The organism is Hymenobacter gummosus (assembly GCF_003970915.1).
Taxonomy (GTDB): Bacteria; Bacteroidota; Bacteroidia; order Cytophagales; family Hymenobacteraceae; genus Solirubrum; species Solirubrum gummosum.
This window is the reverse complement of sequence record NZ_RXOF01000016.1, coordinates 56,055-169,300: the sequence shown is the minus strand read 5'-3', so window position 1 is coordinate 169,300 and position 113,246 is coordinate 56,055. Positions and strand designations below refer to the sequence as shown.

The following is a 113,246-nucleotide window of genomic DNA, read 5'->3' as shown; positions in this document are numbered from 1 at the left end:
AGGGGCTTTTGTTTGCGGTTTGCTTTGCAAGCTGCTTGGCCGTTAGCTTCCGGGCATGATGACTCAATTTGCCCAGCTGTATCCTTCGGGCCTGATTCGCTATACCCAGAGCACCTACCTCGAACTGGTTACGGACACCGAAGTTCACCGCATTGACTTTCGGGGCAAAATCAGCGCCTACCTGCGGCGAGGCAGCCGCGGCCGGGTTTCCTTTCACCACGAGCACCCGCTGCTGAGCGGAGTACAGGGGCCGGCGGCCACCTTGATGGCCCGGGCCACTCCGCGCTACCTTACCGATGCCCCGGCCCTGCTAACGGCTATTCGTCAGGAAATTCGGGCCCAGGCCGGAGAGTGGTACGACTTTGCACCGCCTACCTGGGCCATGTGGTGGTGGCGGCTGCAGGCCTGCAACCTTGTCCCCGACCTGACACGCACCGGCGGCATCATCCTCAATAGCGCACCCGTTGGGGCGGTCCGGGCCATAGCCGACATCTGTGCCCGGCACGGCGTGGAAACGTACTTCAAACCACCGGCGGCCCACTCGTCCAGCATTCCTGGTACAGACCCATATCAGCTCCTGCTTATCGGCCGCAATTACCTTATTGCTCAGAAGTTCTTCGTCAGCACACTCTGCTAAAGCTGCAAAAAGCCCCTCAACTTGGCAGCCAAGGGGCTTTTGTCAGGCAAAGTCAGCCTACTGCCCTTCCGGAAAATCGGCCGACTCGCCGAGGCTGGCCACGCTTTCCAGCTCCTGCACCAGGGCGGTGAACTTGTCGCGGGCGCCTTTGACGGCGGCTTTGCCCAGCGGCAGGTGCAGCGGCGGGTTGTCCTGCCGCACGAGGTCGAACATGATCTGGGCGGCGCGCTGCGGGTCGCCGGGCTGGCGGCCGCTGTAGCCCTGAATGCCGGCCAGGTTCTTGCCCACGGTTTCCTCGTAGTCGGAAATGTTGGTTTTGACCACGTTGGCCGAGCGGCCGGCCCAGTCGGTGCGGAAGCCGCTGGGCTCGATGTTGGTGACTTTGATGCCCAGCGGGCCGACCTGCTGGGCCAGACTTTCGCCGAGGGCTTCGAGGGCAAACTTGCTGGCGTTGTAGACGCCCACGCCGGGGAAGGTTTTCAGCCCGCCGATGCTGGTGATGTTCAGGACGTGGCCGCTGCGCCGTTCGCGCAGGTGGGGCAGCACGGCCCGCAGCACGCGCAGGGGCCCATACACGTTCACCTCGAACTGGCGTTTCACCTCCGCGTCGTCGATTTCCTCGATGCTACCCAGGGAGCCGTAGCCAGCGTTGTTGACCACCACGTCGAGGTGACCGAGGGCCTGGATGGCCGCGGCTACGGCCTGCTTGACCTGGGCTTCGTCGGTCACGTCGCAGACGAGGCCGCGGCCGTTTTCACCGGCTTTTTGATTGAACTCGTCGGCCTGCTCCTGCTGGCGGAAGGTGGCGGCTACTTTGTCGCCATTCTGGAGGGCTAGCTCGGCCAGCACAGCCCCGAAGCCGGTGCTGACGCCGGTAATAAACCAGTGTTTGGGAGTTGCGGACATGCGCTTTTACGCGGGTATGGGTGACGGGAACCGGGCCAGCGTGGCGCGGCGGGCTTCTTCAACCGCCAGCCGCCGGATTATGTTTGGGCGGGTTGGCTTCGGCATCGGGCAACACAGCACGTCATCCTGAGCGCAGCGAAGGACCTTTCTCCGCCCCTGCACCACCGCTGATACCAATGCGCGGACGCTCCGTCAACAATGGCGAAAAGGAGCGCCGCTACCTCGGGGCGTAGGTGGCTGCGCTTCTCAGTTGGTGCGTGGTGAGAGCAAGGTCCTTCGCTCTGCTCAGGATGACGTGCTATTTTATCTACCCGCCTCACTCCCCAAACAAAAAAGCCGCCGCCCGAAATCAGGCAGCGGCTTTTTCAAACCGAGGTGTGGCAGCGTTTACTGCTTCACCAGACGCTGGGTGTACACGGTGCCGTCGGCGGCCTGCACGCGCAGCAGGTAGGTGCCGGCCGGTAGCGTCTGCACGTCCAGGGTAGCAGCCTGCGCGGCATCGAAGCCCTGCTTGCGCAGCAGCTGGCCGGTGGCGCTGTACAGCGTGGCCTGGGCCGCGCCAGTGCTGCCCGTCAGGCGCACGCGCACCACGTCGGTGGCCGGGTTCGGGAACAGGCTCAGCTCCACGGTAGCGGCTTTGGCGAAGCTCACCACGCGCACCTCGGAGGTGGTAGCCGTGCCGTCGAAGTCGACCTGGCGCAGGCGGTAGTAGAGCTGCTGACCGGGACGGGCGGCCCCGGCATCCACGAAGCGGTACTGCCGGGCCGTGGTGCTGTGGCCGTAGCCGGCCAGCTCACCCACCTGCTCATACGTCACCCCGTCGAGGCTGCGCTCCACGTCGAAACGCTCGTTGTTCTTCTCCTGGGCCGTGCGCCAGGTCAGCAGGGCGTCCTGCTGCCGGGCGGCGGCCTCGAAGCTCACCAGCTCCACCGGCAGCGGGCCGAGGCCGATGCTGAAGGGCACCGTCTGCGTGGTCACGCCGCCGTACTCGTCCACGGTCGTCACGCTCAGCGAGTACGAGCCGGCGCGCAGCAGGGTGCGGTTCTGCACGGTGATGGCGCCGGTGGTCGGGCTCAGCGCCAGGCCCAGCCCGCTCAGGGTGGCAGTGCCGGCCGCGTCGGTGGTGGCGGTGCGCACGCCGGTGTCGGTTACCGTCGTCTGGGTGGTGGCGCTGTTGAAGCTGTACTCGGCTCCGTTGGCGTCGGCCACGCTGGTAATCACGTCCCCGGTCTGGTAAGCATTTTCCAGCGTACCGCCTTTGGCCGGAGCGGCCGTGTACACGGCGGCGTTGTCGGCGCCCACGGGCAGGCTGTAGAGCACCGCGGCCGATTCAGCCCCGGACGCGTCGACGGCGAGGTAGCTGAAGAAGGCGTTGCCGACGAAGCCGCTGGCCGGCCGGAAGCGCAGGTTGCCGGCGTTGGCGGCGGGCAGGCTGAAGCGGCCGTTGGTCAGGGTTACGGGGCTGAAATTGGTCCCGTCGGCGGCGTAGAACAGCGTGCCCTGGCCGCTGGCGGGCAGCGCGGTCAGCACAAAGCTGGCAATGCTGCCGTCGGCGTCGCGGGCGCTGAGGGGCGAAATCGGCAGCGGCGAGGTGGCCGTGTTGCCGTCGGGGGCCGTCAGGGCGTTCTGCTTCATGTCGGCCACCGGCGCCTGGTTCAGCAGCGTGGTGGTGTAGGTCTGCGAGTCATCAGCGCTGTTCGACTGCGTGGTGCTGGTGGTAGCCGTGGCCGTGACGCCGTACGAGGTGGCCGGGGCCGCAAACGTAATGGTGTAGGCCAGGGAAGCTTCCTGCCCCACCGGCAGCGAGGTAGCCGCCGGATACGTCACGAAACCGGTGCCCATGTCGTAGCTGCCGCCCGGCGCGCTTACCCCGGACAGGCCACTCGGAATCTGCACCCGGAAGCCCACGTTGGCGGCCGGCGAAGGACCGTCGTTCAGCACGCGCACCAGGTAGGTGACGGGCTGGCCGGCCAACGCGGTGCCCGTGAGGGCCGTGCCGGCACTACGCACCACCGTGCGCACGTTGGCCACGGGCGTAATGGCCACGCTGCTCACCGCCGTGTTGTTGGCGGGCGTTCCGTCGCTGCTGGCCGAGCCCACGCTGGCCACGGCCGTCAGCGGGCCGGCGCCGGGGGCCGTCAGCGTGATGGTGTTGGTCTGGGTGCCGCTGCCGGCCAGGGTGCTCAGCACCGGGAAGGTTACCAGGCCGGTGGCAGGGTCGTAGGAGCCGCCGTTGGTGGCCGTTACGCCGCTCAGGCCGGCGGGCAGCACCACCTGCTGCACCACGTTGGTGGCCGCCGTCGAGCTGTTGTTGGTCGTCGTCAGGGTGTAAGTCAGCGACTGGCCGGCCGTCTGGCTGGCGCCGCTGCTCAGCGCCACGCTCAGATCCTGGGCCGCGGTGGTCGGGCGCAGCACGCTGGTGCTGAAGGTCGCCGTGTTGTTGCTGCGGCTCAGGTCATTGGTGGTGCTGCTCACGCCGGCCACGGCCGTCACGTTGAGGGCCGCCACATCGGGGGCAGTGAAGCTGATGGTGCGCGTGAGGGCGCCGGCCAGACCCACGGCCATATCGGTGGTCGTGGGGAAGGTCACTACGCCGGTGCTGGCGTTGTAGGCCCCGCTGATTACCGTCCCGGCTTCGTCGCGCACGACTACGCCGCTCAAGTCGGTGAGCAGCTGCACGGTGGTGCTCACGCTGGCCGCCGGCGAGGTGCCGGTGTTCAGGGTGCGGATGGCGTACACCACGGGCGTGCCGCTCACCACCACGCTCGGGCCGCTCACCGTCGCCGTCACGTCGGAGGCGCGGCTGGTCGTCACGGTCAGCGCGCTGGTGTTGTTGCTGGCCACGTTGTCGGCGGTGCCGCTGGTCACGTAGGCCAGGGGCTGGAACGAGCCGGCGGCCGGGGCGTCGAAGGTAATGGTGTTGGTAAACGACTGGCCGGGGGCCAGGCTGCTCACCACCGGGTAGCTTAGCAGCGTCTGGTTGGGCTGCACGTCCACGGTGCCGGCGGGCAGGTTGCTGGTGTAGCTCAGGTTGGCCACGGCCGGGGGCAGGCGCACCAGCTGCTGCACGTTGTAGGCGGTGCTGCCGCTGTTGTTGCGCGTCGTCACGGTGTAGCTCACGCGTTGGCCGGCCGTTACCGTCGTCGGGCCCACAATGCTGGTGGCCACGTCGGCGGTGGGGTTGATGGTCACCACGGCAGTGGCCGCGTTGTCACCCATGACCGCGTCGGCGGAAGTGCTGCTCAGGCTGGCGGCGGCCAGTACCGGGCCGTAGGCCGGGGCGGCCAGCTGCACGGTAGCCGTCAGGCTGGTGCCGGCCGTCAGCGTGCCCGCGTTCCAGGTTACCACGCCGGTAGCGGCATCGTAGCTGCCGCCGCCCGAAATGGTGAGCGAAGCGGGGTCGAGCCCGGCCGGCAGGGCCAGGCGGCCCACCACGCCGCTAGCCGGGCCGGGACCGGCGTTGGTGGCCGTGATGGTCAGCGTCAGCGGGGCGCCGGGGGCCACGCTGCTTACGGCCGAGCCGTTGCTGGTGGCGGCCACGGCTACCAGCAGGTTGGCGGGCGTGCCGGAAGTAGCGTTGACGGTCGTCGAGGCCGAAGCCGAGTTGTTGCTGGTCGTCGTTTCGCCGCTGGCGGCCACGCTGGCCGTGGCGGCGAAGGTGCCGGCCGAGGCCGGCGCCGGGACCGTGATGGTGTTGCTCACCGTCTGGCCGGCGGGCAGCATGCTCAGCTCGGGGAAGGTCACCACGGTGGTGTTCGTGCCCGCGCTGTAGGCGTAGGTGCCGTTGTTCGACACGAACAGGCCCGTCAGGTTGCCGGGCAGGCTCACGGTCTGCGTCACGCCCGTGGCGGCCGAGGGGCCGGCGTTGCGCGTCACCACGGTGTAGGTGAGGGCCGTGCTGGTACCGGCGCTGGCCGGGCCGCCGATGGCGGTGGTCAGGTCGAAGCCGGCGGCCACGTTGATGGTGGCGCTGGCGGTGTTGTTCGCGGTATTCGCGTCGGGCGTGGTGGCCGTCACGCCGGCTGCACCGCTGATGGGGCCCGCGCCGGGCGCCAGGAAGGTCACGCCGTTGGTCAGGGTGGCCGCGTTGGCGAGGCTGGTAACGGGGAAGGTCACCAGGCCGGTGGCCGCGTCGTAGTTACCGCCGTTGCTGAAGGTCAGCGCGCCGCCCGTACCCGGGCCGGTGAGGCCGGCGGGCAGCTGCAGCGTGGGCGCCACGCCGCTGGCGGCAGCCGCGCCGTTGTTGGTGGTCGTCAGGGTGAAGGTCACCGACTGGCCGGCCGTTACGGTCGCGCCGCTGGCGGGAGCCGTCAGGTTCAGGGCCAAGTCGGCGGTGGTCGGGGGCACCGTCACCACGATGTTGGCCTGGTTGGTGGGGGCGCCGCCCGTGTCCTGCACCGTGTAGCTGGCCGTAGCCGTGCCCACGAAGCCGCTGGTCGGGGTAAAGCGCACCTGACCGCTGACCACCTCAAAGGTGCCGCCCGTCACGCTCAGCGTGGTTTGCTGGCCGCTCTGGTTGGGGTTCAGGTCGATGGTCGCCGCGTTGAAGCTGCTTTCCGGGTCCACGTCGTTGCTCAGCACGTTGATGGTCACGCTGCTGCCGCTGCTCAGGGTGGCCGCGTCGGCCACGGCCGTGGGGGCCAGGTTGCAGGAGCCGAAGTACACGTCGTCGACGGCCAGGTCGTTGCCGCCGAGGGCGGTGCTCACGTTGCGGATTTCAAACGTGGCCGAGGTGCTGCTGCCCGAGTACCACACGTCGGAAAACCTCACCCACTGGTCGGGCGACTCGTTCAGGGCGATGGTGCCCGATACAGATTCGCCGTTGATGACAAAGCCCAGTTCCGGCACGCCGCCGTTGCTGCCCGGGGCCAGCAGGTTGTTGAAGAAGGCCGAGAAGGTGTAGTAGCGGCCCGGCTGCACGGTCACCGTCTGCGAGTACAGCGTGCGAATGGAAGCCGCCCCGTTTACCATCAGGAAATTGTCGCCGGTGCCGCCGGTGTGGCCCGTGCCCTGGAAGTTCGGGTGGAAGGTGCTGGCATTAGCGCCCACGGCGTAGGTGCCCTCCGGGTACAGGCCCGAGGCGCCGTCGCCGGCCACGTAGCCCGAGGCCACGTAGCGGTAGTTGGTGGTGAAGCCGGTGTTGCCGCTGCTGAACGCCGGGTTCTGCAGCAGGTTGGTGCCGGTGGCCGAGGTGCAGGCCGTGCTGGTGCTGAACACGCGCAGGCTCACCGTGGCCGCGCCCGAGCAGAGCGAGGGTGTCGCGTTGTCGCAGGCGGTGTAGGTGAAGCTGTCGGGGCCGGTGTAGCCGGTGTTGGGCGTGTAGCTGTAGGTGCCGTTGGGGTTCAGCGTGAGCGTGCCGTGGGCGGGCGCGGTGCCCAGCGTTACGGTGAAGGCGTTCTGCTCCTGGTCGGAGTCGTTGAGCACCACGTTACCGCTCACGGTGGTGTTCAGCGGCACGTCGCGCGAGTCGTTGCCGACCAGCGGCGCGCGGTTCGGGGCATTGATGGTGTAGGTGGCCGGCGTCGCCGAGCGCATGCCCAGGTTGTCGTAGGCGTGGTAGGTGAAGCTGGTCGTGCCAGCGTAGCCCGGGTTGGGCACGAAGGTCAGGTTGCCGGCCTGGGCCACCGGAATGCTCTGGTAGGCCGCAATGGGCGTCCCGTTCAGCTGCAGCGTGCCGTTGGCCGGCCCGGTTTCGATGGTAAAGCTGGCCACCGAGCCGTCGGCGTCGGTGCCGCTGAGCGGGGCCAGCGCGTAGCCGATGGCGGGCAGCGTACTGGTCACGTTGTTGGCGCGGGGCGGCAGCTTGCCGGGACCGGCGCACAGGTAGGAAGTCGGTACCAGCTGCTCGCCGCCGGTACCGGGCCCGGCAAAGGTGAAGGTCAGGGCGTTATCGGTGCTGCCTTCGCCGTAGAAAATCAGCAGGTTGTGCATGCCCGCCGACAAGGTGATGCTGGCGCTGGCTTTTTTACTAAGGTTGTGGGCGGTGCCGTGGTTGATGGTGGCCGAAGCGGCCGTGGGCACGGCCGCCAGCGCCGCCTCGTCCAGCCACAGGTAGGAGGCGTCGTCGGAGTTCAGGTAGAAGGTGTAGCTGCCCGTATTCGGAATGTAGATGCTGCCGCGGTACCGGGCACTGAAGTTTTCCGGGTTGGCGTCGGAGCCGGTGCCGGCGCCGGCCGTTACCAGGCTACCCCAGCTGGCGTTGGTGGTGAAGTCCAGGTGGGCATCGAAGCGACGCAGCGCGGGCGTGCGGCTCGCGAAGAAGCCCATATCGTCGTTGAAGTAGCCGTTGTAGTACTCCGCCGTCAGGCCGGTGTGGGTGCTGCCGTCGAGGTACGAAGCGCCGCAGCTGGCCCCGCTGGTGAGGGCAATGGCCTGAATCGGGATGCTAAAGGTGGCCGGGGCCGACGTCGCGTTGAAGTTGTCGGTGACGGTGTAGCGGAAGGTGGCGTTGCCGCCCGCAAAGCTCACGGCCGGGTCGAAGCGCAACGAACCAGCTTGGGAGGTCGTCAGGTCGGTGCTGAGCTGCACGGGCGAGTACGTCGTACCGAAAATCGTCGTCGACGAAGCGTAGTAGAGTATGCCCTCGTTGGCCGAAGGCAGTTGCGTCACATTATAACGGGTTACGCTGCCATCCACGGTGCTGCTCAGCCCGTTGATGCTGGTCTGCGCGGCCGTGTTCTGCAGGGTGCTGCTGTTGGTCACGTCGTTGGCCACCGGCAGGGCGCGGCACCAGCTGATGCGGCCGATACCCACCGCCTGCCCGGCCGGGACATCGGTATTGGCCGCGTTGCGGTAGGTAATCGTCACCGACGTCACCGGGCTGCCAAACGAGGCCGTTACCGAGCCCTGGGTGTTATCGGTAACGTTGGCCGTACCCGTAACCGTAGCCGTGCCGCTGTTGACGGTCGGGGCGCCGCTGCCACTGCCGCTGAGCGTCAGCGTGGGCAGCACGCCGCCGCTGCCCACGAAGCTGACCTGGTCGGTGAAGTTCGCGGCCGCATCAATGTCGTGTACCACCAGCGACAGGTCGGACACGGCCCGGCTGAAGGTAAATGTCACCGAGGAGGTGCGGTTGGTCCCAACCCCGTCGGCGTAGTCGTTGTACCAGTACATCATCCGCGCCCCATTGATGTTGTCAATGTCGAACACGGTGTTGCCACTGGTCGGGCTGTAGCTGCCACTGCTGATGGTAGTGCCGCCCGTCGGCACAGCAACGGTGCGGCTTTGCCAGGTTTCGCCGCTGTTACGCGTGGAAAAATCCAGCGTGCTTGCCGCGCATTGAGCCTGTGCTTGCGTTGCCGCCCCCAACGAAATCATGGCCCCCAGCAAGGTCCATAAGCGTAAGGTTTGTCTCATATGGTAGATGATTGGTAAGTCAAATGGGGCATCGTCAGCGAATTACCGCCGTCAATTCAACCATAAAATTACCGCCACCAAATCAAAATAATCCTAACCAACCACTACACACACCGCCTCCCCTACCTCAATGCCAAGGAAAATCAATACGCTATTATTCAATATATTAAATTAATTTATCTTAATTCCATAATTGGGAATTCCATTCCCGAAATAAACCCACAGCATAATTTAAATACAACATACAGAATCAAAAGCTTAGCACTGGCCCTATACCCTTGCTCCGGTGCCAAAGTTTTTTTGGGAATCTGCCTTTTTTGGGTCTTCACAGGCGAATCCGGCGGGCTGCCAGCACCCGATAACCCACTACGCCAGCAGCATCGGCCCGGCGTCATTGTCTGCTCATCCGGCTGGCAGCGCCGGGCTCGGAAGGCCATAGCGCGTTGGCACAGCGGAACATCACCGCGGCGGTTTGCTGTTGCAGCCTGTATGCCTCCTTCTCCCCGTGCCTCCTCCCCAATTGTCTATCGTTACCTCGGCGACCGGCTGAGCCGCCTCATGGGCGCGGCCCTGGTGGGGCAGCCGTGCCAGGCCGTGCGCGACGCCCGCGGCAAGTGCATCCGGGGCCGCAACGGCACCATGCTGGTGCAATTTGTAGACGAGGTGCCCCCGCTGGCAAAGCACCTTGCCCGGCCGCAACGGTACCATGCTGGTGCAATTTGCGACGGGCCCGGCCGTAGTATTGGGCCGGCTGTTGCGCAAGCTGCCCCCGGCTTAGACGGTCAGCTCCACCACCACGGCCGTGGAGCCACCCTGGTCGTCATCGGTGACGAGCAGCAGCTCGTAGCGGCCGGGGCCCAGTTGCTGGCGTACCGCCACACCCTCCACCTTGCCGCGGTAGGGCTGGCCGCCGGGTAGCTCCAGCCGGGCCAGGGCCGTGGGCACGGCCCGCCCGCTGCGCCGCCGCACGTCGAGCACGCCCACAAAGGAGCCCAGCACTTCGCCGTCGGCCACAGGGTCGGTGGTGTCCTCCACCGAGGCCGTGACAAACAGCAGGCCCGCGTATACCGATGCCCCCGATAGCCCGGCCGGCTTGCCGGCTATGGTTGGCAGCTCGTAGCGCTGCACGCTCAGCGGCGGGACCTGCGGAATGCGGTGGCGCAGAAAGTCGAGCGTCGGCTGCAGGGGGCAGCGAAATACCAGGTTGCCGGCGGCCGTGCCCACGCTGCGCTGCATCAGCAGCAGCTCGTCGGGAGTAGCCGCCGCGGCTTCCAGGTTGAGCTCAATGCCGCGGGGCAGCAGTGGCCGCAGGGCCGCGTACAGCGACGTCAGCGACAGGGGGTACACCGAGGCGGCCAAGGGGGCACCGGGGGCCAGCGCCACCCAGTAGCCTACTTCGCGCGCGGCCGTGGCCCCCGAGCCCAGCACCAGCAGCCCGGTTTCGCCCTCGGCGGTGGTCACGGCTGTCAGGCATTCCAAATCGGGCTTGATGCCCTTGGGAATGCGCCCGGAGCTGAAATGCGCCGTTTCAAACAAGGTCAGCGTGCGGCCCGCCGTCAGCTCCCGCGCATCAAAGCAGTAAAGCAGCGGCGCGTCGTCGCCAATGATGTAGGCCGTATCGCCTACCACCTCCACGCCCGAGGCAGAGGGCAGGCGTGGCAACGTTACCTCACGCAGAATGGTGGCTTGCATAGGTGACAGGTGACAGGTGACAGGTGACAGGTGACAGGTGACAGGTGCGTACTGGCTGGCTAGCCGACGTGTTACGTGTCACCTGTTACGTGTCACCCCGTTTACTGCTTGGTGATGGTAAACTCTACGCGGCGGTTCAGGCGGCGGGTTTCTTCCCGCTCGTTGCTGGCGCGGGGCTTGCTGCCGCCGAAACCGATGGTGCTGATGCGCTCCTCCCCTACGCCGCGGCTCGTCAGGTAGCGCTTGACCTCGGCCACGCGCTGCTCGCTCAGGTCCTTGTTTTTTTGCGCGTCGCCCTGGTTATCGGTGTGGCCCTCCAGCCGAATCTGCACCGTGGGGTTATCCAGCAGTGTGCGGGCCAGGCGGTTCAGCTCGTTGTAGGAGCCCGCCAGCAGACTCGCCTTGCCCTGGGCGAAGATGATGGTTGGCAGCTCCAGCTTGGCACCCACGGCGGCCGGCAGCACCAGCAGCTCCAGGTTCAGCGGGCCCGTCACCAGCACGGTATCGGTGGCGGTGAGGAAGCCGCCGGCGGTGGCGGCCACGCGGTAGCGGCCCGCCGGCAGCGTAAACTGGAAGTTGCCGCCGGACGCCTCGCTGCGCCCGGTAGCGTTGAATACCATGTCGCCGCCCAGTCGTTCGGCCTTTACTTCGGCCACCAGCGGCTTGCGCGTGCGCGCATCCAGCACCTTGCCCACCACCAGCCCGCGCACCGTGGGCGGCACCACAGCGGCGGGCTTGGCCGAGTCGGCCGGGGGCGTCAGGCCGGCCGCTGCCCGCACGATGTCGGCCGGGCCGTTGGCCGTGCGCGACATGGCCCAATACGCCGATTTGCCGTCGTGGCCAAACTGAAAATAGGCATCGAAACCGGCGCTGTTTACGCTCGGCCCCAGGTTGCGCGGCTCACTCCAGCGCGTCCAGGTCTCATCGAGCCGCTCGGTCACGAAAATATCGGCGCTGCCGTAGCCGGCGTGCCCATACGAGGCGAAATACAGGGTTTTGCCGTCGGCCGTCAGCCAGGGCGCGAAGTCGAAGCCCGGCGAATTGACCACCGGCCCCAGGCTACGCGGCTCGCCCCAGCCCCCGGCCCCGTCGGGCAGGCTCACGTACAAATCGTTGCCCCCTTGCCCATCGGCCCGCTCCAGGCTCATCAGCAGCACCTTCTCGTCGGCGGGCTGAAAGAAGGTAGTGGACGTGCCGGTGGAGTAGTAGTTGGTGATTTCCAGGGACTCCATCTTGCCCCAGCTGCCACCCGTGCGCCGCGCCCGCGACACCCCTTCGTCGCGTGAGCCGCCGCCCCGGGGCTCGTACCAGCCGCGCACCAGCAGGGCGTCGCCGCCAGCCAGCACGGCCTGCACGCCGTTGTGCTGCGGGGTGTTCAGCGCGTCGAGGCGGGTGGCCGGGCTCCAGCTCTGCCCGCCGTCGGTGGTCTGACTGGTCCAGATGTCGCCCGATTCGGCCACGCCCTCGGTGTTGCCGGCAAAGCGCGTGCGCACGAAGAACAGCGTCTTGCCATCGGGCGTCAGCACCGGGTGCAGTTCGTTGGCGGGGGTGTTGACGGCCGCACTCAGCGGCGCGGGCTTGCCGAAGGTAGGGGCGCTGGCCGCCACCTGCAGGCGCAACGGAAACAGCCGCCACTGCTGCGTCGAGCGGTTCTGGTAGCGCTGCAGCACCACGTTGGTGCCGTTGGCTTTGTCGGCATTGGCCACGGCCAGGCATAAGGCGTCGTTGCCGCGGCTGACCACCTGAGCGCAACCCACCGGCCCGGCCGCCACCAGCTTCCACTGCTGAAACAGCCCGCCCGAGTACGGCCGCTGCACCACCGCCGCGTTGTCGGCGGGCCCTTCAGCCGTCAGGCACTTGCCGCTGTGGCGCACCTCGATGCGAAACCACTCGCTGCCCGCGCTGATGCGCACAAAGCGCCATTGCTGACTCGGGGCCTGGGTAAACTCCCACTGCACCACCGCGGCTCCGGCCTCGGCCGCCGCGCCGCGCACTTCCAGGGCGCGGCCGCTACCGCGCGCCACCACCCCGTACCAGGTGCCTTCGGTGGGAGTTGGCGCCGTTTGAGCCAGCAGGCCGCGGGCCCCCAACAGGGAGCCGAGCCAAAGCAAGATAAACAAACGACGCAGCAGCGCAGGGGCAACGGGCATAGCAGAGCACACTTGATCCGGTGCGCAAGTTAGCCGAAATCTGCCCCGGCGGCCCTGCCGGACATGCCGCCGCCCGGTTGGCCAAGGCTAACCGGGCGGCACCAGGCGACTCGAAGCACGCAACTACCAGGCAAGGCCAGACCTACCCGGCCGCGTTGCTGATGTACTTGAAGCGCACAAACCGCTCGTTTTCGTAGATGGCCGTAAAATGCCCGCCGCTGTCGGCGGTGGCGCGCCGCGGCTCACTGCTGGCGTTGCGTCCGGGGGCGCTGGCGTCGGTGGTCGGCACGGCGGGATACGCGCCCGGAATCACGCCGGGTACGTGGCAGATGAAGGAGAGTATCTTAGAGGCCATGGTGGTTACAATTTGGAGTGAAGAGGTGGTGGAAAAGAGCAGTGGTTGGCCGACCGGTGAACCCGCTGTTCAATATGAAGTAAGCTTCATTTTATTGAACGATGCTAAGATAAGGGAATATTATGCTGGAATGGTATCCGTACCAGCACGTATTTTCATCTTTCGGTACTTTTCTTGTAACCTCCTCAGTTATAAAACGTAGACTATACAACTTGTATACTGTAGTAGCGTGTTCGACTGTTTACAGCCCCCTTTCGGCGGAAATCAGCTTTTTGTTCTGTCGCCGGAAGACCCGATACCAGCTCATCACCATGAAAAAAAAATAACCGCGCAGCGGGTGGGCTGCGCGGTCGGCGAAATGCAGGTGTAAGGTGGTGTTAGTTGATGAGTTTATGGCGTAGTGCGTATTGAATGAGGCCCACTACGGACTTGGAATTGGTCTTGGTCAGCAGGTTTTTGCGGTGCGACTCCACCGTCCGCTCACTGATGAACAGCTGCTCGGCAATGCGGGAGCTGGGAATTTCGCGGGCAATGAGCTGCAACACTTCTTTCTCGCGGGCCGTCAACTCTACGGGGCGGTCTTCGCGGGCGTCGGCGGCGGGGCTGGGCCGGGCACCGGCGCGGGGCAGGTGCTGCAGGAGCGTGGCCCCCACTTCCGGGCTGAAGTAGTTGTGCCCGGCGTACACCTCGCGCACGGCTTCCACCAGTTCCTTCTTGCTGGTGTTTTTGAGCAGATAGCCCGAGCCACCAGCCTCGAGCACGTCGGTCACGGAGCTGTAGTCGTAGTACACCGACAGGGCCATGGCGCGTACCTGCGGGTGCTGCTGCAGCATGGCCCGCAGCAGCTCCACGCCGTTCATGCCGGGCATGTTGAGGTCCACAATGGCTACCTGCAGCCCGGGCTGCTCCTGCAGGCGCTGCAGGGCCTCGTAGCCGCTGGAAGCCGTAGCGGCTACCCGAATGTCGGACGCGTCGCGCAGCAAGGCCTGAATTCCTTCAATGACCAGCGGGTGGTCATCTACCAACAACACCTGAATAGCTTCGGGGAAAGGTTCGGTCATACGGCCGGGGTACAGATTGACAAACTAGCCAACAGCAGCATTCGACGCGCTGGCGCTGCTTCCAACGGTTTTGACGCGCTTACATTGCGCCGTTGTCAGAGCCGCTGTCAGCTAAAATTGTATTAGGCTTGACGCAGAAAATTAAGCAAATATTCAGCGGGCGGCGCTGCTCAGTTGTAAGTCACTCAGCACCAACCGGGCGGCGCTGATTTGGTTGGCAGCAGGCAGCAGGATTTTCAGCCGCGGCGGCGTGGTGTTTTTTTCGTCGCCGCGCCCGGGTACGGCGCTTCACCCGCCTCGGGAGTCGCCCGGCCGCCCGGAGGTTGCATCAGCGGCCCTGATTCGGCCTTTTTTTAACCAGCCCCAACAAAAAGCCCCGCCGGAAATCCGGCGGGGCTTTTTGTTGGGGCTTTGGGAAGCGGCTATTTCTGCTCGATAAACGCTTGTTCCTCCATTTCCTGCGGCACCACCACGATGCCTTTCTGCAGCTTGGAGTTCTGCCGGCCGTAGATGAAATACACGATGAAGCCAATCAGCATCCAGCCCAGAGCCAGCTTCAGGGTGGCGGCATCCAGGGCCAGGATCATGGCCAGGCAGATGAGGGCGCCCAGGATGGGCACCAGCGGGAACGAGGCCGACGACAGCGGCGAGCGGAACGGCCGCGGCTGCTCGGGGTTGGTGCGGCGCATGATCCACACGCCGATGCTCACCAGCACGAAGGCCAGCAGCGTGCCGAAGGAGGTCAGGTCGCCGGCTACCGAGCCGGGCACGAAGGCCGCAAATGCGCCCACGAACACCATCAGCATCAGGTTGGATTTGTAGGGCGTGTGGAACCGGGGGTGCAGCTCCGAGAAGGCCTTGGGCATCAGGCCGTCGTTGGCCATGGAGAAGAACACGCGGCTCTGGCCCATCAGCATCACCAGAATCACGGAAGTGAAGCCGAACAGGATGGCACCCGTGACGGCCGTGCCCAGCCATTCGTAGCCCTGCATGTGCGTTTTGATGGCGTAGGCCACCGAGGCTTCGCCGCCCAGCTTGGGGTCGGCAAACTCGCGCCAGTTGGCCACGCCCGTCAGCACGTGGCCGAACAGGATGTAGAGCACCGTGCACACGGCCAGGGAGCCGAGGATGCCGATGGGCATGTCGCGCTTGGGGTTCTTGGCTTCCTGCGCGGCCGTCGAAACGGCGTCGAAACCGATGAAGGCGAAGAACACAATGGCCGCCCCGCCGAGGATACCGCCCCAGCCGTGCTTGTTCCACTCGGTGTACTCGCGCACCACTTTGCCGCCGCTCACCACGGGCTCGGCGTTTTCAGGAATCAGGTAGGGCGTGTGGTTGGCGGGGTTGATGAACTGCCAGCCCACCACGATGAACACGAGCACCACGGCCACCTTGAGCACCACCAGGAAGGAGTTCAGCGTAGCCGATTCCTGGGTGCCTTTCACCAGCAACAGGCTCAGCAGCACCACAATCAATACGGCCGGCAGGTTGATGTAGCCGCCCTCAGAGGGCGCGTGGCACAGCTCGAATGGTATTTGCCAGTGGAATACCTCCAAGAGCTTGTTTAGATACTCGCTCCAGGCAATGCTCACAGTGGCCGCGCCCAGGGCGTACTCCATAATCAGCGCCCAGCCAATCACCCAGGCCACAAACTCGCCCATGGTGGTGTAAGCGTAGGTGTAGGCCGAGCCGGCAATCGGAATCATGGCGGCGAATTCGGCGTAGCACAGGCCGGCGAAGGCGCAGCCGATGGCGGCCACGATGAAAGCCAGCGTCACGCCGGGGCCCGAGGCCTGGGCGGCCGCGGCAGCCGTGCGCACGAACAGGCCGGCCCCGATGATGGCCCCGACGCCCAGGGCGACGAGGCTGGCCGCACCGAGCGTACGCTTCAGCGCGCCTTCGCCCGAGGCGTTGGCTTCGCCCAGCAGCACGGCGAGGGGTTTTTTGGCGAAAATGTTTGCCATTTAGATGATTGGGATGGGGAGAATTGGAGAGTGAAGTTGGTCGTGAAAACAGCCCGCGGCCGGCTAGCCGACACGCCGGGGCCCGAATATAGGCAGAATCCGGCGCCTGCGGGGCACTGGGCCGGAACTTGCCCCGGACCGGCTGGCTCGGCTGGAAATTAAACCCGCGGGCCCGCTGGCCATCCAAGCCGGCAGATTTTTCCACAGACCTTCTTCCCATGAAAAAGATGCTTTTCCTCTTGCTGGCCGCCGGCCTCAGCTTCTCGACCGCCCAGGCCCAGACCTCCCCCGCCGCCGACAATGCCTACCAGGACCGCCCCGGCGGCATGGGCCGCGGGCAGCAGCGCACGCCCGAGCAGCGCGCCGATATGCAAACCCAGCGCCTGACCACCCAGCTGGGCCTCAGCGCCGAGCAGCAGCCCAAGGTGCGCGAAATATTCCTGGGGCAGGCCAACCGCATGGAAACCCTGCGCGGCCAGGGCCCTGGCGCCGACCGCCAAGCCATGATGCAGCAAATGAAGGACGCCCGCACCAGCGCCGATGAGCAGCTGAAAGGCGTGCTCAGCGCGGAGCAATTCGCCAAGTACCAGCAGCTGCGCGAGGACCGCCTGGAGCGCGCCGGCGAAATGCGCGACGCCCGCCAGGAAGGCAAAGTGAAAACCAAGGCCGACAAGACCAAAGCCAAAGTCAAGAGCTAGCGCCCCGTGCCGGTGCCGCCTCCGTTTCGGCTGAGGCCCCGCACAGCCGCTCCCAGCCAAACGCCCGCTCCGGCTCCGGAGCGGGCGTTTTGCTGGGAGCGGCTGAAGCTTGACGTCCGTGTGCGTCTGTCTGAGGCGGCGGGTTGGCCTGGGGTCGGATTGCCAGGGAGCGGCTTGGGCGTCTTTCGTCGCCAGAATGAGGCTGCCCGTTGACTTTCGTCAGTTTACGGAGAGCCTACTATTGATCAACCATCTAACAATCAAACACATAGCACCATTTAATCAGAAATTAAATCCACCTAACCGACTCAGGGGTTTAGCCGGTTGTTATATTTGAAAATGTCAGTCTTTCGGGCTGATTGCCCGGCCATGCTGTCAGACCGCGCCTAAACGGCGCGGTGCTTGCGGCTGCCGCCGCGCTTTGCCAGACTCGGCTGCTGTCAGCCCAGCCGGTAGTTGTCACCTTACTTTACCCCCATGAGTCCCCTGCCTTCCACACAACCCTTCAGGATACACCAGTTTTACGACAAGGGCCTGGCCCACGCTTCCTACGCCGTGCTCAGCGGCGGCCGCATGGCCGTCATCGACCCCGGCCGGGACCCGCAGCCGTACTACGATTTTGCCGACGAGCAGGAAGCCCGCATCGTGGCCGTCATCGAGACGCACCCCCACGCCGACTTCGTTTCGTCGCACCTGGAAATTGCGCAGGAAACCGGGGCCGCCATCTACGTGAGCCGCCTGGTGAAGGCCCAGTACCCCCACCGCGGCTTCGACGAGGGCGACCGGGTCAGCATTGGGCAGGTGGAGCTGCACGCGCTGAACACGCCCGGCCACTCGCCCGACTCCATTACCGTGCTGCTGGTGGATGAGCTGGGCCAGGTGCGGGCCGCCTTTACCGGCGACACCCTGTTTGTGGGCGACGTAGGCCGCCCCGATTTGCGCGAGGACGAGGCCGTGGGCGGCCACAAGCGCGAGGAGCTGGCCGGGCAGATGTACGACAGCACCCGCGACAAAATCATGACGCTGCCGCCGGCTACCAAGGTGTACCCGGCCCACGGCCCCGGCTCCCTCTGCGGCAAAACCACGTCCACCGACCTCGACAGCACCATCGCCAAGGAGCTGAAAACCAACTACGCCCTGCAGCCCATGACCCGTGAGGAGTTCATTCAGGTGCTGCTCGAAGACCAGCCCTTCGTGCCCAAGTACTTCGGCCGCGACGTGCAGCTCAACAAGCAGGGCGCGCCGGCGTTCGAAGACTCGGTGCGGGCCGTCAAGCACCTGAACGGGGGCGCCGAGCTGGAGGCCGACGTGCTCGTCATCGACACGCGGCCGGCGGCGCAGTTCCGCCAGGGCCACCTGCCCGGTGCTATCAACCTGATGGACGGCGGCAAGTTTGAAACCTGGCTGGGCTCGATTCTGGGCCCGAAAGAGCCATTTTACTTGGTCGCCGATTCGCAGATTGCCCTGGACACGGTGATTCGCAAAACCGCCAAAATCGGCTACGAGGGCAACATCCAGGGGGCCCTGCTCACGCCCCGCGAGCTGCCTGCCAGCAGCCCCGCCGTGGACGTGGAGCGGGTGCGCCAGCACCCGGAAGAGTTTACCATCGTCGACATCCGCAACCGCACCGAGGCCAAGCAGCCGGTGTTCGACGGGGCCCTGCTGATTCCGCTGCCCGAGCTGCGCGAGCGGGCCCAGGAAGTGCCCACCGACAAGCCCGTGCTGGTGCACTGCGCCGGCGGCTACCGCTCGGCGGCGGGGGCTAGCATCCTGCAGGCCGCCCTGCCCGAAGGCACGGAAATCTATGACCTGGGCGAGGCCATTACCGAGTTTCAGAAGCAGGCGGTGCATTAGCAACATACAGGGGCGGTTTCACCGCCCCTGGCCCCCAGGCTAAAGGCAGGTAATTCCGCCCCGGCGTTCTTTGCCGGGGGATGCACAACATGGTAGCTGCCTCTGGGCAGCGGCTGATACAGCCCGGTTCGGCTCATGCCGGCCCGGGCTGTTTTGGTGAACGGGCGTGCCAGCGCAATCCACTTCTGGACGGCCCCAAATGCAGATTTGCCCTAGCCCGACGAGGGTTTTCCGGCAGCAGCCATCGGCCCTGAGCCGGCCTGAAATGCGTAGCAGGCGACGCAGCCGCCACTTAGACACATATACTTCACTGTTCTAAATCATTATTTGAGTTTTGAACGAAAATCTTCTTTCTTTGAGCGAAACCCTTTGCTCTTCTGCCAACAAGCCTTTGCGCGATGAACGATTTTATCAAGTCTCTAGTAAAAAAGATGCCGGTTGTTGGCAAACGATACCAATACTATGTCGATAATTATGAAAATTCCTGTTTTCACCCAGGACATTATTACTCACCAATTGTCAACGTTGCCTCGCTCAAGCAAGAAGCTGATGATATTTGGCGTCCCCGCCAAGTTGCCCAGATTGAGGGCCTTGATTTGAATACGGATCAGCAATTAGTATTATTGAAGGAGCTGTCCCAATATTACCCGGAAATGCCCTTTAAAGCGGAAAAGCAATCCGGCTTACGTTATTATTTCAACAATGATTTATTTACCCAAACCGATGGCACAATTCTATACTCTATGTTGCGGCATTTTAAGCCCAAGCAAATTATTGAGGCCGGTTCCGGTCACACTTCAGCCTTGATGCTTGATGTGAACGACGCATTTTTCAACAAGCAAATTAAGCTTACGTTTATCGACCCGGAACCCCAGCGGCTTCTTTCTCTGCTGAGCCCGGAAGACAAAAAACGAGTTGAAATACACGAGACAATTGTTCAAAATATAAGCTTAGAAAAATTCCGCACGCTACAGGAAAACGATATACTCTTCATTGACGGCTCGCACGTTTCTAAGTGCAACAGCGACGTAAACTACGTTTTGTTCAATATCTTACCTGCCCTTAACAAAGGAGTCGTTATTCATATCCACGATATATTTTACCCGTTTGAATACCCGCAAAAATGGGTCTTTGAAGGCCGAAACTGGAACGAGAATTACATTCTACGCGCCTTCCTGATGTACAATAACGCATTTGAGATAATTCACTTCTCGGATTATCTACAAATTCACTACCCGGAAGCGTTTGCCGCCATGCCCGTAACCTATGAAGCTTCCGGCGGCAACATCTGGCTTCGCAAGCGCTGACCCGGAGCAGCACGTCCGGATACCGACAACCGGCTCGGGCCCACCGCAGCGGGGGCGCTAACCGCGGTTCTTGGAAAACGCTATTTAACTGGGCTTCCGGTTCAGCAACAGGCCGTTCGCACTTACCGCCGGACGGCAAAACCACCACCGGAATGCCCGGCCCGTACCGGCCCGAACGCAGAGTGCGCCTCCTGGTCGGCTCTGTGTTCGGGCCGGCACTTTTACTCTTAGAAGCCCCCCAGCGGCTCGTTGACACCTGCCGACGGCCGCCGCGCCGAGAAATCAGGGGCAGCATTGAGTCGGGCCGGAACGGGTGGGCTTTGAAAGTAAGTAACACCAACTGAGGTAATCAGCACTACTAACAACCTGGCTTTTGAGGACTTTTCAGGTCGAATACGAATGTAAACTTATTTACTACCACTAGGTAGTAAGTAAGTTTACTAGCCTGACCGGGGCGGCTTGCGCGGCCAAAGTGCGCAGAAATTCGGCGGCAGATGCCTTATTTTTGAAGTTGCATCGCCACCAATATTCGCCATGAGAGTCCTTCACACCGCCGACTGGCACCTGGGCCAGCACTTCCTCACCGGGCAGGAACGCCTGACGGAACAGCGGCTGTTTCTGGACTGGCTGCTGACCACGGTGCGGGCACAAGGCGTGGATGCGCTGGTGCTGGCCGGCGACGTGTTCGATACCACCTCGCCCTCGCACGCGGCCCAGGAGCTATACTACAACTTCCTGGTGCAGATGCAGGGCAGCGGCTGCCGCCACATTGTGGTGGTGGGCGGCAACCACGACTCCCCCACCCTGCTGAACGCCTCGCGGCAGCTGCTGCGGCAGCTGCGCATTCACGTGGTGGGCAACGTGCCGGCCGAGTCCGCCGAACAGGTGCTCACACTGGACCGCGCCGACGGCCGCCCCGGCCTAGTGGTGTGCGCCGTGCCCTTCCTGCGCGACCGGGACATCCGACTGGCCCTGCCTGGCGAGACGCCCGAAGAGCGGCAGCAGCGCGTGCGCGACAGTATTGCGGCCCACTACGCGGCCCTGGCCGCGCACGAAACCGTGCAGCGCCCCCGCGAGCAGGACGTGCCCGTGCTGGCCACCGGCCACCTCTATGCCGCCGGCGGCGAGGCCCGCGAGGGCGCCGAGCGGGACGTACACATTGGCGGGCTGGGGCTGGTGGGGGCCGAGCATTTCCCTGCCGCCTTCGATTACGTGGCGCTCGGCCATTTGCACCGCCCGCAGGTGGTGGGGGGCCAGCCGCACATCCGCTATTCCGGCTCCCCGGTGCCGCTGTCGTTTACGGAGGCCGACGACCGGCAGCAGGTGCTACTACTGGAGTTTTCCGGGGCCGGCGCCGCGCCCAGCATCACGGCCCTGCCCGTACCGGTGGCGCGGCGGCTACAGCGCTTCCACGGCACGCTGCAGGAAGTGGAGGCCGACATCCTGGCCTACGACAACGCAGCCTTTCAGCTGGTGGCCTGGGCCGACGTGCTGGTGCACTCCGACGAAGCCCCGGCCGAGGTGCAGCGCCGCGTACAGGTCGCCCTGCAGCACCAGAAAGCCCAGGTGCTGGCTCCGCGCGGGGTGCGCCACCAGCGCGCCACCGAAGCCCCCGATTTGGCCGCCACCGTAGCCCCGCAGCAGATGCTGAGCGATCTGTCGGTGGAGGAGGTGTTTGCCCGCCGCGTGGCCGGGCTGCCGCCCGAGCGCGCCGCAGCCCTCACCGCCACCTTCGGGGAGCTGCGCCAGCTGCTGGCCGAAGCCGACCCGGCCGCCTGGGGCGGCACCGGGGAATAGCATGTAGCGTCGCCTTGGCTTCGTCTTCCTTTGGGTTAGCCCGCGTCCGTCAGATAGTAACTTTCCTCATTCGCATTCCAGCCGTCCTGATATAATCGTTCGGGCGGACGCGGGCTGAAGCCCGCGCTACTCCTATGAAAATCATCAGCGTCCGTTTCGCCAACCTCAACTCGCTGCCCGGCCCCTACCTCATCCGGTTCGACACGACGCCGCTGGCCGATACGGGCCTGTTTGCCATTACCGGCCCCACCGGCGCCGGCAAAAGCACCCTGCTCGACGCCATTTCGGTGGGGCTGTACGGCCGCGTGCCCCGCCACGACCGGCAGGTGGGCGAAATGGTAAGCCGCCACGCGCCCTACGCCTTTTCGGAGGTGGAGTTTGAGGTGTACGCCACCGACGCCGACTCGGGCGAGGTCCAGCGGGTGCGCTACCGCTCGCGCTGGGAAGTGCGCCGCAAAACCCGCGGCGAGGACAAGGGCGGACTGAATCAGGACGCTATGTCGCTGGTCATGAGCCCGTCGAACGAGGCCGTTATCAGCGGCAAGGAGGCGGTGCCGGCCAAGGTAGGTGAGCTGTCGGGGCTGGATTTCGGGCAGTTCGAGCAGGCCATCCTGCTGAGTCAGGGAAAGTTTGCCCGCTTTCTGCACGCCCCCGAGAAGGAGCGCAGCGCCCTGCTCGAAAAGATGACCAACGTGGGCATCTACTCCCGGCTGTCGGTAGCGGCCTTCGAAAAGGCCAAGGAAGAAGAGCTAAAAACCAAGCTGCTGCAGGCCAAGCTCGACGCCACCAAGCTGCTGACGGAAGAGGAGCGCGCCGCGCTGGAAGGCGAGCTGGACACGCTGCACGGGCAAACCGAGCTGCACTACCAGGAGCAGGAAGACCTCACGCTGTGCCTTACCTGGCGCACCATCCTCGACCAGCTGGACCGCCAGCTCGACGCCGCGGCCCGCGAGGCGGAGCGCCTGCGCCTGCTCGATGCCCAGCTGCAGCCCGAGTTTGCCCGCCTGCTCGACCACCAGCGCGCTGCCGCCGTGGCCACGCCCCTGGCCCTGGCCGAAGTAGCCGAGCAGGCCGTGCGCGCCGATGAGCGGAAGCTGCAGGACCTGGAGCGGGAGCTGCCGCTGCTGCACCAGGCCAGCGCCACGGCCGCCGCCGCCCAGCAGACCGCCCACGAGCAGCACGCCGCCGCCCAGACCGAGGAAAGTCAGCGCCTGCCGCTGCTGGAGGAAGTAGGCCGGCAGGACGCAGCCATTGCCGTGGAGCACCAGCAGCTGGTGAAAAAGCGCGCCGCCCACGCCCAGGAGCAGCAGGCCGTGCAGCAGACGCAGGCCGATTTGGCCCGCCAGGCCGAGGAAATTACCCGCTTGCAAACCGAGGACGCCGCCCTGAACCAGTGGCTGATTGCCCACAGCGCCGAGGCGGATTTGAAAAGCCAGCTCAACGAGCTGAGCCGGGAAATCATCGACTTGCAGGCCGCCCAGCAGGAAATAGCCGCCCGCGAGGCCCGGCGCCAGGAGCTGCTGAAAAACCAGCAGGCCACGGCCGCTGACCTGCACCGCCAGCAAACCCTGGAACAAGAGGCCCTGACCCGCCGCGAGGCCATCCGGCAGGAAGGCCAGCCCAGCCGCACCGAGCACGACGCCCTGCTGCAGGGCACCACCGTGGCCGCTTTGGATGAACACATCGACGGCCTCAACGCCTACCTGCAGGGCCTGCAGCAGCTGCTGCCCGTGGCGCGCGACCTGCAGAAGCACCAGGCCAGCGCCGACACTCTGGGGGCCGCCATCGAACGGGAAGCGCCGGCCCTGGCTATGGCCGAAACGGCCTACCAGCACCTGGAAGTGCGGCAGGCCGACGGGCAGCGGCTGCTGGAAAGCTACCAGCGGGAGCTGCGCGCCCAGCAAGTCCTGGCCGACCTCAACGCCCACCGCCAGCACCTGCACGCCGGCCAGCCCTGCCCGCTGTGCGGGGCCGTGGAGCACCCGTTCGGGGCCGATTTCCAAGCCGAAACCACCGAGCAGGAGCGCCGCGAAGCCGAGCAGAAACAGGCCGTGGCCCAGCTGGAGCAGGAGCTGCGACAGGCGGCTACCGAGCTGGCCCGCCGCCAGACCGAGCAGCGCCAGCGCCAGCAGCAGCTGCAGGAAGCTTTGGCCGCCGCTGAAACCGCCCGCCAGCAAGCCGCTACCCTCAGCCTCGCGCTGCAGCCCACCCCGGCCCGGCCCACCGAGCCCGAAGCCCTGCAGACGCTCATGGCTGAAGCAGCGGAGCAGCTGACGGCGGCCCAGACGCGCCGCAACCGCATCAAAGTCCTCAGCATTCAGCTGGAAGAGCTGCGCGAGAAGTTTCAGCAGGCCAAGGACGCCGCCGCGGCCGCCCAGCAGGAAATTCCGCGCCTGCTGGACCGCCAAGCCGGTTTCGAAGCCGACCTGCGCACCCTGGCGACGGAACTGGCGCACTGGCGCGAGCAGGCCGCCATCTTCCAGCAGACCATCCGCGAGTACCTGCAACCGCACCAGCTGCCGCTGCCCGCCAACCTGGTGTTCGATGGCGTGCTGGCCACGCTGCAGGACCGCGCCCTGCAGTACGAAGCGCAGGTGAGCAAGCTCAAGGAGCTGGGCGCGAAGCTGCTGGAGCGCAGTAGCCAGCACAAGTCGCAGGCGGAGGAGCTGGGCCGGCGGCAGCAGCAGCTGGCCGCCGCCGCCGCCGCCCTGGACGCCGAGCAGCTGGCCCTGGACCAGCAGCGCGCCGCCCGCCAGGCCCGCTACGCCGGCCAGGACCCCAGCGCCGAGGCCGAGCAGCTCCGCCGCGGCACCCAGCAGCTGGCCGCCGCCCTCACCGCCGCCCAGCAGCAGCTGGCCCGCCAGCAGCAGGAGTTGGCCGTCAAGCAAAACAGCCAGCAGGAGCTGAAAACCCAGCTTACCGCCGACCAGGCCACCCACGCCGCCCGGCAGGCCGAGCTGGCCGCGGCCCTTACCAAAGCCGGCCTGGGCAGCGCTGACGAAGCCCGCCGCCTGCTGCTGCCCGCCGCCGAGGCCGCCCGCCTGGAGCAGCGCCGCCAGGAGCACCGCACGGCCCAGCAGTCGGCAGCCCGCCGGCTGACCGACCTCACCGCCGAGCAGCAACACCACGCCGAAGCCTTCCTCACTGCCCTGAACACCACCGAGTTGTCGGCGCGCTTGCACGAGCTGGCCGCCGCCGACGATATTCTGCAGCAGCGCCTCGGCGCCGTCAGCAACCAGCTGGCGCAGGACGACGCGGCCCGGCAGCAGCAGGCCGAAGGGCAGCGGGAGCTGCAGCTGCGCCGCCGGGAAGAGCAGCGCTGGCAGGATCTGAGCGAGCAAATCGGCTCGGCGCGGGGTGACAAGTTCAGCCAGTTTGCCCAGGGCCTCACGCTCAGCCACCTGGCCCGCCTGGCCAACCTGCGCCTGCGCCAGCTCACCGGCCGCTACACCATTCTCAAAACGCCCAACCGCAACCTGGAACTGCAGATTATCGACCACGACCAGGCCGACACCGTGCGCCCCATGGCTTCCCTGTCGGGCGGCGAGAGTTTCCTCGTCAGCTTGGCCTTGGCCCTGGGTTTGAGCGAGCTGGCCGGCCACAAAGCCCGCATCGAGTCCTTGTTTATCGACGAAGGCTTCGGTACGCTCGACCCCGATTCGCTCAACACCGCCCTCGATGCGCTGGAGCGGCTGCAGCATTCGGGCAAGATGATTGGCGTCATCTCGCACGTCACCGATCTGAAAGAGCGCATCGGCACCCAGATCCGGGTGCGGCCCGGGGCCGGCGGCAACAGCACCGTGCACATCGTGGACGTGATGGGCCAGGAAACCAGCTGCGCCGCCCCGGAAGCGCCGTAAACCCCAGTGACCCTACGCCTCTGAAGTGACAATTCCGCCGCCGTTACCCGGTGCGGCCAAGGCGCCCGACACCGCTGCGCCAGCCGCCCGCACCTCGTCCCAGCTCCAGTAGCGGCGGGGTTCGAGGCCGGCGTAGTGCTGCCGAAAGAAGCGGACTACCAGCTCTTCCATTTCTTCGGCGCCGAGGCTGGAAGCGTAGATGGGGCGCTGGTCGGGGTCGGCGTAGCGCTGGGCTTTGCTGAGCCGGCGGCCCTGCAGGCGCAGCAGCGGGCCGGTGTCGGTGACGCCGTCGGCGGCCCAGTGGTAACCGCTGGTTTCCTGCGCGTTCAGCTGCGCCACCAAGGCGTCGAGGGGCAGGCGCGGGCGCGTGGGGCGGCTTTCGAGGTCAACCCAGGTGGTGTACTTGTACTCGAATTCGTAGCGGTGGCCGTCGTAGAGACTTAGCACCATGTCGGTGCCGGCCGTGGGGCCAAACAGGGCGTAGTACGGCAGCGGCTCGGGCGTGCGCACCACCGTCAGGCCGATATCGGGGTAGCGGCGCAGCTGGGTGGCGGGGCTGTGCAGCGCGGCCACGGCGGCGCGCACCCGCTCGTATTCGGGAAGCCAGGCGGCGCGGCCGAGGGCGGGATTTTCCACGATGGCGGCGAAGCGGGGCAAAAACCAGTCGAACTTCTCGGCCGAGGCTTCGTCTTCGCGCCGGCGCCGGGCCGGAGCCCCGAACGGCTCGTAGAAACGGGCTTTTTCCTCGGCGTTCAGCCAGCACACCAGCTGCAGGGCGTGGTCGGCCCGCGCATCGTGCCAGTCGATTTCGCGGAAGTCGCCGAGCACGGCCACCAGGCGCAGCAGCTCGGCGTGCCGCCGGGCCAGCTCCGGGTTCAGCAGGGCCCACACGCCTACAAAACCGTCGACGTCGAAGTGGTTGGCCGTCACGTAGCGGGCGGCCGTCAGCGCGGCGGGCGGCTGGGCCACGGCGCGCAGGGCCGAGCCGGCGCTGGTATCGTCCTGGTAGGTGGCGGGCGTGGGCGCGCCGCGCCAGTGGGCCAGCGTGAGGGCGGCGCGGGGCAGGATGCTGTCGACCACCACCGTGGCGCCGGGGCGGCGGCGGGCTTCGGCGAAGGGCAGGAACTGGAGCGGGGCCATACGGCGGCAAAGAAACGGCCGCCGCGGCAGAATCAGCGGCGCCGGCGCCGGTTGCTGATGCGCTCCACCCGGCTGCGCCGGATCCAGTGCAGGTATTTCTGCAGCTCTTCGGCCTGCTGCAACTCCTGCACGGTGTGGTAGTGGCGGGCGAGCTGGCGGTTGGTCAGCAGCAGGTGCACCGAGCTGTGGCAGGGCTGGCACAGCTCCACGGTGGGGCCGTAGCGGCCGCCCTCCTCGCGCGGCACCAGGTGGTGGCGCGAGGTCTGCTGCACCAGCCGCTCGCACAGCTGGCAGCGCGTTTCGGGCGGCGGGGCCGGGGCGGGCGGACCAGATTTCGGGCGGCGGGACACGGTAGGGCTGTACGCCGCCGCGCCAGCGGAGGATGCAGCCGGCGGCCCGGAGGGGCTTGCAGAGCAAAAAAAAACGCCCGCTAATATTCCACTATGCTTACCAGATTTATATATTTGATAGCGTGCGGTGTTGCAGCACCGCCAGCGTTTCAACCTTTTTCACTGGTGCAGGCTTTTATTGCATTTGCCTGGCATCGGGGCGCCGACCCACTTCCACCGGCCTGCGGCCTGCTCCTCACCCTTCACTTCGCCTCACATTCACTCTCCTACTCTTCCGCTCTATGAACACTTCTACTACCGCTTTGTGGAAACGCTTCAGCTGCCTGGCCGGGCTGCTGGTGGGGCTCCTGCTGAGCGCACCCCGGGCCGAAGCCCAAACCTGGCTTGTGTCGACGGACCCCTACGTGAAAATCGGCGTGTCCGATAAATTCGGGCAGCTCGGCGCCTACACGGCGAAGTTTATCGTCACCAACCAGACGACTGGCAAGGAGTATACGCTCGTGCGGGAAGTCGAGAAAGGCCAGAACGGCATCGACGTGCTGTTTCCGAGCCCGGCCACCGAAAACGAATATTTCAAAACCGAAACCGGCATTGCCGCCAACAGCCAGCCCGGCAACTATACCTGGCAGTGCGAGGTGGGCGGCAAACGAGTGGCCGGCGGCCGCTTCGTCATGCCCACCGTGTCCAACGACGTGACGGTGGTCGACAAGCGCCGCTAGCCCCGCTTCTGCGGCCGTTTACCGACGGCGCCCGGCTCCTCGTGCAGCCGGGCGCCGTCGTGGTTTTTCACCCCTTCCGGCCGCGGCCTCGTATAGCCGGGTATCACCAAGCCGCCTTCCACGATTATGGCCAAAAAGTCCTTCGCCGAGCTTATCAGCAGCCCCGGCATGCCCGTCCTGGTTGATTTTTACGCCGACTGGTGCGGCCCCTGCAAAGCCATGGCGCCCATTCTGCAGCAAGTAGCCGCCCAGCACCAGGGCAAGCTCAAAGTCATCAAAGTGGACGTGGACCGCAACCCGGCCGCCGCCCAGCAGTTCCGGGTGCAGGGCATTCCCACGCTGATTCTGTTTCACCAGGGCCAGCCCGTGTGGCGGCAGTCGGGCGTGGTGCCCGAGCCCCAGCTCAACCAGGTGCTGGCCGGCTACTTGTAAGCCCGTTGCCCGCCTGAGCTTAGCCAGCTGGCGGCAGTTACAAGCCAGGCTTTTTTACGCGCAACGGCCGCCGTTCCACGCTCGGAACGGCGGCCGTTGCTTTTTTACTGCTCGGCTGTATGCCCCGACGACCGTCGGTTATTTGCCCTTGGCGTAGCGTTTCAGGCTTTGGTTGGCTTCGGGATTGAGCTGGGCGGCTTTTTCCAGGTCGGCGCGGGCTTCTTCGGGCTTGTTGATGCTGGAGTAGCTGATGCCGCGGTACTCGTAGGCGTCGGCGTAGCTGGGGTCCAGCTCGATGGCCTTGTTGAAGTCCGGAATGGCGCCCTTGAAGTTGTCGAGCGACATTTTGGCCAGGCCGCGGCCGAAAAACGACTCCTTGTCGGTGGGACGGTAGCGCAGCACCTTGGTGAAGTCGCTGATGGCGGCGTTGTACTCGCGGGTTTTCACCCGGGTCAGGCCGCGGTTGTAAAGCGCGTCGGGGTTGGTAGGCTTCAGGCGCAGGGCCATGTTAAAGTCGGTCATGGCCTCGCGGTAGTTTTTCAGCCCGGCCTGGGCCCGGCCGCGGGCCAGGTAGGCATCGGCGTCGCGGGGCTTGGCTTTCAGGGCCGCGTCGGCGGCTTTGATATCGGCCTTGTACTCGGCGTTGCTGCGCTTGACGGTGGCCGCGGCGGCGGCCGCGGCAGGGGCCGGCGCGGGCGTTACGGTCGGGGCGGTGCCCGGCGGGTTGGCCGCGTCGGCGGGGGCTACGGCAGCATCGGTGGCGGGCGTGGCCGGGGCGGTGCTGGCGGTAGCCGGGGCGGCGCCGGAGTTAGACGAGCTAGCGGCGGAGGTTTCCGCGGCGCGGGCGCGGCCGGCCATGCTGGGCGTTTCGTTTTCGCGGGTGGCCGAGCACTGGGCGGTCAGCAGCACGAACAAGAGGCCGGCAGCGGCGGCCGGAATACGGGGTATGAAGTGGCTCATGGCGAGTCGGGAAAGGAAAAAGACAGGAAATGCGGCAAAACCCAATGGCGGATTCGGGGTTGTATACGGCTGTCGGCGACTTAGGTAACGCCAATTGGGGCGGTATGGCCGGGGCGGCTATCTTTGCCGGCCCGGCCCCCTGCGGTTCCGGCCCCCATTTGCTCATTTTTCCCCTCTCAGAACAGTTTACTATGGCATTGCAATACGACGTAGTCGTGATTGGCTCGGGCCCTGGCGGCTACGTAGCGGCCATCCGCGCCTCCCAGCTGGGTTTCAAAGTCGGCGTGGTAGAGCGTGAGTCGCTCGGCGGCATCTGCCTCAACTGGGGCTGCATCCCCACCAAGGCCCTGCTCAAGTCGGCCCAGGTATTCGACTACCTGAAGCACCCGCAGGACTACGGCCTCTCGGCCGACAACGTGGGCTACGACTTCGGGGCCGTGGTAAAGCGCAGCCGCGGCGTAGCCGACGGCATGAGCAAGGGCATCAACTTCCTCTTCAAGAAAAACAAGATTGACGCCATCATGGGCACCGCCAAGGTGACCAAGCCCGGCTCGATTGAGGTGACCAAGGCCGACGGCGGCAAGGAAACCGTGGAGGCCAAGCACATCATCCTGGCCACCGGCGCCCGCGCCCGGCAGCTGCCCAACCTGCCCATCGACGGCAAGAAAATCATCGGCTACCGCGAGGCCATGGTGCTGCCCCAGCAGCCCAAGTCGATGGTGGTGGTGGGCTCCGGCGCCATCGGCGTGGAGTTTGCCTACTTCTACGCCACCATGGGCACCAAAGTGACCATCGTGGAGTACCTGCCGCGCATCGTGCCGGTGGAGGACGAGGAAGTGTCGAAGCAGCTGGAACGCTCGTTCAAGAAAGCCGGCATCGACATCCTGACCTCGGCCGAGGTGACCAAAGTGGACACCGCCGGCCAGGGCTGCAAGGTGAGCATCAAAACCGCCAAGGGTGAGCAGCAGCTGGAAGCCGACATCGTGCTGAGCGCGGTGGGCATTCAGCCGAACCTGGAAAACATCGGCATCGAGGAGCTGGGCATCACGGTAGAGAAAGGCCGCGTGAAGGTCGACGAGTTCTACCGCACCAACGTGCCCGGCATCTACGCCATCGGCGACATCGTGCCCGGCCCGGCACTGGCGCACGTGGCTTCGGCCGAAGGCATTACCTGCGTGGAGGCCATTGCGGGCCACCACCCCGAGCCCATCAACTACGGCAACATCCCCGGCTGCACCTACTGCACCCCGGAAATTGCCTCGGTGGGCCTGACCGAAGAAGAAGCCAAAAAGCAGGGCTACGACGTGCTGGTCGGCAAATTCCCCTTCTCGGCCTCCGGCAAGGCTTCGGCCTCGGGCGCCAAGGACGGCTTCGTGAAAGTCATCTTCGACAAGAAGTACGGCGAGTGGCTGGGCGCCCACATGATTGGCGCCGGCGTGACGGACATGATTGCCGAAGCCGTGGTGGCGCGCAAGCTCGAAACCACCGGCCACGAAATCATCAAGGCTATTCACCCCCACCCCACCATGTCGGAGGCGGTGATGGAAGCCGCCGCCGCCGCTTACGGTGAGGTAATTCACCTGTAGGCCGTCAGTTTACTGATTGCACAAACGGCTTTGCTGGGCTTCCCGGCAAAGCCGTTTTTTCTGCCTCACCCCGCATGATTCGTCTGATAACTCTTCTTGGCGCCGGCGGCCTGCTGCTGACCCGGCCCGCGCTGGCCCAGCAACCCGCAACGGTCACGCCGCCCGATACGCTGCACCTGCAGCAGGTGCTGGACGGCCCCAACCCGGGCCTCGTGCTGCCCGGCAAGCTGGCGGTGCGTAAGGTGCTCGGCGGCCGGGCGCGCCTCCTGCTGCCGGTCGATTTTCAGCCTCTCGACCGCGCCGCGCTGGAAGTCAAATATCCCCGCGACGACCGGCCGCAGGAAGTGTATTCCGACGCCGCTATTTCCGTGAACCTGGCCTTTCAGCAGAAGCCCGTGGCCCTGACTCAGGCGCAAATCACGCCCGCCCTGGCCGAACAGCTGCTCACGTCCATCCGGCGCGGCTTCCCGACGGCCAAGGATTACGGGCACGGCGTCAAAACCATCAACGGCCGGAAAGTGGCCTACCTGGAAGTGCTGACGCAGGCTACCGACACGAAGGTGTATAACCTGATGTTCGTAACCGACGTGAACGGGCGCGCTGCTATTGCCACCTTCAACTGCACCGAAGACCAGGTGAAACGGTGGCAGCCGGTGGCCCGGCAGATGCTGAACCCGCTGCAGGTGCCGTAGCGCCGCTTGAATAGAAGCCAAACGCCCCGCTAGAACCACGTTCCGGCGGGGCGCTGTGCTTTTACCAGGGCCAGTAGTCGATGGGCGAGTTGACGCGGGCGTGCAGGCGGCCTTTCAGCAGCCGGTTCAGCAGCACGAAGCCGTGCAGGTAGTTCGGCCGGACGTCCTGAATGGCCGCGTGCTGCCAGCCGCTGTCGTCTACTACCCGTTGGAAGTCCTCTTGGCTTTCGAACACCAGCTCGCCCGTTTCCCACAGCAGTTGCATGGCCCGGCGGCGGAAGCGGTGCAGCGTGGGCCCGGTCAGGTAGTCCGGCTCGTGCCGGATGCGCCGGATAATCTGCTCACTCAGGCGGCAGATGAGGGCCCGGCGCGCCGGCGTGGTCAGGTGCTCCGCCAGCTCAAGCGACATGCCACCGTAAATCAGCGGTAGCGCCTGCAGGGCCAGGCGTTGCTTGTAGGCCAGCAGCCAGGGCTCGGCCGCCGCCGGGGGCTGGGCTTCGATGGCATCGATGAGGCACAGCTGCATGGCTTCGACAAACCCATCCCGCGCCCAGAAGCCGGTATTGTCGGGGAGGTGGATAAAGCTGCTTCCCATGCAAACGGGGTAGAAACAGATATAGCAAGCGAAAGTAGCCTTCTCGGGTACCAAGAAGCAAACAGCCCGGCAGCGTGGTGCTGCCGGGCTGTTTGCTTTGGTGGCTCTTACGGAACCAGGGGGGCCTTTAGGGCCGGCCCCGGTCGCGGGGGGTGTCTGGGCCGCTCCAACTGCGGCTGGGGCGCCGGGCGGGGGCATCGGTCTGATACGAGTCGGGGCCGTGGTTGTAGTCAAGAAAGTCGTTGGGAGCCCGGCGGGGCGGCTTCGGGGCGTCCGGGCGGCCGTCGGAGTGCTGCTTGGGGGTTTTATCGGTGGATTTCGGGAAGTAGCTCATTGCGGTAGGGTTGAACGGTGGCGGGAAACGGAACAAGTCGCAGCGCTACAGCGGCTGCACGTCGCCGATATTGCTGGCGCCGGGGTCCACATCGCCCTGGGTATCGGGCTGAACGTCGGCCGCCGAGGGGTCGGCGGCGGGGGTGGCATCCTCGGCGGCCTGGTTTTCGGCCGTTTCGGTATCGGCCTCAGGCGCGGCGGCCGGGGCCGGCGGAGCGTCGGGGCGGGGCGCGTTGGTCAGGGCGGCCTGGTCGGCGCTCTGGCTGTCGGGCGCGCCCTTGGTGGGCGCGGGGTTGTCGGCCGGGTTGGGCTGCTGGGGGGTGGGTGTGGGCTTGGGTTCCATGGTGTGGGCGCGGCTAAGGCAGGCGCCACCCACGTGTGGCGCCTTATTCTTTAATACGGCAAAAAGCCCGGTCATGGCTGAGGCAGCAGCCCGGGTTCGGGCGACTCCGCCAGCCCGGACGTAGGTGGCGCGGCGGCCGGGGCTGGGGCACCGGTGGCGCCGGCCCGCTTACCAGCGCTGGTTGTTGGTCCGCTAGTACCAGTACCAGGTAGCTACTTCCTTGACCGGAACTCGGCACGACGGCCGAAAGCCAACTTTCTACCCCGGCAGGAAGCCTCGTTGCCCTGCCCCATGGTGGCCTGCTGCCTGTTGGCCAATGGCTTTTCGTGCCACTATTTACACCCTAACAAAACAGGGCCATTCCGGCGGGAATGGCCCTGTTGACGCTGCAGATGGCTACGCCCGGCGCACTCAGATGCCGCTGTTAGTGCAGGTGTTGCCGCCAATGGTAGCCCCGGCGCCGTTGCTGGCCGTCACGGCGGCCTTCACGCTGCTGGCACCCAGCACCGACAAGGTGTAGGGCGGCGTGAAGGCCGTGCGGCCGTTGCCGGCGGCATTGCCCGACACGTTGGTAAACAAGTTGCCCGTCACCTGCACGGCCGTAGAGTTGCTGGCCATCAAATCGATGGGGCGGCGCAGGCCCTCAAACACGTTGTTCTGCACCAGCAGGTTGGCCTCGAAGCCGGCCTGCACGCCGGAGGTGGCACTGGTGCTGTTGAACAGGCTGTTGACCACGTGCACCTTGCCGAAGCGCACCCGGGGCATGCGGGCCACGCAGCCCGGGGCCCACCAGCAGCGGGCGAAGGTGATGTTGAGCTTACCCCGGTCGGCGGTGGCGTCGTCGCCCGAGCCGATGAGGTTGCTGAAGCGGTGGTCGTCGGAGCCGCCGGGGCCGTCGGGGCGCGGGGCTTTCAGGTAAGCAAACTTGGTCCACGACACGGTCACCAGGTCGGTGGTGTTCTTGAAGTCCAGGTTGCCGTCGACACCGTCGCGGAACTCGCAGTGGTCAATCCACACCCGGGTGCAGGCATCCACCGTCATGTTGTCCTGCCCGTCCACGTCGTAGGCCCCGGGTCCCTCGAAGATGAGGTTGCGGATGAGCACGTTGCTGCAGCGCTTCATGTAGATGATGCCCGAGCCGCTGGCCGTCTGATCGGCCGACACAAGCCGGGCCCCGGCCGAGCCGAACAAGGTCTTGCCCGACTGGTCCTGGAAGCTGATGCGCCCGCCCGAGGGAATGGTAATCGTGCCGTTGACTTGCACCACCTTCACCGTAGCGGTGGTCAGGGCCGTTTTCAGCTGGGCGTAGGTGGTTACGACGGTGGGCGTGGCCGTGCCGCCGCCGAGGGTGCCGCCGCTCTGCGCGGCCCAGCCCTGGGCGCCGCAGGTAGCATCGGCCGCGGCGGCGGGAGTGGTGAGCGGGGCGGCGGAGGCGGGAGCCGGGCTGCTCTGGTCGCAACCGACGAGCAGGGTGGTGCCGGCCAGCAGAGTGCCGGCCAGGATGGCGGATACGTTCATTTGTGGTGGGAATTGGTTGTGGTAAGCCGCTGCCACGACCGTGGCAGGCGGGTAAGAGCGGGGCGAAGTTGGCAAGCGAGCTTGCCGGGCAGCGGGCCCGGTGGCGCGGGCCGCCGAGGCGTAAGGGAGGCGTGCTAGCGCCTTGGTAATTTTATATCAAAGGAAGCGGCACCATCCAACATCCAATGCGTGCCCCCAGGATAAATCTGCGCAATCGATGCCGGCAACGTTGTCAGTGGAATGATTACATTGCACAAAAATTTGCAACAAGCAGCGCAAATAAGTACCTATTTATTAATCAAAATCCCAGGCCAGGGGCAGCGGACCCAGCCTGGGGTTGCGAGGTTGTTGCTGGAAATGTACATCGGTGTCGGCATCGCGTCCCCGGCGGCACAGCTACTGCGGCTGCTTTTCGAGCACGTACACGTGCAGGCGCTGGCGGAGCTCAAAGCCGAGCTTCAGATACAAAGGGTAGGCCGGCAGGTTGTCCTCGTACACGTGCAGGAAGGGCGTGCGGCCGGCGCGCTGAATCAGGCCGAGCTGGTGGCGCAGCAACTGGGCCGCGTAGCCGCGGCCGAGGTGCGCGGGGTGGGTGCACACCGCGCTGATTTCGACGTAGGGCGCGGGCTGCAGCCGCTGCCCGGCCATGGCCATCAGCTGCCCCTCGTGGAAGATGCCGTAGTAATTGCCGAAGGCGATGGTGCGGGGCAGAAACGGGCCGGGGTTGGTCAGGGCCGTGAGGGCGCGCATGGCGGGCACGTGCTGCTCGTGCAGGGCCACCAGCTGGCTGGTGTCGACGGCGGGGGCCGCGGGCTGCGGGTACACCAGCTGCAGCAGCTCCCGGTGCAGTCGCGGCTGCCAGCCGGCGGGCAGCTCGACGGGCCCGGCGGTGAACAGGATGACGGGGCCATTGGCCGGCGTCAGCTCGTGCAGGCGGGCAAAGGCCCGGGGCGAGTATTCGGCCAGGCCTGCGAAGGCGCCCACGTCGCGGGGTAGCACGCGGGCCAGCTCGTCGCCGATGGCCAGGGGGGCGTTGCCGGTCAGCAGGGCGTTCCAGATGGGGTTGTCGAGGGGGTGTTCCATGTCAGCGGGGCCGAAGTACGCCAATGCGCGGGGTTTCGCCGTCGAATAACCGCGCCGCCTGGCGTGGGTTTAGCCTCCCTCCTACCCATATCCGGCGACGTGCCTCATCAACCTGTAACGCGTTCGGTCGGGCCTGTTATGGGTTTGGCCGGGCTCGTGACACGCTTGGCAGACCTTGTGACGGGCTTGACTGAACCTGTTAGACGTTTGGCGGAGCCTGTCTGGCACTTGGCCGGGCTTGTGACGCGCTTGGCGGAGCCTGTTATGGAGTTGGCAGCGCCTGTGATAGGGTTGGCGAAGCTTGACACGCGTTTGGCGGAGGCTGCTACGGGCTTAGCTTACCCGGAAAATCGTCTGTCACAAAAAAGCACGTCATGCTGAGCTTGTCGAAGCATCTCTACCGCTTCGTCAGATAGTACACTCAACGAATGAAGTAGAGGTGCTTCGGCATGCTCAGCATGGCGTGCTAGAAGCTGCCTAGGATAAGTCGCTTAGACTGGCCCGTTGGCCAGGGCTTACTCGTCGTAGCGGCGCCGGGCCTCCGGGGTGACGGGCGCGAATAGGTTGACCAGGTTGCCGTCCGGGTCGCGCAGCAGCAGGGAGCGGTTGCCCCAGGGCATGGTGGTGGGGGCCTGCACCACGGCGGCGGCGTCGAGGTTGGCAGCCAGGCGCTGGTAGTCGGCATCCACGTCGGCCACGCGGAACTCCAGGAACACCGAGCGGTTGGCAGCGGGCTGGGCTACCGCGTCGCCGCCCGACAGGGCCAGGGTGCGCGGCGTGCCGATGCCCAGGGTGGCGGTGGGCGTCAGCAGCTCCACGAAATCCTCGGTGTAGCGCGTCACCGCGAGGCCAGTGACGTGCTCGTAGAACTGCACCAGGCGCGGGAGGTCGGCGGTGATGATGCGGGCAGAAACAAACTTCATGGGGCCTGAAAAAAAGTGAATGATGCGGCAAAGCACCACCCGCCCACTGACAGCCTTATGGCAGTCGGTTTCCGGCCCCCGAAAAAAAGTTTACCCCGTCGGCGGCAGGTGCAACTCGGCTATGTACTCGGTGAGCAACTGGTGCTCGGCCCGGCTGAATGGGCGCGTGGTGGCCGTCAGCCGCCGGATGCGGGCCACTTTGAAGTCGCGGTAGGCCTGGCGCAGCTGGCACCAGCCGATGAGGTGCCAGGCGAAGTTGTAGAAGGCCAAACCGATGGGCTCGACGTAGCGCTGGCTCGGCTGGCCGGCTTTGTCGCAGTACTCCAGCTCCACCGCGCAGCGCTCGGCCAGGGCCGTTTGCAGGGTGGCCAGGTAGTCGGCGGGGCCCCGGAAATACTCGGGCAGGTGCAGCTGGATGCTGCTGGTAAACTGCTGGAGCCGGGTGCGGTCGGGCTCCCGCAGCACGGCCTTCACCTTGCTGAGGGCGGTGCCAACGTGGGCCTGAATGCTGGCGTCGGTGAGGGTGGCGGCCAGGGCTTCCAGCAGCACCAGGGCGTTGGCCTCGGCCGGGGTGAAGGCTATCGGCGGCAGGAAGTAGCCCTGCACCAGAAAATAGCCCTTGTTCGGCTCGAAGCTTACCGGAATGCCCTGCTCGCCCAGGGCCTTGATGTCGCGGTACACCGTGCGCACACTGATGCCAAACTGCGCGGCCAACTCCTCGGCCGGGACGTATTTTTTGGCCTGCAGCAGGGTGGTCAGGCCAAACAGGCGCTCAATGCGGTTCATAGCGCAAGGTAGCGGCGGGCCGGGGTTTCGGGAGGGCCCTGGCTTACTCCTCCGCGCTTTCGTACTGGCTGAAATACCAGTCATTGGAGTACGCGGCAATGAGGCGGCCATCCTGCATGATGAGGCTGCAGCCGTGGCCGGCCCATTCGGGCTCGAAGTCGAGGGCGCCGTAGCGGTGGCGCAGCCCCGGCTCCTCCTCGGGGATGGAAAAGTGCTTGAGGTTGCTCTTGGCGTAGGCATCCTCGGCCGAGTAGATACCGAATTCGCGCTGGTTGACCTGCTGGTGGGTTTCACCCTTCCCGGGCTGCACGCCGTAGTCGATGTTGTCGAAATCAGCCTGGCAGTCGTCCCACAGCAGCTGCTTGACGCGGGGCAGCTCGGCCGGGGTCTGGGCCATGAAATCGTTGAGCACGGCTACCATCTGCGCGGTGATGACGCGGCCGGAATCGAAGGCGGGCAGGAAGCGCACCGTCACCGGCTGGCCCAGCAGGGCCGAATCGACGGTGAGGGTGGCAAAGTCCAGGTCGTCCCACTGGCAGCGGTGGAGGATTTCGGCTTGGGTCACGGCATTCATTACACTGCGTCAGCTGGCGCGGCTTGTAAATGGGTGCGTAGCTGCTACACGGCCGGCTTCAGCACAATCTGCACGCTGATATTCAGGGCTTCAAACACGCGGCGCAGGGTGGCCAGCGTGACGTTGGAGGGGTTGCGTTCCAGCTTGCTGATCTGCGACTTCTGCACGCCCAGGCGGGCACCCAGCTCATCCTGGGTGAGGTGGTGGCGCTGCCGGTATTCCCGGATGGCTTTGGGCAGCATTTCCAGCTCAATGCGAGCTTCGTACTCCTGGCGGTCGGGGGTACCGGGTGCGCCAAACAGTTCATCTTCCAAGTCGTTGAAGGCAACCAGCTGGAGCGGCGACTCTTCGTAGGAAGGAGTTTTTTCGGGGGTTTCTGCTTTCGTTTTCATCGTGGCACAACGTTTCTATTCCACTCAGTTTGATTAAAGGCCATAAGGCCGGCACTGCGTTGCTGACGGTCGTCTATTTACCAAAGTGAGCTTTCTTCATCTGCTCGGCTTTTTTGATTTCCTGCGGCGGGGTTTTCTGCGTTTTCTTGTCCAGCCCGTGGGTACACACGATGAGCGTTTCCACCTCGCCCCTGGCATCCCAGAACGCAAACAGCCGGTAGGTATGGTTCGGCGCGTTGACGCTGAATTCGTAGATACCGTCGGTTCCTGTGAGCTTTTTGAAGTTGTAGGCCGTTTCGCCTTCCTGCAGCCGCCGGATACTCACCCCGAACTCCTGCCGCACCGCTTTGTCCACCGCTTTCAGAAAATCCCGGGCCTCCGGGGTCAGCACGGCCTTCACGGGTTTGCGTAGCGGCGACATAGCAACGTGGTAACGGTTAGTCTACTTCAAACATACGGCAAAAGTTTCCATACAGCGACACTTGCTTACGCAGTGCTGTGTCGCTGGTATTTTCTGACAGCCGGAGTCATAGCCAGTGTCCGCACGTCGCGTTGCCGGCTTGCCGCTGGAGCGGCAGTGGAGGCTGTGACTCCACGTCAGGGCTGGGCACGGGTTACGCTGCGCTAAACTCGCGCTAGTCGGGCCATTTGGAGCCGACACGGCCTACTAGTCGACATAAAAATAACTTATTACCTCAGCGACTTTATTTCCATCAAAATACACTTGCCGTAGCCTGTAGTGTGTTGAAGTTGGGCTCTGACTGTATTCGTAGCCAACGAAATGCTTTTTACTGTCATACTTTGTATACTCGTATGGTTTCCATACCACCAACGGCTTACCATGAATTTGCTCTACTTGTTGCTGGCTCATCCCAATACTTATTTTAGCAAAATCAGAATGAGAGTAATCAGGAGCATACTGTGTATTTTCACCCAAAAACAAATTCCATATTTCGCCGCTTATTCCATCAAGCCTTATTACATCATATTTAGCAACTAGATAAACAGACGCTATTGACGCCACGAGCAACGCAAGCTTCTTCATATTTTTTTATGAGGCACAACGCGTATCCTCAATCCAATATTGCTATATAAACCTCACGGCCGCGCTGCCATCGTAAACACCAGCTCCCCGCCGGTCATAATTGCCTCGTGGGCGAGGAAGGGCCGGGTAAGTTTCTGGCCGTTAAGGCGGGCTTCCTTCACGTAGACGTTTTTGTCGCTCTGGTTGCGCACCGTGATGCGGAAGGTTTTGCCGTTTTCCAGGTTCAGCGTGGCACTGTGCACGGCGGGGCTGCCCAGGGCGTACTCCGGGGAGCCGGGCGCTACCGGGTAGAAGCCCAGGGCGGAGAAGATGTACCAAGCCGACATCTGCCCGCAGTCGTCGTTGCCACCGAGGCCGTCGGGGGTGGGGCGGTACATCTTGGGCAGGATCATGCGCACGCGGGCCTGCGTCTTCCAGGGCTGGTCGGTCCAGTTGTAGAGGTAGGCGGCGTGGTGGGCGGGCTCGTTGCCGTGCACGTAGTTGCCGATGATGCCCTCGCGGGTAATGTCCTCGGTTTCGGCGAAGAACTTATCGGGCAGGTGCATGGTGAACAGCGAGTCGAGGTGCTCGGTGAAGCGGCGGTTGCCGCCCATTTTGGCGATGAGCGCCGTGGGGTCCTGGGGCACGTAGAGGCTGTAGTTCCAGGCGTTGCCCTCGATGAAGCCCTGGTTGTGGGTGCTCAGCACGTCGAAATTCGGGCGGAAAGAGCCGTCGGCTAGGCGCGGGTGCATGAAGCCGATGCGCGGGTCGTACACGTTCTGCCAGTTTTGGGCCCGCTTGCTGAATTCCTGGTAGATGTCCTGACGGCCGAGCTTCTGGGCCATCTGGGCGATGCACCAGTCGTCGTAGGCGTATTCGAGGGTTTTGGAAACGGAGGAGCCGCTTTTGTCCTCGGGCACGTAGCCCAGCTGCAGGTAGTAACCGATGCCGTCGTAGCGGGCGGTGCGGGCGGTGGTCACGCAGGCGTCGAGGGCTTTGTTGGCATCAAAAGGCGCATTGCCTTTCAGCACGGCGTCGGCCACCACGGGCACCGAGTGGTAGCCGATCATGCACCAGTTTTCGTTGGCGTAGTGGCTCCAGATGGGCAGCATGTGCTCGGCGCTCTGCTCGAAGTGGGCCAGCATGGAGCGCACCATGTCGGCGTTGCGCCGGGGCTGCAGCACGTTGAAGAGCGGGTGCAGGGCGCGGTAGGTGTCCCAGAGCGAGAAGGTGGTGTAGTTGGTGAAGCCCTCGGCGCGGTGGTTGTTCTGGTCGAGGCCGCGGTACTGGCCGTCGGCGTCCATGTAGGTTGTCGGGCTCAGGAAGGCGTGGTACATGGCGGTGTAGAAGTTCTCCTTGTCCTCGCGCTTCGGCGACTCGATAACCACCTTGCTTAGCTCCTGCTGCCAGAGCTGCCGGGCCTGGGCCTTCACTTTGTCAAAATCCCAACCGGGGGCTTCGCTGCGCAGGTTCTGCAGGGCGCCGGCGGTGCTCACGGGCGAGAGGGCGAATTTGACTTTGACCTTCTCCCCCACTGCCGTGGTCTTGAAGTTGAAGTACATCCGCAGCTGCTCGCCGGCTAGATCGGGAAAGTTCTTGGTCTGGTCGAACTTGCCCCAGAAGCCGCGGTAGGCCTGCTTCTTGGCGTAGTTGCGGCTGCCGTAGTCGGTGAAGGGCCGCGAGAAGCTCAGGGCGAAGTACACCGTGCGGGTGCGGGCCCAGCCGTTGGTCTGGCGGTAGCCGGTGACGAGCGTGTCGTTTTCCACCCGCACGAAGGTCCACACGTTCTTGTCCGGGTAGTTATAGATGCCGTGCATCAAATCCAGGATGAGGTGGGCCTGGTCGGTGGCCTGCGGGAAGGTGTACTGGTGCATCCCGACGCGGTTGGTGGCCGTCAGCTCGGCCAGGATGCCGTGGTCTTCGAGCTGCACCCGGTAGTAGCCGGGCTCGGCCACTTCGGTGGCGTGGAGGAAGCGGGAGCGGTAGCCGCGCTCGGGCTGCTGGGCGGTGCCGGGATTGAGCTGCAGCGGGCCGGCGGTGGGCATCAGGAGGAAGTCGCCGAGGTCGGAGTGGCCGGTGCCGCTGAAGTGGGTGTGGCTGAAGCCGACGATGGTGGGGTCCTGGTACTGGTAGCCGGCGCAGTACTTGTACACGTCGGGGTTGTACTTGCCGTCCTGCTCGTAGCTGAGCGTATCGGTATCGGGCGAGAGCTGCACCATGCCGAAGGGCACCGTGGCGCCCGGAAACGTGTGCCCCATCTTGGCCGTGCCCACGATGGGCTTGGCGTACTGGGTGAGGTTTTCGGCGGGTTTTGGTTGCGGCTGCTTCTTTTGGGCGAAAGTTGGGGCGGCGGCAAGGAGCAGCGCGGCGAGGACAGGTAAGCGGAGCATCAGCTTCGGGCGTGGCGGGTGGCGTTGAAGCTGGCAAGGTAATGCCGGATGGCCGCTAAAAGCAGCTACTTGGCGATGCGCAGGTAAGCTCTATTAATATTCTGTTTCCCGCTAAACACCTCCAGAATAAACTGAGGATTTTTATCAATCGCTATTCCGGAGGCCAGGAACAGCTTTTGCGCATCAATATTCTTAAATTCATCAAGCTTACATTCTGCAAGAAACTTTGGGTACCCTATTGCCTCAATACGAATTTTTATTGTAAGCTCGGCCCTCGCTTTATTTTTATATTTCGGCAGAATATTTATCTGCGAAATATCACCAAGCGTCACAGGCTGCTTCTCCGCGTTTTGGCCACGCAACAAAAAATCAACTCCCCATATTTCCATTCTGGGCTGTTCGGGAAGCTGCTTGACGAAAGCTCCATCTTTCCAATCTTCAACATAAAGCTGATTTCCCTGCTCGTCAAAGTACGTCCACCGTCCTACTTTGACGCTGCAGTAACCCCGCTCACAAAGATTATCCCAGTTGCCGCTGTCGTTTTCCTTGTACTGCCCGCTCTCTTTCAGCTTTCCGTTAGGATGATATGTTTTCCACCACCCCACAGGAGCATCGGTGCAACGCACACCTTCGTTCACCAGTCTACCGTCCGAATTATACATCTGTAGAATACAAGGACAGCAGTTGTCTATATTCCGCCGGCTAGATTGGAAACTATCGTAAGTTATTTTATCGACGCGCTTCCCATCAATGAAATAGCTGAATCCTATCCCATCGGGCTTCTTTGAGGAACTTCCGGAGAAGAATTTTTTGGTCGCAAGATTCTTGTAACTGCTTGTACTTGCTGATTGACTAACAGCATCCTGTATTGTCAGAAGTAAGGAAGCAAATACAATAATCCAATATTTCATATTTATCAGGCTTTAGGTCAAATATCGTCTTCGCTACCAAGAGCTGTGAAGCCAGCTATGCCCAGCCACCCCGGTAGCGGAGGGTGCTACGGCCGCAAGTAAGCAACCAGCCGCTACGAATCGGCCCCCAGCACCACTCGAAACTGCCCAACCGCCTCAACAACCCGCCGCACAGCCTCCAAATCCTGCATTTCAGCGCCGACAAACCGCGGAAACTCCAGCCACTCGATTTCCTTGTAGGCGCACCAGCCGCCGAGGCTGGGCCGGCCTGAAACCATCGATTCCATGGCGGAGGCGTAGTAATTGAAGTTGTAGCTGTCCTGCTCGTCGATAAGCAGGTACCGCTCCACGCTGGCGTCTTCCCACATGAGCTTCACCAGGCACTGCGGCACCAGCGGCCAGCTGTCGACCAGCGCCCCAATGAGCTTTACCCACTTTGCGTTACTCATCAGTGGCTGTAGCTGCGCGGCGGCAATCAGTTTACCGAGCGAATCATCATCCCGCTTTACCGCAAACTGCTTCATTGGTCCTATTAGCTTTCACGTTTCCTGGTAGCCCGAGCAGCAAGGCCACTATTCCTCTTCCCGCGAATCGTAGCGGTAGATGTCCACGTCGGTGGTCGTTTGGGTGCGGTAGAGGAAGCTGATGGTGCGCAAATCGTGGCCCAGAGCCGGCGCCGGGGCTTCGTCGTTGACGTCGACGTACAGCACGATTTCCAGCACCGAGTCGAGGCCAAACTGCTGCTTAAGGCCGACGATGGCTGGCGCGTGGTCCTCGAAGCGGGCGACTACTTGCGTCACCAACTCGTCCAGCAGCAGGGCCGCCGGGCGCGTCTGCCACTGCCAGCAGGCATATTTCGCGCTGGGGTTGTAGCGGAGTTTGTCGCCCCGGCGCCAGGCCGCGGTGGGCTCGGTGCCCAGGCGGCGGGTGACTTCGGCGGGGTCAAAATCGTGGCCTTGCAGCGCAAAGTAGACGTAGGAATGGGCGGCGGGCATGCAGGCGCGGCGGATAAGGGCAACGGTTGCGAGTATGCCCGGTGGGCCAAATTAGTCCACCTTCAGCGGCGGGCCCACCACCTTCATTTCGTGGGCGGCAAACAGCTGGGCTAGCTCCGGCTGCGTGGGCTCGGCTTTCAGCGCGGCCAGGGCCACGAAAAACTCCTCCAGCTTGCCGGCGGGCTGCATAATCACCGTCATGCGGCCGCGGGGGCTCACCTGCGTCCAGGCGTGGGGCACGTGGCGGGGCAGAAAGATGGAGTCCCCGGTCTTGAGGCGGTATTTGTCGTCGCCGACCTGAAAAGCGTACTCCCCGTCGAGCACGTAGAAGATTTCGTCCTGGCCCAGGTGCACGTGCAGCGGGGTGCCGCGGCCGGGCGAGAGGCTGGTTTGCTCGAAGATGGCCAAGTCGCCGCCCGTATCCTTGCCCGATACCTTCACGTCGAGCACGTTCTGATTGACGCCTTTGAGCTGAATGTGGCCGTGAAAGCGCCCTTCGCCGGCCGCGGCCTTGAAGCCTTTACCGTTGCGCTCGGGCGGCGCGGCCAGGGCGGCGGGGGCGGCCAGCGGCAGCGCGGCCAGGGAAGTCTGCAGGAAGCGGCGACGTTTCATAGCGCGGGGGCAAGAAGTAGCAGGAGCAATTTCCGGCGGGCCGCTGCAGCCTACTCGTGCAGAGTCGCTGCGGCTAGCCGACTGAAAATATAGCAGTTAGCCGCTATTCTTTTGCGTCCGACGCCCGGCTCAGTGGTCGTAGCTCACCACGCGGGTAATTTTCCACTGCCCGTTCTGCAGGCGCCAGACCATCATGTTCCGGAAAGTGCCGCAGTCGTCCCGGCCGTTTTCCCGGTGGCAGAAGCGGTGCTGGTAGGTTTCGACGGCCCCGTAGCCCTTGATGGGGTACACTTCCAGCGTGCCGGGCACCAGTACGCGGTGCAGGCCGGTGGTGCGGTTCTGCTCGAACAGGCGCCGGAAGCCCTGCATGGTCTGCTCGAAGTTGCTGAGCCCGCCCTTGTCGTGGTAGAACTCCAGATCCTCGGCAAAGAAGGTCTGCAGCCGGGCCGCGTCGTGCTGGTTGAAGGCCACGAACATGGCGCTGTCGAGCCCGGCAATGGTGCGGTACAGGGCCGCATCGACGGGCGGCCGGGGCGGCGCCGGGGCTAGTGAGGCGGCCGGCGGGGCAGTGGCGCAGGCGCTGAGCAGCAGGCCCAACGCGGCGGGCCGGGCATGAGAAAGGTTGTTCATAGCAGGAGAGCAGGTGAAGGGACGGGGCGGCACCCCGGGGGCCGCGGCGCGAAAATACCGGTTGGGCCGGGCCAAACCGCTCGTCTCACATGCCTGTGTGAGGGGCTGCCGGCAGCCCAAACGGCTCAGCCCGCGGCGGCCAGCCCGCGGGTATCGGCGTAGCTGTCGAAGGGCAGCTCGGCGCTCAGCCAGGCCGGCAGCACGTCGTTGCGGATGAGGAGCTTGACCACGTAGTAGCGGTGAATGGCGCAGTTCATCTTTTCGTACAGCGCCAGCAGGGGTCCGGCGCATTCGGGCGTAACGTTGGCCTCGTAGATGCGGCAACAGCTGGCAGCCAGGGCTTCAACGGCTTCTTCGCTGCGGCTACGCTCAACCAGTCGGCTCAGCAGGGCCGCGTCGCCGGGCTGGTAGTTGCGGGTGAGCAGGTCGGCGTAGCGGGCCGGCCGGCGGGCGGTGGGCAGGTTTTTCAGGGCCAGCGCCCGGATTTCGGGGCCGGTGAGCAGGGCCAGGGCATCCAGGGCCAGCTGGGCGGCGGCGCGGTGGCGGCCGGTATTGCGGACCGCGTAGGGCAGTAGCAGGCGGTAATCCAGCGGAAAAGGCACTACCGTAAAGCAGCTTAGCAGCTTTTCCCGCTCCAGGTGGCTGCGGGCCGCCGGCAGCCGCTCGGCCAGTTCCCGGGCCTCGGCTTCTGCCAAGCCCCGCCGGGGCAGCCGCCGCCGGATAAACCAGGGCTTGTAGCGCAGCAGCTCCTCGATACTAAGGTCCGGAGCCGGCTCGGCCGCTGCTTCGGCCCGCAAACGGCGGTTGGCTTCCACGACCGCCAGGTAGCGGCCCACGTCGGCATCACGGCTGGCCAGCGCCGCCAGGGCGGCCCGACCGTCCTGCTCGGGGTACAACTCCTGAAAGTCGCGTAGCAGGGTATCATCGTGCCAATACTCCGGGTCGAGAGCCAGCCGCCGGCCGTATGCGCGGGCAATGTACTTCAACCCGCTCAGGCCGTCGAGGGCCATGATTTCCTTCGTGCCGGACCAATCGGTGTAACCGCTTTGCTGATCCCGCCGGAAGCGCCGGTGGATGGCCGCCCGGGCGGTGGCCGGCGCGTGGCCGTGCTCGGCCAGCCAGCGGGCTAGTTCCAGCAGCTGTATCTCGGTCCAGATATCGGGGTCGGCCGTGGCCAGGGCGCGCAGCACGGCCCGGCGGATGCGCGGCTGTTGCGGCCGCAGAGCCAGCTGGTAGAGCGCAAAGACGTAGCGGGCCCGGCTGCCTTCCGACTGCCGGTCGTAGGCGTAGTTATGGAGGGCTACGTCGATAATGGCGGCCGAAAAATCCACGGCGGGATGAGCTTGGGCCAGCAGACAGGCCCGGCCGAGGCCCAGGCGGGCGGCGTGCTGAAACTGCCGTTGGAGCTGACCAGCAGGGGGCATAGCGGATGGAAAAGCAACTGAATCGGCGGCCAAGATAAGGGCCAGGGCGGTCCTCGGGCCTTACCTTGCGCGCCGTACTACCCGTTCCGCCCATGAGCTTCTCCCCTACCTGGTCGCGCCGCGCCTTTCTGCACCGCTCTGCTCTGCTGGCCGCCGGCACCCTGCTGGCGGGCTGCGCGGCGGGCCGCGCCCGCCGCCCGGCGGCCGACTGGCTGCTGTACGTGGGCACCTACGGCCCGGCCGAGCAGGACAACCTCTTCCTCTACCGCCTGCACCCCGAAACCGGCGAAATGACGCGCCTAGCCGGTTTTGGCGGCGGCTTCAAGCCCGGCTTCCTTACGCTCAGCGCCGATGCGCGCCACCTCTACGCCGTCAACGCCAGCCTGGACTTTCAGGGGCGCAGCACGGGGGCGGTGCGCGCTTTTGCCGTCGACGGGGCCAGCGGCGGACTGCGCCTGCTCAACGAGCAGCCCTCCGAAGGCGCCGGGCCGTGCTACGTGAGCTTGCTGCCGGACGGCCGCGGGGCGCTGCTGGCCAACTACTTCGGCGGCACCATCAGCGCCCTGCCCATCCGGGCCGATGGCACGCTGGCCCCGGCCGCCGCCGTCGACCAGCACCAGGGCGCGGGGCCGCACAAGAACCAGGACAAGGCCCACGCCCACTGCATCTTCCCCGACCCGGCCGGCCGCTTCGCCCTGGCCGTGGATCTGGGCAACGACCAGGTGCTGAGCTACCGGCTGACGGCGGACGACAAGCTGCTGCAGTTGCCCCCGCAGGTAGCCTACCAGGGGCAGCCGGGGGCCGGGCCGCGCCACCTGGCCTTCCACCCCAACGGCCGCTGGGCCTACCTCATCAACGAGCTGAACTCCACCGTCACGGCCCTGAGCTACGAAGCGGCGGCGGGCACCTTCCGGGAGCTGCACACCGTGCCGGCCCTGCCCGCCGGCTTCAGCGGCCCCAACAGCAGCGCCGACATCCACGTGGCTCCCGACGGCCGCTTCGTGTACGCCTCCAACCGCGGGCACGACAGCCTGGTGGTGCTGGCCGTCGACGCCGCCTCGGGCCGGCTGGCGCTGGTGGAGCACGTGAGTACCCAGGGCAAGACCCCGCGCAACTTCGCCCTCACGCCCGACGGCCGCCTGCTGCTGGTGGCCAACCAGAACTCCGGCTCCATCTTCAGCTACCACGTGGACCGGGCCAGCGGCCGGCTGCGGCCCACGGGCTTCGCGGCCACCGCGCCGGCGCCGGTGTGCCTGCGCCTGCTGCCCGATTTTCGGGGCCGCTGAGCCACCCCGGGCCGGCTGCCGGCGGTACCGCCGCGGAAACTCTGGACCAGTCATATATAGATGATTAATTGTTCGGCTTGACGCCTAACTTTGACTACGACCTAACCCCTGGCTTGCGCATGGACATTACTACCTTCCCCGGTACTATCACCCCCGAACAATTCAATCAAGCTACCGCCCGGTGGCTGGAAGTTATCAGCGGACAGGATGAAGGCGCCCTGCAGCAGGGCTTCGACCAGAACGGGCTGCTGCTGGCCTCGGTGCGTTTCCCGGTAAGCCAGCTTATCAAACTGGTATCGACGGTGGGCATCAACGTGGTAAAGGCCAAGTTCGGCCTGCTGCCCGACCCGGAAACCGACCAGCTCGCGTTTACCCTGGTGCTGTTTGCCACCGACGCCAATGACCAGCGGATTTCCGCCTACTACGTCAACGCCGACTTCCGCCACGAAATCATCCCGCTGCCCAACGCGGTGGTGCCCAACCTGCTGGCCCAGACCTGGCTCGACAACTGGCGGGCCCTGACGAGCGTGCACCCGGGCCTGTTTGGCACCAGCTACGGCCCGCTACAGGGCTACACCTTCGATGCCCTGGACTTCACGGCCCCGCTGTTCGGGCTGGACTCGGCCGAGGGCGCCGATTTGCACGCCCGCTTCGGCCTGCACCAGTACTACCAGGACGGCCCCGACGGCCAGCAGGAAGCGCGCACCTTTGGCCTGGTGCTGCAGCTGTTTCAGCAGGGGGAACCCGGCCCCGACGCCCCCATTTTCGACATGTCCTCGCCCTGCCCGCCCACCTGCTAAGCGGCCCGGCGCCGCACCGCTCCTGCTCCGCCCCGCTTACCTCGTAGGGAAGGGTACTCTTTCCCCTCGACCACTCCCGCCCGACGCGCCCAGGGCATGTGACCTGGGCGCGTGGCCCGCCCGCACGGCACCCGGCGCGCCGTGGCCCCACCGTTACTGCCCGGCTCTATGGCTGCTCCCGAGGAACTCACTTTCAGCTGGCTGCTGCTGGGCGCGGTCAGCCTGATGCTGCTGCTGGGCGCGGGGCTGGTGGGCTTCCTGATTGTGTACCAGCGGCGCCTGCTGGGCCAGCAGCGCCACCTGCGCGCCGCCGAGGCCGCCTACCAGCAACAGCTGCTGGCGGCCACCATCGAGGCCCAGGAAGCCGAGCGGGAGCGAATCGGGCGCGACCTGCACGACGGCATCGGCTCCACCATTGCCACGGCCAAGCTGATGGTGCACCGCCTGGAGCAAACCGCCGCGGGCGGCAACGCCGAGCTGTTTGGCATGGTGACGGACATCCTGAGCACGGCCGTGCAGGACACCCGCCGCATCTCGCACAACCTGTACCCGGCCGTGCTCAGCCACGTCGGCCTGGCCGATGCCCTGCGCCACCTGGCCAAATCCAGCAACGAAACCGGGGCGCTGCGCATTCAGCTGGCGGTGGACTACCCCACGCCCCTGCCCGTGCAGCAGGAGCTGGCCCTGTACCGCATCTGCCAGGAATTGATTACCAACGCCTTCAAGCACGCCCGCGGCGCCACCACGCTCACCGTGAGCCTGCAGCCCCGCGGCCCGGTGCTGGTTCTCACCATTGCCGACGACGGCTGCGGCTTCGACCGCGCCGCCCTGCCCGGCGGCGGCGCCGGCCTGCGCAGCATCGACGCGCGGGTGCGCATGCTCGGGGCCCGGCAGCTGGGCCACTCCGCGCCCGGGCAGGGCACCCTGACCGTCATCGAAATTCCGCTGCCCGGACCCGCAGTGGCGGCCGACTAGCCGGCCGGCTACAACAGCTGCGGCAGCAGCGCGGCGGCGCCTTCCAGCGTGCCCACGTAGTGCACCACCGGCTCGAACAAGCTGCCCGAGGACAGCTCTATCTCGGCGCTGCCGACGGGGATGAACAGGCGCAGACTGCCGCGCAGGCTCATGCGCACCAGCAGTTCGCCGTGCTGGTAACGGGTGCCGCTGGGAATCCAGTCGGCGGGGAAAAAGCCGGCCCGGGCCAGGTCTTCTCTCGTCATGCGGAAAAAACGGAAGGAAGCCGGGGCGCGGCTTCCTTCGGGGAAAGGTACTCTTGCATTACAGGTTGGGCGCGGCCGGCTCCCAGCCGCCGCCCAGGGCCCGGTACAGCTCGATGAGCAGGCTGAACTGGGTGCGGCGCAGCTGGGCGGCTTCCAGCTCGGCGTCGAGCACGCTGCGCTGGGCCGTAATGACTTCGAGGTAGTCGGCGCGGTTGGCGCGGTACAGGTCGCCGGCGGCCTGCACGGCCTGGTTCAGCGCGGCGGCTTCCTGCTGCTTGAGGGCGTAGGCGCGGCGGTAGTGCGAGAGGCCGCGCAGGTTGGTGTGCACCTCCCGGAAGCCCGTTTGCAGGGCCCGCTGGTAGGCGAAGAAGGCCTCGTGGTCGGCGGCGGTGGCGCGCTGGTAGTCGGCCCGGATGAGGCTGCGGTTGAGCACCGGGGCCGTCAGCCCGCCCAGTACGCCCAGGGCAATGGACTCGGGGCGGAACAGCAGGGCGCCGCTGTAGGCGTTCAGGCCGAGGTAGGGCGTGATGGTGAGCGAGGGCAGAAACGCGGCCCGGGCGGCCGACACGTCGGCGTGGGCTGCCGCCAGCTCCAGCTCGGCCTGGCGCACGTCGGGGCGGCGCAGCAGGGCGCGGGCGGGTAGGCCGGCGGCCACGGTATCGGGCAGGGGCTGCTGGCGGATGGGCGCGCCGCGGGCAATGCGCCGGGGGTAGCGGCCCAGCAGCTGGTTGAGCTGGTTTTCGCCTTCCACTACCCGCTGCAGGGCCTGCTGCTCCAGGCCGCGGGTGCGCAGCAGCTGGGCCGTAAACTGCTGCACGGCCAGCTCGGTGGCGCGGCCGGCCAGCTTCTGCACCCGCACAATTTCCAGGGCCTTGGCCTGGTAGTCGGCGTTGCGGCGCAGCACGTCCAGCTCGTTGTCGAGGGCCAGCAGCTCGTAATAGAGCGTGGCTACCTGGGCCACCACGGAGGTGGTGACGAGGTAGCGGCCCTGCTCGGTGGCCAGCACGCGGGCCGTGGCGGCGCGGCGGCGGTGGCGCAGCTTGCCCCAGATATCCACTTCCCAGGAGCTGCGCAAACCCAGGAAGAAGTCGGGCGTGTAGGGCGTCGGAATGCGCTGCCGCCGCTCGATGTTGGGCGAGAGGTTGGTGTCGAAGTTGCCGACGCCGTTCAGGGTGTAGTCGCCCCACTTATCCACCCCGGCCGAGGCCACCCCGTTGACGGTGGGCAGCAGGGCGCCGCGGGCGGCTATCAGGGCGGCGCGGGCCTGCTCCACCCGGCGCACGGCAATCTGCACGTCGAGGTTGTTCTGCAGGGCCGTGTCGATGAGGCCCACCAGCTGCGGGTCGTTGAAAAACTCGCGCCAGGGCTTGTCGGCAATGCTGGCCGAATCGGAGGGCGCGAGCGAGCCGAAAGCCGGCGGCAGCGCGGCGCTGACGCGCGGCGGGGCGGGCTCGGTGACTTTGCAGCCGCCGAGCAGACCGAGGGCCAGCAGCGCGGGCAGGATATAGCTTCTTAAACGAGACATGGCAGGAATCTGTAGCGCGGGCTTGGCTAACGCCGACCTTCGGTTTAGCCCGCGTCCGCCCGGACGATTGTCGTTGAACAGAACCAAGCGGACGAGAAGGTTACTATCTGCGAGAAGGTTACTATCTGATGGACGCGGGCTAAAGCCCGCGCTACAGGGCGCCGGGCCCTTCCGGCCGAAACATCCCCGCCGCTTCGCGTGCTGGCGGTTCCCCAACCGTAACCCTCAAGCGAGGGCGGCAAGGATATTTCGGCCGGACGAGCCGGGCAGTATGAGGGAGTTGAGTTAGGCATGTCTGGGCTCCAGGCGGCGGACCACGGCGGCGTCTTGGGCTTCCTCCTCCTCGTCCTCATCCGCGGTGGCGGGTTTGCTCAGCGAGGCGAAGAGCACGTACAGGCCGGGGATGATGACCACTCCGAACAGCGTACCGATGAGCATGCCGCCCGCCGCCGCCGTGCCGATGCTGCGGTTGCCCAGCGCGCCGGCGCCCGAGGCAATGCAGAGCGGAATCAGGCCGGCAATGAAGGCGAAGGAGGTCATCAGGATGGGCCGCAGGCGCGACACGGCGCCTTCCACCGCGGCGTCGAGCACCGTGGCGCCCTGCTGCCGGCGCTGGTTGGCCACCTCGATGATGAGGATGGCGTTTTTACCCAGCAAACCGATCAGCATCACCAGCGCCACCTGGGCGTAGATGTTGTTTTCCAGCCCCAGCAGCTTCAGCGAGAGGAAGGCCCCGAACACGCCCACCGGCAAACTCAGCAGCACCGGCAGCGGCAGCAGGAAGCTTTCGTACTGGGCGGCCAGCAGCAGGTACACGAACACGATGACCATCAGGAACACGTAAACGGCCTGGTTGCCCGACAGAATCTGCTCCCGCGTCATCCCGCTCCACTCGTAGCTGAAACCGCGCGGCAGCTCCTGCTTGGCCACCCGCTCGGCGGCCTGAATGGCCTCGCCCGAGGAGAAGCCGGGGGCGGCGTCGCCGTTGAGCATGGCCGAGGTGTACATGTTGTAGCGCGTCAGCTGCTCGGGGCCGTACACGCGCTCCATCGTGAGGAAAGTCGAGTACGGTACCATCTCGCCCCGGTCGTTCTTGACATAGAGCTTGAGCACGTCCTCGGGCGCGGCGCGGTAGTTCGGGGCGGCCTGCACCATCACCTTGTACATCTGCCCGAAGCGGATGAAGTTGGAGGCGTAGTACGAGCCCAGCAGCGTCTGCAGGGTGCTCATGGCCCGGTCCACGGTCACGCCGCGCTTGGCCGCCATTTCCTGGTCGACGTGGATGAGGTACTGCGGGAAGTTCGGGTCGAAGGTGGTGAAGGCGGCCCCGATTTCGGGCGTCTTGGCCAGGGCGGTAATAAACTTATTGGTGGCGGCGGCCGTCTGCTGCAGGTCGCCGCGGCCGGTTTTGTCGAGGATGCGCAGCTCGAAGCCGCTGCTGTTGCCGAAGCCCGGCACGGTGGGCGGCGAGAAGAACTCGATGCGGGCGTCGCGGATGCCGGCCGTGCGCTTGCGCAGCTCTTGAATCAGCTCGTCCACGGACTCTTCGCGCTGGTCCCAGCTTTTGAGGTTAATCATGCCCATGCCGTAGGAGGCGCCGGCCACTTCGTTGAGCAGGCTGTAGCCGGCCAGCGTCGTCACCGATTCCACCGGCCCGAGCTTGGCCGCCTGCCGCTGAATCTGGTCGAGTACCTGCTCGGTCCGCTCCACGGTGGCGCCGGCCGGGGCCGTCACGTTCACGTAAATCATGCCCTGGTCCTCGTTCGGAATAAAGCCCGAGGGCAGGATCAGGCTCAGGCCCCAGGTGGCGAGGCTGAACAAAACGAACAGGCCGATGGTCAGCCAGCGGCGCGGCGCCAGGCGGTAGAGCAGCCGCTCGTAACCCCGGGCCAGCGCGTCGTAGCGGCGGTTGAAGCCGGCGAAAAAGCGCGCCAGCAGGCCGGGCCGCTTCTGCAGAGCGGCGTCGGCTTCGCCGGGCTCCAACGAGCCCTCAGCCGCGTGCTCCTCCCCCGCCGCGTGCACCGGTTTGAGCATCAGCGCGCACAGGGCCGGCGTGAGCGTGAGGGCGTTGACGCCCGAAATGACGATGGAAATGGCCAGCGTGAGCGAGAATTGGCGGTAGAACACGCCCACCGGCCCGCTCATAAAGGCCACCGGCACGAATACCGCCGTCATCACCAGCGTAATAGCCACGATGGCCCCGCCGATTTCCTTCATAGCCGCCAGCGTCGCCTTGCGCGCCGACAAATGCTCCTCGTGCATCTTCACGTGCACGGCCTCCACCACCACAATGGCGTTGTCGACCACGATGCCGATGGCCAGCACCAGCGCGAAGAGCGTGAGCAGGTTGATGCTAAAGCCGAAGACCTGCATGAAGGCCAGCGTGCCGATGAGGGCCACGGGCACGGCCAGGGCCGGAATGAGCGTGCTGCGCCAGTCCTGCAGGAATAGGTACACCACGATGAACACCAGCACGAAGGCCTCGAACAGGGTCCGCAGCACCTCGTGGATACTCGCGTCGAGGAAGCGCGACACGTCGTAGCTGATGTTGTAGGTCATGCCCGGCGGGAAGGAGGTTTTCTGCAGCTCGGCCATGCGGGTTTTCACGTTTTCGATGACCTCGCGGGCGTTGGAGCCGGGGCGCTGCTTGAGCATGATGGCGGCCGAGGCGCGGCCGTCGGTTTTGGAGGCCATGCCGTAGCTGAGCGTACCGAATTCAACCTCGGCCACGTCGCGCAGGCGCAGCACCGAGCCGTCGGCGTTGGCGCGCACCACGATGCTCTTGTATTGCTCGGGCTCGAACAGCTTGCCGGTGTAGCGCAGCACGTACTGCAGCATCTGGGCCGAGCGGCCGGAGCTTTCCCCGGTCTGGCCCGGCGCCGCCTCCACGTTCTGCGCCCGGATGGCGTCCACCACCTCGTCGGCCGACACGTCGTAGGCCAGCAGGCGGTCGGGCTTGAGCCATACGCGCATGGAGTACTCGCGGGAGCCCATGATTTCGGCCCGGCCCACGCCCTCGATGCGCTTGAGCTCCTGCAGGATGTTGATGTCGGCGAAGTTGTAGATGAACTCCTCGTCGGGCGAGGGGTCGGTGCTCATCACGTTCAGGTACAGCAACATGCTGTTCACTTCCTTCTCCGTGGTCACGCCGGCCTTGATGACTTCCTCCGGCAGCTCGTCGATGATGGTGGTAACGCGGTTCTGCACGTTCACCGCCGCCAAATCGGGGTCGGTGCCCACTTCGAAAAACACCTGGATGGCCGTGATGCCGTTGTTGCTGGTCACGGTCGACATGTAGGTCATGCCCGGCACGCCGTTGATGGCGCGCTCCAGCGGGGTGGCCACGGCCTTGGCGCACACCTCGGCGTTGGCGCCGGTGTACTTGGCCGTTACCGTGACGGAGGGCGGCACGATTTCGGGAAACTGCGTGATGGGCAGCGAGAAAAACGCCAGCCCGCCTAGCAGCAGGAATATCAGCGAAATGACCAGCGACAACACCGGCCGCTTGATGAACAGTGCGAGCATGCAATAGGTAGGTAGTCAGCCGGCGCGGGGCCGGCGACGTGAGAAAATCAACCCCGCTCCTGACGCCCGCCGGGCGGCGCCGGGCCGCGTCGTCAAAACCACCGCTCTTCTCCTTTCTCCAATGGGGAAAATGGCTTCGACTAACGGCCCGGGCTGCACCAGCGGGCGGACGTGCGGCGCGCAACGGGTGGACGCGCCGACGTCGGAGGAAATGGGGTTAAAAGGCGTGCGCCGTGGCCACCGGGCCGCCGCCGTTGCCGCGGCTGGGCGCCGGGGCCAGCAGGCTGTCCATCCCGATGGGCTGCGGGCGAATCAGCATTCCGTCGCGGGCGTCCTGCACGCCCTCGTACACCACCCGGTCGCCGGGCTGCAGGCCCGATTCCACCAGGTAGAAGTGCGAGAGGCGGGTGCGCGGCACGAAGTGCTGCTGGTGCAGGCGGTTGTTTTTGTCGACCACGAACACGTAGTTCTTGTCCTGCAGCTCGAACACCGCTTTCTGCGGCAGCAGCAGGGCATTGTCGACTTCGCTGGCCAGCTGCACGCGGCCGGTGGCGCCGTGCTTGAGCAGGCGGCCGGGGTTTTCGAAGCGCGCCCGGAAGGCAATGGAGCCGGTATTGGCGTCAAACTCGCTTTCCACCGTCTCGATGCGGCCCGCGTGGGGGTAGCTGCTGCCGTCGGCCAGGATCAGGTGCACGTCGTCGGCCGGGGCGGCGCTGCCCCGGGGGTGGCGCTTCATGTAGTCGAGGTACTCGCCCTCCGACACGGTAAAATAGGCGTACACCGCCCGGATGTCGGACACGGTGGTGAGCAAGGTGCCGTCGTCCACCAGGCTCCCCACTTTCAGCGGAATCCGGTCGATGATGCCGTCGAAGGGGGCCCGCACCTGGGTGTAGCTCAGGTTCAGGCGGGCTGAGGCCAGCGCGGAACTGGCCTGCGCCACGTGCGACTGGGCCGCTTTCAGCTTGGCCTTGGCCACTTCCAGCTCGGTAGAAGACACGATGTTCTTTTCCACCAGCATGGTCACCTGCTTGACTTCCAGCTCGGCCACCCGGGTTTCGGCCTGGGCGCTGGCCAGGGCTGCCTGGGCCTTGCTAATCTGGGTGCGGAACGGGGCGTCGTTGATGCTGAACAGCAGCTGGCCGGCTTTCACCGACTGGCCCTCGTCGACGTGAATGTGCTCCAGGAAGCCGGGCACCCGGCCGCGCAGCTCCACGTTGCGCAGGGCCTGGATATCGGCCACGTACTTGCGGTAGAGCACCGTGTCCTTGGTCACCAGCTGGGTCACGGGCAGCGTGGGCTGCTCGGCGGCGGGCTGCTGGGCGGCTTCGGTTTCGCCCTTGGCCGAGCAGCCGGCGAGCAGGGCGCTGAGGGCCGCGGCGGCCAGCGGCAGGGAAAAGCTTCGGAATAAGGCGGATACAGACATGGTGAGGGTGCCGCTAACGGCTGAGGGCGGCAGGGTACACCGCAAAGGAGGCCCCGCGGCATTAGAGCCGCGTGAGAACGGGATTAGAAAAGATTAAAAGCTCGTTAAAGCTTCACCGGATTGGCGTGGGGCTGACCCAGCAGGCTCACCAGCACGCTGTCTTTGCGCAGCTGCTCGGCCTGGCAGTGGGCCAGCTGCGTCTGGGCCAGGCGCAGCTCCAGCTCCGACTCGGCCACGCGGGCATCGGCCTCAAAGGCCTGTTCCAGGGGGGAATGCTCGGCCAGCAGCAGGTAGCAGTTCAGGCCAGCGGAAAGCATCAGCGCCATCAGCAGCAGGAAGGCTGGAAGCTGCAGGCGGTCTTTTTTCTTCATGGGCAGAATGCGACGATAGGCCACAAAGCTGCCCACGGGGTATTAGAGCCGCGTGAGAACGGGATTAGAAAAGATTAGAAGGGGGCCGGAGCGCAAACCGCAGGTCGACGGAGTCAACTTTTAGTTCGCGCATCGTAGCTGACATCCGGACGAGTGCCGTTCAACGAGGCGCGAACTGAAAGTTCGCGCTACACGCAACGCACAAAAAAATGGCTGGGAGCCGGGGCTCCCAGCCATGAGCTGGTGGTAGTAAGAGGCCGCGGTGGCGGGCTTACACCTGCACGATGCCGCCGTCGACGAACAGCTCCGCCCCGGTCACGAAGCTGCTGTCGTCTGAGGCCAGGAACACGATGGCCTTGGCCACCTCGTCGGCCTCACCCAGGCGCCCCAGCGGCATCACGCTCGTCATCTGGGCCTTGAACTGCGCGAGGTGCTCGGGCGAATCGATCAGGCCATTGAGGCCGGGTGTTTCGATGGGCCCCGGACTGACGGCATTCACCCGGATGCGGCGGCCTTTCAGGTCGACGGCCCAGTTGCGGGCCAGGGAACGGTTGGCCGCCTTCGTGGCGCTGTAGATACTGCTGCTGCCCGTGCCCTTCGAGCCCGAGACGGACGACAGGAGCACGATGGTGGAGCCGTCGGGGAGCAGGGGCAGGGCCTTCTGCACCGTAAACACCATGCCCTTCACGTTGACGTCGAACTGCCGGTCGTAGTGCTCTTCGGTAATGGCCTCTACGGGCAGGAACTCGCCCACGGCCGCGTTGGCTACCACCACGTCGAGCCGGCCCTTCTGCGCCTTGATGGCGGCTACCGCCCGGTCCAGATCGGCCAGGTTGCTCACGTCGCCCTGCAGCCCCACGGCGTGGTTGCTGCCTAGCAGCTGCACCGCGGCGTCCAGCTCGGCCTGCCGCCGGCCGGTGATGAACACGAACGCTCCTTCGGCCACGAAGCGCTGGGCCGTAGCCAGGCCGATACCAGTGCTACCACCGGTGACGAGGGCAATTTTACCGGCTAGCTTTTGGGAAGTTGTCATGAGAAAAAGAGGGATTATTGGTTGGTTTCGGCGAGGAACCATCGATAGTTACTTTCAGTTACTAACGTCAATCATTTCGCCCCACAAACTGGTTACCCTCCCGTAACAAACGGGCTTCAACCCGCCCTTTCACCCAGCTACCCCATGCGCGACGCTGTTTTCTGTGGTTCTTCCTGCCCCATGACCCGCACGATGGGCGTGCTGGGCGGCAAATGGAAGCTCATCATCATCTCCAACCTGGGCCAGCGCCGGCTGCGCTTCGGCCAGCTGGCCCAGCGCCTGTACCTCACCTCGCGCAAGGTGCTGACCGAGCAGCTCAAGGAATTGGAGGAAGACGGCATCGTGCGCCGCGAGGCGTTTGCCGAGCTGCCCCCCCGGGTGGAGTATTCGCTGACCGAGCGCGGCCTGGCGCTGCTGCCCATCCTCGAACAGCTCTGCGCCTGGAACAGCAGCACCGCCCCGACCGAAGCGGCCAGCTGACCAGCGCCGGGCCCAGCAAATTGCCGCCTTCGTAATGTCGGGCAGCCTGATTGCACCCGGCAGTGTGTGGCTGCCGGCCCCTACAGCACCGGCGCGGCGGGCAGGCGCACACTGGCCGTGGTGCCCTCCCCTACCTTCGACTCTACCAGCAGCTCGCCGCCGTGCAAGCGAATGATTTTCTGGGTGATGGGCAGGCCCAAGCCGTAGCCGGTGGCCGTCTGCCGGCCGGTTTCGGCGCGGAACAGCGGCTCGTAGATGCGCTCCAGCGCCGCTGGTTCGATGCCGATGCCCGCGTCCTGCACCACGATTTGCAGCGTGCCAGGGCCGCGGTAACCCAGCTCCACCAGCACCGGGCCGTCGGAGTACTTGCAGGCGTTATCGAGCAGGTTGAGCAGGGCAGTGCTGAGCAGCGGGGCATTGCCTTCCACCACAAACGGCTCGTCCAGCTCCTCCGGCAGCTCGCCGAAGCTCAGGCGCACCTGCCGACCGGGGTATTTGGCGGCGCAGTTGGCCAGGGCCTGGGTTAGGCACTCGTCCAGGCGCACCTGCTGGCGGCTCACGGTAGCCTCGTCGGCGCGGGCCAGGGCCAGCAGGCTGTTGGTGAGGCCGATAAGCCGGCGGATTTCCTGCTGGGCCGACTGCATGCTGCGCTTGGCTTCGGCCAGGTTCTCGTCGTAGAGCACGGAGGTTTCCAGCGTACCCAGGGCGTTGGTGAGCGGGGTGCGCAGCTCGTGCGAGGCGTGGGCCACGAAGCTTTTCTGGGCCTCGAAGGCCTGCTCCAGGCCCGCCAGCATGCGGTTGAAGGTCATGGCCAGCTGGGCCACTTCGTCCTTCTGGTTGCCCTCGTTCACGCGGCGGCTCAGGTTGGAGGCCGTGATGCGCCGCACTTCCCGCACCACGCGCGCCATGGGCTTCAGCGACTCCTCGGCGAAGTACCAGCCGGCCACCACAATCAGGGCCAGGGCGCCGAGGTTGCCCACCAGCAGGATGAGCCGCAGCTTGTCGAGCTGCTGAAAGCCCACGTCGTCGTAGCCGGCGGCGAAGATGCGGTAGTCGCCGCCCTCGAACGCGTAGGTCATGCCCAGGGCCTCGCGCCCGCCGAAGCGGAAGCTTACCGGCCGCTCGGGCCGCACTTCGGCCAGGTGGGCCTCGTTGCCGCGCTGGTCAATCCGGTCGTCGCTTTCGTAGATGAGCCGGCCGTGGGGCGAGTACACGCTGATCTGCTCCTGGGGCATGGTCAGCAAATCACGGCGGCGGAAGGTGCGCAGAATGCCGGCGCGCAGGTTGCCGCGCTGCAGCAGGATGCGCCCGGTCAGCTCGCACTTGCCCCGCAGGCGGTTCACGAACTTCTGCTCCCGCGTGGCGGCGTGAAAAAAGTACACGAACAGCGACAAGCTCAGCTGAATGGCCAGCACCAGCAGGGTAAAGCGCAGAATGAGCTTGTTGCGGATGAGCATTTTGTAATTAATAATTAAGAATGAACAATTAATAATTGAGGCTGCGTTACGGGCGCCCGTTTAGCAGCAAATGCGCAAGAACAGGCGCGGGCTTTATTCATCCTTCTTCTCTTTTCATTGGCACCAATTGTTAATTCTTAATTATTCATTATTAATTATCACCCTTCCCGCATCACGTAGCCCATGCCCACCACGGTATGAATCAGCTTGGGCTCGAAGCCCTTGTCGATTTTCTTGCGCAGGTAGCTCACGTACACGTCGATGACGTTGGTGTTGGTGTCGAAGTTCAGCTCCCAGACGCGCTCGGCAATATCCACGCGCGAGACGGTTTTGCCGCGGTTCAGCAGCAGGTATTCCAGCAGGGAGTATTCGCGGGTGGTCAGCTCGATGCGCTGCCCGGCGCGGGTGACGGTTTTGGCGTCGAGGTTCAGCTCCAGGTCGGCCATGCGCAGGATGCGCTTGACGGCGGGGGCGTCGGTGCCGCGCTTGGCCAGGGCGCGGGTGCGCAGCAGCAGCTCCCGAAACTCGAAGGGCTTCACCAGGTAGTCGTCGGCCCCGGCCTCGAACCCCGTCACTTTGTCGTCGATGCTGTCGAGGGCGGTAAGCATAAGCACCGGCACCGCGGGGTCGTGCTGGCGCAGGCGGCGGCACAGCTCGAAGCCGTTGACGTAGGGCAGGTTCACGTCGAGGATGACCACGTCGTAGCGGTTCTGCTCCAGCAGGGACTGGCCCACGCGGCCGTCGTAGGCTATTTCCAGCTCGTAGGCCTCGTTCTCGAAGCCTTTTTTGATGAACGAGGCCAGCTTGGGCTCGTCTTCCACCAGGAGTAATTTCATGCGAAAAGGCGCGGCGACCGGGGCCAAACTTACGCCGCCTTGCTGGGATACGCACGCCCGGACAATCTGGCCGGCCCGGCGTACGTTAACGTAAGCGCCGGTGCGTATCTTACCGCTGGCACGCTTCCTGCACCGCCGCCCCGAGTCTGCTCAACCCAAACACCCCGCCGCCGCTGATGTACCCGCTACTCCGCTTCCGCAACCTGCTTTTTCTGCTACTCAGCGGCCTGATTATCATCGGGCTGGGCGCCTTCTTCAAGGTGTCGCGCCTGCACCCGGTGTGGGCCGACGGCAGCCTGCTGGTGGGCATGGTATGCGTGCTGCTGGCCAAGGTATTGCTGCTGGTACAGTCGGTGCGCTGGGCGCTGCGCGTCAACCGGCGCCTAGCGGAGGCGTAGGGCGGGCCGTTACGGTATGGGTCCGGCACGCCTGAAATGTAGGCTTTCTGGCTGGTTCCCCCAGTAACCTGCTCCTCCGCACCGGGCTTCAATAGTTACGGGCGGGTACATGCGCTAGCTGCCCCCGAGCCATACAGGTTCCAAGGGCGCCCAATCCGTATTCAGAACTTCTCTTACCTGCGCGGCCAGGTCGTCGAGCGTCGTACCGTTAAACGGATAGTCTTTCCCCACTAGCATCTCGTTGAACCAGCCAACGTGCGAAAACCACCCCGGCTGCCCAATACCCGCTTGCTGAGCCAGCGGGTGTAGGATTAGCAGCTGTTGCAACTGCTTCTTTTGCTGCCTTACAGCCGGCGTCGTGGGGAAAAGTGTAACGCTAAAAGACGGCGACTCTGCCGGGTCCACCATGTGGCCGAACCACACCAGGTAGTCTATGCCCGCGGTGGAGCGCGGTCGGATATGAACCCGTGGATAGTCCGGTAAAATGGCTCCGCCCACGTAGTCGTCGCCAAAGGCTGCAATGATATTTTGCCCTATCATCTGCACTGCTTTCGTATCCATGTAGGTGAGCAGGCGTTTGGCCTGGGCCAACTCCCGCCGGTGACGCTGAGCAAACGCGAAGGCTTGAGCGAATTCAATTGGGTCTTGACTCATTTGCTTTAAGTGCTCCAGAAAATGTAACAATACGGGCAAGTAACGCGGGTTTGCTTGCTGAATCTTGGGTCCCAGCCCATACTCCACTGCCCGCGCCAACTCCAAGTGCGTGATGTAAGTCCATTCCGGGGGTACTATTTCGGCCTTTCGGCCCAGCACCACCCCAGCTTTGTAGCCTTTGGCTTCAATACTGCTCCAGTAGTTGTCAAAGTCATTGGCCAGCCAATGATTGATTTTATTCTCAACCAGAATCTGGAAAGAAGCTGACTGCGGACTCCGCTCCGATGGTCCATCGTGAATCAATAAATCCAGGCGCTGACCGTGCCGCATGGGGTACTCACATGCGGCGTGCACCGCTGCGTCCAATTCGGGCCAGCCGGGCTTTTTCAGCGTTAGGATATTCCGCAAAGCGGTGGCAAACAAATTACCCAGCCCATGCGGAGCCGCTGAGCGGAAGAAGAAGGCGTAGGTGTTGCTTAGCGGTACTTCCCGGCTGCTGATGCCAGCAATGGAGAAGAAATTTGGCTCAGGATCGGATTGCACCGGCCAACGGGCACCGTGTAGGAACTCAGCCAGCTGATTTTTATTGAAGTCAGGCATATAACACTATGTGTATTGAGGATAACAGGAGCTCTAACCCAGTTTAAGTCCGGGTTTCTGGGCTCAAGTTAGCCTTCGGCTTCTGGCTCACCAGCCACACGCCCAGAAAAATCAGCAGGCCCTGCCCTACCCGCGGCCAGGTCAGCACGTCGCGGCCCAGGCCTACGGCAATGAGCACGGCCAGGATGGGCTGCAGGTAGATGTACACGCCCAGCAGGGTGGGCGAGGCGTATTTCAGGGCCCAGTTGTTGAGCAGGTAGGCCACGATGGTGAGCAGGAACACCATGAACAGGATGTCGGCCCAGATGCGGGCGGGCAGCTGGGCGTAGTCGATGGCCAGAGCCTCGCGCCAGCCCAGCGGCACCACGATGCAGGCACCCACCAGGAAGCTGCGGGCCAGCACAGTGAAGGGGTGGTACTTCTTCATCAGCGGGGCGGCCAGCACCAGATACAGCCCGAAACAGGTGGCATTGAGCAGAATAAACAAGTTGCCCAGGGCGGCCGAGGCCCCGGCCGCGCCCACCGGCCCCCGGCTCAGAATGACCAGCGCCGCCCCCACCCCGGCCACCGCAATGCCCACGGCGCGCAGCGGCGTCACCCGCTCCCCGAGCAGCACCACCGAGGCCAGCACCACCACGATGGGCGACACCGTCTGAATCAGGGCCGCGCTGATGGGCGAAGTCAGGTTCAGGCCGGCGAAGAACAGCAGCTGGTTTAGCCCGATGCCCAGGATGCCGCACAGAATGGAGCGCACCGTATCGGGGCGGCCCGTGATGGACGTTTTGGCGACGAGCTTATCGAGCAGGCCGAAAAACAGGGCCGCCGTGACGACGCGCAGCACCACGATGCCACTGGGCTGGGCGTACTGCGGCATAACTTCCTTGGACAGGGAGTAGTTGGCGGCGTATATCAGCGCCACCACAAACAAGGCGGCGTGCACGCGCAGAGCAGAAGTCGAGGGAGAAGTTGTCAAGCCGTAAAAATGATGCGTGCCGTAGCGCGAACTTTGCCATTCGCGTATTCAAGTCGACTTCATGTTCTGCCAACCGTACTGAATGCGCGAACTACAAAGTTTGCGCTACTTCTGTTCATGACCTCTCTTTTCGACCCACCCGCCGACCAGCCCCGGCCCGGGGCCCCGCTGGCCGAGCGGCTGCGCCCGCGCACCCTGGCCGAGTACGTGGGGCAGCAGCACCTCGTGGGCGAGGGCGGCGTGCTGCGCCGCTACCTCGACGCGGGCCGCCTGCCCTCCCTCATTCTGTGGGGTCCGCCGGGCGTGGGCAAAACCACCCTGGCCCACCTGCTGGCCGCCCAGCTCAAGCTGCCCTTCGTGGCGTTGTCGGCCATCAACGCGGGCGTCAAGGACGTGCGCGACGTGATTCAGCAGGCCCGCTCGCGCCGCGGCACCATTCTGTTCATCGACGAAATTCACCGCTTCAGCAAGTCGCAGCAGGATGCCCTGCTGGGGGCCGTGGAGCAGGGCATCGTCACGCTCGTGGGCGCCACCACCGAAAATCCCTCGTTTGAGGTCATTCCGGCTATTCTGAGCCGGGCGCAGGTGTACGTGCTCGAAGCCCTGGGCAAGGACGACCTGACTGGCCTCATCGACCGGGCCCTGCGCGAGGACGAGGCCCTGCGCCGCCGCCCGGTGCGCGTGGCAAGCTACGACGCGCTGCTGCGCATCTCGGGGGGCGACGCCCGTAAGCTGCTCAACCTGCTGGAAATCGTGGTGCAGGCGGCTACGGCCAACCCCGAGACGGGCGAGGTGGTCATCACCGACGAGGTGGTGCAGCAGCTGGCCCAGCAAAACCTGGCCCGCTACGACAAGGGCGGCGAAATGCACTACGACGTCATTTCGGCCTTTATCAAGAGCATCCGCGGCTCCGACCCGAACGCGGCCCTCTACTACCTGGCCGTGATGCTGGAAGGCGGCGAAGATGCCAAGTTCATTGCCCGCCGCCTGCTCATCCTGGCCTCCGAGGACGTGGGCAATGCCAATCCCAACGCCTTGCTGCTGGCCCAGAGCACCTTCCAGGCCGTCACCGTCATCGGCATGCCCGAGTCGGACATCATTCTGGGCCAGTGCGTGGTGTACCTGGCGACTTCGCCCAAGAGCAACGCCTCCTACAAGGCCATCCGGGAGGCCCGGGCCTACGTGCGCCAGCACGGCGTGGCCCCCGTGCCGCTGCAGCTGCGCAACGCGCCCACCAAGCTCATGAAGCAGCTCGGCTACGGCACCGAGTACCAGTACTCCCACGACGGCCCCGGCAACTTCGCCTACCAGGAGTTCATGCCCGACGGCCTCGGCCAGCAGCGCTTCTACACCCCCGGCGACAACTCCACCGAAGCCAAGATTCTGGAGCGCCTGCGCTACTGGTGGGGCGAGAAGTACGGCTACTAATCACGGATTTGGACGGATTTTTCGGATTTCACGGATTTTGTGGACGATTACCTCCCGTCTGCAGCCGGATTCTTTCAGATTCATCTGCTCCTTGTCTGTACTTCACGGCTATCATATCCGATTCACGCGCTACCGGAATGCGTCCTTCCTTGTCCCGTCTGCCGCTGTGGGCGCGCGTGCTATTAACCTACCTGCTGCTGTTTCTGCTGGCGCTGGCGGCCGTTGCGCTGCTGTTTTCCCTGGGGCCCGATATCGACACCCAAGCTGATGTTGACCGGAATGCCTGACGCGGCGCCCGGTTATGGCTGCTGGCCGGGGGCTAAAGTATTCTGGCCGCTGGTTCGTCTGCAACTGTAGCCGCGTGCTTGCACGTAGTTCAGCGGCTTCTCTGCAACTTCACGCCCGCAGCCGTCCTCTTTTCGTCTCAACGTCCTTTCCCCCACCTCCGGCGCGGAATCAATCGTCTACGAAATCCGTGAAATCCGAAAAATCCGTCTAAATCCGTGATGCAGTTTCTCAAATACGTCCTGGCTACCATCGTGGGGCTGGTGCTGTTTTCCTTCGTTGGCTTCCTGCTGTTTGTGGGCGTGGTGGCCGCCCTTGGCTCCTCCTCCGACGAGGTGACGGTGGCCAGCAACTCGGTGCTGGAGCTCAAGCTCGACCGGCCCCTGACCGAGCGCAAGCAGGAAGCCGAGCTGACGCCCTTCGGCGTGGGCAATTCCTCCATCGGGCTGAACTCGCTGAAAGAGTCCATCCGCCGGGCCAAAACCGACGACGACATCAAGGGCATCCTGCTGAACCTGGACGTGGTATCGGGCGGGCTGGCTTCGCTGGAAGAAGTGCGCGACGCGCTGCTGGACTTCAAAAAGTCGGGCAAGTTCATCGTGGCCTACCACGAAACGGGCTCCGAAAAGGGCTACTACCTCTCCTCCGTGGCCGATGAGGTGTACCTGCACCCGCAGGGTTTGCTGGAGTTCAACGGGCTCAGCTCGGAGGTGTTCTTCTACAAGCGCCTGTTCGACAAGCTCGGCGTGGAGCCGTTTATCTTCCGCGTGGGCTCGTTCAAAAGCGCCGTGGAGCCCTACTTCCGCGAGAATTTCTCCGACTCGGCCCGCTACCAGACGGTGTCGTTTCTGAACTCCATCAACGACCACTCGGTAGCCCAGATTGCCGCCGCCCGCAAGATTGCGCCGGCCCGCCTCAAGACCGTGCAGGACTCCATGCTGGTGCACAACGCCCAAGATGCCAAGCGCTACGGCCTCGTCACCAAGCTTGGTTACTACGACGAGGTGCTGGACTACCTGCGCACCCAGCTGCAGCTAGGCAAGGACAAGAAGCCCAGCATCGTGAGCCTGAGCACCTACGAGAAGGCCGATAAGGACGACAAAGAGGTATCGGGCAACAAGATTGCCGTGATTTACGCCGAGGGCGACATCGTGGGCGGCAAGGGCGGCGAGGAAAACATCGGCGGCACCAAGTTCGCCGAGGCCATCCGCAAGGCCCGTATGGACGACAAAGTGAAGGCCATCGTGCTGCGCATCAACTCGCCCGGCGGCTCGGCCCTGGCGTCCGACGTGATGTACCGCGAGGTGATGCTGGCCAAGAAAGTGAAGCCCGTTATTGCCTCGATGTCCGACGTGGCGGCTTCCGGCGGCTACTACATTGCCATGGGCTGCGACACCATCGTGGCCCACCCGAACACGATTACCGGCTCCATCGGCGTGTTCGGGGTGCTGCCCAACCTCGGCCCGCTGCTCTCCGACAAGCTCGGCATCACCGTGGACCGCGTCACCACGGGCAAGTTCTCCGACATTCCGACGGTGACGCGCCGGCTCACGCCCTTCGAGCAGCAGAGCCTGCAGCGCGAAGTGGAGCGCACCTACGCTGACTTCACCGCCAAGGCCGCTGCCGGCCGTCGCATGCCGGTGGAGCGCCTGCGCCGCCTGGCCTCGGGCCGGGTGTGGTCGGGCACCGAAGCCAAGCAGCGCGGCCTGGTGGACGTGCTCGGCGACTTCGACGACGCGCTGGCCATTGCCGCCCGCCGCGCCGGGCTGGAGGACGGCGACTACCGCATTCAGGCCCTGCCCCGCCGCAAATCGGCCATCGAGAGCTTCCTGAGCATGATTGGCGGCGGCTCGGAAGAAGCCGAAGCCAAGGCCATGAAAAGCAAGCTGGGCCCGCTCTACCCCATGTACGAGCAGTACCGCGTCGTCACGCAGATGCAGGGCGTGCAGGCCCGCCTGCCCTACGAGCTGACCATTCAGTAACGCGAAGTCGTACTTCGCGGGTCGTTGAACGACAATCGTTGCAGCGTTAGCCGTCCCGGCGTCAGCAATGATGCGCGCAGTACAACTTCGCGCTACGGCTCCTACTTTTACCGCGCCGCCGACACCTAAAGTCGGCGGCGCTTTTTTATGCTCCTCTCCGCCGCCCAACAGATGGCCCAGCTCCGCGAAGCCGCCAGCCACATCCAAACCCACGCCGCCGGCTTCCAGCCCGAGTTCGGCATCATCCTCGGCACCGGCCTCGGGGCGCTGGCCAAGGAAGTGCAGGTCGAGCACACGCTGAGCTACGCCGACCTGCCGCACTTCCCCGTCTCGACGGTGGAAAGCCACGCCGGACGCCTGCTGCTGGGCACGCTGGGCGGGCGCCGGGTGGCGGTGCTGCAGGGCCGCTTCCACTACTACGAGGGCTACTCCATGCCCGAAGTGGTGTTTCCGGTGCGGGTGCTCAAGCTGCTGGGCATTCAGAAGCTCTTCGTCAGCAACGCCGCCGGCGGCCTGCACCCCGATTTCGGCATCAGCGACCTGATGCTCATCGAGGACCACATCAACCTGCAGCCGACCAACCCGCTGGTGGGCCCGAACCTGGACGAGTTGGGCCCGCGCTTCCCCGATATGTTCGCGCCCTACGACCACCAGCTGCTGGCCCAGGCCGAATCGGCCGCCCGGGAGCTGGGCTTCGGCCCGCGCGTGCGGCGCGGGGTGTACGCCTCGCTGCCCGGCCCCATGCTCGAAACGCCGGCCGAGTACCGCTACCTGCGCACCATCGGGGCCGATGCCGTGGGCATGAGCACGGTGCCCGAGGTTATTGCCGCCCGCCACATGGAACTGCCGGTGCTGGCCATATCGGTCATCACCGACCTGGCCTCGCCCCAGCACCTGAAGCCGGTGAACATCCAGCACATCCTGGCCGCCGCCGCTGACGCCGAGCCCCGCCTGACGGCCTTGCTCAAGCGCGTGGTGGAGCAGCAGGCGTAGGTTCCGGGCTTACTTAGTGGCCACAAACAGCAGGTCCAGGCAGCCCGTGGGGTCGTCGGTGGCGGCGAAGTCCGTGTGGTCGATGCAGCGCCACTCGGGCTGCTGCTGGGCGGGGCTGGCCTGGTAAAGCAGCCGGTACGGGGTGCGCAGGGCCCGGCGCAGCAGCCAGTGCCGCAGCTGCAGCAGGTCCCAGCGCGCCAGGCGGCGCGTCTGCTCGGCCTGCAGCTGCTGATAGGCCAGCATGCGGCCGCGGGCGTGAATGCCACCCGGGCGCACCTGGCCGAAGTGCCGCCGCAGCAGCCAGGCCAGCTCCGCCGCGCCGTACTCGCGCCGGCGCCAGGGGTTGCGCAGGCCGCACAGGGCCGGGTTGGGCGTGGTCACGAACAGGTGGCCGCCGGGCCGCAGCACCCGCCAGGCTTCGCCGATGAGGGTTTCGTCGCCGGCCAGCCGCCCCAGCAGGTGAAAAGCCACTACGTTGTCGACGGAGCCGGAGGCAAGGCCCTCCAGCCGGGGCAGGGGCGCCGCCCGGAACTCGACGCGGTAGTGAGCGGCCCGCAGCCGGTCCAGCTGCCCGGGGTCGGTATCGACGCCGATGTAGCGGTGGGCGTTGAGGTGGAGCAGCTCCACCCCCAGCCCGGCGCCGCAGCCCAGCTCCAGCACGCTGCCACAGAGGCCATACGCTACCTCCCGGTAGGCGTAGCGCAGGCGTTGGTACAGGGGGTTGGCGGGCCGCAGCCCTTGGGCACCCAGGATAAGCGAATCGTACATAACAAGCAGGATGAAAGAATTGTATTCATCCCGCTTGACCAGTCGAAGCGCCGAATGGTTGCGCTGGGCTTTTCCCGCTTCGGCAGGCTAACTCAGCCGGCGCTGGTCGTCTTCGCCCTGGCTGCGCATCAGTTCTTGAAGCCAGGGAGCATTCCGCAAGTGCGGGCCGCCCTACCCAACGGCCTTGCTCAGGCGCGTGGTGGAGCAGCAATAAGCAACTAACCAAGCCCTGTAAAGCCCGCGGGGCCGGCAGCACGATGCGGCTGCCGGCCCCGCGGGTTGTGTTTGCCGGGAGGCTAGTAGTAGCCCAGCCGGCTGATTCGGTGGTCGAAGCGGCCCTCGGTGACCTGCACCGAATCGGTACGGTAGTAGGCCGTGAAGCGGTAGGTGCCCGACAGGATGTACTCGGTATACGGCTGCCCGCCCACAGTCACGTTGGGCGACACCAGCTTCTGCACCCGCCGCACGTACAGCTCACCCCGCCCGGCGCCGTGGTCGTGGTGGTTGCCCAGCCAGTTCATGCGGGCGAAGTGCCGCCGGCCGTCGAGCACGAAGCGGCGGTTGTTCAGGTTCAGCAGTGAATCCAGCTTAAACGGATTGCTGCCGTCGCGGCGCAGGGCAAAGACAAAGCCTTCCCGTGGGTCGGCCGCGCCGTTACCCTGCATGTCCCCGTCGAATTCCAGAAACAGCGTATCGGCCTGCCCTTCCACCACCAGGGCCTTCCGGCGGCTAAGCAGGCCGGGGTTCATGTAGGCCCGCCACACCTGCCCGTTGATGAGGGCGCCGCCCGCGTTATTCCCTTTTTCGGTGTAGGCGGGCAGGAGCTTGTTGGCCGGGTCGGGCTCGAACTTGTCCTTGCGGCAGGCCGCCAGCGCCGACAAGGCCAGCAAACCAAGGAGGGAGTAGCGTAGCATCATAGGAAACAGGGCAATAAGCGTGGCTAGTGAGGTAGAGCCGGTGGGCGCGGGCCGGGTTGTCAGGTCCGCGCTTTTTCGTTAGCGCACGATAATCAGCCGGCGCTGGTAGTTCAGGATGGCAAACACCCCGATGCCGCCCTGCACCGTACTCTGCACCGCCGCGGGCTGGCCGAAGGGGTTGCCGTTGGCCGACTGCGCGTCGTTGATGGAGCGCAGGAAGTTGTAGTAGGGCTGGTCGAGGTGAAACAGGGACACGATGAGCGTGTCGTTCTGGGCGAATTCGTAGCTGGTGCCCAGCGTGACGAGCTGCCCGTCGAGTAGGCGGTCTTCGGGGAAGTACTCCACGTCGGGGTCGTCCGAAATGCTGTCGTTGTGCACCTGGAAGCGGTAAAAGTCGCCTACGCCGGGCGGGTCCTGAAACTTCACCGTCACCATGGCCCGGGGCTCGGGCCGGTTGTTGAACATCCACTCGATGGTGTCGATGGGCACGGTGGCGGGCATGGTGGCCGTGCCCATCACGCGGCGGCCCTTGGTGTCCGTCACGGTCAGCTGCCAAGTGTCGCCGGGCTGAATGGAGAGGCGGCGCGTCCCGCGGTGGGTGAAGAACTTGCGGGTGTCGGGGTTCTGGCCCGGCTGAAAGCGCAGCGTCTCGGTGACGCCCCGGGGGCTGGTCAGGGTCACCGTCACGTCGGTGAGGATGGTGGGCGTGGGCGTGCTCAGGTACGGCACCGTTTCGGTCACCGTCATTTCCGGAATCTTTCCGGCTTCGAGGTAGCACTCCACCACCAGCTGCGCCGGCAGCACCGGCAAATCCACGTCGGCGTTCTGCTCCAGGTTGCAGCCCGTCAGCAGGCCGGTCAGCGCCAGCATCCATGCCATCAGCCGCCGCTGGGCCGCACGGGCGCCGGGCCGGCCATCGGGGTTGTTCAAAATCCGTTTCATCCGTTCAAGCATCCGTAAAAATCCGCGGTCCGTTTTCATCCGTTCAGGCATCCGTTAAATCCGCGGTCAGAATTTGAAGTTGTACGTGAGCGAGGGAATGACCGGGAACAGGGACACCTGCCGGGCGCGGTAGCTTTCGGGCAGGTTGGTTTCCTCGTTGCGCACCTCGTCGATGTAGATGAAGTAGGGGTTGCGGCGGTTGTAGGCGTTGTAGATGCTCAAGGTCAGGTCCGACTCGCCGCCAATCTTGCGCCAGGGCTTGAGCTTGTACACCACGCCCAGGTCGAGGCGGTGGTAGCTGGGCAGGCGGTAGGAGTTGCGGTCGGGGTAGATGGGCACGGCCTGCAGCTCGCCGCCGTACACGTCCTGCACCCCGATGCGGCCGGTGGGCAGCGTGGTGGGGTTGCCGGAGGTGTACACGAAGGAGCTGGTCAGGTTCACGCGCTTGTTGAGCTTGTGCAGCAGCACCAGGGTGAGGTTGTGGCGCCGGTCGTAGGTCGGGAAGAAGGCCCGGCCCTGGTTGATGCCGGTGGTGCCGCGCTGGGGCTCAAACTCGCGCTTGGTCCAGGCCAGGGTGTAGCCCAGCCAGCCGGTGGTCTTGCCCTCCTTCTTTTCCAGGTAGATTTCGTTGCCGTAGGCCCAGCCCTTGCCAAAGAGAAACTCCGCGTCCAGCTCCGGATTCACGAACAGCTGGGCCCCGTCGCGGAAGTCAATCTGCCGCTGGGCCCACTTATAGTACACCTCGTCGGTGAGCAGAAACTTGCCCGAGCCAATCAGCCAGCTAAAGCCCGTAGACACCTGCTGGGAGCGTTGCGGCTTCACCGACAGGCGCGAGGGGTACCAGATGTCGGTGGGCAGGGAGGCGCCGGAATTGGTGACCAGGTGCACGTACTGGTACATCAGGGCGTAGCTGCCCTTGAGCGAGAAGCGGGGCGTGAGGCTGTAGCGGGCCGCCGCGCGCGGCTCCACGCCGCCGTACTCGTTCGTGCCCGACTGAAAGCCCGTCAGGCGCAGGCCGTAATCCAGGGCCAGCTTGTCCGTCACGGTGAAGTTGTCGGCCGCGTACAGGCCGCCTTCCAGCCCGTCGTACTCCACGTTCTGGCCGATGCTGAACGAGCCGCCCTGGGCCTGCAATCGGCCCACCCCAAAGTGGTGCAGGGTACCCGAGCCGCCGAAGCGAATGACGTGCTTGTCGTTGGGGCGCCACTCCCAGTCGGAGCGCAGGTTCCAGTCGCGGATGTTGCTGCCCAGGCCGAAGCTGAACTGATCCAGCTTGTTTTCGATGCTGTAGGTGTAGTACGACCAGGTGGCGGTGGTATTGGTAAACAGCCGCGGGTTGAACACGTGGCTCCAGCGGGCCGTGGCCGAGCGGTTGCCCCAGTGAAAGTCGAAGTTGAAGCCCCGGGTGGAGTTGAAGCCGAACACGTCGTTGCCGAAGTAGCCGCTCAGAAACACCTGGTCCTTGTCGGTGAGCTGGTAGTTGGCCTTCAGGTTCAGGTCGTAGAAGTAGTAGTCCGGGATGGGGTTGTAGTCCGGGTCGTCGTCGTTGAGGCGGTTGATCTGGCGCGTAAACACGTCGAAGTAAGTGCGCCGCCCGGCCACGATAAAGGAGCCCTTGCCCTTGTTGATGGGCGCTTCCACGGCCAAGCGCGAGGAAATCAGCCCCAGCCCGCCCGCAATGCCGAAGGAGTCCCGGCTGCCCTCGCGCAGCTTCACGTCGACCACCGACGAGAGGCGCCCGCCGTACTGGGCCGGAAAGCCCGATTTGTAGAGGTCCACCGACTGCACCACGTCGGAGTTGAAGGTGCTGAACAGGCCGAACAGGTGGTTGGGGTTGTACACCACCGCGTCGTCGACCAGGAACAGATTCTGGTCGGAGGAGCCGCCGCGCACGAACAGGCCGCTGGTACCCTCCCCGCCGTTCTGCACGCCGGGCTTGAGCTGCAGGGTTTTCAGAATATCCACCTCCCCGAACAAAGCCGGCAGCAGCTTGGCTTCCCGCACCGACAGCCGCTCCACGCCCATCTGCGTCGTCTGCAGCTTCTGCTCCAGGGTGCCGCGGCCTTCGATGACCACTTCCTGCAGCTCGGTGCCCACGCTGAGCGTGAAGTCGAGGCGCTGGTTGGCGCGCAGGTTCACGTCCTCGTTGACGGGCTTGTAGCCGATAAACGAAGCCACGACGCGGTGGCGGCCGGCGGGCAGGCTCAGCTCGTAGCGGCCGTCGGCGTCGGTGGCGGCGCCCAGGCCCAGGGCGGGCACGGCCACGTTGGCGCCGGGCAGGGCCGAGCCGTCGGAGCCGCGCACGGCGCCGCGCAGCAGAAAGTTTTGGGCCAGCAGCGTCAGCGGCGTGAGCAGCAGGAGCAGCGCCAGCGCGGCCCGGGAAGAGTAAAAACGCATCATCAACGGTGGACGGAACTCCGCAAAGGTCGGCAGCAAGTCCGAGGCTAACGCCGGGACGGGCCGTTTAGTTTGAGGCGGTCCGGGACGAAAAGGTTGTATTAATCAGGCTTTAATCACCGCAAACGTTGCCGGCACTTCACTCTGCCGTCATTGCGAGCGAAGCGCGGCAACCGTAGGAAGGCGTAGCCGGAGGCCCAAGGCTGTTTCTCTCCTGCTCACTCGGCTTCGCCGGGCTGCGGCCGGTGGTAGGGCAGCGGCTTGCCAAACTGAGCTTCGGCCTGCGCCGCCGCGGCTTGCAGGCGGGCGGCCCACTGCTCCCGCCGCCGCTGCCGCAGCGGGTCGGCTATGTAGGTAACTTGATCCTTCGTTTCGAAATAGCGCAACTGGCTGCCGGCGCTGAAAATGACGACTTCCCGCTGCCGTGGGGCAATACCCGGCTCCGTTACCGGAGGAATAAACTTGGGCTGCTCCCGCTCCCGCCGGGTTACGCCTGTGGTGGCGTAATCTGGGAAGCCAAACACCTTGCTTGGCAGCACAACCGGCTCATACGTGGTCGAATCGGTGTACTTCCGGGCGTATTCCTGGGCGCCGGCTTTCCAGACGCAGTAAGTAACCTCCCGCCCGAAGGTCAGGCTGTTATCGGCCGGACTCCCCGGCCCGACGGTTGGCACGCTCAGCTGGTACACCGCAAACTGCGTCACGCCCTGGCGGCGCAGCTGCTGCCAGTGCTGCTTTACCGCCCGTTCATCGGTGAAATGCGGCGCATTGGCAAACTGGGCGCCGCCCTGCCACCCAATACCCAGGCCCGCGGCCAGCAATACAAACGGGGTAGTTTTCATAACCTGAGTTTCCTGAAGCCAATCAAGAGCGACGTTACCAGCAGCCCTGAGCGCCGGGCAAGGACAACGAGCCGGAAAAGTAGAAACCGGCAGTAGACGGGCAGCTAACGGGCCCGTAAGTCGTTTACAATCGCAGATCAGCGAAGCTAAAATCCCTGACGGCCGAAAAATCCGCAGAAATCCGTGATTTTTGCCCTCATGACCAAACTGCTCGACGGAAAAGTGGCGCTGATTACCGGCGCTTCCAAAGGAATTGGCCGGGCCATTGCCCAGCATTTTGCCCAGCAGGGCGCCCAGGTGGCCTTCACCTACCTCTCCAGCGTGGAGAAAGGCCAGCAGCTCGAACAGGAGCTGGCCCAGCACGGCACCAAGGTAAAGGGCTACCGCTCCGACGCCTCCGACTACGCCCAGGCCGAAAAGCTGGTAGACGAAGTCGTGGCCGAGTTCGGCAAGCTGGATATCCTGGTAAACAACGCCGGCATCACCAAGGACGGTCTGCTGATGCGCATGAGCGAAGAGCAGTGGGACCAGGTGCTGACGGTGAACCTCAAGTCGGTGTTCAACCTCACCAAGGCCGCCACCAAGCCCATGATGCGCGCCAAACAGGGCTCCATCATCAACATGACCTCGGTGGTGGGCATCAAGGGCAACGCCGGGCAGGCCAACTACGCCGCCTCCAAGTCGGGCATCATCGGCTTCACCAAGTCGGTGGCCCTGGAGCTGGGCTCGCGCAACATCCGCTGCAACGCCATTGCCCCGGGCTTCATCGAGACGGAAATGACCGGGGAGCTGGACCAGAAAGTGGTGGACGAATGGCGCAAGGCCATTCCGCTCAAGCGCGGCGGCCAGCCCGAGGACATTGCCAAAGCCACCGCCTTCCTCGCCTCCGACAACTCGAGCTACATCACCGGCCAAGTGCTGCAGGTCGACGGCGGCATGCTGACGTAGTAGCAGTTTAGCCGCTTCTGCACGACACCTAATGGCACGTCATGCTGAGCCCCGCGAAGCATCTCTACCGAACGATTTCGTGCGAACGAAGCGGTAGAGATGCTTCGCGGGGCTCAGCATGACGTTCTTATTTTCCCCGATTCTGCCCATGCGCCGCCTGGTTTCCATCGTCCTTGCCGTCCTGCTGCTGGTGCTGGCCGTGTGGGCCTGTCCGCGCCGAAAAAAGCGCCCGGGCTACCATGAGCGGGAGCGGCGCGCGGAGCTGCCAACCCTGCTCGTCTCGCTGAAGCTGCGCGAAGGAGACTTGATTTTCCACACTTCGCAGTCGGCGCAGAGCCGGGCCATTCAGCTGGCCACGCACTCCCCGTACAGCCACTGCGGGATGCTGTTTCGGCAGGGCGGCGAGTGGCAGGTGCTGGAAGCCGTGCAGCCAGTGGGCATCACGCCGCTGGAAGTGTGGATTGCGCGCGGCCAAGGCAAGCACTTTGTGGTAAAGCGCCTCAAGGAGGCGGAGCAGGTGCTTACGCCCGCCGTGCGGCGGCGCCTGGTACGCGCCGGGCATAAGTACCGCGGCCGGCCTTACGACCAGTTTTTCGGCTGGAGCGACGAGCGGATTTACTGCTCCGAGCTGCTCTGGAAGCTCTATTTCGAAGTCACCGGCCGCCGCATCGGGCAGCTGCAGAAGCTGCGCGACTTCGACCTCTCCCACCCTGCCGTGCAGGCCAAGCTGCGCGAGCGGTACGGCGAGAAGCTGCCGCTCGACGAGCCGGTTATTTCGCCCGCCCGCCTGTTCAGCAGCCCGGAGCTGGTGACGGTGGTGGAGAAGTAGAGGCCCGGCGCGAACAGACAGCCACTGAGAAGCGGATTTCACTCGTTCGGGGTGAAAACGGTAGAGCGAAACGAAGATAAACCGTCCCGCTCCTACTGCCCGCTGGCCGCGTCCATCTTGTTGAGGGCGTCGACCAGCCGCTCGGCCTGCTGCTGATACACCCGCACCGAATCGGAGTAGGCGGAGGAGTTTTCGGCCAGGGCGCGGTGCAGCAGGCGGAAGCGGCGCACCTGGTAGCGGCTGTACTGCCGCAGCAGCAGCAGGCGCTGGTGCTCGGCGGTGGGCAGCTCCAATGAATCGAGGCGCTGCACCAGCTGCAGGTTCTGGCGCCAGCCGTCCAGGCCCTCGGTTTGCAGCCGGCGCAGGGCTTCCTCGCGGGAAATGGTGGTCGACTGCCGCAGCGTGGCCAGCAGCTGCTCGGCCCGCTGTTCGCGCCGCTGAAACTCGGTCAGCCCCGCCTCATAGGCCGTGGCGGCCCGGTCGGCAGCGCGCGGCAGCAGGCGCAGCGCCCCGGCAATGGCCCCGGCCATGCCCAGCCCCAGCAGCCCCAGCACCAGCGGCAGCATCCACTTCGGCGCCCCGCGGCGCAGGGTCAGAAACAAGGCGTAGCCCACTACCATACCGGTCAGCAGCCCCCCGATGTGGGCCGCGTTGTCGATGCCCGGCACCAGGCCGAAGAGCAGGTTGTAGCCGATAAAGGAGCCCAGACTGGCCAGCAGGGGCTTGCGCACCTTGGCGTCCACCAGCGTGGTGGTAATGAGGGCCAGCAGCAGCCCGAACAGCCCGAAAATGGCCCCCGAGGCGCCGGCGCTGACCACCGGCTGCTCGTGCCACCACAGGCTGACGAGGCTGGCGCCCAGGCCGGCCAGCAGGTAGCCCGCCAGCAGCCGCACCGAGCCGATGCCCTGCTCCAGCTCCTCGCCGATGTTGCGCAGGGCAAACATGTTCAGCAGCAGGTGCAGCGCGCCGAAGTGCAGAAAGCAGGCCGTCAGCAGCCGCCACCACTCCCCGCCCAGCGTCAGGGGCCGGACGTTGGCGCCCCAGCGCACCATGATGTCGGGGTCGGGCAGCAGGGGGCCGGCCCCGTTGGCCACCATCAGCAAGTATATCAGCACGTTCAGGCTGATGAGCACGGGCGTCACCACGTAGCCCCGGCGGGGCCGAAAGGCGTCGAGCACGCTCTGGGCGGCGGTGGGACGGGGCACCAGCACGTCCTTGTCGGGGGGCGGAAAGTCGGCCCGGGCCTGCTCGTAGCGCCGCTGCAGCTCGGCCGCATCGGCTACGGCGGCCAAGCCCTGGTAGGCCCGGGCAAACTCCCCGGCGTAGGCCTGCTGCTGGGCTCGGGTGCCGGCCAGTTCCTTGGGCACGGCGCTACTATTAACCAGCAGCTCGTCGGCGGCGAGGCGCACCGTGACCAGGGCGGGCGGCTCGGTGGCGCTGGCGGGGTTGCGCTGCACGACGAGGCCGGCGGCGCTCAGGTGGCGCAGCGGCCAGCGCAGCCCCTGGGCTACATCTAGGGCCAGCATCAGCGCCTGCTCGGGCGTGAGCGGGCCCAGCGGCACGGGCAGGGTATAAGAGGGCAAAGCGGGGGAACGGGCCATAAGCAAACGGCGCGGGTGCGCCTGGCTTAGCTACGGCCGGCGGGGCCGCTGGTTCGGCGCCGGGCCACCGGAGCGGCCCCGCCGGCGCCGCGGTCAGTCCGGCGTCTTGGCGGCGGGCAGGAGCTTGAAGCCGCCCGCCCCGACGGCGTAGGTCTGCCGGCTCAGCAGGCTGTCTTTGGCCCCGGGCGCCGGCCGGTGGCGCTGCTTCGCCCACGGATTCTCGATGGATTTGCGGGTAACGGTGAGGCGGTCGGCGCGCAGCTCGGCGCTGGTGTAGATGAAGGGCGCGTCGGGCATGTCCACCACCAGGTTCTCGTACACGGTGCGGTACGCGGCTTTGCCCGGCGGCCGCCGCGGCACCACCAGCCAGTAGGTGGGGCCGGATCCGTAGGTGGGCACGTTCTGGTGGAAGCCCCAGAGCACCGCCAGCAGCCCGCCCTGCAGCTTCACCTTGCCGATGACGAACAGGTGCCCGTTGAAGATGGGCGAGTAGTAGGGCATGCGGCGCAGCGGCTGGTCAAGCTTCCGGCCTTTCCACTGCTGGTAGTCGCCAATGCTGGTCGCACCGACGGGGAAGTCAAACGTATCGGCGCTGTCTTCCTTAACGTCGTTCAGCGGCAGCAGCAGCTCCCGCCAGGCTTCGCGCCGCGTGAAGGGCACCGGGCTGACGCGCAGGGTGGAATCGAGGCGCAGCGGCAGGGGCAGCAGCGGCAGCCGCTCGAGCAGGGTGGGCGGCGCGGGGGCGGGGCCGGCCGTGGGCAGGCTCAGCAGCGCGGCGGCGCCCATTATCAGCCCGTAACGCATAAGGAGCAGGGGCATAATGAAGCAGTTACTTAACCGGGGCTGGCTGTTGCGCGTCGATGAGGCGCAGAAACTGGTGCATGGCGGGCTCCAGGCTGCTGAAATGGTCGCCCGGCGTGGGCACCACGGTCAGTTTCGTGCCTTCGGCCAGCCGCTGCAGCTCCGGTATTTCGGGCCCGAAGCCTTCGTCGGCGGTGCCCAGGTAGGCGTAGTGCGGGTGTTGCAACAGCGGCAGCTGGTCGCGCAGCACCCGCAGCCGGCCTTCGCCGGGCTTGTTCGGGTCGAAGGGCAGCATCTCCTCCCAGCCGGCAAAACTGGCTTCGTACATGCCGCCGCTGCCCCCGCTGAAGCGCATAGGCACGCCCGATTCCAGCGCCAGCAGCCCCGCCACGCCCCCACCGATGCTGTGGCCGAAGGCGTAGACGCGGGTGCTGTCGACGTAGGGCTGACGGGCCAGCCAGCGCACGGCGGCCTTGGCGTCGTCGACTTCGCCCCAAAACAGCTCAAAGTGGCCCGGGTTGCCGTTTTCGCCCCGGTACGCCGGCGCAAACACCACGTAGCCCGCGTCCAGAAACGGCTGGCAGGCGGCCACATCCCCGGCGCCCAGCGCGAAGCCGCCGTGCAGGTACACCAGCGCCGGACGGCGCTGGCTGCTGTCCACGTTCGGGCGGGCCAGCAGACCTTTCAGCTGCCACGAACCTGCGGGGTACTTCACCAGCCACACGTCGGCGTCGCTGCGCAGCTCTTCGTAGTCCTGGGGCGCCGGGCCGGTCTTGGTCAGCCGGGTATGAAACGCGGCCTTCTGCTGGTGGTACGATGTCTGGGTATCGGGGGAAGCCGGCTGGCAGCCCCCCAGCAGCGCCAAGGCGGTGCTAATGGTCAGAAGGGTATTTCGCACGCGCAGCACCGGGATAGGGCTTTTAAAGGTTAAGACGGTTTTTTCTACGGCTTGACTTCCTTGAAACCCATCTTCTTCACTTCCTCCTCCGAAAGGTTTTTCACCTCCGTAATCACGCCCACGTCGGATTTCTGCACCAGCGGGGCGGGTGCGGTGGCCTGGGCGGCCTGCTGGGTTTGCTGCTGCTGCTCGGAGTTGGCCAGCACCACCTTGGTGTTGTTTTCCACCTGCTTGAACTCGATGTTGACCTGGTTCACGCGGGCTTGGGCGGCCACCAGGTCGCGGCGCATGGCCTCCACCTGGGTTTTGTACTCGTCGGTGGTGTGGGCCTGCTTTTTCAGCGTCTCCTGGATTTCGGCCACCTTCTTTTTCAGCTCCTCGGCCTCGGCCTTGGCCGATTTCAGCTCGGCTTCCTTCTGGCGGCGCTCCTGCTCGGCGCGGTCGGCCTGCTGCCGGGCCTGGTCGGCCTGCTGGCGGGCGGCCAGCTCGTTGCTGCTGATGACGTTGTCGCAGTTCTTGGTCAGCAGCAGGTTGGTGAGGCTCACCAGGTCGACGCTGACCACGTAGTCGGTCTTGAACTGGTCGGAGCTACCGTACACCTTGCCGCCGGCGCTGAACACGGTGCCCGTCAGGCCGGTTTCGGCGCTCATTTCCTGGAAGGCGCGGCTGTGCACGCTGGTGAGCTTGGCCGAGCGGATGTAGTAGATGCGCTTTTTCAGCTCCGGGGCCACGTTTTTGGCCGCCCGGCAGATGTCGAGGTAGGGAATGGCCGTTTCGGGCACCAGCACCCCGTTGATGTCCGTCACAATCAGCTCCACGATGGAGGAGTGCGTGGCCGCCACCGAGGCCACCATGTAGCTGCCGTTCATCTTGAAGGCCGCGCTGATTTTGGAGCTGTACAGCACGTCCGACAAGGCCTGGTTCTTGAAGGGCGGTTCCCCGGCCCGCACGTACTGGCCGATGATGCTGGCCTTGTCCTTGTCTTCGAGCAGGATGAGGCAGCCGGCCAAATCCTCAATCTTGTTGCGGTACATGGCCAGCCCCTTGATGAAGGTGCGGTCGGTGTAGTCCTTGGGCAGGTTGCCGTTGAGCGTGGCCGCGCCGTCGTTGAGCCGGACGCGCACGATGCGGCCCTGGGCGCGGGCGGGCACGGTGAAAAGCAGCGCCACCAGGGTGGCGAGGGTAGCCAGCAGGCTTTTATTCATGTGAGCGGGCGGCCGGGGGTAGTAGGTCGAGAATAAGCGCGGGCCGCCCAAACAAAACTAGGAAATGTTGGGCAGCGGGGCACGCCTGTACTCTCCTGGGGGCGGGGATTCAACGGATTATCTGCCGTCGGTAATCCGTCAGGAGCTGCACCGCTTCGGATACCTCGGCCTGAAAGTCGTCAGGCGCAGTGGCACGAGCCGCCTGCAGTCGTACCAGCACGGTATCGGTAGCCAGCCAGGCCAGCACGGCGGGGCCCAGCTTACCGTGCTGGTCGAAGGCCGACAGGCGTTGTGTTTTCAGCCACTCCTCGAAGTTGTTGCTCACAAAGTAGCCCAGCCGTACCAGCCCGACCGTTGGAGCCTGCTCCCAGCGCCGCAACAGTTCCGGTAAATCGGGGTAGACGTTGGCAATGGCCTCGAAATAATTCCCACAGAAGACATCGGCCAGTTCGTCAGGAGTAGTTAGCAGATAATCCCAGAAGGCCAGCAGGTAGCTCAGAACGGCCTCCTGCTCCTGCTGCGGCCAGGCACGCCAGCAGCCATAGTTAAGCTTATCGAGGGCTACCCATTCCTCCCAGTAGGTTCGGAAACTGGTCAACAGCTCAAAAATGCGCGGCAGAAAGTGCTTAAAGTCGGCCACATCGCCCCAGGTGGTCATGGCCTTGAAATAAAAGATGACCAAATCGTCGGCGCTCAGTTCCCGTAATGGCTCGGCGGCCAAGTCGCGGTTCCATTTGTCCAGGTAAGCGTAAAGCGGGCTGCCTTCCATATCGGGGTTGAGCGGGTAGCGAGCGAAGACATGGTAAAGCTGCTCGATGGCCTGCTGCAGATGCGCGCTCATACGTCGATGCCGTGACGCTGCGCGGCCCGCTGCAGCCGCTGCAGCTGGTCCGCCGGTTGTTCAGATTCAACTAGGCGGCGCAGCAGCTCCCGGGCTTCGGCGCGGCGGCCCAGCTCATGTAAGGCAATGACTACGTGCGCCAGGGGCAGCTCGTCAGCCTGCTGCCCGTAGACGCCATCGTTGACCTCTAGGAAATCCTCCACCTGCTGGAAATATCGGAAATAGGGCAGCGCATAATCACAAATCAATACCCTTAACCGCTCAGCAAACGCGTCCCGGTCGGTGAAATCGTCGATCAGCAAAACTTCCGGTTGGTTGGTCAGTGCATCAACCCGGAAATTCCGCTGGCAGTCGGTGATACGCGGCTGCGGCGGTGTATCAACATCTTCTCGCATCCAATCCGACATAAATGAGGTGTAGGAGTACGGAAAGAACAGACCCAAATTCAGGTAAAACGAAGCGGTATTAGCGTAATTGAATTGGCTGTGCTGCAGGTTAAAGACTTTGACAAAGCCAGTTTCCGGCTTGCGAAACGTGGTGCCCGCCGTGCTGAAGCCCTCGGCGCGGAGGGCAGGCTTAACCAAGTCTTTGACCAGCTGATTCAGATATTCTTTGGAAGTCATCGGCAATGCATCGGTGGATTGCACCAAAACCAGCATCAAAGATATTGGCTATGGGCCCGGCTCGATTTGCGGCGGGGTTATCTGGCAACACCCGCTATTTCCCCGCCGCCAACTTTCTACCTTCGCTTTTCACACCCCGCTCCCTGGCCGCCCCGCGCAACTGTTTAGCCCACCGCGGGGTTCTTAGGTTCCTTCATCCGCTGATCCTCAGTTCTTGCTGACTACTGCCTATTCTCCCTGGTTTCTGCTGCTGTGCCTGCTGGTAGGCGCCGGCTATGCCGCTCTGCTCTACTCGAAAAAGGCGCCCTGGAGCCGGGCCGTCAACCTGGGCCTGGCCGCGCTGCGCTTCGTGCTGGTGAGTTTGCTGTGCTGGCTGCTGCTGGGCCCCATCTTCCGGCGCCAAACCACCACCCGCGAGGCGCCCACCGTGGTGCTGGCCCTCGACGACTCCCGCTCCGTGCCGCTGTACTCCACCGACTCGGCGGCCCTGCGCGGCACCCTCGGCGGCCTCGACGGCCTGACCAGCCGCCTGCGTGAGGCCGGCTACCAGGTGCAGCTGCGCACCCTCGATACGGCCGCACCGGCCCGGGCCGCGCAGGTGCGCTTCCGCCGCGGCGCCACCAACCTCGACGCCCTGCTCAGCGGCGTGCAGCAGGACTTCCAGGGCCGCAACCTGGCCGCCGTGGTGCTGGCCTCCGACGGCCTGGCCAACCAGGGCCGTCCGCCCGTCTACGCCGACTTCAGCTACCCCGTGTACGCCCTGGCCCTGGGCGACACCCTGCCCCGCCGCGACCTGCGCGTGACGGACGTGCGCTACAACCGCGTGGTCTTCGCCGGCAACCGGTTTCCGGTGGAGGCCGAAATCGGCTACGACGGCTTTCCGCAGGGCGGTACGGCCACGGTGCTGCTGCGCGAAAACGGCCGCGTGCTGGCCCGGCAGCAGGTCACGCTGAACCCGCAGCTGCGCCTGCAGCGCACCCGCTTCACCCTCACGGCCACCGCGCCCGGCAAGCACCGCTACGAGGTGGTGGTAGAGCAGCAGCCCGGCGAGTTCACCCCGCTCAACAACGTGCGCAACGCCTACGTGGAGGTGGTGAAGGGCCGCCTGCGGGTGCTGCTGGCCGGCGCCGCCCCCCACCCCGACCTGAAAGCCCTGCGCACCGCCCTGCTCACCAACGACAACTTCGACGTGACGCTGGTGCTGCCCGGCCTGCTGCCGCTGCGCGCCCAGCAGGACTACGACGTGGCCATTCTGCACCAGTTGCCCAGCCGCTTCGGCGAGGGGCGCGAGGTGCTGCAGTACGTGCGCAGCCGCCGTTTGCCGGCCCTGTTCGTGCTCGGTCCGCAGTCGGATCTGGCCGCCTATAATGCGCTGGGCACCGGCCTGCGCCTGTCGGGCGGGGCCGGGGCCGAAGTCTCGCCGGTGGTCAACCCCAACTTCACCCGCTTTAGCCTCGACGCCGACGCCCAGGCCCGCGTGGCCGACTACCCCGCCGTGCCCACCGCCGCCGCCGACGCCCAGCTCGGCGGCGGCACCGAAGTCGTCCTGCGCCAGCAGCAGGGCCGCAGCCGCACGGCCCGCCCGCTGCTGGTGGTAGCCGGGGCCGCCGGCCGCCGCCAGGCCACCCTGCTCACCGACGGCGCCTGGCAGTGGCGCCTGCACGAGGCCGCCAGCTCCCCCACCGAAGCCGCCCCGGCCTTCGACGGGCTCGTCACGCGCCTCTTGCAGCTGCTTACTCAGGACGCGCGCCGCAAGCGCCTCGACGTGTACCCCACGCAGGACGCCTTCAACGTGAGCGACGACGTGACCCTGGGCGCCGAAACCTACAACGCGGTGTTTGAGCGCGTGTACGACCAGCGCATTACCCTCACCCTCACCGACGAGCAGAACCGCCCGCGCAACTTCACCTTCACCAACCGCGAAAACGGCGGGCCGCTGCGCCTGGGCCCGCTGCCCGGCGGCGTGTACCGCTACACCGCCCGCGCCACCGTGGCCGGCCAGGCCCAGCAGGATCAGGGCGAGCTGCTGGTGCAGGAGCAGCAGCTGGAAGCCGGCGCCGCCCACGCCGACCACAACACCCTCTACCAGCTGGCCCAGCGCAGCGGCGGCCGCCTGTATTATCCGCAGCAGCTCGCGCAGCTGGAGCAGCAGCTGCTGCAGGCCAAGTTCAAGCCGGTGCTTTACTCGCAGGAGGAGCTGAAAGACCTCATCGACGAGCCCTGGCTGCTGGTGCTGCTGGTGCTGCTAGCCTCGGCTGAGTGGGCCATCCGGCGGTACTCGGGCAGCATCTGACCGCGTTATTTATTTCTCGCAGAGGTTCGCTGAGGTTTACGCGGAGGTCCGCAGAGGCCGTTGAACGACTCAGCGTACCTCTGCGCATACCTCCGCGCACCTCTGCGAGAAAATCATCCAGAACCAGACCACCCATGGACTACCCCACCGCCCTCGAAAAGCTCCTGCGCCACGCGGGCCTCTCCAAGCAGAAGCCCACCGCCGAGGACTTCCAGTACGTGCTCTACCTCATCAGCGACAAAAAAGCCTTCCGCCCGGTGCAGCCCCTGGCCGACGACGTGCTGGCCTGCCTGGAAGCGGTGAATCAGCACCTGAACGGCGAAAAACCCGCTGACACCGACGACGCGGCCAAGGCCCCAACCCTGGACCGGCCGCTGGTATACGCTCTGAATTCGCTGCTCACTACCGGCCGTAAATACACCACCTGGATGGCCACGGAAGCCGGTTTTGCCCCGGCGGAGGTGGCCGAAATGCAGCGGGCCGTGCAGGCTATCGAATTAGGGTGGAACTTTGTGCTGGCCGGCGACTCCAACTCCATCCGCAAGGACGTGGACACCTGGCTGGACTAAACCTGCCCGTTCGTCGTTTAACTGCGGCTCCGGGTACCATCCGGGGATTATGCCCGCGCGGCGGCCGGCTTGCCAATCCATCCAACGGTGGGCGCCGCCGCGTGTCGCCCAATCCTCCCATCACCTCATCCCCCCATGCGCTACCTGCTCGTCAACAAGCCCTTCGAAGTCCTGCCCCAGTTTACCGACGAGGCCGGGCGCGCCACCCTCAAGCAGCTGGTGCAGGTGCCCGAGGTGTACCCCGTCGGCCGCCTCGACTACGACTCCGAGGGCCTGATGCTGCTCACCGACGACAAGCAGCTGCAGTTTCGGCTGAGCGAGCCGCGCTACAAGGTGCCCAAAACGTACTGGGTGCAGGTGGAGGGCGAGCCGACCGAGGAAGCCCTGGAACAGCTGCGCCGCGGCGTGCAGATAAAGGACGGCTTCACCGCGCCCGCCGAGGTGCGCCTGCTGCCCGAGCCGCCCGCCGGCCTCTGGGAGCGGAGCAAGCCTGTGCGCTTCCGCGCCAACATCCCGACGAGCTGGCTGGAGCTGAAGATTTCGGAGGGCATGAACCGGCAGGTGCGCAAGATGACGGCCGCCGTGGGCTTCCCGACCCTGCGCCTGGTGCGCGCCGGCATTGCCTCGCTCACGCTGAAAGACCTCACGCCCGGCAAGTGGCGCGAGCTGAGCAGCGCCGAAGTGCAGGAGTTGAAAAGCCTGACCGCCGCCGCGCTGCCCGGCGAAACCGCCCCGCCCCGCCGCAGCAAGAACTTCGTGCCGTACGACCCCAACTACGAGCAGAAAGTGGCCGCCGAGAAGGCCGCCCGCGCCCGCCGTGCCGCCGAAAAAGCAGCTACCGGCCGCGGTCCGAAAGGCGGTGGCCGTTCGGGGGGCCGCTCGGCGGGCGGTACCGGCCGTAGCGCCGGCCCGACCGGCAGCGCACCGCGGGGCGGTAAACCCACGGGCGGCACTGGTCCAGCCCGTACGGGCGGCAAAACCGGTGGCACCGGCCGCTCGGCGGGCGCAACTGGCCGGCCGGCGTCCTCCTCGGACCGCCCACCGCGCCGCGGCAAATGAGCCGGGCGGGGCTGCGGCGCCGGTGGCGCCTCTGGCTAGGCCTGGCGGGGCTACTGCTGGTCGTGGCCGTCAACGTGGTGGCTTTCAACCACGCCTGGCGCTTCACGCACTTTTCCGCCGAGCCCGGCCAGCACACGGCCAACCCCGAGCAGCTGAGCTTCACGCAGAAGCTGTGGGTACTGACCACGGGCATCCGCAACCCCAAGCCCCGCAACGGCAAGGCCCCGGCGTTTTTCTTTCAGGACGTCAGCATCCAGAGCCCCAACGGCCGGCTGGCCAGCTGGTACAGTCCGGCGGAGGAGGCCAAGGGCACGGTGGCACTGTTTCACGGCTACACCTCCGATAAGTCGCACCTGCTCACCGAGGCGGCCTACTTCCGCCAGCTCGGCTACTCCGTGCTGCTCACCGACTTTGTCGGCAACGGCGCCTCCGAGGGCTACCGCACCACCGTGGGCTACCGGGAGGCCGCCGACGTGCAGGCCGTGGCGCAATGGCTGCGCGAGCGGCAGCCCGAGGCCCGGCTGGTACTCTACGGCGTGAGCATGGGCGCCGTGGCCATTCTGCGGGCCGAAAGTGAGCTGGGCGTTCAGGCCGACGCCAACATCGTGGAGTGCCCCTACGGCAGCATGCTGCAGACGGCCAACAACCGCTTCCGCGCCATGGGCGTGCCGCCGTTCCCGATGGCCAACCTGCTGGTGTTCTGGGGTGGCGTCCAGCACGGCTTCTGGGCTTACGACCTCTCGGCCGAGCGCTACGCCCGCAATATCAAGACGCCCACCCTGCTGCTCTGGGGCACCGCCGACCCGCGCGTTACGCGCGCGGAAACCGACGCTATCTACGCCGCCCTGCCCGGCCCCAAGCAGCGCCGCGACTTTCCCGGCAGCGGCCACGAGCCGTACTGGCGCAAGCACAAAGCGGCCTGGGAAAGCTCGATTTGGGAGTTTTTGCAGCAGCCGGACAAGTAAGGCCGCTCCCCTCAGCCGGGCTGACAGGCCATTCAGACGCTAGCCGCCAGCGCCCGAATGACCGTTGCGTACAGTTCCGGCACCGTCCATTCCTTTACGTCTGATACCTGACCGTCACCGACTTCGATGATGATGGGCTGCCCCGCAACCGTGCGGGCCACGTCGATGGTGTAGAACAGGCGACTCTGCAAGGCGGCTACGGCGGGCCACAACTCGACCGGAAACTCAGCTCCACCGGCCCCGAATACCTGCCCGCCCACGGCGAAAAACCGTTGCTCCGGCGCCGGGCCCAGCTTCACAAACTCACGCACAAACAGCACCTCCTCGGGCCGTAGCTCCTGCCGCTGCACCAGTTGCCGGACCTCAGCCAGGGAGCTGACCTGCGAATCGGCGCCGAAAGACTTCACCAGCCCTTTCACGAACTGCGGCTCGGTAACAAAGCCGGCCTCCCACTCCCGCAGCCACTCCCCCACCGACAAAAACCGGCTCGGCGGCGTGAAGCTTTCGATGCTGGCGTACCAGCCGCTGGCCTCGTGCGAGGCGGCGTACTGCGCGTACGGTACCAGCAGCGGGCAGCGCCCTTCCAGCCAGCGGTACTCCGGCTCGGTCAGCATCCAGCCGCGGTATAGCACGGGCTGCACCGGAAGCGGGCCGTACAGCTTGGGCTGCTCCGCGTCGAACAGGGCCACGGCGTAGCCGCGGGCCCGGGCGGTGGCGTATTCCTCGGCCCACATCGGGTCGACTTCGCGCTGGAAAGGCAGGCTGGGGAACAGAAGGGTCAGCATAGCAAGCACGAATATCGGGCCTAAGGCTCAGGCTACCGGCGCCACTCCGGCGCGGCCGGTGCGGCCCAGGTGGGTGTGCTGAAAGCTGGTCGGGTACTTGAGCCCGTAGCCCAGCAGGCGGTCGAAGGCGGCGTGGGCGAAGAGTACGACGCCAGCCAGCAGCAGGGCGGGCGCCCCGAGCAGCCAGCCGGCCAGCCCGCAGGCTACGGCCAGGGCCTTGTGATGCAGCAGGTTGTAGCTCAGCGCGCCGAGGCGCGGCCCGGCCAGGTAACCTAGCATACTCAAGTCGGGCAGCAGAAAGCAGGCGGGCAGCACCCACCAGGCGTAGGGCAGGTGGGCAAATACCGCCACGGCCAGCAGCAGCTCGGCCAGCTCTTCGATTTTCAGGAGGTTTTTCACGGCGTTCGGGGGTGTTTGTGCGTGGGTGATTGAACCGCCCAAAGGTCTGCCCCGCCGCCGCCCGCCGACGATAACAAAAGCTAAGAAATACCTTACCCGCCCCGCGCCACCCGGGCCCGGATCCGGCTCAACGACACGGGCGTAATGCCGAGGTAATTGGCCACCAGGTGCTGCGGAATACGCTCCAGAATCTTGGTTTTGCCCGACACCAGCAGGGCCCGGTACCGCTCCTCGGGCGACAGGAGCAGCTGCTCGGTCAGGCGGGCGTCGGTGCCGAGCAGGTGGTACTCGGCCACGAGGCGGCCGAACCGCTCGTACACCGGAAACCGGTCGTACAGCTCGCGCAGCACGGCGTAGTCGAACACCAGCAGCTCGGCGTCGGTCAGGGCCTGGATGCTGAGCTGGCTGGGCCGGCCGGTCAGGCAGCCGGGATAATCGGCCAGCAAGTGGTTCTCGAAGAAAAAGTAGGTGGTGCGCTCTTCCCCGTCGGGCCGCGGGTAATACAGGCGCAGCGCCCCGCTGAGCACCAGCGCCAGCACCGGCCGGTACTGCCCCGCCTGCACGAAATGGGCGCCCCGGGCCAGCTGCTCCGTTCGCAGCGCGGCGGCCAGCGGGGCCCACTCCTGCTCGGTCAGTCCCGGCACGAAGCGCAGCAGATAAGCGCGGAGCGGATTCATGCGGCAAACATAAGCGCAGCCGGGTCAGATCAACGCCGGCGGCGCACCTCTGCGGGTACCCGACGCCTGCCCTGTCTGCCAAACATGTCAGGCGTAGCCACCCGAAAATCCGCCGAACCGGAATATCTGTCCGTCAGCATCTCCCGTACAACCTGCTTCGTCACAAAACCACCCCGGCAGTCTGCCGTACGGTGACATTGTGGCAGCCAAAAAGGCTGCTTCCGGGCTTGGTACGCTGCTTGTAATCAGCCGGCCAGCCGCTCCGAGCGGGGCGGCTCTTTGACTAAGACACCTTCACCCTACTCACCACTCCATAACAATGGGCAAAATTATCGGTATTGACCTCGGCACGACCAACTCGTGCGTGGCCGTGATGGAAGGCAACGAACCGGTTGTAATTCCGAATAGCGAAGGCCGCCGCACGACGCCGTCGATTGTGGCTTTCCTCGATAACGGTAAAGGCGAGCGTAAAGTGGGCGACCCCGCCAAGCGCCAGGCCGTTACCAACCCCACGAATACCATCCAGTCGATCAAGCGCTTCATGGGCCGCCGTTTCTCGGAGGCTTCCGGCGAAGCTGGGCACGTGGCCTACAAAGTGACGCCCGGCACCAACGACACCGCCGTGGTGCAGATCGGCGACCGGCAGTACACGCCGCAGGAAATTTCGGCCATGGTGCTGCAGAAAATGAAGCAGACCGCCGAAGACTACCTGGGCCAGCCCGTAACCGAAGCGGTTATCACCGTGCCGGCTTACTTCAACGACGCCCAGCGCCAGGCTACCAAGGAAGCCGGGGCCATTGCCGGCCTCGACGTGAAGCGCATCATCAACGAGCCGACGGCCGCCGCCCTGGCCTACGGCCTCGACAAAGACCACTCGAACCACAAAGTCGCGGTGTATGACCTCGGCGGTGGTACGTTTGATATTTCGATCCTCGAACTCGACAACGGCGTGTTCGAAGTGCTGTCGACCAACGGCGACACCCACCTCGGTGGTGACGACTTCGACCAGGTTATCATCAACTTCCTGGCCGAGACTTTCTCCTCCGAGAACGAAGGCTTGGACCTGCGCAAGGACCCGATGGCCCTGCAGCGCCTGAAGGAAGCCGCCGAAAAGGCCAAGATTGAGCTGTCCTCGTCGAACGAGACGGAAATCAACCTGCCCTACATCACGGCTACCGCCTCGGGCCCCAAGCACCTGGTGGTGAAAATCAGCCGCGCCAAGTTCGAGCAGCTGGCCGACGACCTCATCCGCCGCTCGATGGAGCCCTGCAAAAAGGCCCTGCAGGACGCCGGCCTCTCGGCTTCCGACATCAACGACGTAATCCTGGTGGGTGGCTCGACGCGCATTCCGCGCATCCAGGAAGAAGTGGAGAAGTTCTTCGGCAAGAAGCCCTCGAAGGGCGTGAACCCCGACGAAGTGGTTGCCGTGGGCGCCGCCATCCAGGGGGGCGTACTGACCGGCGAAGTGAAGGACGTGCTGCTGCTCGACGTGACCCCGCTGAGCCTCGGCATCGAGACGATGGGCGGCGTGATGACCAAGCTCATCGAGTCGAACACGACCATTCCGACCAAGAAATCGGAAACCTTCTCCACGGCTTCGGACAACCAGCCCTCGGTAGAAATCCACGTGCTGCAAGGTGAGCGGCCGCTGGCCTCGCAGAACCGCACCATCGGCAAGTTCCACCTCGACTCGATTCCGCCCGCACCGCGCGGCGTGCCGCAGATCGAAGTTACCTTCGACATCGACGCCAACGGCATTCTGCACGTGACGGCCAAGGACAAAGGCACCGGCAAGGAGCAGAAAATCCGCATCGAAGCTTCCTCGGGCCTCTCCGAGCAGGACATCGAGCGGATGCGCCAGGAAGCCCAGGCCAACGCCGAAGCGGACAAAACCGAGCGGGAGCGGATTGAGAAGGTCAACCAGGCCGACTCGATGATCTTCCAGACCGAGAAGCAGCTGAAGGAGTACGGCGACAAGCTGAGCGCCGGCAACAAATCGGCCATCGAATCGGCTCTGGCTGACCTGCGCTCGGCCCACGAGAGCAAGGACCTGGCCCGCATCGACTCGGCCATGACGGCCATCAATGCCGCCTGGCAGGCAGCCTCGCAGGAAATGTACGCCCAAGGCGGCGAAGGCCAGCCCCAGGGCTACCCCGGCGGCGACGCCAGCGGCTTCCAGGGCGGCCAGCCCGGCGGCAACGGCCAGCAAGGCCAAGGCGCCGGCCACGACAACGTGACGGACGTGGACTACGAAGAAGTAGGCAGCAAGTAATACCAGCCGCCTGATAAGCAAAAAGCCCCGCAGCCGACGCTGCGGGGCTTTTTTTGTGGTTGCGAAAGACTTTTGCGCGTATCTTTCTGGCTATGGATAACTGGCCGATCTGGATAGTAGTAGCAGCGGCACTGGGCGGTGGAGTCTATTTCCTTTCCCGACCCTTGCCGGAGAATTATCGGGACGGCGAATTTCGCCGCCACCTGACGAAGGCAGAAAAGGCAACGCTGCGGCAGGGCGGCATCGTGGACAAGACGCATAAAGCCTACCAGACTGTCTGGCGCGACTATTACGACCAGGGGCCGCTGCGCGTCAACGTGGGTCCGGATGGCAAATACCACTTTACTCCGTACGGGGAGTGGAAGCGCCTGACGCGCAAGGGCCGCCTGATGGCTGACTCCAATCCCGCTCGTTCTTTCCAGCAGGGCTACTGGCGCGAATACTGGCCCGACGGCTCCGTGCAGTCCTACACGTATTCCGTCCCGATGACGGTTATGGACGGCGACTCCGTCGACCACACCCGGTGGGTATACTTCGCGCCGGGCAACTCCCGCGACACGGCCTACGTGATGCACTGGTTCCCATACCGGCACAAGCGTACCACCAAAGATGCGCTGCCCAGCTACATGTCGTTTGACGCCCAGGGCAAAAAGCCCGTGCCCGCTGGCTGGAAACCGCCCTTTTAGCGCGCGGCCGCCGTCGGTTTGCCACCATCCGGAGCTGCGTTCTTGCCGTCGGTTAGCAGTCAGTCTGAAAAGCAAAGAGCCTTGCCGCCGAAGCAGCGAGGCTTGTGCGCGGTGGGAGGTCCTACTCGGCGGCTGAGCCTTGCGGTTCGCATACCACCGGATACCAGCCTGGCCGCGGCCCCGTTATCTTGCCGCTAATCATGAATCCACTATGAAGACAATTCTTCCGCTTTACGGCCCGTCGGCGCTGCTGCTGGGCCTGGGGCTGCTGGCCGCGGCTCCCGCCCGGGCCCAGCAGCTGCCCGCCTCCGCCGATACCGTCCGCTTTCCGGTGCGCTATTGCACGGCGCTGCCCTCGCTGCAAATGACGCAGTGGGACGACGACTACAGCCGCTACCAACGCTGGCTGACGCCCGAAATCCGCAAAACCCAGATGGGCATGAGCTATCAGCGCGAAGGGGTGCAGACCTGGTGGTGCCGGCCCTCGGCCTCCCCGCACGCGCAGCTGGACACGGCCACCGTCGTGCGCGACGCGGGCAAGCTGCAGGGCAACTGGCGGGTGGTGGCCAACCGCGTCATTACCCACCTGGATTCCGTGTCCTTCACCGATAAGCGCATCTACCGCACGGCCCGGCTGCGGCCCAACGAGGAGCCCGGCACGCTGCAGATAACCGACCAGAAGTTCAGCCTGACCGACACCGGTCACGCCGGCAAAAAGCCCAAAACCCGCACCAGTAACTACGAGCTGATTAACCAGCGCTACCTACTACTATACCGCGGCAGCAAAGCCGGCGGGGCCGTGTCGCAGGTGGGGCTGGACGCGGCCGGACGCCTGGTGCTGCACAACTGCGGCGTGGAGGAGCGGAAAGTGAACGGGCGCTACATCGTGTACCAGACGGTTATCAACCAGGTCATCTTCGAGCGGCAGTAGGCCGGTTGATGTTGGGCCACCAAAAAGCCCCGCAACGCGCGTTGCGGGGCTTTTTGCTTATCTCGGCAAGCCATCGTAGTGGTTGTGGCTGGCAGGAAGCCAGGGCAAGCACGCCTGTGCGTTGCACTCATTATCGACGCTTTCCAAATACCAAGCAGCCAGCGAAAAAGCGCGCCGCCGCGAGGAGGTTATGGTTTGTTTTTCGGGCACGTTGACGTCGATGCGCTGCTGGCCCGTCAGCAAGTTACTGCTGTAGTGCGCGTTGCTGAGGGAATGACGGTCCAGCACGTCCCGCTCCTCCCCAATAAAGCGCATGCGGCCCGTCGCCGGCTCGTAGCGGAAGCGTTGGGTGCGGTCGATGGCGTAGCGGGAGCCACCGTCCTGCTGAACAAGCAGCACGTGATTCAATATCCGTACGCGGGGCGCCCCATCCAGTGGTCCGAAACAGCCGCTGCAAAGCAGCACCCGCGGCCCCAGTCCCACCCGCTGCCAATCGGCGGTGCCCCGAGCCAGCAGCACTACCAGCAGACGACGCCGGTCAGCACCGTCTCGTTCAGGCTCAATCAGCATCAGCACCGCATCCGGGCGGCTGTCCCCGCCCAAGTCGGCACGCAGCTGCTGCTCGATTTGCCAGCCCGGCGGCACGAAATCGGCCACGCGGCGGCCGGTAGCGGGCACTGCGGGGCCACCCGCCCCTTGCGCGGCCAAGCACGTTCCCAGTATTCCGATGAGCAGCCCATGCAGCATGCGGGCAATGTAATCAACTTCCGCCGCCCCAGTTTTTCAGCGCGTAGCGGGCCGTTAGGGTCAGCAGCAGGGCTTTGCCCTCGTTGCGCCCCCGCCCCACCTCCACCGGGGGCGCGGCGCGGGAGCCGGGCGTCGTCACCAGCACCGTTTGGGCGGGGCGCAGACCGGCCTGGTACACGGCGGCCAAATCCAGGCCCAGGCGGGGTCCCGGGGCATAGCTCGCCACCAGCCCGTTTTCGAGCACCCAGTTGACCAGGTAGGGGTTGGTCACGCTTACCCGGTACGGCTCATCGGGCTGGCCGGGCTGGTGGATGTAAAACGGCTCCCGGTACGGCTCGGTATCGGTCTGGTAGTCGCCGCCGAGCTTGGGCCGGGCGGCCGCGTGCAGGTGCATAGCGGCGCCCGTCAGCAGGTGCACCGCCCAGGCCGGCCCGAGCTGCAGCAGCCGCGTATGCAGGCGCAGCGGCACCTGCAGCTGCCGGACGCTGAGCCGCAGCTGGGTAACCGGCTCGGTGGCACCCACGCCCCGCAGCGGCAGCGCCGTTACCAGCTGGCCCAGCTGCGCACCCAAGGCCAGGCGAAACGGCTGCGCCGCCCAGGTATAGGACAGCTCCGCCCCGGCCATGCCCGCCGCGCCCCGGCCACTGGGTTGTATGCCCTGGAGGTCAGCTACGGCGGTGTAGTTGGTGCGCGCCCCGCCGGTCAGGCCGAGGTCCAGGTGTTGGGCGGTAGCGGCGCAGGGCAGTAGCAGGCCCGCCAGCATCAGGCGTGAATACATCGGAAGCTATAAAGTGCGTTGTGGCTGAGCTTAACGCGCTTCCGGCTGCTGCCGGTATAAAGCCGGGGCCCAATATATACGCCAACGAGCCGGACCAAAGGCCCGGCTCGTTGGCTATAGGAGAAGCGTAACGTCGGTTTACAGGGCGGCCACGCTCACGTTGACTTCCTCCAGGTAGCGCGGCGTGGTGGGCACCTTGGCGTCTTTGCGCGTGACGAGCTGCTTGGTACCGCTGGCGTCGGCCGGGTCGGAGGTGATGCGCTCCGTCGTCTGCTGACCGGTGAGGTAGTCGGTGCGCTTGGCAGTGGTGTCGAGCTTGAGACGGCTGCTGAGCAGCAGGTTTTCGGCCACGAGGCGCACGCGGTCGGTGGCCTTATCAAACTGGTAGCGCTGGGTTAAATCCACCGTCTGCTGCACGCCCGAGATGTGGCGCACGCTCAGCACGCCCTTCACGATGCTCAGCTCGGGCGTGCCGCTGGTGCCGCGGTCGGAGTCGAAGCAGCCGGTGCAGTACAGGGCCGTGCCCGAGGCGGCTACGCGGCGAAACTGCCCGCTGGGCTCCGACAGCAGCACCACCAAGGCCCGCTCGCGCTTGGCTTCGGGGGCGGTGGGGCTGGGGCGCTCGGCCAGCATCAGCACCGGGTCGGGCCGCGAGTCGCCGTTCAAGTCGCCGCTGATTTGCTTTTCCAGCATCCAGCCGGTCGGGATGAAAGCGGCCGTCCGCACGCCTTTGGCCGGCACCATGTCGGCCCGGAAGGTGGAGGTGACATCGGCCGGGGTGCTGGGGCCGTGAAGGGCAGCCAGTAAAGCAGTAAACAGAAAAATCATATTCCTGACGGTTACGAAGCGAAGCTACACGCCCCCAACGGCCGGCGTCGATTCTTTAGTTCAATTCCATCCTTCCCACTTTGAACCGCCCTTTTCTCTATCTGGGAAGTCGGATTAGCGCCGCTTGCTTCGGCCAGCTGGTGGCCTCACCCGATTATGCGGTAGGGCATGCCACGGCCGCTGGCTAAGTTGCGGCCGCGTTGGCGGCCATCATGCGGGCCCGACGGCCTGGCATACCTACCAAACGGCCCTGGCGCATTTCAGCCATTCGGCCATCGACCATTCGACCTATGGAATTTCTCATCAGCGGCGCGGGCATTGGGGGCCTGGCCACGGCCCTGGCCCTGCGGCAGCTCGGGCACCGGGTACAGGTATTCGAAGCCGCCGCGGAGCTGCGCGAAATCGGGGCGGGCGTGGTGCTCGGGGCCAACGCCATGCGGGCCCTGGACCGCCTGGGCGTGCACGCGGCGGTGCGCGCCGCCGGCCACCCCGTCACCGGCATCGGCCTGCTCGACGAGCGGGGCCGGGTGCTCAACGACGTGGACACCCGCGCCTTTACGGCCCCGCTGGGCTACGACAACCTGGCCATTCACCGGGCCGAGCTGCAGCGGGTGCTGCGCCAGCACCTGCCCGCTGAGTGCCTGCACTTGGGCAAGGCGCTGACCCGTTTCGAGCAGACCGCCAACCACGTCACGGCCTACTTCGCCGACGGTTCGCAGGCCACGGCCGACGCCTTGGTGGCCGCCGACGGCATCCGCTCCCGCGCCCGCCTGCAGCTGCTGCCCGACGCGCAGCCGCGCTACGCGGGCTACACCTGCTGGCGGGGCGTGACCGATGCCGCCGTGCTAGGGCTGCCGCCCGGGCGCAGCACCGAAAGCTGGGGCCGGACCGGGCGCTTCGGCATGGTGCCGCTGGCCGACGGGCAGGTGTACTGGTTTGCCTGCGTCAACAGCCCGACCGCCCAGAACCCGACGTACCGCGCCTGGGGCTTGCCCGAGCTGCGCCAGCACTTTGCCCGCTTCCACGCCCCCATTCCGGAACTGCTACAGCTCACCCGGCCCGAGGAAGTGCTTTGGGGCGACATCATCGACCTGAAGCCCATCGGGCAGTTTGCCCACGGCCGGGTGCTGCTGCTCGGCGACGCGGCCCACGCCACCACGCCCAACATGGGCCAGGGCGCCGGGCAGGCCGTGGAAGACGCGGCCATGCTGGCCCGCTGCCTGCAGGAAGAATCTACCCTGGCAGCCGCCTTCCGCCTGTTCGACCAGCGCCGCCGGCCGCGCACCACGCGCATCGTGCGGCAGTCGTGGCAGCTGGGGCAGGTGGCGCAGCTGAGCCACCCGCTGCTGGTGGCACTGCGCAACGCGGTGATGCGCCGCCTGCCCGCCAGCGTGAATGCCCGGCAGATGCAGTTTCTGTACGCTGAGTAGCAGCCGGGCCTGGCACCTCTGGGCAGATGGGATTAACGTGCGGAAAACATTGGATTTTAATTCCGCAATTCGCGCTCCAAGCCCACCCAACTCTCTATCTTTCAGCCTTCCACTTCTCTTCGCTTTCTATGCAAAAACTTTACTCGTGGGCCCTCACCCTAGCGGCCGGCCTGACCCTGCTGAGCCCGGGGGCCCAGGCCCAGGGTAGGGCGGCCACGCCTTATTTCCGCGACGAGGCCGCGGCGGGCCGCTCGGCGCTGTCGGCAGCCCTGCGCCACAGCCGGGCCCTGACGCTGGACGCGGCCGGGCTGCAGGCGGCCCTGGCCACGGCTCCGGCCGAAAACCAGGTGGGGGCCCGGCCGCTCACGCTGGCCCTGCCCCTGCCCGACGGCCGCACCGCGCGCTTCGCCGTAACGGAAACCGCCCTGATGGCCCCGGCCCTGGCGGCGCAGTTTCCGCAGATCAAAACCTACCGCGGCACCGGCCTCGACGACCCAACGGCCACTGTACGCCTGGACCTGACCCCGCAGGGCTTCCACGCCCAGATCCTGTCGGGCGCCGGCACCGTGTACCTCGAACCGGCCACGCGCGGCGACCGGCAGCACGTGCTCAGCTTCTACCGCCAGGACATGAACCGGGCGGCGGCCGGGGCCGTGCCGGCGTGCCAGTTCCGGCCCACGGCCGCCGAACAGGCCGAAACGCAGCGGCTGGCCGCGGCTACCAGCGCCGGCGGCCTTGCGCAGCGCACCCTGATTGCGGTGGGCCCAACGCTGCGCACTTACCGCCTGGCCGTGGCCGCTACGGGCGAGTACACGCAGTTTCAGGGCGGCACCGTGGCCCTGGCGCAGGCCGCCATCGTCACGACAATTAACCGCGTGGTGGGCGTGTATGAAAAGGAACTGGCCGTGCGCCTGGTACTGGTGGGCAACAACAGCAGCCTGATCTATACCAACGCCGGCACCGACCCCTACACCAACGGCAATCCGACCGCGATGATCGGGGAAAACCAGACCAACCTCGACGCCATCCTTGGCTCTGGCTCCTACGACATCGGGCACGTGTTTGGCACCAATTCGGGCGGCCTGGCCGGCCTGCGCGTGGTGTGCGTGGCGGGCAACAAAGCCCGGGGCGTAACCGGCAGCGGGGCCCCCGTGGGCGACGCCTTCGACATCGACTACGTGGCCCACGAGATGGGGCACCAGTTCGGCGGCAACCACTCGTTCAACTCCGAGCAGAACGGCTGCGCCGGCAACCGCAGCAGCAACCGGGCCTACGAGCCGGGCTCGGGCAGCACCATCATGAGCTACGCCGGCCTCTGCTCCCCCGACAACCTGCAGAACAGCTCCGACGCCTACTTCCACACGGGCAACTTCGAGGAAATGGCGACGTTCATTGCCTCCACGGCCTGCGGCGGCTCTACGGCCACCGGCAACTCGGCCCCGGTAGTCACGGTCCCGGCCGTACGCACGCTGCCCATCGCCACGCCCTTCCGCCTCACGGCCACGGCCACCGACGCCAACGGTGACGCGCTGACCTACAGCTGGGAGCAGCTGAATCTGGGCTCGGCCGCCTCGCTCACCGACCCGCAGGTGGCCAACGACAACGTGCCGCTGTTCCGCTCGTTTACGGCCACCAGCTCGCCCACGCGCACCTTTCCGCGCCTCTCCGCCATCATCAGCAACAACATCCCCAGCGACGAGCGGCTGCCCACGGTGACGCGCACGCTCACCTTCCGCTGCACCGCCCGCGACCAGCGCAACGGCATCGGTGGGGTGAACTACAGTGCCAGCCTGGCCCTGCCCGTCACCAGCGCCGCCGGCCCCTTCCTGGTGACGGCGCCCAACACGGCCGTGAGCTGGACCGCTGGCAGCACCCAGACGATAACCTGGAACGTGGCCGGCACTACCGCCAACGGCGTGAACTGCGCCACCGTGAACATTCTGCTCTCGACCGACGGCGGGCAGACCTACCTCACTTCCCTGGCCAGCGGCGTGGCCAACGACGGCTCGCAGGCTATTACGGTGCCGAATACGACCAGCACCACGGCCCGCATTATGGTGGCGGCGGCCGATAACTACTTCTTCGACATTTCGAACACCAACTTTACCATTGCCGCACCCGCCTGCACCGCGCCGACCGCCCTGGCAGCGGGCAGCATCACGCAAACCTCGGCTTCGGTAAGCTTCACGGCCAGCGGCACGGCCACCTCGTACACGGTGACAACCACGCCGGCCAGCAGTTCGCAGACGGTAACGGCCAGCCCGGCGACGCTAGCGGGCCTGACGCCGGGCACCGCGTACACGGTGAACATCGTGAGCAACTGCACCGGCGGGGCTACCTCTTCGGCGGCCACGACCAGCTTCAGCACCGCGCAGGCCGTAACGGCCGCGCCCGTGGTCAGCACCCCGCCCAACGGCAGCACGCTCAACGACAACACGCCCACCTACAGCGGCACGGCCCCGGCCAACAGCACCGTCACGATAATTGTTGACGGCAGCGGCGTGGGCACTACCACGACCAACGCCGCCGGCAACTGGGTATTTACCCCGGTGACTCCCCTGCCCGACGGCCCGCACCAGGTGCGCGCCACAGCCCAGCTCAGCGGCCAAACCACCAGCCCCGATAGCAACACGAACAGCTTCACGGTGGATACCACGGCGCCCCCGGCCCCGGTGGTGACGACGCCCGCCAACGGCAGCCTGACCGCCGACAATACGCCCGCCTACTCCGGCACGGCTGAGCCCGGCTCGACGGTGACGCCCCTGGTGGACGGTAGCAGCGTGGGTAACACCACGGCCGACGGCAGCGGCAACTGGACGTTTACGCCAACTACGCCCCTGGCCGACGGCAGCCACACGGTGCGGGCCCGCGCCATTGATTTGGCCGGCAACACCAGCGTGGACAGCAACACCAATACCTTCACGGTGGACACCACGGCCCCGACGGTGACCATCAGCTCCACGGCCGGCGCTTCGGGCAGCAGCACCAGCACCTCCCCGATTCCCTTCACCGTCACCTTCTCCGAACCGGTGACGGGCTTTGTGGCGGGCGACCTGAACGTGACCAATGGCACCGTTTCGGGCTTCTCGGGCTCGGGCGACACGTACGCCTTCGCGGTGACGCCCACCGCTGCCGGCCCGGTGACGGTGAACGTGCCGGCGGCCGTAGCGCAGGACCAGGCCGGCAACGTCAACGTGGCCGCTCCCCAGTTCAGCATCAACTACGCCCCCATCACCTCGACGACCTGGACCGGCGCCAGCAGCACCGACTGGTTTACGGCCGGCAACTGGACGGCCGGCGTACCCACCGCCTCCCTCGACGCCATCATTCCCGGCGGGGTGGCGCGCATGCCGCTGATTGCGGCCGGCGCGGCCACCACCCGCGGCCTGAACATCGGCAACGGGGCCACGCTGAACCAGAGCGGCGGCACGCTGGACGTGCAGGCCGACCTGATCAGCAACGGCACCTTCCTGCCCACCGGCGGCACGGTGGTGCTGGGCACCGCGGCCCAAAGCAACGGCCCGAACATCCTGGGCAGCAGCCGCGTGCGGTTCTGGAACCTGACCATCGGCCCCAACGGCGCGCTGCTCAGCACCCTGGCCGGCGCGACGGCGCGGCGCCTGCTGACGCTCAATGGCACGCTGGAAACCCGGGGCAACACCTTCATCCTGGAATCCGACGCCAACGGCACGGCCCTGGTGGTCAACAACGGCGGGGTGGTGGCCGGCGCGGCTACGGCCCAGCGCTACATTGCCCCCGACGTCAACGCCGGCCCGGGCTACCGCCACGTAGCGGCCCCGACGAACAACGCTACGGTGAGCAGCCTGAGCACCAGCGGCTTCACCCCGACGGTTACTTCGGCCTATAACTCCTCTCCCACGCCCAACCTCGTGACGCCCTTCCCGACGGTGTTCGGCTACGAGCAGAGCCGCCTGGCTTCGGTGACCAACAACCTCTCGGCCTTCGACAAGGGCTGGGTGTCGCCGGGCTCGACGACCGATGCGCTGCCGGCGGGCAAGGGCTACACGGTGAACATTCCCGCCGGCCAGACGCTGGCCTTCACCGGCGCGCTCAACAACGGCACCCTGACGCAGACCCTGGCCCGCAACAGCGGCGCCACGGCCGCCGACGCCGGCTGGCACCTGGTGGGCAACCCCTACCCCGCGCCGCTGGACTACTCGCAGGTAGCCGCCGCCGACCGCAGCGGCCTCGACGGGGCCATTTACGTGTACCAGAGCACCGGGCCATACGTGGGGCAGTACCGCACCTACCTGGCGCCGGCCAACGTGGGCAACCCCATTCTGCCCCTGGGCCAGGCCTTCTTCGTGCGGGTGAGCAGCGGCAACACCAGCGGCACGCTCACTTTCCGCAACTCCCAGCGCCTGACCAGCTACCAGAACCCCGCCTACCAGCGCCCCACGGCCGAGACCCGGCCCTTTGTGCAGCTCACGCTGCGGCCCAGCGGCAGCAGCCCCATGTCCGACGACCTGTACGTGTACTTCGAGCAGGGCGCTACCGACGGCTTCGACAGCCAGTACGACGCGGTGAAGCTCAGCAACCCCTCGGGCCTGAACCTGTCGTCGAGCCTCTCGGCCACCCAGCGCCTGGCCATTGACGGGCGCGCGCCATTCGTCGGCCAGCAGCAGCGCGTGGTGCCGCTGGCCGTGGGCGTGCCGGCCGTGGGCAGCTATACCCTCAGCGTGGCCCAGCTGCTGAACCTGGCCGCCGTGCCCACCTACCTGCGCGACGTGCAGACCGGCGCCCTCATCGACCTGGCTCAGCAGCCGAGCTACCAGTTCACGGTGAGCAACGCCTCGGCCGTGATTACCGGCCGCTTCGAGCTGGTGTTCGACCCGCAGCGCCCCACCGCTACCACGGCCGCCCACGCCCTGCAGCTGACGGTGTGGCCCAACCCGCTGACCGGACACGCCCAGCTGAACCTGACGCTGAGCAAGTCGGTAGCGGCCGGCACCGCCACCCTGCGCGACGTGGTGGGCCGCACCGTGGCTACGCGCAGCTTCAGCGGCGCGGGCACCAGCCTGCCCACCGCGGGCCTGGCGGCGGGCACCTACCTGCTGAGCGTGGAAGCACCCGGCCTGGCCCCCGTAACCCGCCGTGTGGTGGTGGAATAAGCTGCCGCGCTGATTCGTAAAAAAGCCCCGCCGGAGCGCTCCGGCGGGGCTTTTCTGCTTGAACTGTCGACCATGCTGGCGCAAATCCTGCCAGCCTTGGGGAGCCGTTTCAGGTGAAGCGGCCAGCCGGGACCGGCGGAGGCCACGGCATCGACCAGCGTCGGTGGGCTGCGTATAAGCAAGCTCCACTATTTCTCCGCGTTATGGTCCGTTCTTCCCTGCTCGTTCTTTGCGGCCTGCTGCTGGCGCGTCCGGCCGAGGCCCAAACTCCCCAAAGAACCTCCATTGCACCGCCCGTGGGCTTTCGTTGGCAGCTGCTGCCGGAAGTGAAAGCGGCGTCGCTGCTGCCCTATACCTGGAACTACAAAGCCGAAACCAGCCGCGACGCCCAGGCCTATTTCCTGACGCGGGAGAAGATTGTGGGCAACAGCCAGTTTCAAACCGGCCTGACGCTAAACGTCGTGCGGCAGATGACGGCCAAATCCAAGCAGTCGGCGGAGGCATACGCCCAGGCGTTCAGTGCCCGCACCGGGCGCGGGGCCGGCCAGCAGGTGCTGGGGCAGGAAACCAAAACGCAGGGGGCTTTGCGCCTTTTTGGGGTGCGCTACCGCGTTGCCACGGGCGCGGCCGGCCCCAAAATCATTCAGCAATGGGCCATTGCCAACCGCAACACCGACACCTTTTACCTGCTCCTGTTCGATAGTCCGGAAAAAGACTGGCCCCAAGCCTGGAAACTGGGCGAGGAAATGATCCGGCAGCTCCGGCTCGATGCCGGCGTGTAGCCCCCCGGAACGCTTGTCTTGCCGGCGGCGCCGAGGCCGCAGCTGGTCGACTACCAGCCTGTGCAGCAGGCTGAAAGCTGGGGCGCCCGGCCTGGTCCGTGCTGGCTGGCCGAGCGGCACCCGGCAGCCTGGCTTCGCCAACCAGCCGCCACGCCTTACAGCCACAACGAGCGGTCGGGCCGTACGCGGGTGACGTTGCGCACCGGTTCGGCCTTGACTTCTTCGCGCTCCTCCTCCACTTCCTCCTCGAAGCCATCCTTGATTTTCTCCAGGGCTTCCACGTGGTCCCCCTCGTCGGCTTTTTCCACGTTGGCTTCCTGCTCGTGCTTGTCGCGGGGCTCGTAGCTAAGCTTGATGAAGATGGGGAAGTGGTCGGAGCCCACGTAGGGCAGGCGCTGCATGTCGTCGACCTTGAAGTGCGGGGAGACGAACACGTGGTCCAAGGGCCAGCGCAGCAGGCGGTAGTCGGCGTGGAAGGTGGGCAGCAGGCCGCGGCCCACGCGCGGGTCCATGAGCCCGCTGATGCGCCGGAACAGCTCGGAAGTGTGCGACCAGGCCACGTCGTTCATGTCGCCGAACACGATGGTGGGCTCGTCCTTGCGGTCGATTTCCTTGCCCACGATGAGCAGCTCGGCGTCGCGCTTGGTGCTGGTTTTGGCTTCCTGCGGGGCGGGCGGCTTGGGGTGCAGGCCGTACACGTGCAGGTGGGTTCCGTCAGGCATCTGCACGCGGGTGTGGATGCTGGGCACGTCGTCGTCGAGCAGGTACTTGATGCGGCAGCCGATGAGCGGCAGGCGCGAGAAGAACAGCAGGCCGTAGGTATTGTCGAGGGGCTCGTGGCAGGTGTAGGGGTGCGTCTGCTGCAGCGGGCGCAGCTGGTCGAGCCACCAGTTGTCGGTTTCCACGGCCATGATGATGTCGGGGTTGGCCTCGCGGATAACTTCCAGCGCCCGGGCGCCCTGCTTGTTGTACTGCAGTACGTTCATCATCAGCAGGCTCACGTGGCCGTGGCTGCCGTCGGGGGTGGAGTCGCCCACCTGCTTGCGCACCAGCGGCGTGTAGGGCAGGATGCGCACCAGCTGGTACACAATGGCGGCGCCCAGGCTGAGCATCAGCCCGCGGCCCCACCACCCGTCCCAGTGCCAGAAACCCAGCAGCCCGGCCGCGAGTAGCACCACGGCCATGACGCCCACAATCTGCAGGCGCGGAAAATCACAGATGCGAATCCACCAGGCCGTGGCCCGAATCAGCGGCAGCAGGGTGGTGATGAGGCCCACCACGCCCAGGCCGGCCACCAGGTAGGTGAGAATTTGCGGCAGCGAAACGGAGAGCAGACAGGTTTGCACGGGAAGGCAGGTGAGAGAGGAAGGCGCGGTGCAGTGTTGTACTACACCCCGTCGAGTTGGTTGCACCCAGTTGCGGTGACACGTAACAGGTGACAGGTAACAAGTTGATGGTTGTGGCCTGTCACGTGTTACTTGTTACCGGTTACCCACCTAAATATCGTCCAGCCCGCCCTTGCGCAGCTCGTCTACGGTGCGCATCACCTTGTCGCGCAGGGCGGCGCGGTACTTCTCCAGCGCGTCGGCGAGGCGGGCGTTGCTGAGGGCCAGCAGCTGCACGGCCAGCACGGCAGCGTTGGAGGCGTTGTCGAGGGCCACGGTGGCTACGGGCACGCCGGTGGGCATCTGCAGCATCGACAGGATGGAGTCGAGCCCGCCGATGGAGGTGGCCACGTTGATGGGCACGCCGATGACGGGCAGGGTGGTGAAGGCGGCCACCATGCCGGGCAGGTGGGCGGCCCCGCCCCCGCCGGCAATGATGACGCGCAAGCCGCGCTTGCGGGCCGATTCGGCGTAGTCGACGAGGCGGTGCGGGGTGCGGTGCGGCGACACCAGGGTCAGCTCGTAGGGCACCTGAAACTGGCGGAGCATTTCGGCGGCGGCGTTCATCACGCGCAGATCCGACTGCCCGCCCACGAGGATGCCGACGATAGGCGTGGGCGCGTCAGGGGTGGCGTCGGCAGGGGGAAGGGTAGTCATGTAAGCGGAAAGCGGAATACAACGGGTGGAAAGCGCGGGCGGCGCGGCCGGAGCCGGCGGCCCGAGCCTAAACATACTCAACTTCCGGCCCGCTCGTATGCCCTTCTCTCCTACCTTTGGCCGATTCCGGACCTGCCTCTGCCCTGCCCCACCGCATGGAAATCCTGCTTGCCACGTTCACCACCCTGTTTTCCGTCGTGAACCCCTTCGGGGCCATGCCGGTGTTTCTGACGCTGACCGAGCACGAAACCGCCGGCGAGCGGGCCCGCACCGCCCTGCGCGCCTGCATCTACATGGTGGGCGTGCTGGCCGTGTCGTTCTTCGCCGGCCGCTACATCCTGGATTTTTTCGGCATCAGCATCAACCACCTGCGCATTGCGGGCGGCATCCTGCTCATGCGCTCCGCCTTCGACTTGCTCACGCCGGGTGGCAACCGCGCCAAGGTGTCGGAGGCCACGCTGGAGGAAAGCATGCACAAGGACGACATTTCGTTCACGCCGCTGGCCATGCCCATGCTCTCGGGCCCGGGCTCGATGGCCGTGTGCATCGGCCTGTTCACGGAGCGCCTGAGCTACGCCGATATGGGCCTGATTGTGGCCGGCTTCGCGCTGGTAGCCGTGGCCAGCTACATCATCCTGTTTTCCTCGCTGCGGCTGACGCGCTTTCTGGGCCGCCCCGGCATGGCCGCGTTGGCGCGCATCATGGGCTTCATCACCTTGGCCATCGGCGTAAATTTCATCATGACGGCCATCAAGGCGCTGTTCATGGCGCCCGACGCACCTTAGCAGCCCTGGCGCCGGTTTAGCCGCTGCAAGCGGCGTAACCGGTGCCCGGTATAAAGCAGGTTTTCAACCTGCGTGCAGCGTTGCTACTTCAGGTCGGCATCATCATGTAGGCGCCGGCCGCAGGCTGAAAGCCTGCCCTATTTTAGGCACCGGTTACACTCGCTTCGCTCGTTAAACCGGCGCCAGTCTTGCGCTTTATCACCCTGGCCATCGGCGTGAATTTCATCATGTCGGCCATTAAGGCGCTGTTTCAGGGGTAGTTTTTGATTCAGCCGGCTTCATGCACGGCCGCGTCGCTGGTGAGGTAATATCCCCAGTAGCACAGCAACCCTATGTAGCAGAGGAGAAAGCAGCAATTGAGCAGTGCGCGCAATCCGCGCGGCGGGAATTTAGCAGCCAATATGCTTGGCAAGTGCAGCATGAAGCCGCCAAAAGACAAGATCAGTCCGAAACAGATAGCATCATCATCGAAATAATAACGACCTATTGCTCCGTAGTGGTCCTTGTAAGGTGACATAAAGACTGTCAGCCAGAGTAAGGTTACTGTCGACAACAGGTATTTAAGCACCCGGAGAATCGTGGCCATAACAGCAGTTGCGCGGTTTAGTTAGAGCTGTTTCTCGCGCTTACGATACTGTAATATGGTGACACCAGCCGTAGCATGTGATGCGGCCTCGTGCCGGTCTGGCAGCAAGCAGAGCCGGTGCCTATTGCAGTCTGACAACTGTCACCCACGCATCACCACCATCTGCGGGTTATCTTTGCCGCCCGAAACCCGCCATCTGATGTTGAAGAACGACCTGATCCTGCGTGCCGCCCGCGGCGAACAAACCGAACGTACCCCCGTGTGGCTGATGCGCCAGGCGGGCCGCATCCTGCCCGAGTACCGCGCCCTGCGCGCCCGGCTCAGCGGGTTCAAGGAGCTGGTCGAGACGCCGGAGCTGGCCGCCGAAGTCACCATTCAGCCCATCGACGCGCTGGACGTGGACGCGGCCATCATTTTCAGCGACATCCTGGTGGTGCCCGAGGCCATGGGCCTGACCTACGAAATGGTGGAAGCCCGCGGCCCGCTGTTTCCCGAGACAGTGAAATCGGCCGCCGACGTGGAGCGGCTGCGCGTGGCCGACCCCGAGGAGCACCTGGGCTACGTGCTGGAAGCCCTGCGCGTCACCAAAAAGGCCCTGAACGGCCGCGTGCCGCTCATCGGCTTCGCCGGCGCGCCGTGGACCATCCTGGCCTACATGGTGGAAGGCCACGGCTCCAAGACCTTCAGCAAGGCCCGCCGCATGCTGTTTCAGGAGCCGGAGCTGGCCCACGCCCTGCTGCGCAAAATCACCGATACGACCATTGCCTACCTGCGCGCCCAGGTGGAAGCCGGGGCCAACATGCTGCAGATTTTCGACTCCTGGGCCGGCATTCTGAACCCGCAGCACTACCACACCTTCTCGGCCAGCTACATCGGCGAAATCTGCGCCGCCATGCCCGCCGACGTGCCCGTGACGGTATTTGCCAAGGGTGCCTACTTCGCCCACGAGGACTTTGCCCAGCTGCCCTGCCGCACCATCGGGCTGGACTGGAACGAAGACCCGCGCCAGGTGCGCCCCCTCGTCGGCGACAAGACGCTGCAGGGCAACCTGGACCCCTGCGCCCTGTACGGCTCACCCGAGCAGGTGCGCGCCGCCACCATCGAGATGCTGGAACGCTTCGGGCCGCAGCGCCACATTGCCAACCTCGGCCACGGCGTGTACCCCGACACCAATCCCGACCGCGTGCGCGTGTTCATCGACACGGTGAAGGAGCACAGCCTGCGCATGCGCCAGGACGTGGGGTAGGGGAACCAGAACGTCATCCTGAGCACAGCGAACCGCAGGAAGGCGAAGCCAAGGACCTTCCTCTAACCCTGCACCAACGACAAAGCGCAGCCACCCACGCCCTAACGTTGGTGGCTGCGCTTCTTTGCAGTCACAAGCGGCGGCACCTTGTTGGTAGCGGCGGTGCGGGGTTGGAGGAAGGTCCTTGGCTTCGCCTTCCTTCGGTTCGCTGCGCTCAGGATGACGTTCTAATTTCCCTGACGCTTTTACCGTTTACAGCACCCCAGCCGCTTCCGCCTCCTGCAGCAGCCGCGTCTTCTCGATGGGCACCACGCCTACCTGCTCGCACACCAGCCCGCCGCCGAGGTTGGCCAGCGCGGCTGTGGCGGGGGCGGTCAGTCCAAGGGCCACGCACAGGGCGGCAATGCTGATAACCGTGTCGCCAGCGCCCGAGACGTCGGAAATGGTGCGCAGGTGGGCCGGCAGGTAAGTTTTATCGGCACCCTGCTGGGCAAACACGCCGTGCTCCGACAGCGTGACCAGCACCACTTCGGGGGCCAGCACCTCGCGCAAGCGGGCCACCGCCGCCTCGAAGCCGGCGCGGTCCACGTCGGGCGTGCCGAATTCGAGCTTCAGGCCCTCGCGCAGCTCTTTCAGGTTGGGCTTAAACAGCGTGCAGCCGCGGTAGGCCAGGAAGTTGCGCTTCTTCGGGTCGACGACCGTGGGCACGCCCTGGGCCCGGGCCAGCTCGATAAAGCGGGCAATGCGGTCGGCGCCCAGCACGCCCTTGTCGTAATCCTCGAAGATGACCACGTCGGCGCGGCCCAGCAGCTGGGTAAAGGCCTCGGTCAGGCCCGCGTCTTCGGTGGCCGAAAGGTCGGTTTCCACCTCCGCGTCGATGCGCAGCAGCTGCTGGTCCTGGGCCAGGATGCGCTGCTTGACGGTGGTGGGCCGCTCCTGGCTGCGCACCAGCCCGTCGGCCGAGAGCTGCCGCTCGTGCAGCAGCTGCAGCAGCTGGTCGCCCCCGGCGTCGTCGCCGATGACGGCGCAGAGCAGGGGTTTGGCGCCCAGGGCCTGCACGTTCAGGGCCACGTTGGCGGCCCCGCCGAGGCGCTGTTCGGTGCGCGTCACGTTCACCACCGGCACCGGGGCCTCGGGCGAGAGGCGGGTGGCCCGGCCCCACACGTAGGCGTCCACCATCACGTCGCCCACGATGAGCACGGTCAGGTCATTGAAGGCGGCAAACAGGTCGGGCAGCGTGGCGGGCGCGGAGGCAGCAGCGGGCATCGGGGCAAGGCAAAATGAAGCCGCAAAGATAGACCGCGGATAGAAACGGGAGCTTGCCCGGATGCACCGGTGGCCAGACCACTGGCGCGGCCCAGGAGGCACGGCGGGAAAAGATAAGCGGCCACCCCAGCACGAAACCGGCAGCGGCGGGGTTAACCTTGCACCTGGGGTTCTGACCGGCTCCTGTCCTCTCACTCCCCTCCTCCCCTGCCCCGCATGGATGAAGACCTGAAAACCAGCCTGGCCAACAACGCCAAGGCCTGGCTGGCCCTGTCCCTTTCGATTTCCGAAGCCGAAAAAGTGGCTTTCAACAAAATTCACGACGGGTTTCTCGATACCTACGGGGCCGAGTTCATGGTGCGCGTGTACCGCTCCATGGTGGAGCGCATGCTGCGCCACAGCACCAACGACGAGCGGGACCGGCTGCTCGACGCGTTCAAGCAAGCCATGGACCACGCCATCGACGAGCACCACGGCGCCCACTAAAATCTACTCGCCTTGCCCGCGGCGGCCCGTTCCCTTCCGGGAGCGGGCCGCCGCGGGCTTTTAGCGCCTGGGCCCGGTCAATAGCTCCAGCATACCAGCTTTCCTTGCCGGTCCGCCTCGCGCAGAAAGTCGCCCAGGCAGGCAAAGTCAATGTCGAAGCGGAAATCGTCGCGTCCGTTGTAGCTGTCTATACCACTGGCGCGCAGGTGCTGCTCGATTTTTTGGAGCACTGCCAGCAACTCGGCCGGCCGGCGGATGTCGGGCCGGGTGGCCTGGTACTCCCGTACCCGCTCCAGGTTGCGCTCATTCTCCTCCTGTACGCGCTGCGTCAGCAGTTCCAGATTGGGGTGCGGCCGACCGGCAAACTGTTGAAAGCGGGCGGCCTCCCGGGCTACGGCCGCGGCCAGCTCCTCCGGGGTCGGGTCGAAGGCAAAAGGCGCTTCCGGCGCCGGCTGCGCTAGGCGTATTTCCTCGGGGGTCAGCACGCCCGCGTATTTTTCCTCCAACTCTTTGCGCGTTCCGAAAACGAACACGCCGAAGGCAAAGGACTTGGTGGTCATGTGCCAGGCGTCCTGTTCCTCGGGGTCGGCGTCGAGGTGGCAGGCGAATATCTCACTCATCGGCCGCAGAGCTAGGCTTGTTCCCGCGCCAGCAGTTGTAAATGGCCCAAATGGTGCCGGCCGTGCCAGGCGTACTGCACCAGGGCCTGGTCCAGGGTGTACACGCGCTCAAACACCGGGTGATAAAACGTGCGCTGCCAGTCGGCCGCGGGGAGGTTGTGCAGCAGCACCCCCCAACGCGTGTGCAGGTACTCCAGCAGGCCCAGGGACACCATAATGGGCGTGGCTTGCACATCGGGCAGCTGCGCCCAGGCGTTGGGGTTCCAGGCCGGGATGGTGGGGTGCTCCTCGGTCAGGGCCAGGTGAAAGCGCAGGTAGTTGTGCAGGTGGGCGTCGGCCAGGTGGTGGATGACCTGCCGGCCATTCCAGCCGCCGGGGCGGTAAGGCTGCTCCAGGCGCACCCCGCCGGCGGCCTGGGCGGCTTTGCGCAGCTGGGCGGGCAGCTCGGTTAGCTGCTGGATGTATTCGTGCCGCTCGGCGGGCGTGAGCGGCTGCTCGGGTAGCTGTACCCGGCCGATGGGGTAGCGCAAATGCTCGTCGGCGTCGGTCGAAGGATTCATCGTGAGGTGAATGGAATTAGGAATGGAAAATGCGCCGGGCCGGGCGGCCCCGGCGGTATCAGGGCGCCCAGACCGGCTGCACGACGCGCCCGACTGGGGTGGCCGGTACGTCGAAGTGCATTTGCAGGCAGTGGGCCAGGATATCGACGCAGTGCAGCAGCTCGGCCGGGGTGTGGGCGGCAAAGCCCAGCCGCAGGTGGGCGCGCACATCGTCGGGGCGGCGGTAGGCCTGCCCGTCGCCGATGAGCAGGCCCTGCCGGGCGCAGTCGGCCGCCAGCCGGGCCAGGTTGATTTCCTCCGCGAAGCTGCCCCACACGGCCAGCCCGCCGGCCGGGGGCTCGAAGCTAAACCAGGGCGCCAGCCGGGCCTGCAGGGCCGCGCAGAAGGCGTCGCGCCGCTCGTGGTAGGCGCGGGTGCTGCGCTGCAGGTGCAGCTGCAGGCCGCCGTCGGCAAACAGCTCGGCCACGGCCAGCTCCAGCAGCGGGTCGCCGAGTTGGTCGAGCAGGGTGCGCAGCGGGGCCAGGGCGGCCAGCACGTCGGGCGGCCCCACGATGTAGCCGATGCGGTAGGCCGGGGCCAGCACCTTGCTCAACGAGCCGATGTAGAGCACCCGGCCCGAGCGGTCGGCCGAGGCCAGGGGCAGAATCGGCGCCCCGTCGTAGTGGTAGTCGAAATCGTAGTCGTCCTCCAGCACCACAACATCGTGCGTGGCAGCCAGGGCCAGCAATTGCCGGCGGCGGTGGGCGGCCAGGGTCACGGTGGTGGGGTAATGGTGGTGGGGCGTCACGTACACCAGCCGCACCCGCTCGCGCCGGCACAGCGCGGCCAGCGCGTCGGTGTCGAGCCCGTCGGCGTCGACGGGCACGCGCTGCAGCCGGGCGCCGCGGCGCTGGAAGATGGCGTCGGCCTCGCTGTAGCTGCGGGCGCCCACCGCCACCGCGTCGCCGGGCTGCACCAGTAGCTCGGTGAGCAGGTACAGAGCCATGGTGCTGCCGCGGGTCACGAATACGTTGTCGGCCCCGGCGGGCACGCCGCGGGTGTCGTGCAGGTAGTGGGCCAGCTGCTCGCGCAGGCGCCGCTGCCCGTAGGGCGAGCCGTAGCCCAGCAGCTCGGGCCGGCGCTGGGCCCGGCGGCTGGCGGCGCGGTAGTTGCGGGCCAGGGCCTGCAGCGGCACCAAGCGGGCATCGGGGGCGCCGCCGCCCAACTGCAGCCCCGCCCGCCCCGAGGGCCCCGGCGTGGCCGGGCGGCGCACCGGCTCGAAGGCAAAACCCGCCCGCGCGGCCAGGGCGGACGTGGGCGGGGCCAATGGCTCGGGCGCGGCCCCGGGCCGGCGGGCGCCCACAGTGGCGGCCTTGCTGGGCAGCTGCTCAATCCAGCCCTGGGCCTGCAAGTCTTCCAGCGCCACCACCACCGTTTGCCGGCTCACGGCCAGCAGCTGGGCCAGCTGGCGGCTGCCCGGCAGCTTGGCCCGCGGGGGCAGCGTCCCCCGCTGAATCAGGTCGATAAAGGCCGTGGTAATCTGCTGGGTGAGCGGGATGGAAGCGTGCCGGTCCAGCAGAATGAGGCTCTGGTACGGAAGCATAGCGGGGAGGCGGGAAGAAAGCCGGCGCAACTTACGTCCTGCCGCCCCCACCGCGTAGCCGGACTGGTCGAAATCTGTCAACCGGCCTGATGGCGCGGCCCCGGCAGCCCCCACTTTTGGAGCCTCGCCGGACGCTGCCGGGCCGGTCGGGTTTTCGCCCGGGCTGCAAGCAGGAAGAGCCGACCAGCCCCTAACGCTGGCCGGTGGGGACGGCGCGCCGCCTGAGAACCGGCGCGCCGGTACCCGGTGCATGAGTGTGGTACGCAGCCCCGCACTTCCTGCTTGCGTCCTTACCTGGTCCGTCGCAGGCTGGCTTTGGCTGGCCTGGCACTCCGGCGGATTTCACGCTCTTTCTCATTACCACCGCTATGAACACGCTTACTATCAACCGCCGCCAGTGGCTGCGCGCCAGCGCGCTGCTGACCGGTCACCTGTTGCTGGGCGGCAGCAGTCAGGCCAGCGCCCCTCAGCGCCCCGCCGGCCCCGGGCCCACCGGCCTGGCCCGCCTCGACGGGGAGCAGCACCCCTGGGGCCCGTCGCCGCAGGTGCGCGAGGCCCTGTCCCGCGCCCTCGACTTCCCGCCCGACGCGGCCCGGCTCACCGAGAAACTGCGCCGCGCCATTGCCCAGGCCGAGCAGGTCAGCCCGGCGCAGGTGGTGCTCGGCAACGGCTCCACGGCCTTGTTTGGGCTGGCGGCCCAGCTGGCCGGGGTGGCCGGCGGGCAGCTGCTGGCCAGCACGCCCACCTACCAGCCCTGGATGGACTACGCCGCCCGCCTCGGCGCCCAGGTGCGCGGCGTGCCGGTGGCGGCCAGCACCCAGCCCGATTTTGGCCTCCTGCTCGCCCACCTCGACGGCCCGCGGCTGCTGTACCTGAGCAACCCCAACTACCCCTTCGGCGGCCTGCTGCAGCCCACCGAGCTGGCCCCGTTCTGCCGGCAGGCCGCCGCCCGCACCCTGGTGCTCATCGACGAGGCCAGCCTGCCCTACGTGAGCAACCACGCCCGCTGCTCCATGGTGCAGCTGGTGCGCGCCGGCGTCGAAAACGTGGTCGTCACGCGCACCTTCGCCAAGCTGCACGCGCTGCCGGGCCTGAAAGTAGGCTACGCCATTGCCGGGCCGCGCACGGCCGCCCGCCTGGCCGCCCTGCAGGCCACGCCCGAGGGCGACGGGGGCATTGCCACGCCGGCGCTGGCCGCGGCCCTGGCGGCTCAGCAGGACACGCGCCACGCCGAGCGGGTGCGCACGGCCGCCCGGCGCCTGCGGGCCGAGCTGCACCGCCGCCTCGATTTGCTGGCCCTGCCCTACGAGCCCAGCTTTGCCGGCTACGTGAGCTTTTCGCTGGCTTCGCTGCCGGCCATTGCCCCCGATTACCTGCACATGCGCGGCCTGCACCTGCACTACTTCACCGCCCAGGACGGCGCCACCTGGGCCCGCACCGCCCTGGGCGCCCCCGAGCAGCTGCTGCAGCTCACCGACCAGCTGACCGAGCTGCGCCGGGCGTTTCCGCTGGGCTCGCAGCCGGCCCGCCTGCTGGTGGCCCCGGCCGTCGACGGGCCGCAGCTGCTGCCGCCGCGCTGAGGCCCCGCCTTCCTCATTGTTCCGCTGACGCTCCGCCCCGCGTCGTTTTCCTCTGCTTGCATGTCGCTTCCCCCCTGCCCTAACCAATCGCCGCCTTCCACCGATACCCCGCCGACCGACTGCACTCCGGCCCCGGCCCCGCTGTCTACTGCCAGCCACCTGCTGGCCTGGCTGCAGGCCGAGGTGGACCTGGCGTACGACTTGTCGCCGCGCTGCGTGTGCGGCACGCCGGCTGAGGCACCATGAAACAGCGCTGCCCGCCGCGGTCTGATATTACAGACAGCGGCGGGCAGCCGGTTTTTTGGCGAAAGGGACGGCGCTTAGTCGATTTCCTGCTGCTCCACCACTTCCACCGGGCCCTGCAGGCTCCGGCTGACGGTCTGGTGCTTTTTCCAGTAGGAATAGCCAAACAGCCCTACAAAACCCAGCAGCAGCAGTGAGTTGCCTACCAGCCCAATCCAATTCAGCGCCTTACGCTTCTGTCGATACCGCAGTCCGGCCACCACGCCCCCGATGCTGTAAATCAGCAGCCCCAGCAGGAGCAGGCAATTGATTACCGCTGCTCCAAGCCGGGCGTCGTCGAGGTCCGGTAGTGCGCGCATCCGTCCAAACACCAGCACCACGCCCGTCAAGAAAATAGCGGCAACCGCACACAGAGCTGCCAGCAGCAGGGCAAACGAAGTCGGGAGCGGACTTTTCACGGGGCGCAGGCTGGCTTAGTGGAGCTTGGCCAGGCTTAGGGCAATGCGCCGGAAAGCCTCGATGAGCTTGTCGTCGGCGGCGGCGGTGCTGAAGCGCAGGCAGCGCGGCGCCCCGAAGGCCCCGCCGTCGACGGCCGCCACGTGCGCGTCGTTGAGCAGGTACAGAGCCAGTTCCCGCGAAGTGGTGATGGTGTCGCCGGCGGGCGTCAGCTTGCCGAAATAGGCCGACACGTCGGGGAAGATGTAGAAGGCGCCTTCGGGCGTGGGCGTCACGAAGCCCGGAATGTCCTTCACCATTTCCAGCACCAGGTCGCGGCGGCGGCGGTAGGCGGCCACCATCTCATCGGCGGAGGCGCGGCCGCCCTGCAGCGCGGCCAGGGCGGCCCGCTGGGTGATGGAACAGGTGGCGGAGGTAACCTGGCTCTGCAGCTTGTCGCAGGCGGCGGCAATGTCGGGGCGGGCGGCCAGGTAACCGATGCGCCAGCCCGTCATGGCGTAGCCCTTGGAGAAGCCATTCACCGTTACCACC

Annotated in this window: 100 protein-coding genes (1 of these 100 only partly in view); 36 read left to right on the top strand and 64 right to left on the bottom strand. The window is 65.7% G+C overall.

Annotated elements, in window-relative coordinates; all coding sequences use genetic code 11:
• Positions 1–55: 55 nt before the first annotated feature.
• Positions 56–637, top strand: a complete 582-nt coding sequence (locus EJV47_RS22725; protein ID WP_126695503.1) for a hypothetical protein — start codon at positions 56–58, stop codon at positions 635–637.
• 57 nt (positions 638–694) lie between these two features.
• Here the strand turns inward: EJV47_RS22725 and EJV47_RS22720 are convergent, their stop codons facing one another.
• From EJV47_RS22720 to EJV47_RS22690, 7 genes are all read right to left on the bottom strand, one after another.
• Positions 695–1,543 (bottom strand): oxidoreductase, encoded by an 849-nt coding sequence (locus tag EJV47_RS22720; RefSeq protein ID WP_126695502.1) that lies wholly within the window; start codon positions 1,541–1,543, stop codon positions 695–697.
• A 387-nt stretch (positions 1,544–1,930) separates the two neighbouring features.
• A complete protein-coding gene (locus EJV47_RS22715; protein WP_126695501.1) occupies positions 1,931–8,899 on the bottom strand; it encodes an Ig-like domain-containing protein in 6,969 nt (2,322 codons plus the stop codon).
• 774 nt (positions 8,900–9,673) lie between these two features.
• A complete protein-coding gene (locus tag EJV47_RS22710) occupies positions 9,674–10,591 on the bottom strand; it encodes a DUF6929 family protein (RefSeq protein WP_126695500.1) in 918 nt (305 codons plus the stop codon).
• A 101-nt stretch (positions 10,592–10,692) separates the two neighbouring features.
• Positions 10,693–12,741, bottom strand: a complete 2,049-nt coding sequence (locus tag EJV47_RS22705) for an RICIN domain-containing protein (protein WP_126695499.1) — start codon at positions 12,739–12,741, stop codon at positions 10,693–10,695.
• 142 nt (positions 12,742–12,883) lie between these two features.
• A complete protein-coding gene (locus EJV47_RS22700) occupies positions 12,884–13,096 on the bottom strand; it encodes a hypothetical protein (RefSeq protein ID WP_126695498.1) in 213 nt (70 codons plus the stop codon).
• A gap of 377 nt (positions 13,097–13,473) precedes the next feature.
• Positions 13,474–14,157 (bottom strand): response regulator, encoded by a 684-nt coding sequence (locus EJV47_RS22695; RefSeq protein ID WP_126695497.1) that lies wholly within the window; start codon positions 14,155–14,157, stop codon positions 13,474–13,476.
• A gap of 422 nt (positions 14,158–14,579) precedes the next feature.
• Positions 14,580–16,121 carry an amino acid permease gene (locus tag EJV47_RS22690; protein WP_126695496.1) on the bottom strand — a complete coding sequence of 514 codons (1,542 nt, stop codon included), beginning with the start codon at positions 16,119–16,121 and terminating at the stop codon, positions 14,580–14,582.
• 218 nt (positions 16,122–16,339) lie between these two features.
• Between EJV47_RS22690 and EJV47_RS22685 the strand changes: the two genes are divergently transcribed.
• The 5 genes from EJV47_RS22685 (at position 16,340) to EJV47_RS22665 (ending at position 25,637) form a co-directional block, all read left to right on the top strand.
• Positions 16,340–16,819, top strand: coding sequence for a hypothetical protein (locus EJV47_RS22685; protein WP_126695495.1), 480 nt, complete (start codon positions 16,340–16,342; stop codon positions 16,817–16,819).
• A 477-nt stretch (positions 16,820–17,296) separates the two neighbouring features.
• On the top strand, positions 17,297–18,673 hold the full coding sequence (locus EJV47_RS22680) for an MBL fold metallo-hydrolase (RefSeq protein ID WP_126695494.1): 1,377 nt from the start codon (positions 17,297–17,299) through the stop codon (positions 18,671–18,673).
• A gap of 398 nt (positions 18,674–19,071) precedes the next feature.
• Positions 19,072–19,980, top strand: a complete 909-nt coding sequence (locus EJV47_RS22675) for a class I SAM-dependent methyltransferase (RefSeq protein WP_126695493.1) — start codon at positions 19,072–19,074, stop codon at positions 19,978–19,980.
• 534 nt (positions 19,981–20,514) lie between these two features.
• Positions 20,515–21,777: an exonuclease SbcCD subunit D C-terminal domain-containing protein gene (locus tag EJV47_RS22670; RefSeq protein WP_126695492.1), complete on the top strand. Its 1,263-nt coding sequence runs from the start codon at positions 20,515–20,517 to the stop codon at positions 21,775–21,777.
• 134 nt (positions 21,778–21,911) lie between these two features.
• Entirely contained in the window at positions 21,912–25,637 is a 3,726-nt protein-coding gene (locus tag EJV47_RS22665) for an AAA family ATPase (RefSeq protein ID WP_126695491.1), read from the top strand.
• Positions 25,638–25,649: 12 nt separating this feature from the next.
• On the opposite strand, the gene EJV47_RS22660 is transcribed toward EJV47_RS22665, so the two are convergent.
• Both EJV47_RS22660 and EJV47_RS22655 read right to left on the bottom strand, forming a co-directional pair.
• Positions 25,650–26,777 carry a DUF6687 family protein gene (locus tag EJV47_RS22660; RefSeq protein ID WP_207895970.1) on the bottom strand — a complete coding sequence of 376 codons (1,128 nt, stop codon included), beginning with the start codon at positions 26,775–26,777 and terminating at the stop codon, positions 25,650–25,652.
• A 32-nt stretch (positions 26,778–26,809) separates the two neighbouring features.
• On the bottom strand, positions 26,810–27,127 hold the full coding sequence (locus EJV47_RS22655) for an HNH endonuclease (RefSeq protein ID WP_207895969.1): 318 nt from the start codon (positions 27,125–27,127) through the stop codon (positions 26,810–26,812).
• Between the two features lie 281 nt (positions 27,128–27,408).
• Here EJV47_RS22655 and EJV47_RS22650 point away from each other — a divergent pair, with 281 nt between their 5' ends.
• Positions 27,409–27,846 (top strand): hypothetical protein, encoded by a 438-nt coding sequence (locus tag EJV47_RS22650; RefSeq protein ID WP_126695490.1) that lies wholly within the window; start codon positions 27,409–27,411, stop codon positions 27,844–27,846.
• Positions 27,847–27,972: 126 nt separating this feature from the next.
• Complete coding sequence (gene trxA, locus EJV47_RS22645) at positions 27,973–28,278, top strand: thioredoxin (RefSeq protein ID WP_126695489.1); 306 nt, start codon at positions 27,973–27,975, stop codon at positions 28,276–28,278.
• Between the two features lie 138 nt (positions 28,279–28,416).
• On the opposite strand, the gene EJV47_RS22640 is transcribed toward trxA, so the two are convergent.
• On the bottom strand, positions 28,417–29,238 hold the full coding sequence (locus EJV47_RS22640) for a tetratricopeptide repeat protein (protein WP_126695488.1): 822 nt from the start codon (positions 29,236–29,238) through the stop codon (positions 28,417–28,419).
• Positions 29,239–29,429: 191 nt separating this feature from the next.
• Here EJV47_RS22640 and lpdA point away from each other — a divergent pair, with 191 nt between their 5' ends.
• Positions 29,430–30,824, top strand: a complete 1,395-nt coding sequence (gene lpdA, locus EJV47_RS22635; RefSeq protein ID WP_126695487.1) for a dihydrolipoyl dehydrogenase — start codon at positions 29,430–29,432, stop codon at positions 30,822–30,824.
• A gap of 74 nt (positions 30,825–30,898) precedes the next feature.
• Entirely contained in the window at positions 30,899–31,516 is a 618-nt protein-coding gene (locus EJV47_RS22630) for a hypothetical protein (RefSeq protein ID WP_126695486.1), read from the top strand.
• Positions 31,517–31,577: 61 nt separating this feature from the next.
• Here EJV47_RS22630 and EJV47_RS22625 read toward each other — a convergent pair whose 3' ends face one another.
• The 18 genes from EJV47_RS22625 to EJV47_RS22540 form a co-directional block, all read right to left on the bottom strand.
• On the bottom strand, positions 31,578–32,111 hold the full coding sequence (locus tag EJV47_RS22625) for a hypothetical protein (RefSeq protein WP_126695485.1): 534 nt from the start codon (positions 32,109–32,111) through the stop codon (positions 31,578–31,580).
• 127 nt (positions 32,112–32,238) lie between these two features.
• Positions 32,239–32,445, bottom strand: coding sequence for a hypothetical protein (locus EJV47_RS22620; RefSeq protein WP_126695484.1), 207 nt, complete (start codon positions 32,443–32,445; stop codon positions 32,239–32,241).
• A 45-nt stretch (positions 32,446–32,490) separates the two neighbouring features.
• On the bottom strand, positions 32,491–32,787 hold the full coding sequence (locus EJV47_RS22615) for a hypothetical protein (protein ID WP_126695483.1): 297 nt from the start codon (positions 32,785–32,787) through the stop codon (positions 32,491–32,493).
• Between the two features lie 411 nt (positions 32,788–33,198).
• Complete coding sequence (locus tag EJV47_RS22610; protein WP_126695482.1) at positions 33,199–34,305, bottom strand: pectate lyase family protein; 1,107 nt, start codon at positions 34,303–34,305, stop codon at positions 33,199–33,201.
• Positions 34,306–34,701: 396 nt separating this feature from the next.
• On the bottom strand, positions 34,702–35,388 hold the full coding sequence (locus EJV47_RS22605) for a GNAT family N-acetyltransferase (RefSeq protein WP_126695481.1): 687 nt from the start codon (positions 35,386–35,388) through the stop codon (positions 34,702–34,704).
• A gap of 515 nt (positions 35,389–35,903) precedes the next feature.
• On the bottom strand, positions 35,904–36,311 hold the full coding sequence (locus EJV47_RS22600) for a VOC family protein (RefSeq protein ID WP_126695480.1): 408 nt from the start codon (positions 36,309–36,311) through the stop codon (positions 35,904–35,906).
• Between the two features lie 90 nt (positions 36,312–36,401).
• The gene (locus EJV47_RS22595) at positions 36,402–37,097 is read right to left on the bottom strand and encodes a helix-turn-helix transcriptional regulator (protein WP_126695479.1); all 696 of its coding nucleotides are present in this window, start codon (positions 37,095–37,097) and stop codon (positions 36,402–36,404) included.
• Between the two features lie 43 nt (positions 37,098–37,140).
• The gene (locus tag EJV47_RS22590) at positions 37,141–37,671 is read right to left on the bottom strand and encodes a hypothetical protein (RefSeq protein ID WP_165903889.1); all 531 of its coding nucleotides are present in this window, start codon (positions 37,669–37,671) and stop codon (positions 37,141–37,143) included.
• 44 nt (positions 37,672–37,715) lie between these two features.
• Positions 37,716–38,063, bottom strand: a complete 348-nt coding sequence (locus EJV47_RS22585) for a helix-turn-helix domain-containing protein (protein ID WP_126695477.1) — start codon at positions 38,061–38,063, stop codon at positions 37,716–37,718.
• Positions 38,064–38,136: 73 nt separating this feature from the next.
• A complete protein-coding gene (locus EJV47_RS22580) occupies positions 38,137–38,484 on the bottom strand; it encodes a type II toxin-antitoxin system RelE/ParE family toxin (protein WP_126695476.1) in 348 nt (115 codons plus the stop codon).
• A 246-nt stretch (positions 38,485–38,730) separates the two neighbouring features.
• Positions 38,731–39,108, bottom strand: a complete 378-nt coding sequence (locus tag EJV47_RS22575; RefSeq protein ID WP_126695475.1) for an outer membrane protein assembly factor BamE domain-containing protein — start codon at positions 39,106–39,108, stop codon at positions 38,731–38,733.
• Between the two features lie 53 nt (positions 39,109–39,161).
• Positions 39,162–41,477: a GH92 family glycosyl hydrolase gene (locus tag EJV47_RS22570; protein WP_126695474.1), complete on the bottom strand. Its 2,316-nt coding sequence runs from the start codon at positions 41,475–41,477 to the stop codon at positions 39,162–39,164.
• A gap of 65 nt (positions 41,478–41,542) precedes the next feature.
• Positions 41,543–42,388, bottom strand: coding sequence for a toxin-antitoxin system YwqK family antitoxin (locus tag EJV47_RS22565; RefSeq protein ID WP_126695473.1), 846 nt, complete (start codon positions 42,386–42,388; stop codon positions 41,543–41,545).
• A 113-nt stretch (positions 42,389–42,501) separates the two neighbouring features.
• The gene (locus EJV47_RS22560) at positions 42,502–42,837 is read right to left on the bottom strand and encodes a hypothetical protein (RefSeq protein ID WP_126695472.1); all 336 of its coding nucleotides are present in this window, start codon (positions 42,835–42,837) and stop codon (positions 42,502–42,504) included.
• A 123-nt stretch (positions 42,838–42,960) separates the two neighbouring features.
• The gene (locus EJV47_RS22555; protein WP_126695471.1) at positions 42,961–43,383 is read right to left on the bottom strand and encodes a DUF4279 domain-containing protein; all 423 of its coding nucleotides are present in this window, start codon (positions 43,381–43,383) and stop codon (positions 42,961–42,963) included.
• Between the two features lie 51 nt (positions 43,384–43,434).
• Positions 43,435–43,995: a cupin domain-containing protein gene (locus EJV47_RS22550; protein ID WP_126695470.1), complete on the bottom strand. Its 561-nt coding sequence runs from the start codon at positions 43,993–43,995 to the stop codon at positions 43,435–43,437.
• A 129-nt stretch (positions 43,996–44,124) separates the two neighbouring features.
• A complete protein-coding gene (locus EJV47_RS22545; protein WP_126695469.1) occupies positions 44,125–44,625 on the bottom strand; it encodes a nuclear transport factor 2 family protein in 501 nt (166 codons plus the stop codon).
• 125 nt (positions 44,626–44,750) lie between these two features.
• A complete protein-coding gene (locus EJV47_RS22540; protein WP_126695468.1) occupies positions 44,751–46,049 on the bottom strand; it encodes a hypothetical protein in 1,299 nt (432 codons plus the stop codon).
• A 92-nt stretch (positions 46,050–46,141) separates the two neighbouring features.
• Between EJV47_RS22540 and EJV47_RS22535 the strand changes: the two genes are divergently transcribed.
• The 3 genes from EJV47_RS22535 (at position 46,142) to EJV47_RS22525 (ending at position 49,110) form a co-directional block, all read left to right on the top strand.
• Positions 46,142–47,335: a lactonase family protein gene (locus tag EJV47_RS22535; protein ID WP_126695467.1), complete on the top strand. Its 1,194-nt coding sequence runs from the start codon at positions 46,142–46,144 to the stop codon at positions 47,333–47,335.
• A gap of 119 nt (positions 47,336–47,454) precedes the next feature.
• On the top strand, positions 47,455–48,135 hold the full coding sequence (locus EJV47_RS22530) for a hypothetical protein (RefSeq protein ID WP_126695466.1): 681 nt from the start codon (positions 47,455–47,457) through the stop codon (positions 48,133–48,135).
• 168 nt (positions 48,136–48,303) lie between these two features.
• Complete coding sequence (locus EJV47_RS22525) at positions 48,304–49,110, top strand: sensor histidine kinase (RefSeq protein WP_126695465.1); 807 nt, start codon at positions 48,304–48,306, stop codon at positions 49,108–49,110.
• 8 nt (positions 49,111–49,118) lie between these two features.
• On the opposite strand, the gene EJV47_RS22520 is transcribed toward EJV47_RS22525, so the two are convergent.
• The 6 genes from EJV47_RS22520 to EJV47_RS22495 form a co-directional block, all read right to left on the bottom strand.
• Entirely contained in the window at positions 49,119–49,355 is a 237-nt protein-coding gene (locus tag EJV47_RS22520) for a hypothetical protein (protein WP_126695464.1), read from the bottom strand.
• Positions 49,356–49,413: 58 nt separating this feature from the next.
• Entirely contained in the window at positions 49,414–50,880 is a 1,467-nt protein-coding gene (locus EJV47_RS22515; RefSeq protein ID WP_126695463.1) for an efflux transporter outer membrane subunit, read from the bottom strand.
• A 285-nt stretch (positions 50,881–51,165) separates the two neighbouring features.
• On the bottom strand, positions 51,166–54,405 hold the full coding sequence (locus tag EJV47_RS22510; protein ID WP_126695462.1) for an efflux RND transporter permease subunit: 3,240 nt from the start codon (positions 54,403–54,405) through the stop codon (positions 51,166–51,168).
• Positions 54,406–54,622: 217 nt separating this feature from the next.
• Positions 54,623–55,828: an efflux RND transporter periplasmic adaptor subunit gene (locus EJV47_RS22505; RefSeq protein WP_126695461.1), complete on the bottom strand. Its 1,206-nt coding sequence runs from the start codon at positions 55,826–55,828 to the stop codon at positions 54,623–54,625.
• A 104-nt stretch (positions 55,829–55,932) separates the two neighbouring features.
• Complete coding sequence (locus EJV47_RS22500; RefSeq protein ID WP_126695460.1) at positions 55,933–56,199, bottom strand: hypothetical protein; 267 nt, start codon at positions 56,197–56,199, stop codon at positions 55,933–55,935.
• A 271-nt stretch (positions 56,200–56,470) separates the two neighbouring features.
• Entirely contained in the window at positions 56,471–57,232 is a 762-nt protein-coding gene (locus EJV47_RS22495) for an SDR family NAD(P)-dependent oxidoreductase (RefSeq protein ID WP_126695459.1), read from the bottom strand.
• Between the two features lie 144 nt (positions 57,233–57,376).
• Here EJV47_RS22495 and EJV47_RS22490 point away from each other — a divergent pair, with 144 nt between their 5' ends.
• Positions 57,377–57,712 carry a winged helix-turn-helix transcriptional regulator gene (locus tag EJV47_RS22490; RefSeq protein ID WP_207895968.1) on the top strand — a complete coding sequence of 112 codons (336 nt, stop codon included), beginning with the start codon at positions 57,377–57,379 and terminating at the stop codon, positions 57,710–57,712.
• A gap of 80 nt (positions 57,713–57,792) precedes the next feature.
• Here EJV47_RS22490 and EJV47_RS22485 read toward each other — a convergent pair whose 3' ends face one another.
• Both EJV47_RS22485 and EJV47_RS22480 read right to left on the bottom strand, forming a co-directional pair.
• Positions 57,793–59,169, bottom strand: a complete 1,377-nt coding sequence (locus EJV47_RS22485) for a sensor histidine kinase (RefSeq protein ID WP_126695458.1) — start codon at positions 59,167–59,169, stop codon at positions 57,793–57,795.
• Positions 59,170–59,327: 158 nt separating this feature from the next.
• The gene (locus tag EJV47_RS22480) at positions 59,328–60,005 is read right to left on the bottom strand and encodes a response regulator transcription factor (RefSeq protein WP_126695457.1); all 678 of its coding nucleotides are present in this window, start codon (positions 60,003–60,005) and stop codon (positions 59,328–59,330) included.
• A gap of 176 nt (positions 60,006–60,181) precedes the next feature.
• Between EJV47_RS22480 and EJV47_RS22475 the strand changes: the two genes are divergently transcribed.
• The gene (locus tag EJV47_RS22475; RefSeq protein WP_126695456.1) at positions 60,182–60,403 is read left to right on the top strand and encodes a hypothetical protein; all 222 of its coding nucleotides are present in this window, start codon (positions 60,182–60,184) and stop codon (positions 60,401–60,403) included.
• A gap of 114 nt (positions 60,404–60,517) precedes the next feature.
• Here EJV47_RS22475 and EJV47_RS22470 read toward each other — a convergent pair whose 3' ends face one another.
• On the bottom strand, positions 60,518–61,657 hold the full coding sequence (locus EJV47_RS22470; protein WP_126695455.1) for a PD-(D/E)XK nuclease family protein: 1,140 nt from the start codon (positions 61,655–61,657) through the stop codon (positions 60,518–60,520).
• A gap of 43 nt (positions 61,658–61,700) precedes the next feature.
• Positions 61,701–62,630, bottom strand: a complete 930-nt coding sequence (locus EJV47_RS22465; RefSeq protein ID WP_126695454.1) for a DMT family transporter — start codon at positions 62,628–62,630, stop codon at positions 61,701–61,703.
• Positions 62,631–62,747: 117 nt separating this feature from the next.
• Between EJV47_RS22465 and EJV47_RS22460 the strand changes: the two genes are divergently transcribed.
• The 4 genes from EJV47_RS22460 to EJV47_RS22450 all read left to right on the top strand — a co-directional run bounded on the left by EJV47_RS22460 (position 62,748) and on the right by EJV47_RS22450 (position 67,318).
• Positions 62,748–64,058: a replication-associated recombination protein A gene (locus tag EJV47_RS22460; RefSeq protein WP_126695453.1), complete on the top strand. Its 1,311-nt coding sequence runs from the start codon at positions 62,748–62,750 to the stop codon at positions 64,056–64,058.
• A 137-nt stretch (positions 64,059–64,195) separates the two neighbouring features.
• Positions 64,196–64,345, top strand: a complete 150-nt coding sequence (locus tag EJV47_RS28205) for a hypothetical protein (protein ID WP_165903888.1) — start codon at positions 64,196–64,198, stop codon at positions 64,343–64,345.
• A gap of 219 nt (positions 64,346–64,564) precedes the next feature.
• Positions 64,565–66,325, top strand: coding sequence for a signal peptide peptidase SppA (sppA, locus tag EJV47_RS22455; RefSeq protein WP_341539275.1), 1,761 nt, complete (start codon positions 64,565–64,567; stop codon positions 66,323–66,325).
• A 147-nt stretch (positions 66,326–66,472) separates the two neighbouring features.
• Positions 66,473–67,318, top strand: coding sequence for a purine-nucleoside phosphorylase (locus EJV47_RS22450; RefSeq protein WP_243651276.1), 846 nt, complete (start codon positions 66,473–66,475; stop codon positions 67,316–67,318).
• A 9-nt stretch (positions 67,319–67,327) separates the two neighbouring features.
• Here EJV47_RS22450 and EJV47_RS22445 read toward each other — a convergent pair whose 3' ends face one another.
• The 5 genes from EJV47_RS22445 to EJV47_RS22425 form a co-directional block, all read right to left on the bottom strand.
• Positions 67,328–68,086, bottom strand: a complete 759-nt coding sequence (locus EJV47_RS22445; protein WP_126695451.1) for a class I SAM-dependent methyltransferase — start codon at positions 68,084–68,086, stop codon at positions 67,328–67,330.
• 296 nt (positions 68,087–68,382) lie between these two features.
• Positions 68,383–69,003, bottom strand: coding sequence for a Riean_0653 family protein (locus EJV47_RS22440; RefSeq protein WP_126695450.1), 621 nt, complete (start codon positions 69,001–69,003; stop codon positions 68,383–68,385).
• A 78-nt stretch (positions 69,004–69,081) separates the two neighbouring features.
• Positions 69,082–69,945 carry a DUF4249 domain-containing protein gene (locus EJV47_RS22435; protein ID WP_165903887.1) on the bottom strand — a complete coding sequence of 288 codons (864 nt, stop codon included), beginning with the start codon at positions 69,943–69,945 and terminating at the stop codon, positions 69,082–69,084.
• Between the two features lie 66 nt (positions 69,946–70,011).
• Positions 70,012–72,342 carry a TonB-dependent receptor gene (locus EJV47_RS22430; protein WP_126695448.1) on the bottom strand — a complete coding sequence of 777 codons (2,331 nt, stop codon included), beginning with the start codon at positions 72,340–72,342 and terminating at the stop codon, positions 70,012–70,014.
• A gap of 218 nt (positions 72,343–72,560) precedes the next feature.
• Positions 72,561–73,184 (bottom strand): hypothetical protein, encoded by a 624-nt coding sequence (locus tag EJV47_RS22425; RefSeq protein ID WP_126695447.1) that lies wholly within the window; start codon positions 73,182–73,184, stop codon positions 72,561–72,563.
• 198 nt (positions 73,185–73,382) lie between these two features.
• Between EJV47_RS22425 and fabG the strand changes: the two genes are divergently transcribed.
• Both fabG and EJV47_RS22415 read left to right on the top strand, forming a co-directional pair.
• Positions 73,383–74,132, top strand: coding sequence for a 3-oxoacyl-[acyl-carrier-protein] reductase (gene fabG / locus EJV47_RS22420; protein WP_126695446.1), 750 nt, complete (start codon positions 73,383–73,385; stop codon positions 74,130–74,132).
• A gap of 148 nt (positions 74,133–74,280) precedes the next feature.
• Entirely contained in the window at positions 74,281–74,961 is a 681-nt protein-coding gene (locus tag EJV47_RS22415; protein ID WP_126695445.1) for a YiiX family permuted papain-like enzyme, read from the top strand.
• A gap of 92 nt (positions 74,962–75,053) precedes the next feature.
• On the opposite strand, the gene EJV47_RS22410 is transcribed toward EJV47_RS22415, so the two are convergent.
• The 6 genes from EJV47_RS22410 to EJV47_RS22390 form a co-directional block, all read right to left on the bottom strand.
• Positions 75,054–76,562, bottom strand: coding sequence for a rhomboid family intramembrane serine protease (locus EJV47_RS22410; protein ID WP_126695444.1), 1,509 nt, complete (start codon positions 76,560–76,562; stop codon positions 75,054–75,056).
• A 93-nt stretch (positions 76,563–76,655) separates the two neighbouring features.
• Positions 76,656–77,381 carry a hypothetical protein gene (locus EJV47_RS22405; protein WP_126695443.1) on the bottom strand — a complete coding sequence of 242 codons (726 nt, stop codon included), beginning with the start codon at positions 77,379–77,381 and terminating at the stop codon, positions 76,656–76,658.
• Between the two features lie 10 nt (positions 77,382–77,391).
• Positions 77,392–78,261 (bottom strand): alpha/beta hydrolase family protein, encoded by an 870-nt coding sequence (locus EJV47_RS28200; RefSeq protein WP_165903886.1) that lies wholly within the window; start codon positions 78,259–78,261, stop codon positions 77,392–77,394.
• Between the two features lie 44 nt (positions 78,262–78,305).
• Complete coding sequence (locus EJV47_RS28195; protein ID WP_165903885.1) at positions 78,306–79,466, bottom strand: hypothetical protein; 1,161 nt, start codon at positions 79,464–79,466, stop codon at positions 78,306–78,308.
• Positions 79,467–79,575: 109 nt separating this feature from the next.
• Complete coding sequence (locus EJV47_RS22395; RefSeq protein WP_126695441.1) at positions 79,576–80,307, bottom strand: hypothetical protein; 732 nt, start codon at positions 80,305–80,307, stop codon at positions 79,576–79,578.
• Positions 80,304–80,930 (bottom strand): DUF4304 domain-containing protein, encoded by a 627-nt coding sequence (locus tag EJV47_RS22390; RefSeq protein ID WP_165903884.1) that lies wholly within the window; start codon positions 80,928–80,930, stop codon positions 80,304–80,306. Before EJV47_RS22390 ends, EJV47_RS22395 begins: the two co-directional genes overlap by 4 nt.
• Before the next feature lie 214 nt (positions 80,931–81,144).
• Between EJV47_RS22390 and EJV47_RS22385 the strand changes: the two genes are divergently transcribed.
• The 4 genes from EJV47_RS22385 (at position 81,145) to EJV47_RS22370 (ending at position 85,816) form a co-directional block, all read left to right on the top strand.
• Positions 81,145–83,223 (top strand): VWA domain-containing protein, encoded by a 2,079-nt coding sequence (locus EJV47_RS22385; RefSeq protein ID WP_243651274.1) that lies wholly within the window; start codon positions 81,145–81,147, stop codon positions 83,221–83,223.
• A gap of 134 nt (positions 83,224–83,357) precedes the next feature.
• Entirely contained in the window at positions 83,358–83,792 is a 435-nt protein-coding gene (locus EJV47_RS22380) for a hypothetical protein (protein ID WP_126695439.1), read from the top strand.
• Between the two features lie 135 nt (positions 83,793–83,927).
• Complete coding sequence (locus EJV47_RS28190) at positions 83,928–84,851, top strand: pseudouridine synthase (protein ID WP_165903883.1); 924 nt, start codon at positions 83,928–83,930, stop codon at positions 84,849–84,851.
• Positions 84,848–85,816, top strand: coding sequence for an alpha/beta hydrolase (locus EJV47_RS22370; protein ID WP_126695438.1), 969 nt, complete (start codon positions 84,848–84,850; stop codon positions 85,814–85,816). Before EJV47_RS28190 ends, EJV47_RS22370 begins: the two co-directional genes overlap by 4 nt.
• Positions 85,817–85,848: 32 nt before the next feature.
• Here EJV47_RS22370 and EJV47_RS22365 read toward each other — a convergent pair whose 3' ends face one another.
• The 3 genes from EJV47_RS22365 to EJV47_RS22355 form a co-directional block, all read right to left on the bottom strand.
• Positions 85,849–86,601, bottom strand: a complete 753-nt coding sequence (locus EJV47_RS22365; RefSeq protein WP_126695437.1) for an ATP-grasp domain-containing protein — start codon at positions 86,599–86,601, stop codon at positions 85,849–85,851.
• Between the two features lie 27 nt (positions 86,602–86,628).
• Positions 86,629–87,000: a DUF4260 domain-containing protein gene (locus EJV47_RS22360; RefSeq protein WP_126695436.1), complete on the bottom strand. Its 372-nt coding sequence runs from the start codon at positions 86,998–87,000 to the stop codon at positions 86,629–86,631.
• Between the two features lie 92 nt (positions 87,001–87,092).
• Positions 87,093–87,677 carry a Crp/Fnr family transcriptional regulator gene (locus EJV47_RS22355; protein ID WP_126695435.1) on the bottom strand — a complete coding sequence of 195 codons (585 nt, stop codon included), beginning with the start codon at positions 87,675–87,677 and terminating at the stop codon, positions 87,093–87,095.
• A gap of 319 nt (positions 87,678–87,996) precedes the next feature.
• Here EJV47_RS22355 and dnaK point away from each other — a divergent pair, with 319 nt between their 5' ends.
• From dnaK to EJV47_RS22340, 3 genes are all read left to right on the top strand, one after another.
• Complete coding sequence (dnaK, locus tag EJV47_RS22350; RefSeq protein ID WP_126695434.1) at positions 87,997–89,949, top strand: molecular chaperone DnaK; 1,953 nt, start codon at positions 87,997–87,999, stop codon at positions 89,947–89,949.
• Between the two features lie 164 nt (positions 89,950–90,113).
• Positions 90,114–90,635 (top strand): hypothetical protein, encoded by a 522-nt coding sequence (locus EJV47_RS22345; RefSeq protein WP_126695433.1) that lies wholly within the window; start codon positions 90,114–90,116, stop codon positions 90,633–90,635.
• Between the two features lie 211 nt (positions 90,636–90,846).
• Positions 90,847–91,566 (top strand): hypothetical protein, encoded by a 720-nt coding sequence (locus EJV47_RS22340; protein ID WP_126695432.1) that lies wholly within the window; start codon positions 90,847–90,849, stop codon positions 91,564–91,566.
• 57 nt (positions 91,567–91,623) lie between these two features.
• On the opposite strand, the gene EJV47_RS22335 is transcribed toward EJV47_RS22340, so the two are convergent.
• The 3 genes from EJV47_RS22335 to EJV47_RS22325 form a co-directional block, all read right to left on the bottom strand.
• Positions 91,624–92,223, bottom strand: a complete 600-nt coding sequence (locus EJV47_RS22335; RefSeq protein ID WP_126695431.1) for a hypothetical protein — start codon at positions 92,221–92,223, stop codon at positions 91,624–91,626.
• 103 nt (positions 92,224–92,326) lie between these two features.
• On the bottom strand, positions 92,327–93,091 hold the full coding sequence (locus EJV47_RS28185) for a hypothetical protein (protein WP_165903882.1): 765 nt from the start codon (positions 93,089–93,091) through the stop codon (positions 92,327–92,329).
• A 138-nt stretch (positions 93,092–93,229) separates the two neighbouring features.
• Positions 93,230–93,919, bottom strand: coding sequence for a hypothetical protein (locus EJV47_RS22325; protein WP_126695430.1), 690 nt, complete (start codon positions 93,917–93,919; stop codon positions 93,230–93,232).
• Positions 93,920–94,209: 290 nt separating this feature from the next.
• On the opposite strand from EJV47_RS22325, the gene EJV47_RS22320 reads away from it, so the two are divergent.
• From EJV47_RS22320 to EJV47_RS22310, 3 genes are all read left to right on the top strand, one after another.
• Positions 94,210–95,349, top strand: a complete 1,140-nt coding sequence (locus tag EJV47_RS22320; protein WP_165903881.1) for an FAD-dependent monooxygenase — start codon at positions 94,210–94,212, stop codon at positions 95,347–95,349.
• Positions 95,350–95,477: 128 nt separating this feature from the next.
• Positions 95,478–100,481 carry a reprolysin-like metallopeptidase gene (locus EJV47_RS22315; RefSeq protein ID WP_126695428.1) on the top strand — a complete coding sequence of 1,668 codons (5,004 nt, stop codon included), beginning with the start codon at positions 95,478–95,480 and terminating at the stop codon, positions 100,479–100,481.
• Between the two features lie 203 nt (positions 100,482–100,684).
• On the top strand, positions 100,685–101,263 hold the full coding sequence (locus EJV47_RS22310; RefSeq protein ID WP_126695427.1) for a hypothetical protein: 579 nt from the start codon (positions 100,685–100,687) through the stop codon (positions 101,261–101,263).
• 155 nt (positions 101,264–101,418) lie between these two features.
• On the opposite strand, the gene EJV47_RS22305 is transcribed toward EJV47_RS22310, so the two are convergent.
• Both EJV47_RS22305 and purE read right to left on the bottom strand, forming a co-directional pair.
• On the bottom strand, positions 101,419–102,609 hold the full coding sequence (locus EJV47_RS22305) for an endonuclease/exonuclease/phosphatase family protein (protein WP_126695426.1): 1,191 nt from the start codon (positions 102,607–102,609) through the stop codon (positions 101,419–101,421).
• A gap of 150 nt (positions 102,610–102,759) precedes the next feature.
• Entirely contained in the window at positions 102,760–103,305 is a 546-nt protein-coding gene (purE, locus tag EJV47_RS22300; RefSeq protein ID WP_126695425.1) for a 5-(carboxyamino)imidazole ribonucleotide mutase, read from the bottom strand.
• A gap of 155 nt (positions 103,306–103,460) precedes the next feature.
• Here purE and EJV47_RS22295 point away from each other — a divergent pair, with 155 nt between their 5' ends.
• Entirely contained in the window at positions 103,461–104,090 is a 630-nt protein-coding gene (locus EJV47_RS22295) for a MarC family protein (protein ID WP_126695424.1), read from the top strand.
• 268 nt (positions 104,091–104,358) lie between these two features.
• On the opposite strand, the gene EJV47_RS22290 is transcribed toward EJV47_RS22295, so the two are convergent.
• Complete coding sequence (locus tag EJV47_RS22290) at positions 104,359–104,676, bottom strand: hypothetical protein (RefSeq protein WP_126695423.1); 318 nt, start codon at positions 104,674–104,676, stop codon at positions 104,359–104,361.
• Between the two features lie 196 nt (positions 104,677–104,872).
• Here EJV47_RS22290 and hemE point away from each other — a divergent pair, with 196 nt between their 5' ends.
• Complete coding sequence (gene hemE / locus EJV47_RS22285; protein ID WP_126695508.1) at positions 104,873–105,922, top strand: uroporphyrinogen decarboxylase; 1,050 nt, start codon at positions 104,873–104,875, stop codon at positions 105,920–105,922.
• 252 nt (positions 105,923–106,174) lie between these two features.
• Here the strand turns inward: hemE and EJV47_RS22280 are convergent, their stop codons facing one another.
• Positions 106,175–107,188 carry a bifunctional heptose 7-phosphate kinase/heptose 1-phosphate adenyltransferase gene (locus EJV47_RS22280; protein WP_126695422.1) on the bottom strand — a complete coding sequence of 338 codons (1,014 nt, stop codon included), beginning with the start codon at positions 107,186–107,188 and terminating at the stop codon, positions 106,175–106,177.
• Positions 107,189–107,404: 216 nt separating this feature from the next.
• Here EJV47_RS22280 and EJV47_RS22275 point away from each other — a divergent pair, with 216 nt between their 5' ends.
• Positions 107,405–107,674 carry a hypothetical protein gene (locus EJV47_RS22275; protein ID WP_126695421.1) on the top strand — a complete coding sequence of 90 codons (270 nt, stop codon included), beginning with the start codon at positions 107,405–107,407 and terminating at the stop codon, positions 107,672–107,674.
• Between the two features lie 77 nt (positions 107,675–107,751).
• Here EJV47_RS22275 and EJV47_RS22270 read toward each other — a convergent pair whose 3' ends face one another.
• The 3 genes from EJV47_RS22270 to pdxR are packed head-to-tail and all read right to left on the bottom strand — an operon-like array spanning position 107,752 to position 110,436.
• Positions 107,752–108,294 carry a hypothetical protein gene (locus EJV47_RS22270; RefSeq protein WP_126695420.1) on the bottom strand — a complete coding sequence of 181 codons (543 nt, stop codon included), beginning with the start codon at positions 108,292–108,294 and terminating at the stop codon, positions 107,752–107,754.
• An 11-nt stretch (positions 108,295–108,305) separates the two neighbouring features.
• Complete coding sequence (locus tag EJV47_RS22265; RefSeq protein ID WP_126695419.1) at positions 108,306–108,854, bottom strand: YfiT family bacillithiol transferase; 549 nt, start codon at positions 108,852–108,854, stop codon at positions 108,306–108,308.
• Between the two features lie 58 nt (positions 108,855–108,912).
• A complete protein-coding gene (gene pdxR / locus EJV47_RS22260; RefSeq protein ID WP_165903880.1) occupies positions 108,913–110,436 on the bottom strand; it encodes a MocR-like pyridoxine biosynthesis transcription factor PdxR in 1,524 nt (507 codons plus the stop codon).
• Positions 110,437–110,804: 368 nt separating this feature from the next.
• On the opposite strand from pdxR, the gene EJV47_RS22255 reads away from it, so the two are divergent.
• Both EJV47_RS22255 and EJV47_RS22250 read left to right on the top strand, forming a co-directional pair.
• Positions 110,805–112,016, top strand: a complete 1,212-nt coding sequence (locus EJV47_RS22255) for an aminotransferase class I/II-fold pyridoxal phosphate-dependent enzyme (protein WP_126695417.1) — start codon at positions 110,805–110,807, stop codon at positions 112,014–112,016.
• A gap of 60 nt (positions 112,017–112,076) precedes the next feature.
• On the top strand, positions 112,077–112,262 hold the full coding sequence (locus EJV47_RS22250; RefSeq protein ID WP_126695416.1) for a hypothetical protein: 186 nt from the start codon (positions 112,077–112,079) through the stop codon (positions 112,260–112,262).
• A 74-nt stretch (positions 112,263–112,336) separates the two neighbouring features.
• Here EJV47_RS22250 and EJV47_RS22245 read toward each other — a convergent pair whose 3' ends face one another.
• On the bottom strand, positions 112,337–112,717 hold the full coding sequence (locus tag EJV47_RS22245) for a hypothetical protein (RefSeq protein WP_126695415.1): 381 nt from the start codon (positions 112,715–112,717) through the stop codon (positions 112,337–112,339).
• 15 nt (positions 112,718–112,732) lie between these two features.
• On the bottom strand, positions 112,733–113,246 hold the final stretch of the coding sequence (locus EJV47_RS22240) for a pyridoxal phosphate-dependent aminotransferase (RefSeq protein WP_126695414.1). It continues 710 nt past the right edge of the window; the window shows 514 of its 1,224 coding nt (coding positions 711–1,224); its start codon lies beyond the right edge, outside the window — the gene reads right to left on this strand; the stop codon is at positions 112,733–112,735.

Coding starts and splice junctions, on each gene's coding strand:
- EJV47_RS22725 (WP_126695503.1), top strand. CDS start 56: ATGATGACTCAATTTGCCCAGCTGTATCCTTCGGGCCTGATTCGCTAT.
- EJV47_RS22720 (WP_126695502.1), bottom strand. CDS start 1,543: ATGTCCGCAACTCCCAAACACTGGTTTATTACCGGCGTCAGCACCGGC.
- EJV47_RS22715 (WP_126695501.1), bottom strand. CDS start 8,899: ATGAGACAAACCTTACGCTTATGGACCTTGCTGGGGGCCATGATTTCG.
- EJV47_RS22710 (WP_126695500.1), bottom strand. CDS start 10,591: ATGCAAGCCACCATTCTGCGTGAGGTAACGTTGCCACGCCTGCCCTCT.
- EJV47_RS22705 (WP_126695499.1), bottom strand. CDS start 12,741: ATGCCCGTTGCCCCTGCGCTGCTGCGTCGTTTGTTTATCTTGCTTTGG.
- EJV47_RS22700 (WP_126695498.1), bottom strand. CDS start 13,096: ATGGCCTCTAAGATACTCTCCTTCATCTGCCACGTACCCGGCGTGATT.
- EJV47_RS22695 (WP_126695497.1), bottom strand. CDS start 14,157: ATGACCGAACCTTTCCCCGAAGCTATTCAGGTGTTGTTGGTAGATGAC.
- EJV47_RS22690 (WP_126695496.1), bottom strand. CDS start 16,121: ATGGCAAACATTTTCGCCAAAAAACCCCTCGCCGTGCTGCTGGGCGAA.
- EJV47_RS22685 (WP_126695495.1), top strand. CDS start 16,340: ATGAAAAAGATGCTTTTCCTCTTGCTGGCCGCCGGCCTCAGCTTCTCG.
- EJV47_RS22680 (WP_126695494.1), top strand. CDS start 17,297: ATGAGTCCCCTGCCTTCCACACAACCCTTCAGGATACACCAGTTTTAC.
- EJV47_RS22675 (WP_126695493.1), top strand. CDS start 19,072: ATGAACGATTTTATCAAGTCTCTAGTAAAAAAGATGCCGGTTGTTGGC.
- EJV47_RS22670 (WP_126695492.1), top strand. CDS start 20,515: ATGAGAGTCCTTCACACCGCCGACTGGCACCTGGGCCAGCACTTCCTC.
- EJV47_RS22665 (WP_126695491.1), top strand. CDS start 21,912: ATGAAAATCATCAGCGTCCGTTTCGCCAACCTCAACTCGCTGCCCGGC.
- EJV47_RS22660 (WP_207895970.1), bottom strand. CDS start 26,777: ATGGCCCCGCTCCAGTTCCTGCCCTTCGCCGAAGCCCGCCGCCGCCCC.
- EJV47_RS22650 (WP_126695490.1), top strand. CDS start 27,409: ATGAACACTTCTACTACCGCTTTGTGGAAACGCTTCAGCTGCCTGGCC.
- trxA (WP_126695489.1), top strand. CDS start 27,973: ATGGCCAAAAAGTCCTTCGCCGAGCTTATCAGCAGCCCCGGCATGCCC.
- EJV47_RS22640 (WP_126695488.1), bottom strand. CDS start 29,238: ATGAGCCACTTCATACCCCGTATTCCGGCCGCCGCTGCCGGCCTCTTG.
- lpdA (WP_126695487.1), top strand. CDS start 29,430: ATGGCATTGCAATACGACGTAGTCGTGATTGGCTCGGGCCCTGGCGGC.
- EJV47_RS22630 (WP_126695486.1), top strand. CDS start 30,899: ATGATTCGTCTGATAACTCTTCTTGGCGCCGGCGGCCTGCTGCTGACC.
- EJV47_RS22625 (WP_126695485.1), bottom strand. CDS start 32,111: ATGGGAAGCAGCTTTATCCACCTCCCCGACAATACCGGCTTCTGGGCG.
- EJV47_RS22620 (WP_126695484.1), bottom strand. CDS start 32,445: ATGAGCTACTTCCCGAAATCCACCGATAAAACCCCCAAGCAGCACTCC.
- EJV47_RS22615 (WP_126695483.1), bottom strand. CDS start 32,787: ATGGAACCCAAGCCCACACCCACCCCCCAGCAGCCCAACCCGGCCGAC.
- EJV47_RS22610 (WP_126695482.1), bottom strand. CDS start 34,305: ATGAACGTATCCGCCATCCTGGCCGGCACTCTGCTGGCCGGCACCACC.
- EJV47_RS22605 (WP_126695481.1), bottom strand. CDS start 35,388: ATGGAACACCCCCTCGACAACCCCATCTGGAACGCCCTGCTGACCGGC.
- EJV47_RS22600 (WP_126695480.1), bottom strand. CDS start 36,311: ATGAAGTTTGTTTCTGCCCGCATCATCACCGCCGACCTCCCGCGCCTG.
- EJV47_RS22595 (WP_126695479.1), bottom strand. CDS start 37,097: ATGAACCGCATTGAGCGCCTGTTTGGCCTGACCACCCTGCTGCAGGCC.
- EJV47_RS22590 (WP_165903889.1), bottom strand. CDS start 37,671: ATGAATGCCGTGACCCAAGCCGAAATCCTCCACCGCTGCCAGTGGGAC.
- EJV47_RS22585 (WP_126695477.1), bottom strand. CDS start 38,063: ATGAAAACGAAAGCAGAAACCCCCGAAAAAACTCCTTCCTACGAAGAG.
- EJV47_RS22580 (WP_126695476.1), bottom strand. CDS start 38,484: ATGTCGCCGCTACGCAAACCCGTGAAGGCCGTGCTGACCCCGGAGGCC.
- EJV47_RS22575 (WP_126695475.1), bottom strand. CDS start 39,108: ATGAAGAAGCTTGCGTTGCTCGTGGCGTCAATAGCGTCTGTTTATCTA.
- EJV47_RS22570 (WP_126695474.1), bottom strand. CDS start 41,477: ATGCTCCGCTTACCTGTCCTCGCCGCGCTGCTCCTTGCCGCCGCCCCA.
- EJV47_RS22565 (WP_126695473.1), bottom strand. CDS start 42,388: ATGAAATATTGGATTATTGTATTTGCTTCCTTACTTCTGACAATACAG.
- EJV47_RS22560 (WP_126695472.1), bottom strand. CDS start 42,837: ATGAGTAACGCAAAGTGGGTAAAGCTCATTGGGGCGCTGGTCGACAGC.
- EJV47_RS22555 (WP_126695471.1), bottom strand. CDS start 43,383: ATGCCCGCCGCCCATTCCTACGTCTACTTTGCGCTGCAAGGCCACGAT.
- EJV47_RS22550 (WP_126695470.1), bottom strand. CDS start 43,995: ATGAAACGTCGCCGCTTCCTGCAGACTTCCCTGGCCGCGCTGCCGCTG.
- EJV47_RS22545 (WP_126695469.1), bottom strand. CDS start 44,625: ATGAACAACCTTTCTCATGCCCGGCCCGCCGCGTTGGGCCTGCTGCTC.
- EJV47_RS22540 (WP_126695468.1), bottom strand. CDS start 46,049: ATGCCCCCTGCTGGTCAGCTCCAACGGCAGTTTCAGCACGCCGCCCGC.
- EJV47_RS22535 (WP_126695467.1), top strand. CDS start 46,142: ATGAGCTTCTCCCCTACCTGGTCGCGCCGCGCCTTTCTGCACCGCTCT.
- EJV47_RS22530 (WP_126695466.1), top strand. CDS start 47,455: ATGGACATTACTACCTTCCCCGGTACTATCACCCCCGAACAATTCAAT.
- EJV47_RS22525 (WP_126695465.1), top strand. CDS start 48,304: ATGGCTGCTCCCGAGGAACTCACTTTCAGCTGGCTGCTGCTGGGCGCG.
- EJV47_RS22520 (WP_126695464.1), bottom strand. CDS start 49,355: ATGACGAGAGAAGACCTGGCCCGGGCCGGCTTTTTCCCCGCCGACTGG.
- EJV47_RS22515 (WP_126695463.1), bottom strand. CDS start 50,880: ATGTCTCGTTTAAGAAGCTATATCCTGCCCGCGCTGCTGGCCCTCGGT.
- EJV47_RS22510 (WP_126695462.1), bottom strand. CDS start 54,405: ATGCTCGCACTGTTCATCAAGCGGCCGGTGTTGTCGCTGGTCATTTCG.
- EJV47_RS22505 (WP_126695461.1), bottom strand. CDS start 55,828: ATGTCTGTATCCGCCTTATTCCGAAGCTTTTCCCTGCCGCTGGCCGCC.
- EJV47_RS22500 (WP_126695460.1), bottom strand. CDS start 56,199: ATGAAGAAAAAAGACCGCCTGCAGCTTCCAGCCTTCCTGCTGCTGATG.
- EJV47_RS22495 (WP_126695459.1), bottom strand. CDS start 57,232: ATGACAACTTCCCAAAAGCTAGCCGGTAAAATTGCCCTCGTCACCGGT.
- EJV47_RS22490 (WP_207895968.1), top strand. CDS start 57,377: ATGCGCGACGCTGTTTTCTGTGGTTCTTCCTGCCCCATGACCCGCACG.
- EJV47_RS22485 (WP_126695458.1), bottom strand. CDS start 59,169: ATGCTCATCCGCAACAAGCTCATTCTGCGCTTTACCCTGCTGGTGCTG.
- EJV47_RS22480 (WP_126695457.1), bottom strand. CDS start 60,005: ATGAAATTACTCCTGGTGGAAGACGAGCCCAAGCTGGCCTCGTTCATC.
- EJV47_RS22475 (WP_126695456.1), top strand. CDS start 60,182: ATGTACCCGCTACTCCGCTTCCGCAACCTGCTTTTTCTGCTACTCAGC.
- EJV47_RS22470 (WP_126695455.1), bottom strand. CDS start 61,657: ATGCCTGACTTCAATAAAAATCAGCTGGCTGAGTTCCTACACGGTGCC.
- EJV47_RS22460 (WP_126695453.1), top strand. CDS start 62,748: ATGACCTCTCTTTTCGACCCACCCGCCGACCAGCCCCGGCCCGGGGCC.
- EJV47_RS28205 (WP_165903888.1), top strand. CDS start 64,196: ATGCGTCCTTCCTTGTCCCGTCTGCCGCTGTGGGCGCGCGTGCTATTA.
- sppA (WP_341539275.1), top strand. CDS start 64,565: ATGCAGTTTCTCAAATACGTCCTGGCTACCATCGTGGGGCTGGTGCTG.
- EJV47_RS22450 (WP_243651276.1), top strand. CDS start 66,473: ATGCTCCTCTCCGCCGCCCAACAGATGGCCCAGCTCCGCGAAGCCGCC.
- EJV47_RS22445 (WP_126695451.1), bottom strand. CDS start 68,086: ATGTACGATTCGCTTATCCTGGGTGCCCAAGGGCTGCGGCCCGCCAAC.
- EJV47_RS22440 (WP_126695450.1), bottom strand. CDS start 69,003: ATGATGCTACGCTACTCCCTCCTTGGTTTGCTGGCCTTGTCGGCGCTG.
- EJV47_RS22435 (WP_165903887.1), bottom strand. CDS start 69,945: ATGAAACGGATTTTGAACAACCCCGATGGCCGGCCCGGCGCCCGTGCG.
- EJV47_RS22430 (WP_126695448.1), bottom strand. CDS start 72,342: ATGCGTTTTTACTCTTCCCGGGCCGCGCTGGCGCTGCTCCTGCTGCTC.
- EJV47_RS22425 (WP_126695447.1), bottom strand. CDS start 73,184: ATGAAAACTACCCCGTTTGTATTGCTGGCCGCGGGCCTGGGTATTGGG.
- fabG (WP_126695446.1), top strand. CDS start 73,383: ATGACCAAACTGCTCGACGGAAAAGTGGCGCTGATTACCGGCGCTTCC.
- EJV47_RS22415 (WP_126695445.1), top strand. CDS start 74,281: ATGCGCCGCCTGGTTTCCATCGTCCTTGCCGTCCTGCTGCTGGTGCTG.
- EJV47_RS22410 (WP_126695444.1), bottom strand. CDS start 76,562: ATGGCCCGTTCCCCCGCTTTGCCCTCTTATACCCTGCCCGTGCCGCTG.
- EJV47_RS22405 (WP_126695443.1), bottom strand. CDS start 77,381: ATGCCCCTGCTCCTTATGCGTTACGGGCTGATAATGGGCGCCGCCGCG.
- EJV47_RS28195 (WP_165903885.1), bottom strand. CDS start 79,466: ATGAATAAAAGCCTGCTGGCTACCCTCGCCACCCTGGTGGCGCTGCTT.
- EJV47_RS22395 (WP_126695441.1), bottom strand. CDS start 80,307: ATGAGCGCGCATCTGCAGCAGGCCATCGAGCAGCTTTACCATGTCTTC.
- EJV47_RS22390 (WP_165903884.1), bottom strand. CDS start 80,930: ATGACTTCCAAAGAATATCTGAATCAGCTGGTCAAAGACTTGGTTAAG.
- EJV47_RS22380 (WP_126695439.1), top strand. CDS start 83,358: ATGGACTACCCCACCGCCCTCGAAAAGCTCCTGCGCCACGCGGGCCTC.
- EJV47_RS28190 (WP_165903883.1), top strand. CDS start 83,928: ATGCGCTACCTGCTCGTCAACAAGCCCTTCGAAGTCCTGCCCCAGTTT.
- EJV47_RS22370 (WP_126695438.1), top strand. CDS start 84,848: ATGAGCCGGGCGGGGCTGCGGCGCCGGTGGCGCCTCTGGCTAGGCCTG.
- EJV47_RS22365 (WP_126695437.1), bottom strand. CDS start 86,601: ATGCTGACCCTTCTGTTCCCCAGCCTGCCTTTCCAGCGCGAAGTCGAC.
- EJV47_RS22355 (WP_126695435.1), bottom strand. CDS start 87,677: ATGAATCCGCTCCGCGCTTATCTGCTGCGCTTCGTGCCGGGACTGACC.
- dnaK (WP_126695434.1), top strand. CDS start 87,997: ATGGGCAAAATTATCGGTATTGACCTCGGCACGACCAACTCGTGCGTG.
- EJV47_RS22340 (WP_126695432.1), top strand. CDS start 90,847: ATGAAGACAATTCTTCCGCTTTACGGCCCGTCGGCGCTGCTGCTGGGC.
- EJV47_RS28185 (WP_165903882.1), bottom strand. CDS start 93,091: ATGTATTCACGCCTGATGCTGGCGGGCCTGCTACTGCCCTGCGCCGCT.
- EJV47_RS22325 (WP_126695430.1), bottom strand. CDS start 93,919: ATGATTTTTCTGTTTACTGCTTTACTGGCTGCCCTTCACGGCCCCAGC.
- EJV47_RS22320 (WP_165903881.1), top strand. CDS start 94,210: ATGGAATTTCTCATCAGCGGCGCGGGCATTGGGGGCCTGGCCACGGCC.
- EJV47_RS22315 (WP_126695428.1), top strand. CDS start 95,478: ATGCAAAAACTTTACTCGTGGGCCCTCACCCTAGCGGCCGGCCTGACC.
- EJV47_RS22310 (WP_126695427.1), top strand. CDS start 100,685: ATGGTCCGTTCTTCCCTGCTCGTTCTTTGCGGCCTGCTGCTGGCGCGT.
- purE (WP_126695425.1), bottom strand. CDS start 103,305: ATGACTACCCTTCCCCCTGCCGACGCCACCCCTGACGCGCCCACGCCT.
- EJV47_RS22295 (WP_126695424.1), top strand. CDS start 103,461: ATGGAAATCCTGCTTGCCACGTTCACCACCCTGTTTTCCGTCGTGAAC.
- EJV47_RS22290 (WP_126695423.1), bottom strand. CDS start 104,676: ATGGCCACGATTCTCCGGGTGCTTAAATACCTGTTGTCGACAGTAACC.
- EJV47_RS22280 (WP_126695422.1), bottom strand. CDS start 107,188: ATGCCCGCTGCTGCCTCCGCGCCCGCCACGCTGCCCGACCTGTTTGCC.
- EJV47_RS22275 (WP_126695421.1), top strand. CDS start 107,405: ATGGATGAAGACCTGAAAACCAGCCTGGCCAACAACGCCAAGGCCTGG.
- EJV47_RS22270 (WP_126695420.1), bottom strand. CDS start 108,294: ATGAGTGAGATATTCGCCTGCCACCTCGACGCCGACCCCGAGGAACAG.
- EJV47_RS22265 (WP_126695419.1), bottom strand. CDS start 108,854: ATGAATCCTTCGACCGACGCCGACGAGCATTTGCGCTACCCCATCGGC.
- pdxR (WP_165903880.1), bottom strand. CDS start 110,436: ATGCTTCCGTACCAGAGCCTCATTCTGCTGGACCGGCACGCTTCCATC.
- EJV47_RS22255 (WP_126695417.1), top strand. CDS start 110,805: ATGAACACGCTTACTATCAACCGCCGCCAGTGGCTGCGCGCCAGCGCG.
- EJV47_RS22250 (WP_126695416.1), top strand. CDS start 112,077: ATGTCGCTTCCCCCCTGCCCTAACCAATCGCCGCCTTCCACCGATACC.